At 68.2% G+C, this 111,355-nt stretch carries 116 protein-coding genes and 1 pseudogene (1 of these 117 running past the window's edge); 60 read left to right on the top strand and 57 right to left on the bottom strand.

All coding sequences use genetic code 11. The features are described from left to right. Positions 1–125: 125 nt before the first annotated feature. From BM417_RS40360 to BM417_RS40405, 10 genes are all read left to right on the top strand, one after another. Complete coding sequence (locus BM417_RS40360) at positions 126–842, top strand: gamma-glutamylcyclotransferase family protein (RefSeq protein ID WP_245822623.1); 717 nt, start codon at positions 126–128, stop codon at positions 840–842. Positions 843–908: 66 nt separating this feature from the next. Continuing rightward, entirely contained in the window at positions 909–1,505 is a 597-nt protein-coding gene (locus BM417_RS40365; RefSeq protein WP_093605392.1) for a DUF4232 domain-containing protein, read from the top strand. Further along, positions 1,506–1,982 carry an alpha/beta hydrolase gene (locus tag BM417_RS40370; protein WP_093605393.1) on the top strand — a complete coding sequence of 159 codons (477 nt, stop codon included), beginning with the start codon at positions 1,506–1,508 and terminating at the stop codon, positions 1,980–1,982. Between the two features lie 16 nt (positions 1,983–1,998). After that, the gene (locus tag BM417_RS40375) at positions 1,999–2,430 is read left to right on the top strand and encodes a hypothetical protein (protein ID WP_093605394.1); all 432 of its coding nucleotides are present in this window, start codon (positions 1,999–2,001) and stop codon (positions 2,428–2,430) included. Between the two features lie 239 nt (positions 2,431–2,669). Beyond that, positions 2,670–2,930 (top strand): hypothetical protein, encoded by a 261-nt coding sequence (locus BM417_RS40380; protein ID WP_030481403.1) that lies wholly within the window; start codon positions 2,670–2,672, stop codon positions 2,928–2,930. Then, a complete protein-coding gene (locus BM417_RS40385) occupies positions 2,930–3,181 on the top strand; it encodes a hypothetical protein (protein WP_093605395.1) in 252 nt (83 codons plus the stop codon). Before BM417_RS40380 ends, BM417_RS40385 begins: the two co-directional genes overlap by 1 nt. Then, a complete protein-coding gene (locus BM417_RS40390) occupies positions 3,181–6,000 on the top strand; it encodes an FtsK/SpoIIIE domain-containing protein (protein WP_093605396.1) in 2,820 nt (939 codons plus the stop codon). The genes BM417_RS40385 and BM417_RS40390 overlap by 1 nt, the downstream gene beginning before the upstream one ends. Then, complete coding sequence (locus BM417_RS40395; RefSeq protein WP_093605397.1) at positions 5,997–6,437, top strand: hypothetical protein; 441 nt, start codon at positions 5,997–5,999, stop codon at positions 6,435–6,437. The genes BM417_RS40390 and BM417_RS40395 overlap by 4 nt, the downstream gene beginning before the upstream one ends. Next, positions 6,438–7,151: a GNAT family N-acetyltransferase gene (locus BM417_RS40400; RefSeq protein WP_093605398.1), complete on the top strand. Its 714-nt coding sequence runs from the start codon at positions 6,438–6,440 to the stop codon at positions 7,149–7,151. An 83-nt stretch (positions 7,152–7,234) separates the two neighbouring features. After that, a complete protein-coding gene (locus BM417_RS40405) occupies positions 7,235–8,248 on the top strand; it encodes an NADP-dependent oxidoreductase (RefSeq protein ID WP_093605399.1) in 1,014 nt (337 codons plus the stop codon). Between the two features lie 433 nt (positions 8,249–8,681). On the opposite strand, the gene BM417_RS40410 is transcribed toward BM417_RS40405, so the two are convergent. Continuing rightward, positions 8,682–10,244 (bottom strand): FAD-binding oxidoreductase, encoded by a 1,563-nt coding sequence (locus BM417_RS40410; protein ID WP_093605400.1) that lies wholly within the window; start codon positions 10,242–10,244, stop codon positions 8,682–8,684. Between BM417_RS40410 and BM417_RS40415 the strand changes: the two genes are divergently transcribed. Together BM417_RS40415 and BM417_RS40420 are read left to right on the top strand one after the other, a co-directional pair. Then, the gene (locus tag BM417_RS40415; protein WP_093605401.1) at positions 10,243–10,818 is read left to right on the top strand and encodes a TetR/AcrR family transcriptional regulator; all 576 of its coding nucleotides are present in this window, start codon (positions 10,243–10,245) and stop codon (positions 10,816–10,818) included. The genes BM417_RS40410 and BM417_RS40415 overlap by 2 nt on opposite strands. Next, positions 10,815–12,200 (top strand): glycerol-3-phosphate dehydrogenase/oxidase, encoded by a 1,386-nt coding sequence (locus BM417_RS40420; protein ID WP_093605402.1) that lies wholly within the window; start codon positions 10,815–10,817, stop codon positions 12,198–12,200. The genes BM417_RS40415 and BM417_RS40420 overlap by 4 nt, the downstream gene beginning before the upstream one ends. Before the next feature lie 90 nt (positions 12,201–12,290). Here BM417_RS40420 and BM417_RS48230 read toward each other — a convergent pair whose 3' ends face one another. From BM417_RS48230 to BM417_RS40435, 3 genes are read right to left on the bottom strand one after another with little or no spacing between them, the layout of a single operon-like run. Continuing rightward, entirely contained in the window at positions 12,291–13,994 is a 1,704-nt protein-coding gene (locus BM417_RS48230) for a WXG100 family type VII secretion target (protein ID WP_093605403.1), read from the bottom strand. Next, a complete protein-coding gene (locus tag BM417_RS40430; RefSeq protein WP_093605404.1) occupies positions 13,991–14,299 on the bottom strand; it encodes a hypothetical protein in 309 nt (102 codons plus the stop codon). The genes BM417_RS48230 and BM417_RS40430 overlap by 4 nt, the downstream gene beginning before the upstream one ends. A gap of 19 nt (positions 14,300–14,318) precedes the next feature. Beyond that, complete coding sequence (locus tag BM417_RS40435; RefSeq protein WP_093605511.1) at positions 14,319–14,771, bottom strand: YbaB/EbfC family nucleoid-associated protein; 453 nt, start codon at positions 14,769–14,771, stop codon at positions 14,319–14,321. A gap of 129 nt (positions 14,772–14,900) precedes the next feature. Here BM417_RS40435 and BM417_RS40440 point away from each other — a divergent pair, with 129 nt between their 5' ends. Continuing rightward, positions 14,901–15,809: an ABC transporter ATP-binding protein gene (locus BM417_RS40440; protein ID WP_093605405.1), complete on the top strand. Its 909-nt coding sequence runs from the start codon at positions 14,901–14,903 to the stop codon at positions 15,807–15,809. Further along, positions 15,806–16,987, top strand: coding sequence for an ABC transporter permease (locus BM417_RS40445; protein ID WP_093605406.1), 1,182 nt, complete (start codon positions 15,806–15,808; stop codon positions 16,985–16,987). Before BM417_RS40440 ends, BM417_RS40445 begins: the two co-directional genes overlap by 4 nt. On the opposite strand, the gene BM417_RS40450 is transcribed toward BM417_RS40445, so the two are convergent. From BM417_RS40450 to BM417_RS40465, 4 genes are all read right to left on the bottom strand, one after another. Continuing rightward, entirely contained in the window at positions 16,977–18,221 is a 1,245-nt protein-coding gene (locus BM417_RS40450; RefSeq protein ID WP_093605407.1) for a cryptochrome/photolyase family protein, read from the bottom strand. The genes BM417_RS40445 and BM417_RS40450 overlap by 11 nt on opposite strands. 175 nt (positions 18,222–18,396) lie before the next feature. After that, positions 18,397–19,710, bottom strand: coding sequence for a citrate synthase (locus tag BM417_RS40455; RefSeq protein WP_093605408.1), 1,314 nt, complete (start codon positions 19,708–19,710; stop codon positions 18,397–18,399). A 225-nt stretch (positions 19,711–19,935) separates the two neighbouring features. After that, on the bottom strand, positions 19,936–20,868 hold the full coding sequence (locus BM417_RS40460) for a carbohydrate kinase family protein (RefSeq protein WP_093605409.1): 933 nt from the start codon (positions 20,866–20,868) through the stop codon (positions 19,936–19,938). A 6-nt stretch (positions 20,869–20,874) separates the two neighbouring features. Further along, positions 20,875–21,465, bottom strand: coding sequence for a TetR/AcrR family transcriptional regulator (locus BM417_RS40465; protein ID WP_093605410.1), 591 nt, complete (start codon positions 21,463–21,465; stop codon positions 20,875–20,877). Positions 21,466–21,548: 83 nt separating this feature from the next. Here BM417_RS40465 and BM417_RS40470 point away from each other — a divergent pair, with 83 nt between their 5' ends. After that, entirely contained in the window at positions 21,549–22,688 is a 1,140-nt protein-coding gene (locus BM417_RS40470) for an acyl-CoA dehydrogenase family protein (protein WP_093605411.1), read from the top strand. On the opposite strand, the gene BM417_RS40475 is transcribed toward BM417_RS40470, so the two are convergent. Together BM417_RS40475 and BM417_RS40480 are read right to left on the bottom strand one after the other, a co-directional pair. Continuing rightward, positions 22,685–23,893 (bottom strand): amidohydrolase, encoded by a 1,209-nt coding sequence (locus BM417_RS40475; protein ID WP_093605412.1) that lies wholly within the window; start codon positions 23,891–23,893, stop codon positions 22,685–22,687. The genes BM417_RS40470 and BM417_RS40475 overlap by 4 nt on opposite strands. A gap of 536 nt (positions 23,894–24,429) precedes the next feature. Next, complete coding sequence (locus BM417_RS40480) at positions 24,430–25,320, bottom strand: aldose 1-epimerase family protein (RefSeq protein WP_093605413.1); 891 nt, start codon at positions 25,318–25,320, stop codon at positions 24,430–24,432. Between the two features lie 38 nt (positions 25,321–25,358). Between BM417_RS40480 and BM417_RS48825 the strand changes: the two genes are divergently transcribed. Continuing rightward, a complete protein-coding gene (locus BM417_RS48825; protein ID WP_218164717.1) occupies positions 25,359–26,135 on the top strand; it encodes an MBL fold metallo-hydrolase in 777 nt (258 codons plus the stop codon). Further along, positions 26,132–26,848, top strand: coding sequence for an AAA family ATPase (locus BM417_RS48830; RefSeq protein WP_218164718.1), 717 nt, complete (start codon positions 26,132–26,134; stop codon positions 26,846–26,848). Before BM417_RS48825 ends, BM417_RS48830 begins: the two co-directional genes overlap by 4 nt. Positions 26,849–26,851: 3 nt before the next feature. Here BM417_RS48830 and BM417_RS40490 read toward each other — a convergent pair whose 3' ends face one another. After that, a complete protein-coding gene (locus BM417_RS40490) occupies positions 26,852–28,246 on the bottom strand; it encodes an APC family permease (RefSeq protein ID WP_093605414.1) in 1,395 nt (464 codons plus the stop codon). An 80-nt stretch (positions 28,247–28,326) separates the two neighbouring features. Between BM417_RS40490 and BM417_RS40495 the strand changes: the two genes are divergently transcribed. Further along, entirely contained in the window at positions 28,327–29,121 is a 795-nt protein-coding gene (locus tag BM417_RS40495; protein ID WP_093605415.1) for a hypothetical protein, read from the top strand. On the opposite strand, the gene BM417_RS40500 is transcribed toward BM417_RS40495, so the two are convergent. From BM417_RS40500 to BM417_RS40535, 8 genes are all read right to left on the bottom strand, one after another. Continuing rightward, entirely contained in the window at positions 29,105–30,367 is a 1,263-nt protein-coding gene (locus BM417_RS40500) for an MFS transporter (protein ID WP_245822625.1), read from the bottom strand. The genes BM417_RS40495 and BM417_RS40500 overlap by 17 nt on opposite strands. Positions 30,368–30,433: 66 nt before the next feature. Then, a complete protein-coding gene (gene asnB, locus BM417_RS40505; protein ID WP_093605416.1) occupies positions 30,434–32,368 on the bottom strand; it encodes an asparagine synthase (glutamine-hydrolyzing) in 1,935 nt (644 codons plus the stop codon). 531 nt (positions 32,369–32,899) lie between these two features. Further along, a complete protein-coding gene (gene pdxH / locus BM417_RS40510; RefSeq protein WP_093605417.1) occupies positions 32,900–33,556 on the bottom strand; it encodes a pyridoxamine 5'-phosphate oxidase in 657 nt (218 codons plus the stop codon). A gap of 155 nt (positions 33,557–33,711) precedes the next feature. Then, positions 33,712–34,341, bottom strand: a complete 630-nt coding sequence (locus tag BM417_RS40515) for an urease accessory protein UreD (protein WP_093605514.1) — start codon at positions 34,339–34,341, stop codon at positions 33,712–33,714. 91 nt (positions 34,342–34,432) lie between these two features. Continuing rightward, positions 34,433–35,068, bottom strand: coding sequence for an urease accessory protein UreG (gene ureG, locus BM417_RS40520; protein WP_322789017.1), 636 nt, complete (start codon positions 35,066–35,068; stop codon positions 34,433–34,435). Further along, entirely contained in the window at positions 35,058–35,669 is a 612-nt protein-coding gene (locus tag BM417_RS40525; protein ID WP_177320888.1) for an urease accessory protein UreF, read from the bottom strand. The genes ureG and BM417_RS40525 overlap by 11 nt, the downstream gene beginning before the upstream one ends. Continuing rightward, a complete protein-coding gene (locus BM417_RS40530; protein ID WP_093605420.1) occupies positions 35,666–37,348 on the bottom strand; it encodes an urease subunit alpha in 1,683 nt (560 codons plus the stop codon). Before BM417_RS40530 ends, BM417_RS40525 begins: the two co-directional genes overlap by 4 nt. Next, positions 37,345–37,944, bottom strand: coding sequence for an urease subunit gamma (locus BM417_RS40535; protein ID WP_090065402.1), 600 nt, complete (start codon positions 37,942–37,944; stop codon positions 37,345–37,347). The genes BM417_RS40530 and BM417_RS40535 overlap by 4 nt, the downstream gene beginning before the upstream one ends. Positions 37,945–38,088: 144 nt before the next feature. Here BM417_RS40535 and BM417_RS40540 point away from each other — a divergent pair, with 144 nt between their 5' ends. The 5 genes from BM417_RS40540 (at position 38,089) to serC (ending at position 42,580) form a co-directional block, all read left to right on the top strand. Next, positions 38,089–38,913, top strand: coding sequence for an ABC transporter ATP-binding protein (locus BM417_RS40540; protein WP_093605421.1), 825 nt, complete (start codon positions 38,089–38,091; stop codon positions 38,911–38,913). Next, positions 38,910–39,707, top strand: coding sequence for an ABC transporter permease (locus BM417_RS40545; protein ID WP_093605422.1), 798 nt, complete (start codon positions 38,910–38,912; stop codon positions 39,705–39,707). Before BM417_RS40540 ends, BM417_RS40545 begins: the two co-directional genes overlap by 4 nt. Beyond that, positions 39,686–40,741: a sensor histidine kinase gene (locus BM417_RS40550; RefSeq protein ID WP_177320885.1), complete on the top strand. Its 1,056-nt coding sequence runs from the start codon at positions 39,686–39,688 to the stop codon at positions 40,739–40,741. Before BM417_RS40545 ends, BM417_RS40550 begins: the two co-directional genes overlap by 22 nt. Then, positions 40,738–41,340 carry a response regulator gene (locus tag BM417_RS40555; RefSeq protein WP_093605424.1) on the top strand — a complete coding sequence of 201 codons (603 nt, stop codon included), beginning with the start codon at positions 40,738–40,740 and terminating at the stop codon, positions 41,338–41,340. The genes BM417_RS40550 and BM417_RS40555 overlap by 4 nt, the downstream gene beginning before the upstream one ends. Positions 41,341–41,452: 112 nt before the next feature. Beyond that, entirely contained in the window at positions 41,453–42,580 is a 1,128-nt protein-coding gene (serC, locus tag BM417_RS40560; RefSeq protein ID WP_093605425.1) for a phosphoserine transaminase, read from the top strand. Positions 42,581–42,642: 62 nt separating this feature from the next. Here the strand turns inward: serC and BM417_RS40565 are convergent, their stop codons facing one another. From BM417_RS40565 to BM417_RS40580, 4 genes are read right to left on the bottom strand one after another with little or no spacing between them, the layout of a single operon-like run. Beyond that, the gene (locus BM417_RS40565; RefSeq protein WP_093605516.1) at positions 42,643–43,755 is read right to left on the bottom strand and encodes an ABC transporter permease; all 1,113 of its coding nucleotides are present in this window, start codon (positions 43,753–43,755) and stop codon (positions 42,643–42,645) included. 29 nt (positions 43,756–43,784) lie between these two features. After that, on the bottom strand, positions 43,785–44,435 hold the full coding sequence (locus BM417_RS40570) for an ABC transporter ATP-binding protein (RefSeq protein ID WP_245822626.1): 651 nt from the start codon (positions 44,433–44,435) through the stop codon (positions 43,785–43,787). Then, positions 44,432–45,472 (bottom strand): peptidoglycan-binding domain-containing protein, encoded by a 1,041-nt coding sequence (locus tag BM417_RS40575; RefSeq protein ID WP_245822627.1) that lies wholly within the window; start codon positions 45,470–45,472, stop codon positions 44,432–44,434. Before BM417_RS40575 ends, BM417_RS40570 begins: the two co-directional genes overlap by 4 nt. An 8-nt stretch (positions 45,473–45,480) precedes the next feature. Beyond that, positions 45,481–45,969, bottom strand: coding sequence for a hypothetical protein (locus BM417_RS40580; protein ID WP_143139009.1), 489 nt, complete (start codon positions 45,967–45,969; stop codon positions 45,481–45,483). Positions 45,970–46,058: 89 nt separating this feature from the next. Here BM417_RS40580 and BM417_RS40585 point away from each other — a divergent pair, with 89 nt between their 5' ends. The 6 genes from BM417_RS40585 (at position 46,059) to BM417_RS40610 (ending at position 50,220) form a co-directional block, all read left to right on the top strand. Next, the gene (locus BM417_RS40585; RefSeq protein WP_093605428.1) at positions 46,059–46,718 is read left to right on the top strand and encodes a response regulator transcription factor; all 660 of its coding nucleotides are present in this window, start codon (positions 46,059–46,061) and stop codon (positions 46,716–46,718) included. Then, positions 46,715–47,857: a sensor histidine kinase gene (locus tag BM417_RS40590; protein WP_093605429.1), complete on the top strand. Its 1,143-nt coding sequence runs from the start codon at positions 46,715–46,717 to the stop codon at positions 47,855–47,857. Before BM417_RS40585 ends, BM417_RS40590 begins: the two co-directional genes overlap by 4 nt. 101 nt (positions 47,858–47,958) lie before the next feature. Beyond that, complete coding sequence (gene sepH / locus BM417_RS40595) at positions 47,959–48,900, top strand: septation protein SepH (protein WP_093605430.1); 942 nt, start codon at positions 47,959–47,961, stop codon at positions 48,898–48,900. A 16-nt stretch (positions 48,901–48,916) separates the two neighbouring features. Further along, positions 48,917–49,285 carry a hypothetical protein gene (locus BM417_RS40600; protein WP_143139010.1) on the top strand — a complete coding sequence of 123 codons (369 nt, stop codon included), beginning with the start codon at positions 48,917–48,919 and terminating at the stop codon, positions 49,283–49,285. Positions 49,286–49,327: 42 nt separating this feature from the next. Further along, positions 49,328–49,747 (top strand): hypothetical protein, encoded by a 420-nt coding sequence (locus tag BM417_RS40605; protein WP_093605432.1) that lies wholly within the window; start codon positions 49,328–49,330, stop codon positions 49,745–49,747. Between the two features lie 53 nt (positions 49,748–49,800). Continuing rightward, the gene (locus BM417_RS40610; protein WP_143139011.1) at positions 49,801–50,220 is read left to right on the top strand and encodes a hypothetical protein; all 420 of its coding nucleotides are present in this window, start codon (positions 49,801–49,803) and stop codon (positions 50,218–50,220) included. Here the strand turns inward: BM417_RS40610 and BM417_RS40615 are convergent. Beyond that, positions 50,210–50,434, bottom strand: a complete 225-nt coding sequence (locus BM417_RS40615) for a hypothetical protein (RefSeq protein WP_245822629.1) — start codon at positions 50,432–50,434, stop codon at positions 50,210–50,212. The two genes, BM417_RS40610 and BM417_RS40615, sit on opposite strands and share 11 nt — an antisense overlap. Before the next feature lie 157 nt (positions 50,435–50,591). On the opposite strand from BM417_RS40615, the gene BM417_RS40620 reads away from it, so the two are divergent. From BM417_RS40620 to BM417_RS40630, 3 genes are all read left to right on the top strand, one after another. Beyond that, positions 50,592–52,331: an ABC transporter ATP-binding protein gene (locus BM417_RS40620; RefSeq protein WP_245822631.1), complete on the top strand. Its 1,740-nt coding sequence runs from the start codon at positions 50,592–50,594 to the stop codon at positions 52,329–52,331. After that, the gene (locus BM417_RS40625; protein ID WP_093605435.1) at positions 52,328–54,172 is read left to right on the top strand and encodes an ABC transporter ATP-binding protein; all 1,845 of its coding nucleotides are present in this window, start codon (positions 52,328–52,330) and stop codon (positions 54,170–54,172) included. Before BM417_RS40620 ends, BM417_RS40625 begins: the two co-directional genes overlap by 4 nt. 130 nt (positions 54,173–54,302) lie before the next feature. Then, on the top strand, positions 54,303–54,908 hold the full coding sequence (locus BM417_RS40630; protein WP_093605436.1) for a DUF2537 domain-containing protein: 606 nt from the start codon (positions 54,303–54,305) through the stop codon (positions 54,906–54,908). On the opposite strand, the gene BM417_RS40635 is transcribed toward BM417_RS40630, so the two are convergent. Beyond that, positions 54,905–55,696, bottom strand: coding sequence for a TrmH family RNA methyltransferase (locus BM417_RS40635; RefSeq protein ID WP_093605437.1), 792 nt, complete (start codon positions 55,694–55,696; stop codon positions 54,905–54,907). The two genes, BM417_RS40630 and BM417_RS40635, sit on opposite strands and share 4 nt — an antisense overlap. A 209-nt stretch (positions 55,697–55,905) precedes the next feature. Here BM417_RS40635 and BM417_RS40640 point away from each other — a divergent pair, with 209 nt between their 5' ends. Further along, positions 55,906–57,402 (top strand): glutamate--cysteine ligase family protein, encoded by a 1,497-nt coding sequence (locus BM417_RS40640; RefSeq protein WP_093605438.1) that lies wholly within the window; start codon positions 55,906–55,908, stop codon positions 57,400–57,402. Positions 57,403–57,406: 4 nt separating this feature from the next. Here BM417_RS40640 and BM417_RS40645 read toward each other — a convergent pair whose 3' ends face one another. From BM417_RS40645 to BM417_RS40655, 3 genes are all read right to left on the bottom strand, one after another. After that, positions 57,407–58,378, bottom strand: coding sequence for a hypothetical protein (locus BM417_RS40645; protein ID WP_093605439.1), 972 nt, complete (start codon positions 58,376–58,378; stop codon positions 57,407–57,409). Positions 58,379–58,443: 65 nt separating this feature from the next. Next, positions 58,444–58,854: a hypothetical protein gene (locus tag BM417_RS40650; protein ID WP_093605440.1), complete on the bottom strand. Its 411-nt coding sequence runs from the start codon at positions 58,852–58,854 to the stop codon at positions 58,444–58,446. Positions 58,855–58,859: 5 nt separating this feature from the next. Further along, positions 58,860–60,503 carry an ABC-F family ATP-binding cassette domain-containing protein gene (locus tag BM417_RS40655; protein WP_093605441.1) on the bottom strand — a complete coding sequence of 548 codons (1,644 nt, stop codon included), beginning with the start codon at positions 60,501–60,503 and terminating at the stop codon, positions 58,860–58,862. 85 nt (positions 60,504–60,588) lie between these two features. On the opposite strand from BM417_RS40655, the gene BM417_RS40660 reads away from it, so the two are divergent. The 3 genes from BM417_RS40660 to BM417_RS49575 all read left to right on the top strand — a co-directional run bounded on the left by BM417_RS40660 (position 60,589) and on the right by BM417_RS49575 (position 62,262). Continuing rightward, complete coding sequence (locus tag BM417_RS40660; RefSeq protein ID WP_093605442.1) at positions 60,589–61,212, top strand: superoxide dismutase; 624 nt, start codon at positions 60,589–60,591, stop codon at positions 61,210–61,212. Between the two features lie 224 nt (positions 61,213–61,436). After that, positions 61,437–61,904, top strand: coding sequence for a hypothetical protein (locus BM417_RS40665; RefSeq protein WP_143139012.1), 468 nt, complete (start codon positions 61,437–61,439; stop codon positions 61,902–61,904). A 4-nt stretch (positions 61,905–61,908) separates the two neighbouring features. After that, positions 61,909–62,262 (top strand): hypothetical protein, encoded by a 354-nt coding sequence (locus BM417_RS49575; protein WP_093605444.1) that lies wholly within the window; start codon positions 61,909–61,911, stop codon positions 62,260–62,262. Here the strand turns inward: BM417_RS49575 and BM417_RS40675 are convergent. Next, positions 62,259–62,522, bottom strand: a complete 264-nt coding sequence (locus tag BM417_RS40675; protein ID WP_093605445.1) for a DUF2530 domain-containing protein — start codon at positions 62,520–62,522, stop codon at positions 62,259–62,261. The two genes, BM417_RS49575 and BM417_RS40675, sit on opposite strands and share 4 nt — an antisense overlap. Positions 62,523–62,539: 17 nt before the next feature. Between BM417_RS40675 and BM417_RS40680 the strand changes: the two genes are divergently transcribed. From BM417_RS40680 to BM417_RS40690, 3 genes are read left to right on the top strand one after another with little or no spacing between them, the layout of a single operon-like run. Further along, a complete protein-coding gene (locus BM417_RS40680) occupies positions 62,540–63,973 on the top strand; it encodes an NCS2 family permease (RefSeq protein WP_093605446.1) in 1,434 nt (477 codons plus the stop codon). 40 nt (positions 63,974–64,013) lie between these two features. Then, on the top strand, positions 64,014–64,439 hold the full coding sequence (locus tag BM417_RS40685; RefSeq protein WP_407656210.1) for a MarR family winged helix-turn-helix transcriptional regulator: 426 nt from the start codon (positions 64,014–64,016) through the stop codon (positions 64,437–64,439). Between the two features lie 58 nt (positions 64,440–64,497). After that, the gene (locus tag BM417_RS40690) at positions 64,498–65,760 is read left to right on the top strand and encodes an MFS transporter (protein WP_093605447.1); all 1,263 of its coding nucleotides are present in this window, start codon (positions 64,498–64,500) and stop codon (positions 65,758–65,760) included. 3 nt (positions 65,761–65,763) lie between these two features. Here the strand turns inward: BM417_RS40690 and BM417_RS40695 are convergent, their stop codons facing one another. Next, positions 65,764–66,225: a cupin domain-containing protein gene (locus BM417_RS40695; protein WP_093605448.1), complete on the bottom strand. Its 462-nt coding sequence runs from the start codon at positions 66,223–66,225 to the stop codon at positions 65,764–65,766. A gap of 85 nt (positions 66,226–66,310) precedes the next feature. Here BM417_RS40695 and BM417_RS40700 point away from each other — a divergent pair, with 85 nt between their 5' ends. Further along, a complete protein-coding gene (locus BM417_RS40700) occupies positions 66,311–66,901 on the top strand; it encodes a TetR/AcrR family transcriptional regulator (protein WP_093605449.1) in 591 nt (196 codons plus the stop codon). Here the strand turns inward: BM417_RS40700 and BM417_RS40705 are convergent. Then, a complete protein-coding gene (locus tag BM417_RS40705; protein WP_093605450.1) occupies positions 66,867–69,641 on the bottom strand; it encodes a sacsin N-terminal ATP-binding-like domain-containing protein in 2,775 nt (924 codons plus the stop codon). The two genes, BM417_RS40700 and BM417_RS40705, sit on opposite strands and share 35 nt — an antisense overlap. Further along, a complete protein-coding gene (locus tag BM417_RS40710; protein WP_245822633.1) occupies positions 69,638–70,375 on the bottom strand; it encodes a DUF3027 domain-containing protein in 738 nt (245 codons plus the stop codon). The genes BM417_RS40705 and BM417_RS40710 overlap by 4 nt, the downstream gene beginning before the upstream one ends. A 58-nt stretch (positions 70,376–70,433) precedes the next feature. On the opposite strand from BM417_RS40710, the gene BM417_RS40715 reads away from it, so the two are divergent. From BM417_RS40715 to BM417_RS40725, 3 genes are read left to right on the top strand one after another with little or no spacing between them, the layout of a single operon-like run. After that, on the top strand, positions 70,434–71,186 hold the full coding sequence (locus tag BM417_RS40715; protein ID WP_093605451.1) for a glutaminyl-peptide cyclotransferase: 753 nt from the start codon (positions 70,434–70,436) through the stop codon (positions 71,184–71,186). 4 nt (positions 71,187–71,190) lie between these two features. Beyond that, complete coding sequence (locus BM417_RS40720; RefSeq protein WP_245822635.1) at positions 71,191–72,696, top strand: MFS transporter; 1,506 nt, start codon at positions 71,191–71,193, stop codon at positions 72,694–72,696. Between the two features lie 10 nt (positions 72,697–72,706). After that, positions 72,707–73,162 (top strand): DUF2771 family protein, encoded by a 456-nt coding sequence (locus tag BM417_RS40725; RefSeq protein ID WP_143139013.1) that lies wholly within the window; start codon positions 72,707–72,709, stop codon positions 73,160–73,162. On the opposite strand, the gene BM417_RS40730 is transcribed toward BM417_RS40725, so the two are convergent. Further along, on the bottom strand, positions 73,159–73,743 hold the full coding sequence (locus tag BM417_RS40730; protein ID WP_093605454.1) for an HD domain-containing protein: 585 nt from the start codon (positions 73,741–73,743) through the stop codon (positions 73,159–73,161). The two genes, BM417_RS40725 and BM417_RS40730, sit on opposite strands and share 4 nt — an antisense overlap. 13 nt (positions 73,744–73,756) lie before the next feature. After that, positions 73,757–74,146, bottom strand: coding sequence for a cold-shock protein (locus BM417_RS40735; protein WP_093605520.1), 390 nt, complete (start codon positions 74,144–74,146; stop codon positions 73,757–73,759). Between the two features lie 125 nt (positions 74,147–74,271). Between BM417_RS40735 and BM417_RS40740 the strand changes: the two genes are divergently transcribed. Continuing rightward, positions 74,272–74,475 (top strand): hypothetical protein, encoded by a 204-nt coding sequence (locus BM417_RS40740; protein WP_093605455.1) that lies wholly within the window; start codon positions 74,272–74,274, stop codon positions 74,473–74,475. On the opposite strand, the gene BM417_RS40745 is transcribed toward BM417_RS40740, so the two are convergent. Beyond that, positions 74,447–75,064, bottom strand: a complete 618-nt coding sequence (locus tag BM417_RS40745) for an HAD family hydrolase (RefSeq protein WP_093605456.1) — start codon at positions 75,062–75,064, stop codon at positions 74,447–74,449. The two genes, BM417_RS40740 and BM417_RS40745, sit on opposite strands and share 29 nt — an antisense overlap. A 52-nt stretch (positions 75,065–75,116) precedes the next feature. Between BM417_RS40745 and BM417_RS40750 the strand changes: the two genes are divergently transcribed. Both BM417_RS40750 and BM417_RS40755 read left to right on the top strand, forming a co-directional pair. After that, complete coding sequence (locus BM417_RS40750; RefSeq protein WP_093605457.1) at positions 75,117–75,659, top strand: TetR/AcrR family transcriptional regulator; 543 nt, start codon at positions 75,117–75,119, stop codon at positions 75,657–75,659. Between the two features lie 55 nt (positions 75,660–75,714). Beyond that, positions 75,715–76,917 carry an Nramp family divalent metal transporter gene (locus BM417_RS40755; protein WP_093605458.1) on the top strand — a complete coding sequence of 401 codons (1,203 nt, stop codon included), beginning with the start codon at positions 75,715–75,717 and terminating at the stop codon, positions 76,915–76,917. Here the strand turns inward: BM417_RS40755 and BM417_RS40760 are convergent. Then, positions 76,899–77,849 (bottom strand): Gfo/Idh/MocA family protein, encoded by a 951-nt coding sequence (locus tag BM417_RS40760; protein WP_093605459.1) that lies wholly within the window; start codon positions 77,847–77,849, stop codon positions 76,899–76,901. The genes BM417_RS40755 and BM417_RS40760 overlap by 19 nt on opposite strands. A 125-nt stretch (positions 77,850–77,974) precedes the next feature. Between BM417_RS40760 and BM417_RS40765 the strand changes: the two genes are divergently transcribed. After that, positions 77,975–78,349: a YccF domain-containing protein gene (locus BM417_RS40765; protein WP_093605460.1), complete on the top strand. Its 375-nt coding sequence runs from the start codon at positions 77,975–77,977 to the stop codon at positions 78,347–78,349. A 57-nt stretch (positions 78,350–78,406) separates the two neighbouring features. Here BM417_RS40765 and BM417_RS40770 read toward each other — a convergent pair whose 3' ends face one another. Next, positions 78,407–78,799 carry a VOC family protein gene (locus tag BM417_RS40770; protein ID WP_093605461.1) on the bottom strand — a complete coding sequence of 131 codons (393 nt, stop codon included), beginning with the start codon at positions 78,797–78,799 and terminating at the stop codon, positions 78,407–78,409. 106 nt (positions 78,800–78,905) lie between these two features. On the opposite strand from BM417_RS40770, the gene BM417_RS40775 reads away from it, so the two are divergent. Then, positions 78,906–79,388, top strand: a complete 483-nt coding sequence (locus BM417_RS40775; protein ID WP_093605462.1) for a DUF3558 family protein — start codon at positions 78,906–78,908, stop codon at positions 79,386–79,388. Here the strand turns inward: BM417_RS40775 and BM417_RS40780 are convergent. The 4 genes from BM417_RS40780 to BM417_RS40795 are packed head-to-tail and all read right to left on the bottom strand — an operon-like array spanning position 79,385 to position 83,076. Beyond that, a complete protein-coding gene (locus tag BM417_RS40780; protein ID WP_093605463.1) occupies positions 79,385–80,980 on the bottom strand; it encodes an AMP-binding protein in 1,596 nt (531 codons plus the stop codon). The two genes, BM417_RS40775 and BM417_RS40780, sit on opposite strands and share 4 nt — an antisense overlap. Before the next feature lie 14 nt (positions 80,981–80,994). Then, entirely contained in the window at positions 80,995–81,780 is a 786-nt protein-coding gene (locus BM417_RS40785) for a metallophosphoesterase family protein (RefSeq protein WP_093605464.1), read from the bottom strand. A gap of 53 nt (positions 81,781–81,833) precedes the next feature. Further along, a complete protein-coding gene (locus BM417_RS40790) occupies positions 81,834–82,625 on the bottom strand; it encodes an HAD-IIA family hydrolase (protein ID WP_245822637.1) in 792 nt (263 codons plus the stop codon). Positions 82,626–82,629: 4 nt separating this feature from the next. After that, positions 82,630–83,076, bottom strand: a complete 447-nt coding sequence (locus BM417_RS40795; RefSeq protein ID WP_093605465.1) for a MarR family winged helix-turn-helix transcriptional regulator — start codon at positions 83,074–83,076, stop codon at positions 82,630–82,632. Between the two features lie 115 nt (positions 83,077–83,191). On the opposite strand from BM417_RS40795, the gene moaA reads away from it, so the two are divergent. The 3 genes from moaA to BM417_RS40810 all read left to right on the top strand — a co-directional run bounded on the left by moaA (position 83,192) and on the right by BM417_RS40810 (position 85,971). Then, a complete protein-coding gene (gene moaA, locus BM417_RS40800; RefSeq protein ID WP_245822639.1) occupies positions 83,192–84,250 on the top strand; it encodes a GTP 3',8-cyclase MoaA in 1,059 nt (352 codons plus the stop codon). Continuing rightward, on the top strand, positions 84,247–84,510 hold the full coding sequence (locus tag BM417_RS40805; RefSeq protein WP_093605467.1) for a MoaD/ThiS family protein: 264 nt from the start codon (positions 84,247–84,249) through the stop codon (positions 84,508–84,510). The genes moaA and BM417_RS40805 overlap by 4 nt, the downstream gene beginning before the upstream one ends. An 819-nt stretch (positions 84,511–85,329) precedes the next feature. After that, positions 85,330–85,971, top strand: coding sequence for a transglycosylase family protein (locus BM417_RS40810; RefSeq protein ID WP_093605522.1), 642 nt, complete (start codon positions 85,330–85,332; stop codon positions 85,969–85,971). Positions 85,972–86,690: 719 nt separating this feature from the next. Here the strand turns inward: BM417_RS40810 and BM417_RS50010 are convergent. The 4 genes and pseudogenes from BM417_RS50010 to BM417_RS40835 form a co-directional block, all read right to left on the bottom strand. Then, positions 86,691–87,583: pseudogene (locus BM417_RS50010) on the bottom strand (molybdenum cofactor biosynthesis protein MoaE). Continuing rightward, the gene (gene moaC, locus BM417_RS40825; RefSeq protein WP_093605470.1) at positions 87,580–88,053 is read right to left on the bottom strand and encodes a cyclic pyranopterin monophosphate synthase MoaC; all 474 of its coding nucleotides are present in this window, start codon (positions 88,051–88,053) and stop codon (positions 87,580–87,582) included. Before moaC ends, BM417_RS50010 begins: the two are co-directional and overlap by 4 nt. 115 nt (positions 88,054–88,168) lie before the next feature. Further along, positions 88,169–89,551 carry an NAD-dependent malic enzyme gene (locus BM417_RS40830; protein ID WP_093605471.1) on the bottom strand — a complete coding sequence of 461 codons (1,383 nt, stop codon included), beginning with the start codon at positions 89,549–89,551 and terminating at the stop codon, positions 88,169–88,171. A 116-nt stretch (positions 89,552–89,667) separates the two neighbouring features. After that, positions 89,668–89,853 (bottom strand): hypothetical protein, encoded by a 186-nt coding sequence (locus BM417_RS40835; protein WP_093605523.1) that lies wholly within the window; start codon positions 89,851–89,853, stop codon positions 89,668–89,670. 85 nt (positions 89,854–89,938) lie between these two features. On the opposite strand from BM417_RS40835, the gene BM417_RS40840 reads away from it, so the two are divergent. Beyond that, positions 89,939–92,191, top strand: coding sequence for a helicase-associated domain-containing protein (locus BM417_RS40840; RefSeq protein ID WP_093605472.1), 2,253 nt, complete (start codon positions 89,939–89,941; stop codon positions 92,189–92,191). Positions 92,192–92,313: 122 nt separating this feature from the next. After that, complete coding sequence (locus BM417_RS40845; RefSeq protein WP_143139014.1) at positions 92,314–93,099, top strand: hypothetical protein; 786 nt, start codon at positions 92,314–92,316, stop codon at positions 93,097–93,099. Between the two features lie 138 nt (positions 93,100–93,237). On the opposite strand, the gene BM417_RS40850 is transcribed toward BM417_RS40845, so the two are convergent. The 4 genes from BM417_RS40850 to BM417_RS40865 form a co-directional block, all read right to left on the bottom strand. Then, a complete protein-coding gene (locus tag BM417_RS40850; protein WP_093605474.1) occupies positions 93,238–93,843 on the bottom strand; it encodes a GTP-binding protein in 606 nt (201 codons plus the stop codon). Next, the gene (locus tag BM417_RS40855) at positions 93,824–94,408 is read right to left on the bottom strand and encodes a DUF742 domain-containing protein (protein ID WP_407656211.1); all 585 of its coding nucleotides are present in this window, start codon (positions 94,406–94,408) and stop codon (positions 93,824–93,826) included. The genes BM417_RS40850 and BM417_RS40855 overlap by 20 nt, the downstream gene beginning before the upstream one ends. Positions 94,409–94,624: 216 nt before the next feature. Beyond that, the gene (locus tag BM417_RS40860) at positions 94,625–95,044 is read right to left on the bottom strand and encodes a roadblock/LC7 domain-containing protein (protein ID WP_030470879.1); all 420 of its coding nucleotides are present in this window, start codon (positions 95,042–95,044) and stop codon (positions 94,625–94,627) included. After that, a complete protein-coding gene (locus BM417_RS40865) occupies positions 95,041–98,361 on the bottom strand; it encodes a sensor histidine kinase (RefSeq protein WP_245822643.1) in 3,321 nt (1,106 codons plus the stop codon). The genes BM417_RS40860 and BM417_RS40865 overlap by 4 nt, the downstream gene beginning before the upstream one ends. 484 nt (positions 98,362–98,845) lie before the next feature. Here BM417_RS40865 and BM417_RS40870 point away from each other — a divergent pair, with 484 nt between their 5' ends. Continuing rightward, complete coding sequence (locus tag BM417_RS40870) at positions 98,846–99,823, top strand: ABC transporter substrate-binding protein (RefSeq protein WP_093605477.1); 978 nt, start codon at positions 98,846–98,848, stop codon at positions 99,821–99,823. A gap of 58 nt (positions 99,824–99,881) precedes the next feature. On the opposite strand, the gene BM417_RS47285 is transcribed toward BM417_RS40870, so the two are convergent. From BM417_RS47285 to BM417_RS40895, 5 genes are all read right to left on the bottom strand, one after another. Further along, on the bottom strand, positions 99,882–100,781 hold the full coding sequence (locus tag BM417_RS47285; protein ID WP_143139015.1) for an LppU/SCO3897 family protein: 900 nt from the start codon (positions 100,779–100,781) through the stop codon (positions 99,882–99,884). Positions 100,782–100,867: 86 nt separating this feature from the next. Continuing rightward, positions 100,868–101,425 (bottom strand): LppU/SCO3897 family protein, encoded by a 558-nt coding sequence (locus BM417_RS40880; protein ID WP_093605479.1) that lies wholly within the window; start codon positions 101,423–101,425, stop codon positions 100,868–100,870. Between the two features lie 125 nt (positions 101,426–101,550). Next, entirely contained in the window at positions 101,551–102,063 is a 513-nt protein-coding gene (locus BM417_RS40885; RefSeq protein WP_093605480.1) for an LppU/SCO3897 family protein, read from the bottom strand. A gap of 52 nt (positions 102,064–102,115) precedes the next feature. Then, the gene (locus tag BM417_RS40890) at positions 102,116–102,598 is read right to left on the bottom strand and encodes an LppU/SCO3897 family protein (RefSeq protein WP_093605481.1); all 483 of its coding nucleotides are present in this window, start codon (positions 102,596–102,598) and stop codon (positions 102,116–102,118) included. Positions 102,599–102,648: 50 nt separating this feature from the next. After that, complete coding sequence (locus tag BM417_RS40895) at positions 102,649–103,233, bottom strand: LppU/SCO3897 family protein (protein ID WP_093605482.1); 585 nt, start codon at positions 103,231–103,233, stop codon at positions 102,649–102,651. A gap of 109 nt (positions 103,234–103,342) precedes the next feature. On the opposite strand from BM417_RS40895, the gene BM417_RS40900 reads away from it, so the two are divergent. Beyond that, the gene (locus BM417_RS40900; protein ID WP_093605483.1) at positions 103,343–104,983 is read left to right on the top strand and encodes a DNA repair helicase XPB; all 1,641 of its coding nucleotides are present in this window, start codon (positions 103,343–103,345) and stop codon (positions 104,981–104,983) included. After that, positions 104,980–105,408: a hypothetical protein gene (locus BM417_RS40905; protein ID WP_093605484.1), complete on the top strand. Its 429-nt coding sequence runs from the start codon at positions 104,980–104,982 to the stop codon at positions 105,406–105,408. Before BM417_RS40900 ends, BM417_RS40905 begins: the two co-directional genes overlap by 4 nt. 48 nt (positions 105,409–105,456) lie before the next feature. On the opposite strand, the gene BM417_RS40910 is transcribed toward BM417_RS40905, so the two are convergent. Both BM417_RS40910 and BM417_RS40915 read right to left on the bottom strand, forming a co-directional pair. Further along, positions 105,457–106,098 carry a phosphonatase-like hydrolase gene (locus BM417_RS40910; RefSeq protein WP_245822645.1) on the bottom strand — a complete coding sequence of 214 codons (642 nt, stop codon included), beginning with the start codon at positions 106,096–106,098 and terminating at the stop codon, positions 105,457–105,459. Further along, on the bottom strand, positions 106,095–106,841 hold the full coding sequence (locus BM417_RS40915) for a GntR family transcriptional regulator (RefSeq protein ID WP_093605485.1): 747 nt from the start codon (positions 106,839–106,841) through the stop codon (positions 106,095–106,097). The genes BM417_RS40910 and BM417_RS40915 overlap by 4 nt, the downstream gene beginning before the upstream one ends. A gap of 96 nt (positions 106,842–106,937) precedes the next feature. On the opposite strand from BM417_RS40915, the gene BM417_RS40920 reads away from it, so the two are divergent. From BM417_RS40920 to phnE, 4 genes are read left to right on the top strand one after another with little or no spacing between them, the layout of a single operon-like run. After that, the gene (locus tag BM417_RS40920) at positions 106,938–108,149 is read left to right on the top strand and encodes a TIGR03364 family FAD-dependent oxidoreductase (RefSeq protein ID WP_093605486.1); all 1,212 of its coding nucleotides are present in this window, start codon (positions 106,938–106,940) and stop codon (positions 108,147–108,149) included. 1 nt (position 108,150) lies between these two features. Then, positions 108,151–109,041 (top strand): phosphate/phosphite/phosphonate ABC transporter substrate-binding protein, encoded by an 891-nt coding sequence (locus BM417_RS40925; protein ID WP_093605487.1) that lies wholly within the window; start codon positions 108,151–108,153, stop codon positions 109,039–109,041. Then, a complete protein-coding gene (locus BM417_RS40930) occupies positions 109,041–109,658 on the top strand; it encodes a phosphonate ABC transporter ATP-binding protein (RefSeq protein ID WP_093605488.1) in 618 nt (205 codons plus the stop codon). The genes BM417_RS40925 and BM417_RS40930 overlap by 1 nt, the downstream gene beginning before the upstream one ends. Continuing rightward, on the top strand, positions 109,655–110,458 hold the full coding sequence (gene phnE, locus BM417_RS40935) for a phosphonate ABC transporter, permease protein PhnE (protein ID WP_093605489.1): 804 nt from the start codon (positions 109,655–109,657) through the stop codon (positions 110,456–110,458). The genes BM417_RS40930 and phnE overlap by 4 nt, the downstream gene beginning before the upstream one ends. On the opposite strand, the gene BM417_RS40940 is transcribed toward phnE, so the two are convergent. After that, positions 110,376–111,355, bottom strand: the 3' portion of a protein-coding gene (locus BM417_RS40940; protein WP_143139016.1) for a trypsin-like serine protease. It continues 532 nt past the right edge of the window; the window shows 980 of its 1,512 coding nt (coding positions 533–1,512); its start codon lies off the right edge, out of view — the gene reads right to left on this strand; the stop codon is at positions 110,376–110,378. The two genes, phnE and BM417_RS40940, sit on opposite strands and share 83 nt — an antisense overlap.

Below are 111,355 nucleotides of genomic sequence, written 5' to 3' on the forward strand. Positions count from 1 at the left end.
ACGGATCCAACGCCAATCCCAGCAAGCTCACGTGGCTCCGCGAAGAGCTTGGACTTGAAGGCCCCGCGGTCGTGCTTCGCGCACGGTGCGAGGGCCTTTCTGCTGTTTGGGCCGCCGGTTTGCGCATGCGCGACGACCAGCGGCCGGCCACGCTTGCGGGTGCTCCTGGCGTCACCGAGGAGCACTCCATCTGGTTCGCCACGCCTGAGCAGTTGCGTGTGCTGGACCGTTGCGAGGGACGCGGACTGCGCTATCGCCTCGTGCGCGTCCACACGGGCCGTGTGGTGCTCTACAACGGTGGCGTCATCGACAGCGTTCTGGCCTACACGGCAGGCTCCAAGAAGCGGATGCCCGTGCTCTTCAACGGCCGTATGGTCCGTTGCGCGGACGTCTCGCAGCGAAGCGCCCGCGTGCTGGGCGAGAGGCCTGCGATGAGCGATGGACTGGACGTGACCGAGGTGCACGGCGAGCCGTGCGCCGACGACTGGCCCGAGCTGCTGTTCGTCTACGGCACGCTCCAGCCGGGCGCAAACGCTTGGCACCTGATGGAGCCCCACGTCGTGGGGTCCGAGGAGACCCACCTGCCCGGCACGTTGTTCGACACCGGTCTGGGCTACCCCGCGCTGCGTCCCGGCGCCGGGCTGGGCGTGCCTGGCTTCGTGCTGCGACTCAGGTCGCCCGAGGACGCGCTGCCGTTGCTCGACGAGTACGAGGGCGAGGACTACCGCCGCGTGCGCGTCGTGCTGCCGGACGGCCGGATCGCCTGGACGTACATCTGGACCGCGGCGGTGAAGGGCATGTCCGAACTGCCCGACGGCTGGGACGTCCACCAGATCCGGTGAATTTCCGGCACGGTGTGTGGGCAAGTTGATATTTGGGCACATCCTTCGGTGGTAGGAGGTGCACCCATGACTCGTCGTCTGATCGCTTGCGGACTGGTGCTCACCGCGTTTGCCGCCGTAACGGCTTGTGGGACGAGAACCCCGGACAACGCCTCGCAAACGCTTCCGACGTCCGCGCCGTCGTCGTCGTCGGCCACCGCTTCGTCCACCGCCCCGGCCGGCAACTCGGGTGCGGCCGCACCGGCCGTCAAGCGCTGCGACTCGACCGCGCTCAAGGGCGAGGTCGCCCCCACGGACGCCGGCGCGGGCAACAGGTACGGCAAGTTCGTCGTCACGAACTCCGGCACGACGCCGTGCACGCTCAACGGTTACAGCGGTTTCCAGCTGGAGAACGCCTCCGGCGCGGTGCCGACCAAGCTGGAGCGCAAGGCGGATCCGGGACCGGCGGCCATGACGCTCGTGCCGGGCGGCAAGGCCTCGGCGAACCTGCACTGGGGCGTCGTGCCGTCGGGCAACGAGCCCGTGGAGGGTCCGTGCCAGCCGGAGCCGTCGAAGGCCGCGGCCATCCCGCCGGACGAGACCGCGCCGCTGACCGTGCCGTGGACCCTTGGCCCCGTCTGTTCGGGTGGCCGGATCGAGATCAGCGCGTTCTACGCTTCGTAGATGCACGCACCTGGATGGCTCGCCGTGCTTCCGCACGGCGAGCGCATCGCCCGTTCACTGCGCACAGCCGGTGTTCCGGTCGCGGTGAGCGAGGACATCGAGGCGGTGGTGAAAGCCGCCGATCGACCGGTCGTCCTCATTGGACACTTCACCGGCGCACCCGCCGCGGTTCGTTACGCCCAAACGCATTCCGGGCTCGCGGCGCTCGTCCTGGTGTCGCCGGTGCTCGGCATCTGGGACGGCGCGTCCAACGGGCTGGCCGACCTGATGGACGAGGTCAGCTTCGGGCCGGCGCTCGGCGACCTGCCGACGTTGTGGCTGCACGGGTCGGACGACGAGATCGTGCCGATCTCGGACACCCGCGCGGGCACCGACCGGATCCGCGGGTCCGCGTTCGAGGAGCACGTCGTGGACGGCCTGCTGACCGACGGCGAGGCCGTCACTCGGGTGCTGGAGTTCGTGCGGAGGGTCATCTGACACCATTTCGGGTGTCATGGACGAAGACGACCTCGTGCTGGTGATCACCGTGGTGGTCGAAGCAGCGAACGAGCAACAGGCGCGTGCCGCGTGCGACGCGCTCATCAGCCGTGCGGGTGCCCAGATCGTGGACGCCCGTGACTGCTCCGACGAAGAACCGGGGTGCTGGGCCGTCGTCATCACGCGGCCGAGCACCGAGAAGGCCACCCACAACGTCTCCGCCGCGCTGGCGCGGGCCGTTCGCACCTTCGTGCGCGGTCTGGGTGACGGGTTCTCGGCGCCGCGGGTGGCGTGCGAGCCGCCGACGGCGTGGACAGTGCTGGACGAGCCTGAGCTGATCAGCCAACTCGTGCCTGGTGCCGAGCGCGTCATGGTCGAGGTGTGGGCAGGAGATGACCCGTTCGGGGCAGGCACTCCGCGTGACAACTCACCCAGCAGACCGTCTTGATTCACCCGGCCGGTCGGTGCCTCTGCACGACAGGCTGTAGGCGGCATTGTGAGTGTCACAACACGCTCAGGCAAGGGGCCAGCAGCGCGCTCAACTGATCATTAAATCAAGGCCCGTTCGAGTGGATTCAGGCATCCACCCGGTTAGCCGATCTTCGCTCTCAACTGTGAAAATCTGGGCACAATCTCTACTAAGGGTGGTCTTCAGACCACCTTGTTCCGGAGGGTTCGGGAGCCGACATGGCCAGCATCGAAGAGGTCCGTGCCGCAATTGCCCAGGCGATCGACAAGGCGGCTCAAAGCCAGTCCGCCCTCCAACAGGCGGCTGAGCTCGCCGAGGACGCGCAGCAGCTGCTGACATCGGTCACGCAGGGCTCCGTGCAGGCGGACGTCGAGACGACGAACGCCCAGTTCGCCCAGGTCGTGTCCGGCGTGAGCGAGCTGCAGAACTACCTCGGCGCCGGCATTTCCGGGGCCGAGGGCATCAACAGCAGGCTTTGATGGCGTCCATCGCCGAGGTTCGTGCCGCGCTCGAGCAGGCGAGCGAGATCCTGCGTGAGTCGTACCGCAACGTGCGATCAGCGCAGGAGGGCCTCGACGAGGCGGTCGCGATCCTCGCCGAGTCGAGCGAGAACCACCACGAGTCGTTGCTTCCACCGGAGTTCGTGCGTGCGAAGGAAAGATTCCCCGATCAGCTGGAGCTGATGGTGGGAACCCTAGAGCGCATCCAACGACTCACCGTGGAGCTGTGATGAGCAGGCGGGACGACCGGCGACAAAGGATCGAAGACGCCTTCGGGGAGTTCCAGCGCGCTGTTTCGGCCGCGCTGGGCTCGGTGGCACGCGAACACCGGGCGCTCGCCACCGAGCACGCCAAGGACATGTTCGAGTTCACCGTGCGGGGCATGGGCATCGACAAGGCGTTGCAAGACGTCGCCCTGAAGGACGTGACCTCGTTCCTCACGGTCGACGAGAAGCGCGTGAAGAACCCGCGTCAGGCGCCGCTCTCGATGCCCGAGTTCGCCGAGCGGCTCGCGCAGATCAAGTACGACTGGGAGCAGTCGTTCCACGAGTGGACGAGTTCGGGTCCCGAGCAGCTGACCGAGCTGGTGAACTCGGTCGCCGCCGGTCCCGCGTCGTGGCCGCACGAGTCGTGGCTCGGCCACCCCGGCACGCACGACGGCAGCGAGGGCGTGCCCGAGCTGTGGCGGATCGGCACCGGCGTGGTGACGTCGGCGCCGAAGACCAGGCCGTTCCCCGTCGCGGTGCCGCTACTGGACCAGGCGCACCTGCACATCTCGTCCACTTCGGACACCCGCCAGCTCGCGGACACGCTGGTGGAGAGCCTGTTGCTGCGGGTCCTGTCGCACTTCCAGCCGGGGCTCGTGCACGTGCACGTGTGGGACGTCGGCCAGCTGACCGGGTCGTTGCCGGGGCTCTACCCGCTGACCCGCGCGAACCTGCTGACGGTGCACGACCCGGCACGGCTGCACGAGCTGCTGGACGAGCTGTCCGAACACATTCGCCAGGTGCACACCAAGGTCTTGGTCGACGGCCATCTGACCGTTCGTGCGGTCAGCGGCGAGGGCCGGCGCACCGAGCCGTGGCGGATCGCCGTGCTGTTCGGCAACCGCAAGGCGTTGAAGGAAGACCAGCAGCAACAGCTGCAACGCGTGGCGCGCAACGGTTTGGCGTGCGGTGTGCAGCTGTTCATCGTGGACATTCCCATCACGATCAACTCGCCGGTGGAGACGGTGTCGTTGCGCAGCGACGGCACCGCGTTCTGCACCATGACCGGCAAGAACGTGACGGTGACGCTGGATCCCGCCCTGCCGCGCACCCTGGTTCCGCGCGCCTGTGCCGCCATCGCGGAGAAGCGCGAGGAACGGCGGTCGCGTCTGGGGTCGTTCGGCGATCTGCTGCCCGACCGGCCGTGGACGGAGAACTCGTCGGCCGGAGTCATTGCGCCCGTTGGGTTCGACGACGGCGAGCAGGTCTGCGTGCAGCTCGGCGACACTTCGCCGCACGCGTTGATCGGCGGACCGTCCGGTTCGGGTAAGACGAACTTCCTCTACGCGATGCTCGGTTCGTTGTGCGCGCGCTACTCGCCGGACGAGCTGGAGCTGTACCTGCTGGACTTCAAGGAAGGCGTGTCGTTCGCGCAGTTCGCGCCGGGCCGCAAGGACCCGTCGTGGCTGCCGCACGCGCGCCTGGTCGGCGTGAACGTCAACACCGACCGCGAGTTCGGCGTGGCGCTGCTGCGGTACCTGTCCGACGAGATGCGCCGGCGTGCGGACGCGGCCAAGCAGCACGAGGTCACCAAGCTCCAGGACCTGCGCGCCGAGGACCCGTCCGGGCGCTGGCCGCGGATCGTCGCGGTGATCGACGAGTTCCAGTACCTGTTCGGCGAACGTGATCAGGTCACCGCCGCCGCGACGCAACTGCTGGAGGACGTGGCACGCCGCGGTCGTTCGCAGGGCATCCACCTCGTGCTGTCCTCGCAGGACGTCTCGGGCATCGAGGGTTTCTGGGGCAAGTCGGCGATCTTCGAGCAGTTCACCGTCCGCATCGCGCTGCCCAAGGCCCGCCGAGTGCTGGCCGAGCCGCAGAACGACGCCGCCGTCGAGCTCCCGCGCTGGCACGCGGTGATCAACCACGAGTCGGGTGTCAAGCCCGGCAACGAGATCTGCCGCATCCCGGACTCGACGTCCAAGGGCACCATGGACTTCCTGCAGACCGAGCTGTGGCGCCGCGAACCGGGCCAGGCGCCAGGCCTGTTCGACGGCAGCAAGATCCCGCTGATCGACGCGACGCAGGACTTCCTCGACCTGCGGCCGGGCGAGGCATCGCCTACCGTGCTTCTGGGACAGGTGATCGACGTCGCGGGCAGCGCGGCACGGGTGCGGTTCGCCCGCACACCGGGTCGCAACATCGCGGTGATCGGTTCCGTGGTCCAGGACGCGGCCGCGGTGCTCGGCGGAGCGGCCGCGTCGCTGGGCAGGCAGCACCGGCCGCACGAGGCGGTGTTCACGCTGGCCTGCCTGGTCGAGGAGGCGATGCCCTCGGCGTTGCATCTGGCGAAACGCCTGAGCGCCGACGGGCATGATGCCGAGGTGATCGGCATCAACCGCGTCCGCGACCTGCTGGACGAGACGGCAGCGCGGCTGCAGTCGATCAACACGGGCGAGACCGACGCGCCGCTGAAGCCGCACTACCTGGTGCTGTACGGCGTGGACGCGGCGCAGACGTTGCTGGAGCAGAAGAACGCGACCACCCGGATGTCCGGTGTGGACAGTCTCCGCACCGTTCTGAAGCACGGCCCGGAGAACCGCACGCACGTGCTGGGCTGGTGGCGCGGCGTGCAGAGGCTGAAGGCGAGCCTCCCGCCCGGCGTCTACGACGACATCGGCGCCTGGGTGGCGTTCGACGTCCAGGGCAAGGAACTGCTGTCGCTCGGACCGGAGCAGGTGATGGCGTGGTCGCCGAGACCACGCCGCGGCCTGTTCTTCGACCGGTTCGAGCACTCGCGACCGCAAGTGATCATCCCGTTCGACACTGGAGAAGCGTCATGAACCCGATGATGACGATGTTCGACCCGGTCCCGTCGCAGCGTCAAAGCGAGGAGGTGATCGAGGTGCCGACGATCTCCGCGGTTGAGCGCTACAAGGAGATCATCGCCATCGCCACGGACGCGGCTGCCCGCCAGCGCAAGCTGGACGAGGTGCGGTGCGCCGAGCTCGCCGCGCGGCTCGCGTCGACCCAGCACGAGATCGCCGAGGTGCGCGATCGCGAGCGGGTCGTGCGGATGGGCGCCGCCCTGCACTGGGAGGCGGCCGTGGAGCAGCTCTGGAACGAGCGCTGGCTCCAGATGGTCACACCGCCACAGCCCGACGAGTCCGTCCCCCCACGCCCCCAGGGCGAGTACAACCGCGCGATGGATCTCGCCTACCAGGCGCTGGAGGACTCGCTGGCGAAGCGAACCTTGCTGCGCCGCAAGCAGAAGGACTGAGTGCGCCGGTTACGCACCGCCGCCGACGTGCAGGACGCCAGCGACGACCCGATGGTCCGCTGGGCGGCCCAAGCGCTGTCGTGCGGCGGTGCGGCCTGGGAACACGGCGGCGCAGTGGCCGTGCACGCACCGGCCCTCACCAGACGCCGCCGGCTGGTCCTGACGGGCCCGGCCGAAGGCGTGGCATCCCTGCTGGCAGCACACGGCCGAGGCGTCAACTTACGCCCACTGCTGGAACGCAAGCTGGCCGAAGAAGTAGAACCCCTGATGCCCACCCCATGGGTAGAGGACAAGCCCTTCGGCTGGATGGACCGCAAAGGCAGCCTCGACCTCCCCACCGACGCCACCTGGCTAGAAACCACAGCCAACGTGGACCCGCTGCTACGCGAGGCCAACCCGGACTCCTGGGCCTGGCCAGGCGAACAGGGCGTCCGCCGCTGGGCAGGCGTCCACCAGAACGACAAGTTGGTGGCCACCGCAGCGGAGGCCTGGTCGTCGACCGACGTCGGCTTCATGATGGGCGTAGCCGTCCACCCCGCCCACACAGGCCAGGGCCTGGGCCACCGCATCTGCCAGTTCGTGACGTCATCACTACTCGCGCTCTACGGCACGTGCGCCCTCTTCGTAGAGAACCACAACGCCCCGGCCATCGCGCTGTACCGCAAGCTCGGCTTCGCCTACCGAGACGTCACGACGTTTCTCCCTGCGGTCTAGGTCACATTCCGGAACAGTCGTCAGCAACAGACGGTTGAAACGGATAACTGATCCGAAACGCAATGGATGGAGATGGTCCGACCATGACCAGCACCGCACTCGAAGTAAGGCTCGCGTCCCGCCCGAAGGGCTGGCCGACCGAGGACAACTTCGAGATCGCCGAGGTCGAGATCCCGACCCCGGGCGAAGGCCAGATCCTGGTCCGCAACGTGGTCATGAGCGTCGACCCGTACATGCGAGGCCGCATGAACGACGTCAAGTCCTACGTCCCGCCGTTCCAGGTAGGCGCCCCGCTGGATGGCGGCGCAGTCGGCGAGATCGTCGCAGTAGGCGCAGGCGTCGAAAGCCTCAAGAAGGGCGACAACGTCCTGCACGGCCTCGGCTGGCGCGACTACGCCGTAGTGGACGCCAAGCACGTCGTGAAGGTCGACGGCAACGTCGCTCCGCTCTCCACCTACCTGGGCGTCCTGGGCATGCCCGGCCTCACCGCCTACGCGGGCCTCCTGGCCACCGCCGAGTTCAAGGAAGGCGACACCGTCTTCGTCTCCGGCGCGGCAGGCGCAGTGGGCCAGATCGTGGGCCAGATCGCCCGCCTGAAGGGCGCCAGCCGAGTAATCGGCTCCGCAGGCTCAGCCGACAAGGTCAAGTACCTGACCGAAGAACTGGGCTTCGACGCCGCCTTCAACTACAAGGAGGGCCCGGTGGCCGAACAGCTCGCCGCCGCAGCCCCCAACGGCATCGACGTCTACTTCGACAACGTGGGCGGCGAACACCTCGAAGCGGCCATCGAAAACCTGAACCTGAACGGCCGCATCACCATGTGCGGCGCCATCTCGCAGTACAACGAGTCCGAGAAGCCGGCGGGCCCGAGCAACATGATCCAGATCCTCGCCAAGCGCCTGACCCTGCGCGGCATGCTGGTCGGCGACCACAAGGCCCTGCAGCAGCAGTTCGTGTCCGAGGTAGCAGCCTGGATCGCGTCCGGCGAACTGAAGTACTCCGAAACGGTGATCGAGGGCGGCACCCGCCAGGCCCCGGCAGCCTTCCTGGGCATGCTGCGAGGCGAGAACACGGGCAAGATGCTCGTCCAGTTCTAACCCAGACACCACCCACCCGCGAAGCCGAAGGCGAGCCGTCCTTACCAAACGGTCAGGGCGGTGGGGTCCCGTCACGAGTCGCGCCATAGCTCTTGCTGCATGCAAGAAGGGTTGTCAAACGGACACGCTTTTCGTCCGTTTGACAACCCTTCTTGCATGTGGCCCGCTCTTGGTGCGGCTCGTGACGGGACCCCACCGCCAACGCAAGCCAACTACGCAACAGGCAGCCGCCCAAAGCAACAGGCGTGCCATCAACCCGCAGGCGGCGCCACCCCCCGATCAGATTGCCGGGGGTCTGGGGGCAGCGCCCCCAGGGAAAGCACGCAACCGCAAGGTCGCCGCCCGCAAGGTGACCACCCTGCAAGGTCGCGGCCCGCAAGGTCGCCACCCGCAAGGTCGCCGCCCGCAAGCCAACCACCCACAACAGCCGCGACTAAACCAACTTCCCAGGATTCAAAATCCCAGTCGGATCAAGCCGTTCCTTGACCGCCCGCAACACGCCAACCCCAACAACCCCGATCTCCTTCTCCAACCAGGGAAGATGATCCCGCCCAACAGCATGGTGATGCGTGATCGTCCCAAGCCGGGAAACAGCATCCGAAGCCGCAACCTTGGCCCGCCCCCACTGCGAAACAGGATCAGCAAGATCCCGAGGCACCAACACGGTGAAGTACAACGAGGCCCCAGTCTCATAAGCATGCGAGACATGGCACATCACCACAGGATCCCCAAGCTCAGCGACCAACGCCCCCCGCACGGCGTCGCGCAGCTCAGAAACCCGAGACCACCGAGTAGCGGTCTCCAACGTCTCGACACAAACCCCAGCGTCCAACAGCGCATCCCGCTGCCGAGGCCCGTTGAACCGCCCATGCAGCCAAGAAGCCCCCATGGCCCGCCCGAGCCGAACAACCTTGTGCCCACGCAACGCACTCAGAGTCGCAGCCCGGGACCGGCACTCCCACCCGAGAATCACCAGGCAGGGCTGCCGAACCCCACGAACCCGCAGGTACTTCTTCACCAGATCGGCCTTGGACCCGGCCAGCGCCAGCGCGACCTCGGTCTCGTCCACATCGGACAGCCGGGTGACATCCGCCAACGCCCCGGCCTGGGCCAGAGACCTCACGAGCGCGACACCGGCCTCCCAGCCGTCGACGACGAGACCCTCGTATCGGGGCGCGGACGGCTTGGGCCGAACCCGAACAGAAACCTCGGTGATAACCCCGAAAAGCCCTTCACTACCAAGCACCAGCTGCTTCAGGTCCGGACCGGCAGCAGAAGCGGGAGCGGCCCCAGCAACCCACTCACCCACCGGCGTGGCCACACGAACCGACTCGACCATGTCCTCAAATCGCCCATACCCGGACGACGCCTGCCCAGCAGATCGAGTAGCAGCAAACCCACCAACAGTGGCCCGCTCAAAAGACTGCGGCACATGCCCGAGCGTGAACCCGTGCTCCCCCAGCAACCGCTCAGCCTCAGGCCCGGTGACCCCGGCCTGCAACACGGCAACCCGAGAAACCGGATCAACGGAAACAAGAGACCCAAGCCCGGCCAGGTCCAGCGCAACGACAGCCGACTTGGCCCCGCGCAAAGCCTCGACCCCACCGACCACGGACGTGCCACCACCAAACGGCACCACGGCGATGTCGTACTCGACACAGACCCGCAGCACCTCAAGGACTTCCTCAGGCGAAGCAGGCTGCACAACAGCGTCCGGCACAGCCAACTCCCCGTGCCCACGACGACGCAGCAGGTCCAGGTACGACAACCCACCAGCACGCCCAAGCCGATCCGCAGGATCCAAAGAGATCGCGCTGACAGCCTCCAACGCCGTAAACGCGTCCTCGGACAGCTCAGACGGAGGCACCGAAACAGGCACCTCCGGCAAAGGCTCCCCCAGCCCAACGCGCTGACTGAGCCAAGCCAGCGCATGAGGCGGCAACGGCACGGTTTCGGAGGTCCATCGAGCCCTGGTCACTGCTACAGTGTTACACATGACGTCTCAACGTCACACCCACGACGCCCTGCTCGACGCCACCCGTGAGTGTGTTCTGGAGGTGGGGGTGCGCCGCACGACCCTCACCGACGTGGCGAAACGGGCGAACGTGAGCCGGATGACGCTCTACCGGCGCTACCCGGACGTCGACCACCTCGTGCGGGCCCTGATGACGCGTGAGTTCGCCGCGTTGCTCGAAGCGGTGGAACGGGCCGGCGGGCAGGGGAACGCCCGTCAGCAGCTCGTTCAGAGGGCCGTGGACGCCATCCGGCTGCTCGAGGCCAACCCGCTCATGCAACGCGTCCTGCAACTCGACGCGGACCTGATGCTGCCCTACCTCACCGACCGGCTCGGCAGCACGCAGCGACTGGTCGAGCAGTTCCTCGTCGCGCAGATCGAGGCCGGGCACCTCGACGGGTCGATCCGGTTCGGCGACGCCAAGACGCAGGCGCGCGTGGTGTTGATGAGCACGCAGTCGATGGTGCTCTCGACCAGACCGGTGACCTCCGGGCTCGACTTCGGCTCGTTGCTCGACGAGCTCGCCAAGCAGCTGGACGGAGCTCTGAAGCCGTGAAGACGTCCCTGAACGCGGACAGGCGCCACAAGGATCTCGAAGCCGCCCAACGAGAAGTCGCCGACGTGCTCGTGATCGGCGGCGGCGTCACGGGCACGGGTGTCGCGCTCGACGCGGCCTCCCGAGGTCTCAAGGTCACCCTGCTGGAGGCGCACGACCTGGCGTTCGGGACGTCCCGCTGGTCCAGCAAGCTCGTCCACGGCGGCCTGCGCTACCTCGCGAAGGGCGACGTGCGGCTCGCCCACGAAAGCGCCGTCGAACGCGGCATCCTGATGACCAGGACGGCGCCGCACCTCACCCGCACGTTGCCGATGCTGTTCCCGTTGCACTCCACCGCGGGCCACTTCGTCATGTCGGGATTCCGCGCCGGCAACGCGCTGCGCATCGCCGCCCGCACGCCGTCGGACGTGCTGCCGGCACCGCGCCGAGTGTCCAGACACGAAGCCCTGGCGCTGGTTCCCGGCCTGGACCCGGCCAAGCTCACCGGCGGACTCCTGAGCTACGACGGCCAGCTCGTCGACGACGCCCGGCTCGTGGTCGCGCTGGCCAGAACAGCCGCCGGCCACGGCGCGAGGATCATCACCCGCGCGAAGGTCGTGACGCTGCAAGGTGATGGCGCCGAGGCGGTGGACACGCTCACCGGCGCGACGTTCAGCGTCAGGGCCAAGGCGGTGATCAACGCGACGGGCGTCTGGGCCGGCACGCTCGCCCCGGTGCAGCTGCGGCCGTCCCGCGGCTCCCACCTGGTGATCGACGCGCGGACCGCCGGCATCACCGGCACGGCGCTGACGATCCCGGTACCCGGCGAGCACAACCGCTACGCGTTCGTGCTGCCCCAGGCGAACGGCCGCGCGTATCTCGGCCTCACCGACGAGCCCGTGGACGACATCCCGGACGTACCGATGGTGCCGGAGTCCGATGTGGACTTCCTGCTCGCGACCGCTTCCCACGTCCTGCAACGAAATCTCACCAGGAACGACGTCATCGGCAGCTACGCGGGCCTGCGCCCGTTGCTCGAGGCCGAAGGGCGGACCGCGGACCTCTCCCGTCACCACGCCGTGCTGAAGGCACCGAACGGCGTGATCACGATCGTCGGCGGCAAGCTCACCACGTACCGCAGGATGGCCGCGGACGCCGTGAACGCGACGAACCTGACGCAGATCCCCTGCCGCACCAAGGACATCCGCCTGGTCGACGACAGGCCGGCGCCGACCACCCCGATCGCACCCGGCGTCACCGAGGCCGACATCGTCCACGCGATCCAGCACGAGGGCGCGCTGGACGCCGACGACGTTCTGGACCGCCGCACGCGCATCGGCCTGGTTCCGGAGGACCGCGAGAAGGCCGCGCCGGAGATCGCGAAACTCCTGGCCGCGGTGTGAAAAAAGGGCGTCCGCAGGTACCGCCGACTCCCAGTCGGTAGTACTTGCGGACGCCCTCAGCGCAAGGAGCTCAGTGCGAGGAGTGCGAGATCACTCGCCGATGACCGGCTTCGCGGCCTTCGGCGGCTCGACCAGGGCCTCGCCCTCGATCCGGACCTTCCGCTTGTGCTCGTTGCTGCCGCCCTGCTGGCCACCTGCACCGGCCATCGGAGCGCCACCCATCATGCCGCCCATACCGGCGCCACCAGCACCGCCACGAGGGGCGCCACCGGCGGCGGCAGGAGCGGCGGGAGCGTTGCCGCTGGCGGCCGGCATGACGCCCGCCGCACCACCGAACTGCGTGGCCGCGGTCCCACCGGCGCCACCACCACCGGCCGGGCCACCGCCGAGGCCGGCGGGCATGCCGCCACCTCCGCCGCCGCCCATGCCCTTGGGAGCACCGCCGCCACCGCCACCGGCGCCGCCTGAGGCAGCGGTCGCGGCGTGGTCCGTGGTCGTCGGGCGGTACCACTCGCCGCCCGTCGTGGTCGGCGTGGCGCCGAACGACGGAGGCTTGGTCGTGGCGTTGCCACCGGCCGTCGTGGTCGTGTCGGGCTCCCAGTGACCGGGAACCCAGCGGCCCGCACCCGTGCCGGTACCCGCGCCACTGCCGGAGCCGACGCCCGAGCCGGTGCCGGGGCCAGGCAGGACGTGACCGCTGCCGCCACCGGCACCGCCGCCCGCACCACCACCGGCGCCACCGCCCTGGCCGCCAGGAGGCGTGTAGATGGGACGCACGGCAGGACCGGCACCCACGCCCGGCCCCTGGCCGTACGGGCCCTGGTAGCCGTCGGTGTTGCCGCCCTGGTAGCCGGGACGGACGTTGCTCAGGCCGTCACCGGCGGTCGGCCTGCCACCCTGGTAGCCGCCGTTCGCGCCACTGGTGAACGTGCCGCCCGCACCGGAGGACGCGCGGTCCTGCTGGTCGCCGCGGATGCCGTCGAAGCCACCCGCGGTGTTGCGGACGGAACCCCCGCCGCCACCGCCCTTGCCGTTGTTCGCCATCGACGAGATCGCGTCGATGATCGTCTCGGCGGCCTTGGCGATCTGCGAGACCGACTGGATCAGCTTCAGCAGCTTCTGCACGGAGCCGACGAGCTTCTGCAGGAAGTCGGAGAGCTTCTTCGCGTAGTTGACCGCGGTCGTGACGATGTCCGCGATCGCGCCCGCGATGGCCGCGCCGAAGGTGAGGAACGAGGCCGCGAGCCACTGGATGATCTTCATGACCATGTCGGACACGGCCTGGCTGATCAGATCCATGATCATCTTGCGGACGGTGCCGACCAGCTCGCCGGCGCCCTTGACCGCGCCCGAGATGCCGTCGACCGACTTCGCGAGGGTCTCGAGGCCGGTCGCGTGCCGCTTGGCGGCGGCGCGGTAGCCGTCGGCCGCCCTGCCCTGCCACTCGCGGGTCTGCGAGACGCAGAGCTTCTCGTACTCGGTCGCGATGTCCTTGACCTGCTTGCCCGCGTTCTTGAACGACTCGGACATCTTGGCGATGGACTCGGGGCTGCCGAGCAGGATGTCGAACGGTTCGCGCAGGAAGTCGACGTGCTGGATGGCCCAGCTGAAGCCGGCGGAGAGGAACCCGCTCAGTGGGTTCGAGGACATGCCGACGATGCCCATGGCCGCGTTCGCGATGCCGAGGCCGCCGCTGACCCAGTCGCCGCTCTCGATGGACTTGTAGGCGTTCGAGACGTTGTTGAACAGCTGCGCGGTGTCACCGCTGCTGGACTGCGTCGCAGGGGCGTTCATCCCCGGCCTCCCTTGAAGCCGAACATGTTGTCGAGGTCGACCTGCTCGTACTGCTCGACGGTCTTCTTGAGCCCGCTGCTCATGTCCATCAGCGAGTTCGCGGCCTTGCCGAGCATGTCCTGCGACAGGCCGGCCTCCTGGAGGACCTTCGAGGCCAGGAACCCGAGGAAGACGCCGAAGGCCTCAGTCGTGAGGGCACCCGGATCGCACGTCTCGGTGGCCTTGCGCATCCGTTCCATGAGCCGGTCCACGCTGGCGGCGTGGGTTCTCAGCTCGTCGAGGTCGATGTTGAAGTGCTGCTGCATGCCTAACCCCCTCCTGCACTCAGGCCATGACGTCGGGCGGGTTGGTGAAGTACTCGTCGTCGGGCCGAAGGTCCTTGCGCTCCAACTCCGACTTCGGTTCTTCCTCGTCGGTTCCGTCGCCCTTGTATCCGTTCGGCATCTGCGCCTTCACGAACTCGAGAGCGGGGCTGTCGCCGACGAAGTCCGTCATGATCTGCACGACCCGCCCGGAGGCGTCACGCTGGGCCTTGGCGGAGGCTGTGAGCACGGCCGAGGCGATCTCGCTGGGGTCCATGCCGCGGGCTTCCGGCTTGATCTGGAGATCGGTCAGCACGCCGGTGGCGTTAACTGTCACCGTGATCAGGCCGTCTGGCGAGCTGGCGCTGCCACCCACACCACCGAGCTGGTCGCGGGCCTGTTCGGCGTGCTGCTTGGCCTGCTCGATCTTGGCCCCGTACTCCTTGAGCCACTGATCGGGGTCAATGGGCTGCATGGTCACCCCCGTTGAGTGAATTGGTCGTTCGTTCGATTCGCCGTAGACGCCCGTATCGTTTCACTCGTTCCCTGCTCACCGATACTTTCAGTCCGATTACCGCCATCCGGGCTAACGAAGGGGTTCACCGTGCCTGAGGGAGTGCTGGAGATCGACGCGGTCTCCAAGCGCTACGGGGAGGTCGTCGCCCTGCGGGACATGTCTTTCGACGTGCGCGCCGGCGAGCTCTTCGGATTCGTCGGAAGCAACGGCGCCGGGAAGACCACGACCATGCGGATCGCGCTGGGCGTGCTCTCGGCCGACTCCGGCGAGGTGCGGTGGAACGGCAGAACCGTCGACCTCGACACCCGGCGCCGGATCGGCTACATGCCGGAGGAGCGCGGTCTCTACCCGCGGATGAAGGTGCTCGACCAGCTCGTCTACCTGGCCGAACTGCACGGCATGAGCACCAACGAGGCTCACACGAGCGCGGAGAACTGGATCGCGCGCCTCGGGTTGCGCGACCGCCGCACGGACGAGGTGCAGCGCCTGAGCCTCGGCAACCAGCAGCGCGTCCAGCTGGCCGCCGCGCTGGTGCACGAGCCGGACGTGCTGGTGCTCGACGAGCCGTTCTCCGGCCTCGACCCGGTGGCGGTGGACGTGATGAGCCAGGTGCTGCGCGAGAAGGCGTCGGCCGGGGTGCCCGTGGTGTTCTCGAGCCACCAGCTCGACCTGGTGGAACGTCTGTGCGACCGGGTCGGCATCGTCAGCGCCGGCTCGATGGTCGCCAGCGGAACGGTGGATGAACTTCGGTCAGGTGGCGCTCCGCGTCTGGTCGTGGAGTCGCCAACGACCGTCTGGACTGCCAGTCTGGACGGTGTGCGGGTGATCGAGAAGAACGGGACGCGCTGCGTGCTCGAACTCGCCGACGGCGTGGACGACCAGGCGGTGCTGCACGCGGCACTCGCGGCGGGCCCCGTGCACGAGTTCTCCCGGCAGCGCCCGTCGCTGACCGAGCTGTTCCGCAACGTTGTGACCACCGAGGGCAGGAGCGCATGACGTCGGCCCGAGCTGTCTCGTTGGTGGCCAGGCGCGAGTTCGTCACGAAGGTGCGCACCAGGTCGTTCCTGATCGGCACGGCGGTGATCATCGCCGTGCTCGCCGGGTACGTGGTGCTCCAGTCGGTCCTGTTCGACGATCAGCAACGCAGTGTCGTCGGGCTTTCCGGGCAGGCGACGCAACTCGCGGATCCGTTGCGGGAGAAGGCGAAAGCGTTCGGCATCGATCTGGAGACGCGTGACGTCACCACCGCGGGCGACGCCGAGCAGGAGGTCCGTGACGGGTCGCTCGACGCCCTGGTGACCGGTGCGCCGCCGGAGCTGAAGATGATCGTCAAGGGCTCTGGCGACGAGGTGCTGACGACGGCGCTGAACGACGTGCTGCGCCAGCAGGTGCTGACCGCGCAGCTCGCCGAGGCGGGCATCAACCCGCAGGAGGTCGCGCAGAGCCTCGCGAACGCCAAAGTGGACGTCACCGCACTGGAACCCGTTGACCCGCAACAAGGTCAGCGCCTCGCGATCGGGTTGATCGTGGCCGCGCTGCTCTACTACTCGCTGCTGGTCTACGGCACGATGGTCGCGCAGGGCGTGGTCGAGGAGAAGTCCAGCCGGGTCGTGGAGATCCTGCTCGCGACCGTGCGGCCGTGGCAGTTGTTGCTGGGCAAGGTGATCGGGCTCGGCGCGGTCGGACTGCTCCAGCTGCTGGTGATCTCCACGGTCGGCCTCGGGTTGTCGTCCGCCTTCGACGTCGTGGACGTCGGCGCGGTGGGCGGCGCGGCCCTGCTGACCGGCGTGCTCTGGTACCTGCTCGGCTTCTTCCTGTACGCCACCGTGTTCGCGGCCGCCGCGTCGCTGGTGTCGCGGCAGGAGGAGCTCCAGTCGGTGCTGACGCCGATCAGCATGACGATCATCGTGGCGTTCGTGGCCGGCATCAACCTGATGATCGGCAGCCCGTCCGGCCCCACCGTGACGGTGCTGTCGATGCTGCCGCCGTTCGCCCCGATCCTGATGCCGGGCCGGATGGCGCTGGGCGTCGCTCCGGCCTGGCAGGTCCTGCTCGCGGTCGCGCTGGCCCTGCTGGCCATCGCGGCGATCACGTGGCTGGGCGGCAAGGTCTACGCGAACGCCGTGCTGCGGACCGGCGCTCGCGTCAAGCTCCGCGAGGCGCTCAAGCTTTGATGGCCTGGTAACGGTCGAGCGCCACCTGGCGTTCGACCGCGTGGTCCACGATCGGCGTGAGGCTCGGCGAGTCCGGCGCGTACCTGCGCACGTAAGCGCCGTCCGGGTCGAACTTCTTGGCCTGGGTCATGGGGTTGAAGACGCGGAAGTACGGAGAGGCGTCCGTGCCACTGCCGGCGACCCACTGCCAGTTGTGCTGGTTCGAGGCGATGTCACCGTCGATCAGGTGCTCCATGAAGTGCCGCGCGCCCCACCACCACGGCAGGTGCAGGTCCTTGACCAGGAAACTCGCGACGATCATGCGCACCCGGTTGTGCATGAAGCCCTCTTGCTTGAGTTGCCGCATGCCGGCGTCGACGATGGGGAAGCCGGTACGACCTTCTTTCCAGGCCTCGAACAGCTCCTGGTCGTCGTCGTGCTCCATGCGGTCGAACCTGCGGTCGTAGTTCTCGCGCGCGGTCTCCGGCTTGTGCCACAGCACGTCCGCGTAGAACTCACGCCAGGCGAGCTCGCTGCGGAACGTTCCGTCACAGTCCTGCAGGAGCGTCCGGGGGTGCAGCACGCCGAACCTCAGGTACGCGGCCAGCCTGCTCGTGGCGTCGAGATCGGGGCGATCGCGGGTCTTGTCGTAGTCCTCCAGCCGTTCGTCGCGGAACTCCTCCCAGAGCTTCATCGCGTCCGGCAGCTTTTCCTTGACTGCGGGGAGCTTCGTGCTGTGGCCCGGCCTGATCCAGTCCAGAGTGGACGCCGACGTGTCCGCGGGCTTGCGCCAGCCGTGGTCCAGCCAGGCGTTGCGGAACGGCGTGAAGACCTTGAACGGCGTGCCGTCCTGCTTGCGCACCCGGCCCGGCGTCACGGCGTAGGGCGAGCCGGAACGGACGAGTTCGATGTCCCCCAACGCTTCCTCGACGGCTTCGTCCCGGCTGCGTCCGTACGGCGCGCAGTCCGCAGTGATGTGGACGCTCCCCGCGCCGATTTCCTTCGCGACGCGCGGAACCGCCTTCACCGGATCGCCGTGCACGATCATCAACCTGCCGCCGAGTTCGTCGTTCAACGCGTGCAGACAGCGGTGCAGGAAATCGATTCGCGGTTGTCCCGACGGTTTCAGCAACCTGTCGTCGAGAACGAACAACGCGAGTGCGCGAGGTGATCTTTCCGCGGCGGCGAGAATGGCGGGATGATCGGATGTCCGCAAATCGCGACGGAACCAGACGAGTGACGGGGAAGAACTCACGTCTCGACGCTAAAGCGATCGGGACGGGTCTGCATGACAGGCGGCGCTGCAGGTCATCGAGGCAACGCGCCGCTCTCGGCCCGCACGTCCGTCACGCACCACCCCACGACAACGCGAAAGGCGCGCCACCCAGCGGGTGACGCGCCCTCAGCTTGCCAGAAGAACTAGCCCGTGATCAGCGGTTTTCCATCGCGATGAAGTCGCGCTCCGTCGGGCCGGTGTAGATCTGCCGCGGGCGGCCGATCTTGGTGGCCGGGTCGTTGATCATCTCGCGCCAGTGCGCGATCCAGCCGGGGAGCCGGCCGAGCGCGAACAGCACGGTGAAGAACTTGGTCGGGAAGCCCATCGCCCGGTAGATCAGACCCGTGTAGAAGTCCACGTTCGGGTAGAGCTTGCGGGAGATGAAGTAGTCGTCGCTCAGGGCGGCTTCTTCCAGCTGCTTCGCGATGTCGAGCAGCTGGTCGTCGGCGCCGAGCTTGCCGAGGATCTCGTCGGCCGTCTTCTTGATGATCGCGGCACGCGGGTCGTAGTTCTTGTAGACCCGGTGGCCGAAGCCCATCAGGCGGACGCCGTCCTCCTTGTTCTTCACCTTGTTGACGAACGACTTCACGTCGCCGCCGTCGTTCTTGATCTTCTCGAGCATCTCCAGCACCGCGCTGTTCGCGCCGCCGTGCAGCGGGCCGAACAGGGCGTTGATGCCCGCGGAGATGGACGCGAAGAGGTTCGCCTCGGACGAGCCGACCAGGCGCACGGTCGACGTGGAGCAGTTCTGCTCGTGGTCGGCGTGCAGGATGAACAGCAGGTCGAGCGCGCGGACCAGGTCCGGGTCGAGGTCGTAGGCCTCGGCCGGGAACCCGAAGGTCATCCGCAGGAAGTTCTCCACCAGGCCAAGGGAGTTGTCCGGGTAGAGGAACGGCTGGCCGACCGACTTCTTGTACGCGTAGGCCGCGATGGTCGGCAGCTTGGCGAGAAGGCGGATCGTGGAGATCTCCACCTGGTTCGCGTCGAACGGCGACAGCGAGTCCTGGTAGAAGGTCGACAGCGCGGAGACCGCGGACGACAGCACCGGCATCGGGTGCGCGTCGCGCGGGAAGCCGTCGAAGAAGCGCTTGAGGTCCTCGTGCAGCAGCGTGTGCCTGCTGATCTTCTGCGTGAAGTCCTCGAGCTGCGCGGCGGTCGGCAGCTCACCGTAGATCAGGAGGTAGCTGACCTCCGCGAAGTTCGAGCGCGCGGCCAACTGCTCGATCGGGTACCCGCGGTAACGCAGAATTCCGGCGTCACCGTCGATGTAGGTGATCTCGGAGGAGCAGGAGGCCGTGTTGACGAAACCGGTGTCCAGGGTTACCAGACCGGTGGTCGACAGCAGCTTGCCGAGATCGATGCCGGACGCGCCTTCGGACGCCCGCACCACCTTCATCTCGAGCTCTGCGTCCCCGTGGCGCAGCGCGACGGTCTGTGGGTCGGTCGGCGCAGTCGTCGCGTCGGGCATTCAAGTCCCTCTCAACGCTCGGACGGGGTGGCGGCAGGCCACGCTGGGCCAGCCGTCGTCTCGGACCACCCCGTTGGGATCTGAGTCTTCAAGTTCACTCACGCTAGTCGGCGGAAGGCCCGCCTCGCAGCAGCGGTGTGAACCGATTCTGAGAGATGGGACCGGCATCACATCCGTAATGCCAGTTTCTAGCGCGGCTACCCCACGGTAGTCCGATCCTCCGTTTTATCCACCCAACGCGGCGGTGAGTTCGCTCGCAAAGGGCGGTTCGGCGCCCGCACGGGAACATGTGATCGCGGCGGCCGCACCGGCATACGTCAATGCGGCAGTCCATTCATCCGTGGAGAGCCCGCGGATCTTCTCCGCACTCAACGCATCGTGGTCGTGCAGCCACGCGAGCAGGGCACCTTGCACCGTGTCGCCCGCCCCGATCGTGTCGACCACGTCCACCTTCACGGGTGGCACGTCGACCTGTCCGGTGGCGGTGATCACTGACAGACCGTCGCCACCTTTCGTCAGGACGACGGCGGCGGGCCCCTGTGAAATCCACGTCCTTGCGATCTCGATCACGTCGCCGTCCTCGGCGAGCCACCGTGCGTCCTCGACGGACGCCTTCACCAGCCCGACGTCCGGCAGCCACGACCGGAACCGCGCGCGGTAGGCGCCCGGATCGTGGATCAGGCCCGCCCGGATGTTGGGGTCGAGCGCCGTGAGCAAGCGCTTGCTCTCGCGCCGCAGCACCGTCTCGTAGACCGAGGCGCCGGGCTCCAGCACCAACGACAACGTGCCGAACGACACGGCCTTCGCCTCGGCGGGCAGCGGACCGGGGTCCTCCACGAGCCGGTCGGCGGTGCCGTCGACGTAGAACGAGTAGCGCGCGGACCCGTCGTCGGCGAGCCCGACGACGGCGAGCGTGGTGTTCTCCTGTCCACGTTGGACCAGATCCGTGGCGACCTGCGACGCGTGCAGCCGCTTGATCAGCTGCTCGCCGAAGTGGTCGGTCGAGACGCGCGACAGGAAGCCCGTCGGCACGTCGAGCCGGCCGAGCGCGACGGCCACGTTGTACGGCCCGCCACCGAGCTTCGGTGCGAGCGGCGTGAGCTCGTCGTCCCCCACCGGCACCATGTCGACCAGTGCCTCACCAGCAACCACGATCACTGCGCTCTACTCCTTCTGGGAAGCACCACTCCGCTGGAGCCCATCCAACAACAGTTCGCCCAAAGCAGTGAACGCCTCGGCGTCCGAAACGCCTGCCCGTTTCGTGAGCACACCGGTCTGGATGCTCTCGATCAGCAACCCGGCCATCTCGGCGAACAACGTGGCGTGCACCTCGCGGAACACGTGCCGCTCGACGCCGTCCTGAATGAACGCCTTGATGCGCTCGGCCGCGGCGCGCGCGTTGCGTTCGTACGTCGCGCGGGTGGGCGGGAAGTCCGACACGTCCGCGATGAACGCCGCTGAGGCCTTGTTCAGCTCCTCCGCCGCGCCCGCGAGGTAGCTGCCGATGCGTTTGCGCACGTCGTTGAGGCCCGCGATGCGCTTCTCGATGCGTTCGGCGGCGCCCTTGAAGTACCGGCCGACGACCCTGACCGCCAGCTGTTCCTTGCTGCCGGCGAGCGCGTACAGCGTCGATTTCGAGCAGTGCAGCCGGCCGGCGATGTCATCCAGAGTGAGATGACCGAAGCCCTCGGTGAGGAAGAGCGCTTCCAACCGGGTGAGCAGCTCGGCCTGCCGCTGCGTGAGAGCCCGCGTCATGGTGAGGACCCTGCCACATTCACTGGCTGCTGTACTGCACAACGCACTAGAGTACAGCTACCAGTACACACCGGAGGTCGACGATGCCCGCCGAGCGGTTGCTCCCCACACAAGAGGCCGAGGACCTGATCGCGCTGGTCAGGGAGATCGCGCGGGACGAACTCAAGCCCCACGCCGCAGACGCCGAGGAGAACGAGAAGTTCCCCCGCGACGCGTTCCGCCTGCTGGGCAGGTCCGGTCTGCTCGGCCTGCCGTACCCCGAGGAGTTCGGCGGCGGCGAGCAGCCCTACGAGGTCTACCTCCAGGCACTGGAAGAGGTCGCCTCGGCGTGGATGACGGTCGCCGTGGGCCTCTCCGTGCACGTGATGTCCTGCTACGGCCTGGCCACCTTCGGCACCCGCGAACAGCAGGACCGCTGGCTGCCCGAGATGCTCGAAGGTGAACTGCTCGGCGGCTACGCCCTGTCCGAGGTCCAGGCGGGCTCCGACCCGGCGGCCATGTCGACCCGGGCCGTCCGCAAGGGCTCCGAGTACGTCGTGAACGGCACCAAGGCGTGGATCACCCACGCCGGCGCCGCCGACTTCTACACCCTGATGGCCCGCACGTCCCCCGACGCGGGGCGCGGCATCTCCTGCTTCCTCGCCCCCGGCGAGGCCCAGGGCATCGTCGCCGCCACGCCGGAACGCAAGATGGGCCTGACCGGCTCCATCACCGCGCAGCTGTCGTTCGACGACGTGCGCTTCGGCACCGACCGCCTGATCGGCAACGAGGGCGACGGCCTCAAGATCGCACTGTCCGCTTTGGACTCCGGCCGGCTCGGCATCGCGGCCTGCGCGGTGGGCCTGGCGCAGGCCGCCCTCGACGAGGCAGTGGCGTACGCCAAGACCCGGACCCAGTTCGGCCGCCCGATCATCGAGTTCCAGGGCCTGGAGTTCCTCCTGGCGGACATGGCGGCGGCCGTCGAGTCGGCGCGTGCCACCTACATCTCGGCCGCGCGGCGCCGCGACCGCGGCCTTCCGTTCCGCCAGCAGGCGTCGATCGCCAAGCTCATCGCCACGGACGCGGCGATGAAGGTGACGACCGACGCCGTTCAGGTGCTCGGCGGCGCGGGCTACACCCGCGACTTCCCGGTCGAGCGCTACATGCGCGAGGCCAAGGTCCTGCAGATCTTCGAGGGCACCAACCAGATCCAGCGCCTCGTCATCGGCCGAGGACTGCGCTAGCCCTCCCGGTAGAAGGGGTCGGCCACGGCCCCTTCACCCTTCGCCTCGTCCCACGTGTAGACCTCGCGCCCCTGCACGAAAACGTGCAGCGCGCGGCTCATCACGTCGAGCGGGTCGCCGGACCAGATCACCACGTCGCCGTCCAGTCCGGGCTTCAGCGACCCGACCCGGTCGTCCAGCCCCATGATCCGCGCCGGGTTCGTCGTGATCGACCGCAGCGCGACGTCGCTGTCCAGTCCTTCCTTCACCGCCAGCGTGGCCTGGTGCACCAGGAAGTTGATCGGCACGACGGGGTGGTCCGTCGTGATCGCGAGCTCCACCCCGGCGCGCGCCAGGATCCCGGGGTTGCGCAGCCCCCGGTGCCGAAGCTCCACTTTGGACCGCGAGGTGAACAGCGGCCCGATGATCACCGGAATCTGCTTGTCCGCGATGACGTCCGCGATCAGGTGGCCCTCGGTGCCGTGGTTGAGGATCAGCTTGTAGCCGAACTCCTCGGACAACCTGATCGCCGTGGCGATGTCGTCGGCCCGGTGCGCGTGCTGGCACCAGGGCAGTTCGCCGGAGAGGACCTTGCCCAGGATCTCCAGCGTGGTGTCGCGGTCGAACGCCTTGCCGTCGGCCTCGGCCTCGGCCTTCTTGGCCAGGTAGTCCTGCGCCTTGGTCAGCTCGTCCCGGATGACCGCCGCGACGCCCTGCCGGGTGGACGGCAGCTTGCCCTTCTCGCCGTAGACGCGCTTCGGGTTCTCGCCCAGCGCGCTCTTCACGCTGACCGGTTCCTTGACGAGCATCTCGTCGACGGTCCGCCCCCAGCACTTCACCGCGACGGTCTGCCCGCCGATGGGGTTGCCGGAGCCGGGCTTGATCACCGCGGTCGTGACACCGCCGCTGAGCGCGTCGCCGAACCCGAGGTCAGCGGGGTTGATCGCGTCGAGCGCCCGCATCCGGGCGCCGACGGGATCGGTCATCTCGTTGGTGTCCTGGCCGGCCCACCCTTCGGCCTCCTCGTGGACACCGATGTGCCCGTGCGCCTCGACGAAGCCGGGCAGCACCCAGGCCCCGTCCGCGTCGACGACCTCGACGCCGTCCGGAATGTCGACGTCAGCACCGACCGCGACGATCTTCCCGTCCTGGATGAGGACAGTGCCGCCTTCGACGGGCTCGCCGTCGACGGGCACGACGTAGCCCCCGGTGATCGCGATGTTCATGGTTAGCAACGCTAACGGTTAGCAGGGCCGTCGGCCACCCCTACTACCCACCGCGATGCCGAAGGCGAGCCGTCTTTACCGCGCGGTCAGGGCGGTGGGGTCCCGTCACGAGTCGCACCACAGCTCTTGCTGCACCTGAGGAGGGGTGTCAAACGGACACGCTTTTCGTCCGTTTGACACCCCTCCTCAGGTGTGGCCCGCTCTTGGTGCGGCTCGTGACGGGACCCCACCGCCAACGCAAGCCAACTACGCAACAGGCAGCCGCCCAAAGCAACAGGCGTGCCATCAACCCGCAGGCGGCGCCACCCCCCGATCAGATTGCCGGGGGTCTGGGGGCAGTGCCCCCAGGGGAAGCACGCAACGCAAGGTCGCCGCCCGCAAGGTGACCACCCGGCAAGGTCGCCGCCCGCAAGGTGACCACCCGACAAACCCGCGGCCCCCAAGCCAGCCACCCGCAAAGGTCGCCGCCCGCAAGCCAACCACCCGCAAAGCCGCCGCCCGCAAGCCAACCACCCACAACAGCCGCGAACAGCCCCCTACGAGACCAGCGACTGAATCCCCCACCGCGCACCCCAGGACTCCCCGGGAGAGACCCAGATCAGGTCCACGCCGGAGTTCAGAGCGTCCGGCGGGCAGGTCATCGGCTCGACGGCGACCGCCCGGCCTCGGCCGGGGTACGAATCGGGCGTGTAGACCTGAACCCACCGAAACGCCGGATCCGCCCACACCTCGACCACACCGTCCGCTGAGGACAGCGTGTGGTGCACCAGCCCGTCCGCACCCGGCTCGCACCCGCCGAACGGCGTGTCGAGCCGAACCCCGTCGAGCCCCCGCCCCTCCCGGAAGTCGAACTCGGTCCCCTCCACCGGCACGGCCGGCCCGGAAGGCACCATCCGCTCGGTGTCCAACGGCAGCACGGTCGTCGCCGCCAGCGTCAAGGTGCACGAGTCGGTCGAAGCGTTCCCGGCCCGTGGATAGGGATGCGTGCCGACACCGAACGGCGTGGCGACATCCCCGACGTTCGTGACCCCGTGCGTGACAGTCAGTCCGCGATCGTCGAGCGCATAGGACACCGTGACGTCCAAAGCGGCAGGCCATCCGGCCTGAGGCTCGATCAGCGCCCGCAACGACACCAACGACCCGGTGTGCTCCAGAACGGCCCACGGCCGCCGCCGCACCAGCCCGTGAATGGCGTTCCCGCGCGCAGGTTCGGTGACCTCGAGCTGCTGCCGGACCCCGCCCAGCACCCAGGACGCACCCGCGGTCCGGTTGGGCCAGGGCACCAGCACGGCTCCGGCGCTCATCGGCGGCTTCTCGTCCTCGCCGAATGTCTCCACATACGGAACACCGTCCACCTCGAAAGACCGAAGGCCCGCGCCTACAGTCGTGATCACGGCGGTGGCACCCTCGTACGAGATCCCCAACATGAGGCTGAAGCCTACGGGGCCAGCGGAAGGATTTGCCCATGAAGGTTCATCACCTCAACTGCGCCACGATGAGGCCGCCCCTGGTCGCGGGCGGGATCGTGGCCCACTGCCTGCTGATCGAGACCGACCAGGGCCTGACCCTCGTCGACACGGGCTTCGGCACGCACGAGGTGAGCGACCCGAAGGCGACGATCGACCCGCTGAGCCGCGCGCTGCTCAAGCCGGCGCTCGACATCACCGAGACGGCGATCAGCCAGGTCGAGCAGCGCGGCTACACGGCCGACGACGTCCGGCACATCCTGCTGACCCACCTCGACCTGGACCACGCGGGCGGGCTCCGCGACTTCCCCAAGGCCACGGTCCACGTGCTGGACACCGAACTGGAAGCCGCGACGAACCCCAAGGGCACCAAGGAACGGGCCCGGTACCCGAAGGCGCAGCGCGAGGGCGTCACGTTCGAGACCCACCGGGCCGAGGGCGAAGACTGGTTCGGCTTCGAGGCCGTCAGCGCCATCCCCGGTCTGCCCGAGGACGTCCTGATGGTGCCGTTGATCGGCCACACCCGAGGCCACACGGGCATCGCGGTCAAGGGCGACGACGGCTGGCTGCTGCACGCCGGCGACGCGTACTTCTACCGCGGCGAGGTCGAGACGCCGCCCAGCAACATCTTCGCGCTCAAGCTCACCGCCAAGCAGACCGAGACGATCCGCGAGCAGCGTCTGTCCAATGTGGAACGACTCAGGGAGCTCAAGGCCCAGGGCGAGGTCGAGGTGTTCTGCGCGCACGACCCGGTCGAGCTGGCGCGGCTGGCGTGACGTTCATCCACCGGATCCGCCTCGACCAGGTCGACGACACGCACCGCTACCCGTTCACGCTCCCGGTCGTCCAGGACCTGATCAGGCACCCGTTGGAGCTCAAGCGCCCCATCACGTTCCTGACGGGCGACAACGGCGCGGGCAAGTCCACGCTGGTCGAGGCGATCGCGGTGGCGGCCGGGTTCAACGCCGAGGGCGGCACCCAGTCGTTCCGCTTCGCGACGAAGGCGACCGAGTCGTCCCTGGGCGACTACCTGATCCTGAGCTGGGGCACCAGAAAACCCCGCACGGGCTTCTTCCTGCGCGCCGAGTCGTTCTACAACGTCGCCACCGAGATCGACCGGATCGGCGAGGGGATCCACGCGTCGTACGGCGGAAAGTCGTTGCACGAGCGCTCCCACGGCGAGAGCTTCATCGACCTGATGACACACCGGTTCGGCGGCAAGGGTCTCTACGTGCTGGACGAGCCGGAGGCCGCGCTGTCCGTCAAGGGCTGCCTCACGGTCCTGCGGCGCATGCACGAGCTCGTCGAAGAGGGTTCGCAGTTCATCATCGCCACGCACTCGCCGATCCTGCTCGCGGCGCCGAACGCCACGATCCTGGAGATCACCGACACGATCGACGAGATCGACTACGACACAGCGGAACCGGTCCGGCTCACCCGCAACTTCCTGGGTGAGCCGGACCGGTTCCTCAAACACCTGCTCGACTGAGAACTACTTGCCGAGGTTCTCCGGGTGGGTCTCCACCTTGCCGTGCAGCACGCGGTTGATGCCCCAGAGCACCAGACCGGCCAGCAGCAGCCAGCCCGCGATCTTGTAGTCGTCCATCGGACGCCCGGACGTCCACGGGATCGCGAGGTACGCGCACGTGATCGCGCCGAGCACCGGCGCCCACGTGGGCGCCCGGAAGTGCTTGTGCTCCGACTCCTCCTTGCGCAGCACGAGACACGCGACGTTGACGATGGTGAAGACGATCAGCAGCAGCAACGACGTCGTGCCGCCGAGCTTGCCGATGTCCGCGGTCGACACCAGGATCACCGCGACGCCGGTCGTGAAGACGATCGAGATCCACGGCGTGCGCCGGAACGGGTGCACGGCGCCGAAGAACGAGGGGATGATCTTCTCGTTCGCCATGCCGTACAACAACCTCGACGCCATCAGCATGTTGATCAGGGCCGAGTTGATGACGGCCAGCAGACCGATCAGCGCGAAGATCCACAGCGGGAAGCCGGGCGCGCCGACGGTGACGACCTTCAGCAACGCGCTGCTGCCGGCCTTCGCGAGCTCGTCGGCCGGGATCAGCAGCGACGACGTGATCGCGACGAGCACGTAGATCAGGGCCGCGATTCCCATGCCCCACAGCATCGCGCGCGGGAAGATCTTGACCGGGTTGCGGCACTCCTCGGCCATGTTGACCGAGTCCTCGAAGCCGACCATCGCGAAGAACGCGAGTGCGGTGGCCGAGGTGACCGCGAGCATCACGTTGCTGCCGGACGGGACGTGGATGTCGGTGAGCCTGCCGGGCTCGCCGTCGCCGTTGATGACGGCCCACGCGCCGATCAGGATGATGATGACCAGACCGGACAGCTCGATGCAGGTCAGCACCACGTTGGCCTTGACCGACTCGGACACGCCGCGGAAGTTGATGATCGCCAGCGCCGCGATGAAGACGATCGCGATGCCGGTGATCGCCAGCGACTCCGGGCTGAGCGCGACGTCGAAGAACTCCACCAGCAGCTGCCGCAGGTACGTGCGGCCGAAGGCGAGGGCCGCCGACGACGCCGAGGTGATGCCGGAGCACATGACCGCGAACGCGACCATGAACGTCAAGAAGTGGATCTTGAACGCCTTGTTCGTGTACAGCGCGGCACCGGCGGCTCTGGGGTACTTGCCGACCAGTTCGAGGTAGCTGAACGCGGTCAGGAACGCCACCACGAACGCGAGCAGGAAGGGCAGCCAGAGTGCGCCGCCGATCTTGCCTGCCACGTTGCCGGTGAGGGCGTAGATGCCGGTCCCGAGGATGTCGCCGACGACGAAGAACAGCAGCAGCTTCGGGCCGATTGCCCGATGTAGCTCTGGTTGCTCCGTTTGTGGAGTCGCTTCAGCCATGCCCGAAGATTGTGCCCGTTTTGCCTGGCCACCAGCACGAACGGACGCCTACCTCACCCAATTGGTGTAACAATTCCCGCATGGGAGTTCGACTGAAACTCGCGATCGTCGCCGCCGTGACGCTGACCGCCTGCTCGTCCCCGACGCCTGCCGAGAACACCTCCCAGCACCGCGATGTGAAGAGCATCCTGGCCGCGGTGACCAAGTCGATCAACGAGAAGGGGTCCTACCGCTTCAGCGTCACGCCACCGCCCACGGGAGGCGGCGTGCGGGCACCGTCCAGCGGCTCGATACGACTGGGCAGCGAGGTCCCGAGCATGGACGCGACCACCACCCGTCCCGTGCAGACCGACGGCGAACCCGTCGAGCTCCGGCTGGTCTCGACCACGAAGGACACCGCGTTCGTGAAGCTGCCCGCCACCGTCTTCGGCCTGCCCGCCGACAAGCCGTGGGTGAAGCTGGACCGCAAGGCCGACGACGACTTCACCACGACGGTGCTGGGCTTCCACGACGTCGTCTACCAGCAGGCCGCCTTCACGACGTACCACCTGCCGGTGATGGAGGCGGGCGGCGATCTCAAGCTGACCGCGGAGATCAACGGCCACACGCGCTACTCGATCGCCGTCGACTACCAGAAGGCCTACGACACCCTCAAGGACGAGGGCCTGCGCGCCGAGGTCAAGCTCGCACTCGACCAGAAGGTCCCCGGCTCCACCGGCGAGATCGAGCTGGACGAGAACGGTCTGCCGGTCCGCATCACGTTCGTCACCCAGTTCCAGGGCGTGCAGATCGTCGACGAGGCCCGCTTCTCCGACTGGGGCGGCGATGTGAAGATCGCCGAGCCGAACCCGGCCGAGATCAGCTCGCGGAACTGAATCGGTAGCGCCAGATCGCCGGCAGCACCGCCACCATCGCAACGCTCGCCACGACCACCAGCAGACCACCGACCGACACCGCCGCGGCCGTGCCGAACGCCGCGCCACCCGTGCCGTGCAACAGGTCCGCGATGCGCGGCCCACCCGCGACGACGACGATGAAGACGCCCTGCATCCGTCCACGCATCTCGTCCGTCGCGGCCGACTGCAGGATCGCGCCGCGGAACGCCATCGACACCATGTCCGCCGCACCCGCCAGCGCCAGGAAGGCCGCCGCGACCCACAGCGACCCGGCGAGACCGAAGCCCATGATCGCGAGACCCCACCCGACAACGGCCAAGGTCAGCGCGACACCGTGCCGACTGACGTTCGAGATCCACCCGGACGTGAGTCCACAGATCACCGCGCCGACGGGAATCGCCGCGAACAGCACGCCGAGCGCGAACCCACCACCGGCCGGGTCGCCGAACGTGTGCTGGGCCATCTCCGGGAACAGCGCCCGCGGCATGCCGAACACCATCGCGATGATGTCCAGCAACATGCTCGCCATCAGCACCTTCTGCGCCCAGAGGTACGTGAAGCCGTCGAGCACGTCCCGCAGCCCGGCACGCCGCACCACCCCGTCGAGCGGAGGCATCGCGGGCAGCTTCCACACCGCGTAGACGGTGACAACGAGAGCAATCGCGTCCACGAGGTACAACGTCGACAGCCCGACGATCGGCATGAACGCACCCGCGAGCAACGGCCCGAGCACCGCACCGAACTGCATGACCGTCGACCCGAGCGCACCAGCCGACGGCAACAGCTCCGCAGGGACCAACCGGGCGATCGACGCCGACCGAGCAGGCGCGTTGGCCGCGAAGAACACCTGCTGGAGGCCGAGCAACGCGATCACCAGCCACACCGAGCCGATGTTCATCGCCGCCTGCGCCCACAGCAGCACCGACGAGACCGCGATGCCGATGTTCGTGACGAGCAGCAGCTTGCGCCGGTCGACCGTGTCCGCGACGGCGCCGCCCCACAGCCCGAAGACCAGCAGCGGAACAAGCGCCACACCAGCGGCGATGCCGACCCACGCGGACGAGCCGGTGAGGTCGTAGACCTGCTTGGGCACAGCAACGGCGGTGAGCTGAGAGCCCACCGCCGTCACGATCGTGGAGAGCCACAACCGGCGATACGCGACGATCTTCAACGGACGAGTGTCGATCACGAACGTCGAGCGCGCGCTTCTCCCCACAGTGGCCACTTGGTTAGCCTATGACAACTAACAAGCCTTTTACGTGGATGTGTCGCCAAGACCACTCAGCAGTGATCAGAGACGGACGGGGTACACCGGCTCCGGCACCTTCGGGCTGATCCGGCCCTCGACGAAGATCCCGTGCCAGATCATGAAGCACAGCACGCTCCACAGCTGCCGGCTGCGGTCGAACTGCTCGGACTTGTGCTCGGCGAGCAGGTCCAGCACCGCGTTCTTGTCGAGCAGGTGGCCGGTCTGCGAGTCGTTGATGATCCCGCGAGCCCAGTCGTACATCTCAGCGCGCAACCAGTGCCGGATGGGCACCGGGAACCCGAGCTTGGGCCGGTTCAGCACGTGCGCCGGAATGATCTTCGCCAACGCCTTGCGCAGCGCGTACTTGGTCGTACCCTCGGTCAGCTTCTGGTCGAGCGGCACCTCGGACGCGACCCGGAACACCTCGGGGTCGAGGAACGGCACCCGCAGCTCGATCGAGTTCGCCATGGTCACCTTGTCGGCCTTGACCAGGATGTCGCCGCGCAACCACGTGTAGAGGTCGATGTGCTGCATGCGCGCGACCGGATCCCAGTCCTCCGACTCGCGGTACCAGGGCGCCGTGACGTCCTGGAAACCAATCCCCTCGACATACCCGGGGAACACCGCACGCACCTGCGCATCACTGAAGTTGCGCGCGTTGCCGTAGTACCGCTCCTCCAGCCGAAGCGCCCCACGCCGCAACAGGTCCTTGCCGCGCACACCCTCCGGAATGGACTTGGACACAGCGCCCATCAACTTCCGAACGCCGCCAGGCACCTTCTCAAAGGGCGCCAACGACAACGGCTCGTGGTAGATCACGTACCCGCCGAACAGCTCGTCCGCACCCTCGCCAGACAGCACAGCCTTGACGTACTTACGCGCTTCCTTCGCGATGAAGTACAACGGCACCAACGCCGGGTCCGCCACCGGGTCGTCGAGGTACCAGAGGATGAGCGGCAGCTCCTCCATCATCTCGTCGGCAGACACGGTCCGAACGACATGCCGCACCCCGATGGCCGCCGCAGTCTCCGCGGCAACATCGACCTCCGAGTACCCATCACGATCAAACCCGCTGGTGAACGCGATGAGGTTCGGGTTGTGCTGCTTCGCCAACGTAGCCGTGGCCGTGGAGTCGATCCCGCCAGAGAGAAACGCGCCGACAGTGACATCGGGGTCAGAAATCATGTGCTTGGCCACCGAGTCACGCATCACCTCGGCAATGCGCTCGTGCAGCGCCTCAGCCTCGTGCGCCCCGTTGACCGGCCGAGGCGAGAACACGGGCTTGAAGTACCGGTTGAACAGCACCTGCCCACCCGGCGACACCTTGAACGACGTCCCGGACTCCACCCGCCGAATCGCCTTGTGCAGCGACTCGGGCTCAGGCACGTACTGCAACACCAGGTAGTGCTGCAAGGCAGTCTGATCGAGCTCCTGACTGATCCCGAGAATCCCAGTGAGCTGCAACAGGCTCTTCTTCTCGGACGAGAACCCGACCCCACCGGGCCCAGCGGCCCAGTACAACGGCTTGATCCCAAACGGATCGCGAGCGCCAAAGACAACCCGCTCCTGCGCGTCCCAGATCATGAACGCGAACATGCCGCGCAACATCTTGACCCAGTCAGCCCCAAGGTAGTGATAACCAGCAACGATGGCCTCGCCATCACCCTTGGTCTTGAACTGCGCGCCGAACTTCCGCATGAGCTCCGCGCGAAGCTCCTTGTAGTTGTAGATCTCGCCGTTGAAGTTCAACGTGTACCGCGTCGGGTTCTCCGGCGGCCCCCACACCAGCGGCTGATGCGAGTGCTCAAGATCGATAAAACCAAGCCGGTTGAACCCGTAGACAACCTCGGCGTCAGCCCAGGTGTCCTGCTCGTCGGGCCCACGGTGCCGCTGGCAGCGCAGTGCTGCGGCCACAGAGGCGCGCGCGGAGACCGCAGCTGCTTCGGTGGAACAGATGAGTCCGAGCACTCCGCACACGTGAAATCGCACCTCGTAGCTAGCTGTTGCTGAAATCCCAGTATGCCGAAGCCGGGATCGGACATTCTCCGCAGCCTGAAGACGCCTGAGTAACCAGTCAGGTTCACCGCCACGCCCACTCACCGCGAAGCCGAAGGCGAGCCGTCCTTACCGAGCGAGCCAGGCGGTGGGGTCCCGTCACGAGTCGCGCCATAGCTCTTGCTGCATGCAGGTAGGGGTGTCAACTCGACACGCTTTTCGTCGAGTTGACACCCCTACCTGCATGTGGCCCGCTCTTGGTGCGGCTCGTGACGGGACCCCACCGCCAACGCACCCCAACTACGAAACAGGCAGCCGCCCAAAGCAACAGGCGTGCCATCAACCCGCAGGCGGCGCCACCCCCCGATCAGATTGCCGGGGGTCTGGGGGCAGAGCCCCCAGGGGAAGCACGCAACCGCAACGTCGCCGCCCGCACGGTGACCACCCGACAAACCCGCGGACACGCAAAAGGGGCGCCTCCCGCCCACAGGAGACGCCCCATCCGCAAAAGCCCTACGGAGCAACCCGCTCCAACGACCACCCGTCCCGACCATCCCGGAACCGCAGCCGATCATGCATCCGATCCCGCCGCCCCTGCCAGAACTCGACCTCCTCAGGCCGAATCCGCCACCCACCCCAATGCGGCGGCACAGGAATCTTCTCGGTATCGGCAAACTGCCGCTCGATCTTGTGCAGAGCAGAATCCAAAGTGGACCGCCCAGTGACAACCCGGGACTGAGGCGAAGCCCAGGCCCCGATCTGCGACCCACGGGGCCGGGAGTTCCAGTACTCGGCGGTCTCCACCGGCCCGACCTTCTCCACAACCCCACGAACATGCGCCTGCCGCTGCATCGCGAACCACGGGAACGTGGCCGACGCGTAGCGAGTAGCCATCAGATCGTGCGACTTGTTGGACGTGTAGTTGGTGAAGAACACCAGCCCACGTACGTCCAGCCCCTTCGCCAGCACGGTCCGCGACGAAGGCCGGCCCTTCACGTCGGTGGTCGCGAGCACCATGGCGTTGGGCTCGGCAAGACCAGCGTTGGTCGCGTCGTCCAGCCACAGCTGGAGCTGTTCGTGCCAGGTGGCGGCAAGCTCCGACTCGCTGAGCGAGCCCTGCTCGTAGGACACGCGCATCGCCGGTAGTGCGATGTTCGTGGTCTCCGTCATCGGCGAACCTCCAAGCGGCGGCAGAACTCGTGGTCCCTGGACCCGCGACCATACGCACGGCGAACGGATACCGAAACCGCCTGCGCGGTGATGACCACCACCTGAACGGTGACTGTCCGTGCAAAGAACAGTTCTGGATCGAGTCCGTGATCGAGTCAGATGGCATCGAGCACGCGTGTGACGGTGACCACGTCATCACCCAGTGCGGTGGCAAGGGTTCCGCCTGCTGCCAACGGAACGACGCTCCACCACTCCCCGCCGTCCGAACCGCGCTCCACCGAGTCCAGCACCACCTCGGTGCCGACGACCCGCTTGCCCGCCAGCCCGGCGGACGACGCGTCGACCGAGGGGTCACCGACGACCAGCTGCTGGTGCAACAACGGCTTGCCACAACGGGTTGCGCGCACCGTCGAGGACAACGTGCCCGGCTTCTCATCGGCCCGGCCGAGCACCAGGACCTCGCGGGTTCGCAACTGTGCGTGACCGTCCAATTCGGCCTCCACCACTGCGGTGTGGCGCGCACGGCTCGTCACGACCGTCGGTTCCGGCAGGTAGGACACGGTTCCCTCGACCAAGAACCGCACGACGGACGAAGAAACCGCACCGGACGAGCCAGGCAGCAACAGAGTCGCCGCAACACCTCGAAGCTCAAGCGAGGCTCCAGGACCGACTTCGACGGTCAGGGACAACGAATCGCCGCCCAACGGTGCCGTCACCGAGGAAACCAGGTGCACCAAGGCAACCGGCCCCACCCGCCGGTGCGGCACCAATGTCAACGGTGTCATCGACCGCAGAACTCGCACGACACTGTTGCCGTGCGAGTCCAACGAAACCACGAGCCGAGCCGACGCCTTCACAGAACCGCCTCCACCGCCGTCACAGCTGGGCCAGCACCCACTTCGCGACCTCAGGCGCGTCCGGCGTCTCGACCAACGACTGCGCGATGACCGGCAGCTCCCCGCGCATCCGGTGCGCGTCGGAGATCATCACGTCCATGTCCGCGCCCACGTACGGCGCGAGGTCGATCTTGTTGATGACCAGCAGGTCAGCGGTCGTGACTCCTGGCCCACCCTTGCGCGGCACCTTGTCCCCGCCGGCCACGTCGACCACGAAGATCTGCGCGTCGACCAGCCCGCGCGAGAACACCGCGGTCAGGTTGTCGCCGCCGCTCTCGATGATCACCAGATCCAACGACGAGTGCCGGTGCTCCAACCGCTCCACCGCGTCGAGGTTCGCGGTGATGTCGTCCCGGATCGCGGTGTGCGGGCAGCACCCGGTCTGCACGGCCTCGATGCGCGACGGGTCCAGCACCCCGGCCCGCCGCAGGAAGTCCGCGTCCTCGGTCGTGTAGATGTCGTTGGTGACGACCGCCAACTCCAACTGAGAACCCAAAGCGCGACACAAAGCAGCGGTCAGCGCGGTCTTGCCACTCCCCACCGGCCCGCCGATGCCGATGCGCGGCGCGGCTCCGTGGTGGTGATCATGCGGGTCGGGCCCGTGGTTAGCTCCCAAAGAGACGCACCCCTTCACGTCGAACATGTGCCTCGGCCAGAAGATCCAAGGCAGGCGAACCCAACGCAGGCAGTTCCTTGCAGGCCTGCGAAGCAACGTCTTCCACAGCAAGCGAAGCCACGATCGCGTTGACCCCGAACGGATCCAGCCCCAGCAACCGCACAGCCGCCGACGCCGGCCCGCTGACAGCAAGATAGGCGCAGGTCAGAGCAGCTTCATAAGCCTCACCGACCAGCACTCCGATCACCAACGGCTGATGCGGGTCGCGAGGCAACGCCTCCAACCGGGCAGAGGGCCAGGCACGGCGAGCCGCCCGGAGCATCCCCCGCCCCTGCGCCCGCGACGCCGAACGCTGAGCAGGAGAAGGCGTACGAGCGTCCAGCTCCGCGTCCAACAGATCAAGATCCTCGCCACGAGCCGCAGCAGCCGCGAACCCGGCGGCCAACAGCCCGGCACCGAGCAACCGCCCGTGCAGGAACGACCGCAGCGAAGGCTCGTCCACGACCAACCCGCGCGCGGCAGCCTCCTCCAGCCCACCGGAGTGCACGTGGCCACCACCGGGGAACCGGGAGTCGGCGAGGATCAGCGCGGTCAGCATCAGAACAGGAAATACCGTTGTGCCATCGGCAGTTCCGCGACCGGCGAAGGCTCGACCAACTCACCGTCGATGTGCACGGCGAAGCTGTCCGGATCGACCTGGACGTCCGGCATCGCGTCGTTCAACACCATGTCGGCCTTGGTCACCGACCGCGTCGACTCCACCGGCAGCACCCGCCGCGAATACCGCTCCCCGATCCCGGCCTCGATCGCCTCCGGCGCGACGAAGAACACCGACGAGGCCGCACCAGCCGTCGCACCGAACATCGGCCGCGCCCACACCGGCTGCGGCGTCGGAATGGAGGCGTTCGCGTCACCCATCGCGCCCCACGCGATGAACCCGCCCTTCACCACCACCGACGGCCGGACGCCGAAGAACTTGGGCTCCCACAGCACCAGGTCGGCCAGCTTGCCGACCTCGACCGACCCGACCTCGGACGCGATCCCGTGCGCCACCGCGGGGTTGATCGTGTACTTGGCGACATAGCGCTGAGCCCGCAGGTTCGAGTCCAGGGAACGACGCGACGACATCACGTGCGCGGTCTGCCAGGTCCGGATGATCACCTCGCCGACGCGGCCCATCGCCTGCGAGTCCGACGAGATCATCGAGATCGCGCCCAGGTCGTGCAGCACGTCCTCGGCCGCGATCGTGGTCGGCCTGATCCGCGACTCCGCGAACGCCAGGTCCTCCGGCACGGACGGGTTGAGGTGGTGGCAGACCATCAACATGTCGAGGTGTTCTTCGAGCGTGTTGATGGTGTGCGGACGCGTCGGATTGGTGGACGACGGCAGCACGTTCGGCAGCGAGACCACGCGGATGATGTCGGGCGCGTGCCCGCCGCCGGCGCCCTCGGAGTGGTAGGCGTTGATCGACCGGCCACCGATGGCGTCCACAGTGGACTCCAGGAACCCGGCCTCGTTCAGCGTGTCCGTGTGGATCGCGACCTGGACACCGGACTCGTCCGCCACCCGCAGGCAGGCGTCGATCGCCGCAGGCGTGGTGCCCCAGTCCTCGTGCAACTTGAAGCCGCCGGCACCGCCCACGAGCTGTTCCCGCAGGCCTTCGACCGAGACCGTGTTCCCCTTGCCCAGCAACAGGACGTTGATCGGCATGTGGTCCATCGACGTCAGCATGCGGTCGAGGTACCAGGCTCCCGGCGTGACGGTGGTGGCCTTCGTGCCCTCCGCCGGGCCGGTGCCGCCGCCGATCAACGTCGTCAGCCCGGACGCCAGCGCCTCGTCCACGATCTGCGGGCAGATGAAGTGGACGTGGCAGTCGATGCCGCCCGCGGTCAGGATCTTGCCGTTGCCGGACAGGATCTCCGTCGACGGACCGATCACCAGCGACGGGTGGACGCCGTCCATCGTGTCCGGGTTGCCGGCCTTGCCGATCGCGACGATCCGGCCGTCCCGCACACCGACGTCGGCCTTGACGACACCCCAGTGGTCGAGGATCACCGCACCCGTGATGACCAGGTCGGGAGCACCCTCGGCACGGGTCGCGACGCCCTGGCCCATCGACTCGCGGATCACCTTGCCGCCGCCGAAGATCACCTCGTCGCCGGAGCCGGCACCGCGCGAACGGTCCTCGGTGACCTCGATGAACAGGTCGGTGTCGGCGAGCCGGATCCGGTCGCCGACCGTCGGCCCGAGCAGCTCGGCATAACGCTCGCGGTCGATCATCGCTGCAACCCCCTGACGATCCTCAAGCCTGCCAGCGGAACCAGCGTGACCTCGCGCTCGACGCCCGGCTCGAACCGCACGGCCGTGCCCGCCGGGATGTCCAGGCGGTAGCCGAACGCGGCCTCGCGGTCGAAGGACAGCCCCGTGTTGACCGAGGCGAAGTGGAAGTGCGACCCGACCTGGACGGGCCGGTCGGCGACGTTCACGACGACCATCGTCACGCGCGGCCGTCCCGGGTTCAGCTCGACGGGCTCGGAGCCGACGACCACCTCACCCGGCGCCGGACCTGCTGACGGCGCGATCGGGTGGTGCACGGTGACGAGCTTCGTTCCGTCCGGGAAGGTCGCCTCCGCCTGCACCGAGTCGATCATCTCCGGCACGCCGCGCATGACCTGCTCCGGTGCGAGGACCGTGCGGCCGCTCTCCATGAGCTCGCTGACCGTGCGGCCGTCCCGCGCGCCTTCCAGCACGTGGTCGGTGATCAACGCGACGGCCTCGGGGTAGTTGAGCAGCACCCCGCGTTCGAGCCTCCGCCGCGCCACGTCAGCGGCGACGTGCACGAGGAGCTTGTCCCGTTCATGCGGCGTCAGATGCACCCGGCTGTTCTAACACGCGAAAGCGGGCTATCGCGGAGTGGAAACACGGCCGAAACACGACCGCGTGTCCACCGACCGGTTGACAACCGGGGTCAGCGGTGCGGTCGTCCCGCGAGAACCCCTCGAAAACGCAGGATTCTCCCCATGAACGCGATCCGAGTGAGGGGCCTCAAGAAGGCCTACAAGGACCACCAGGCGGTGGCAGGGGTGGACCTCGACGTCGCCCGCGGTGAGGTCTTCGCGGTGCTCGGCCCGAACGGCGCCGGCAAGACCACCAGCGTCGAGATCCTGGAGGGTCACCGCGACCGGGACGCGGGCGAGGTCAGCGTGCTGGGCGTCGACCCGGCCAAGGGCGGCCGGGAGTGGCGTTCGAAGCTCGGCATCGTCCTGCAGAGCGCGACCGACGCCGCCACGCTGACGGTGCGCGAGGCCGTGCACCACTACGCCAGGTACTACGCGAACCCGCGTGACCCGGAAGAGGTCATCGACCTCGTCGGGCTCACCGAGAAGGCCAAGTCCCGCGGCAGCACGCTCTCCGGTGGTCAGCGACGCCGCCTGGACGTGGCGCTCGGCATCATCGGCCGTCCGGAACTGATGTTCCTGGACGAGCCGACCACCGGCTTCGACCCCGAGGCGCGCCGCCAGTTCTGGAGCCTGATCAAGCGGCTGGCCGCCGAGGGCACCACGATCCTGCTGACCACGCACTACCTGGACGAGGCCGAGGCGCTCGCCGACCGCGTGGCGGTGCTCGCGGGCGGCCGGATCGTCGCCGAGGGCGCGCCGCAGACGCTCGGCGGCCGGGCTCACGCCGACGCGACCGTGCGCTGGCTCTCCGACCGGGGCTACCAGGAGATTCGCACCTCCGAGCCCACCAAGACGATCGCCGAGCTGTCGAGGCACGGCGAGCTCGCCGAACTCACCGTCACCCGCCCGTCGCTGGAAGACGTCTACCTGGAGCTGATCGCGTGACCACCGCAACGTTGCCCGGAACCCTGTCACTCGGTCTCGCGAGGGGTGCGACCGAGCTGCGGGAGTTCTTCCGGCAGAAGGAAAACCTCATCTTCACGATCTCGTTGCCGGCGCTGCTGATGCTGTTGCTCGGCACCGTGTACGTGCGCGAGGCCGCCGCCGGCCAGATGTTCGCGGCCAGCATGATCGGCGCCGGCATCATCTCGACGTCGTTCGTCGGGCTCGGCATGAGCGTCGTGGCCGACCGTGAGGACGGCACGCTCAAGCGCCTGCGCGGCACGCCGATGCCGTTCACGTCCTACTTCATCGGCAAGATCGTCCTGGTCTTCGTGTCGAGCCTGTTCGAGGCCGCGCTGCTGATGGTCGTGGCCGTGTGGCGGTTCGACGTCGAGCTGCCGTCGAGTGCGGAGAAGTGGCTGACGTTCGCCTGGGTGTTCACGCTCGGCGTCATCTCGTGCTCGCTGATCGGTGTGGCGCTGAGCGCGATCGCGAAGTCCACCCGGAACGCCGCGGGCGTGCTGAACCTGCCGTACATCGTGCTGCAGTTCCTCAGCGGTGTTTTCATCGCGCAGACGATGCTGCCGGAGTCGCTGCGCACGGTGGGTTCGCTCTTCCCGCTGAAGTGGGTGTGTCAGGGTTTCCGGTCGGTGTTCGCGCTGAACGACGGCTACGCGGTGATGGAGGCGGCGGGATCATGGGAGCTCGGCAAGATCGCGCTGGTGCTGGGAGCGTGGACGATCGTGGGCCTGGTGCTCGTCAGCAGGACTTTCAAGTGGAGCAACACCAGTCGCTGATCACCTGGTACGTGCTGTTCGCGATCACCCAGGCCACCGCGCTCGTGCTGATCCTGATCGACAACAACACCCTCGCCGACCGGCTGTCGGCGGCGGGGTTGTTGTCCTTGAACGGCCTGTGGTTCCTGTTCTACGGCAAGAAGCTGGTCACGAGCGGGGACGACGACTGGCACGGGTTGATCTACGCGGCCGGCTCGCTCGCCACGTTCGCCCCGGCGGTCTGGTTCAGCGGCAACGCGACCTTCGCCCTGTTCGGCCTGGTCCCGCAGATCTACATGGTCCTGCCGGTCGCGTGGGCGTTCTGGCCGATGGCGCTGTTCGTGTTCACGCCGCAGATCCTGACCTGGGCCGCGGGTGCCGTGCCCGCGCTGCCGTGGCCGGCCGCATTGTTGATCATCGCCTTCTCCCAGGCGTTCGGCTGGGCGATCAGCCGCATGTCCGAGCAGAGCAGGCAACGCGCCGAGCTGCTCCACCGGATCGAGGCGCTCACCATCGAGGCCGAACGGGCCCGCTGGGCTGGCGAGATCCACGACACGCTGGCCCAGGGCTTCACGTCGATCATCACGCTGCTGCAGGGCGCGCAGCCCGACGTCGAGCTGGCGTTGCGGACGGCGCGGGAGAACCTCCGCGAGGCACGGGCCCTGGTCGCCTCCAACTCACCGTCGCCTTTGGACGGTTCGACGTTGGAGGACGCGTTGCGGCGGTTGGTGAACGGCGTGGAGCTGGAGTCCTCCTTCCGGGTCATCGGCGATCCGGTGGGCCTGCAGACCTCGGCCGAGGTGGTGCTGCTGCGGACCGTCCAGGAGGCGCTGACCAACGTCGCGCGGCACTCCGGGGCCTCGCGGGTCGACGTGGTGATGAGGTTCGACGAGGACGGCGTCTCGCTGGAGGTGCGCGACGACGGGCGCGGGTTCGGGGACGCGCCGGAGGGCTTCGGCCTGCGGGGCATGCGTGCGAGGCTGGAACAGGTGGGTGGGACGCTCTCGCTGTCTTCTGACGAGGGGGCGTCCGTGCTGGTGGAGGTGCCGCTGTGATCAGGATTCTGCTGGTGGACGACCATCCCGTGGTGCGTCAGGGCTTGAAGGGAATGCTCGTCGCGGACGACCTGGAGGTCGTCGGTGATGCCGGTTCGGGCCAGGAGGCGATCGCTCAGGCCGCCCTGCTGAAGCCGGACGTCGTGCTGATGGACCTGCGAATGCCCGAAATGGACGGTGTGGCCGCCACCGCGAAGATCGCCGGAACCGGGCCGCGCGTTCTGGTCCTCACGACGTACGAGACCGATTCGGACATTCTTCGCGCGGTCGAGGCCGGTGCGTCCGGGTACCTGCTCAAGGACTCGACGACCGAGGACCTCATCGCGGCGATCCGTGCGGCGGCGCGCGGGGAGACCGTGCTGGCGCCGTCGATGGTCGCGAAGGTCGTCGGGCAGGTGCGCACTCCCCCTCTATCGGCACGCGAGGCCGAGGTGCTGAAGTTGGTGGCCAAGGGGATGTCCAACGTCGAGATCGGAAGGACGTTGTTCATCTCCGAGGCGACCGTGAAGACTCACCTGTTGCGGGTGTTCAACAAGCTCGGGGTGTCGGACCGCACAGCGGCGGTGACGACGGCGATGGATCGCGGCATGTTGCAGTGACCCAGGACACCCGGCTGTCACCTCCCGGCCACCGGCCTGCAACACTGTGAACTCCGGCAACGGCGCCGGTCAGGTCCCTGAAGCTCGTCAATCGCCCCGGAGGCGTGACCACATGACCCAGACCGCCGATCCGACCTCGTTGGTGCTTCCCGCCGAGCTCAAGCCGTCTGACGGCCGCTTCGGCTGTGGACCGTCCAAGGTGCGTCCCGAGGCCGTCGCGGCTCTCGCGTCCGAGGGTGCGGCGCTGCTCGGCACGTCCCACCGGCAGAAGCCCGTCAAGAACCTCGTCGGCCGCGTCCGCTCCGGACTGCGCGAGCTGTTCCAGCTGCCGGACGGCTACGAGGTCGTGCTCGGCAACGGTGGCACCACGGCGTTCTGGGACGCGGCGTCGTTCGGCCTGGTCCGCGAGGCCGCGCAGCACTTCACCAACGGCGAGTTCTCCTCCAAGTTCGCGAAGGTCACGCAGACCGCGCCGTTCCTGAAGGACTCCCTGGTCACCAAGGCCGAGCCGGGCACCACGCCCGAGCTGTTCTACGCCGAGGGCGCCGACCTGGTCGGCTGGGCGCAGAACGAGACCTCGACCGGTGTCGCGATGCCCGTCACCCGCATCGAGGGCTCCGGCGACGCGCTGATCGCGATCGACGCGACGTCCGCTGCCGGTGGCCTGCCGGTCATGGCCGAGGACTTCGACGTCTACTACTTCGCGCCGCAGAAGTCGTTCGCCTCGGACGGCGGCCTGTGGCTCGCGCTGATGTCGCCCGCCGCGCTCGCCCGCGTCGAGGAGCTCAAGGACCGCTGGGTGCCGGAGTTCCTGTCGCTGCCGACCGCGCTCGACAACTCCACGAAGGACCAGACGTACAACACGCCGTCGGTCGCCACGCTCTTCCTGCTGGCGCACCAGATCGACTGGATCAACGGCAACGGCGGCCTCGACTGGTCCGTCGCGCGCACCAAGGACTCCTCGGACCGCCTGTACGGCTGGGCCGAGAAGACCGCGTACACCACGCCGTACGTCGAGAAGGCCGCTGACCGCTCGCAGGTCGTCGGCACGATCAACTTCACCGACGACGTCGACGCGGCTGTCGTGGCGAAGGTGTTGCGCGCCAACGGAATCGTGGACGTCGAGCCGTACCGCAAGCTCGGCAAGAACCAGCTGCGCGTCGCGATGTTCCCGGCCATCGAGCCGAACGACGTCACGATCCTGACCGAGGCGATCGACTGGGTCGTCGGCCAGCTCTGACTCCCTGACGAAGACAGCAGCCTGGGGTGCACCGATGAGTTCTCGGTGCACCCCAGGGCTTTTCAGGCAAGTGCTTCCGTGGGCGACTGACGTGCCGCCCGCACCGCGGGATAGACGCCGGCGATGGCGCCGATGAGGATCGCCGAGCCCACTCCCCCGAGCAGGGCCGGCCACGGCAGTGCCGCGGGCCATTGCTGACTGATCGAATATCCGGCCGTGACCGCGATTCCCACGATCACACCGACCAGTCCACCAAGACCGGACAGCAACACCGACTCGGTGAGGAACTGCCATCTGATCTGCCGCCGGGTCGCCCCGAGCGCCCGCCGCAGACCGATCTCCCTGCGCCGTTCCAGCACCGAGATCACCATCGTGTTCGCCACGCCGACGCCACCCACCAACAACGCGACTCCGCCCAAGCCCAGGAACAGCGCGTTGTAGGAACTCTCGGCCAGCTGCTGCGCTTCGAGCGCCTCGGACGGCCGGGAAACCTTGACCTCGTTGGGCTTCTGCGGGTTCAACGTCGGCCCGAGCAGGTTGCGGACGTTGTCGACCTGATCCGGTGACGTGCGCACGTAGACCGTGTTCGCGTTGCCCTCGAACCCGAACGCCTCCTTGGCCGCGTCCCAGCCGACCAGCGCGGACCTGTCGATCTCCGGTGCGAGCGGCAGCGGCCCGAGGATGCCGACCACGGTGAACCACTGCCCGTCGATCCACAGCTGCACACCCGGCTTGTCGATGCCGAGGCGCGAGGCCGCGGTGCCCCCGAGCACCACCGACTTCTCGCCCGGCAACAGCCACCGGCCCTCGCGGACCTCGGCGCCCAGCACCTTCAACAGGTCCTTCTCCGCCGCCTGCACCTGCAACCCGAGCGTGTCGCTCGTCGGCACGAGGTCGTTCTTGCGGACGCTCGCGGAGAGCTTGCCGGTGGCACTGGCCGCCGACACCGCGCCGATCCGCTTGGCCATCGGCACCGCCGTCTCCGGCAGCTTCGCGTCCTGGCCGAAGAAGTCCTGGCCGGGCGCGGCGGTCAGGAGGTTGGTGCCCAGCTTGGACATCTTCTCCTTGAGAGCCGCCGCACTGGAGGCCGGGATGCCGACGACCGCGACCACCGCGGCGATGCCGATCGCGATGCCCAGTGCGGAGAGCACGGCGCGGATCGGGCGGGTCCGCATGCCGAAGAACCCGAGGCGGAGGAGGTCGATCACACGATCACTCCGTCCCGCACCTCGACGCGGCGCGGCGCCCAGGCCGCGATGTCCCGGTCGTGCGTGATCAGCACGATCGTCGTGCCGTCGGAGTTGAGGCTCTCCAACAACTCCAGCACTCCGGCACCGTTCTGCGTGTCGAGGTTCCCGGTCGGCTCGTCGGCCAGCAGGATCCCCGGCGTGTTCACCACGGCCCGCGCGATCGCGACCCGCTGACGTTCACCACCGGACAGCTCGTGCGGCTTGTGCAGCGCGCGGTGGATCAGTCCGACTCTGTCCAAAGCGGACATGGCCAACGCCCGTCGCTTGGAACGCGGCACGCCGGCGTAGACGAGTCCGGAGGCGACGTTCTCGATGGCGGACAGCCCGTCGGTGAGGAAGAACTGCTGGAACACGAACCCGATCGTGCGCGCCCGCAGTGCCGACAAGGCGTTGTCGGACAAGGTGGAGATGTCGTTGCCGTCGATCTCGACCGTGCCCGTCGTGGGCTTGTCGAGCGTGCCCATCAGGTGCAGCAGCGTCGACTTCCCCGAGCCGGACGGTCCCACGATCGCGAGCATCTCCCCGCCCCCGACGGTCAGGGAGACGTCGCGCAACGCCTGCACACCGCCGGGATACGTCCGGCTCGCGTGGTCGACGGTGATCACTCGGTGGTCACCACCTTCATGCCCTCGCGCAGGCCCTCGCCCTGCACCTCGACCTGGCCCTTGGCGAAGATGCCGACGGTGACCGGGATGGTCTTGCCGTCCTCGGTGACCACGCCGTAGCCGCCCTCGCTCAACGCGAGCAGCGCGCCGATCGGGACCGCGAGCACGTTCTGCTTCTTCGACACCGTGAAGAGCGCGGTGACGCTGCCGGACTCGATGCCCTCGACGGCCTTGGGGTCGTCGACGGAGATCGTCAGCACGATCTTCGGCTTCTGGCCCTGGTTCGGGTCGCCGGGGTTGCGGGTGATGCCGGTGATCGTTCCCGTGGTGGGCTTGCCGCCGGTGATCGACAGCTCGACCTTCTCGCCCTGCTTGGCGAGGCGCTGCTTGGACTGTTCCAGTTCGACGGTCACCGCGCGTTCGGTGCCGGTGACCTTCATCAGGTCGCCGCCGGCGGGTGCGCCGAGCTGGGCGTTCAGCGAGGAGACGCGGATCGCCCCAGGTTGGACGATCACGTCACCGGAGCCGAGCTTTCCGTTCTGCTCCAGGCCGTTGGCCTTCTGCCACTTCTTCAGCGCGGTGGCCGTGTAGTAGGTGAACTTCTCGTCGGGGGCACCGAAGTCCTTGAACCCCAGAGCGGCGAGGTTCTCCTCCACCACCTTGACATCGGGTCCGTTCGACATGCCCGACTCGAGGTCGCGGTAGAGCGGCATCGTGCCGTAGAACAGCGGCACGGGTTTGGCGTCCGAGTGGAACACCGGTTTGCCCTGGTCGATGACAGCGCCCTGGTTCGGCAGTCCCGTGATGGTGCCACTTTTCCGGCTGGCCAGCGCTCGTTCCGCGCCGTAACCGAGCTGGCCGGTCACCGACTGCTGGTCGGCCAGGTTCGTCTTCTTGACCTCTGTGGTCTTCGACGGGTCGTTCTGCAGCGGTGCGGCGTTGGCCTGGTTGGACGCGATTCTGGTGAGGACGACGACCCCACCGGTGCCGAGCACCACGGCGGCGACGAGCGCGGCGACGACGATCTTCCTGTTCACGCGGCGCTTCATCCGACCGGCCTCGAGATGGTGAACTCGCCCATGCCGCAGTCCTTCATGTCCTGCTTGACCTTGTCGTCCTCCAGGTCGGGCAGTTCCTGGACCTCGGCCGTGCCGCCGCCTTCGAACTTCGGGTCCGGCCAGTTGTAACCCTTGTCCCGCATGCACTTCGCCTGTTGACGCGCCTTGTCCTGCTCTTCCGGCGACGGCGGCTTCATCTCGCCACCGTTGGGCAGGTGCTCCTTGCAGGCCTCGTGGGCGGTCTTCATCTTCTCCTCGTCGATGGGAGCGCCGTCGCCAGGAGCCTGGATCGCGATGCCCGCGCCGTCCTCGCTCGTCTGCGGGTCCGGAATGTCGACACCGTTGTTCCGCATGCACTGGGCGAACTTGAGCATGTCGCCCTTCTCGTCCTTCTGAGCCCCGGCCGGCTGCTCTTTCGACCCGCAGGCGGTGAGCGCCAGGAGCAGGCCCAGCAACACTGCGATGGTGGATTTCATGGGGACAGGTCTACGGAGGGCGTCATTCGGCGGCGTTAAGCGAAAGGCCTTATCCGGCGCTTATGCCCGTTGCGCGGAAAATAGGTGTCATGCGTGTGCTGGTGGTCGAGGACGAACAGCTGCTCGCGGACACGATCGCCGAGGGGTTGCGCAGGTTCTCGATGGCGGTCGACGTCTGTTACGACGGCGAAGCGGCGTTGGAGCGGGTAGGGGTGCACGCGTACGACGTCGTGGTGCTCGACCGCGACCTGCCCCTCGTGCACGGTGACGAGGTGTGCAAGGCGGTGCACGCGACCGGCGGCGAGGCACGGGTGCTGATGCTGACGGCGGCGGCCGATGTGGACGATCGGGTGGCCGGGCTCGGGCTCGGTGCCGACGACTACCTGACCAAGCCGTTCGCGTTCGCCGAGCTCGTGGCCCGCGTGCAGGCGCTGGGCCGGCGGGCTCGTCCTGCCTTGCCGCCGGTGCTCGAACGGGCGGGCGTGACGCTGGACCTGCCGCGGCACCAGGCGTCGCGGGACGGGACGTTCCTGCCTTTGTCTCCCAAGGAGTTCGCCGTGCTGGAAGTGCTGATGCGAGCGGAGGGCAACGTGGTGAGTCCCGAGGAACTGCTGGAGAAGGCCTGGGACGAGCACGCGGACCCGTTCACCAACGCCGTGCGGGTGGCGGTGATGACGCTGCGCCGCAAGCTGGGCGCGCCTCAGGTCATCCAGACCGTGCCCGGCGCCGGCTACCGGTTCGGCTCGTGACGCTCCGGACCAGGCTGACGGCCTGGTACGCCGGGGTGTTCCTGATCGCGGGCATCGCGCTGATCGCGCTCAACTACTGGCTGCTCGCCGAGTGGACGCCGGGCGACGGCGTGGCGATGGCCAGGACGGTGCCGTCGGAGCTGGTCGACCCGTACTCCGGCTACACGGCGGTCGCGGCGGGGGAGCTTCCGACCGACACCGCGGTGTTCACCGGCGAGCAGATCAAAGCGAGCACGATGAGCACGGTCCTGTGGCAGTCGATCATCGCGTTGCTGGTGGCCGCGGTGATCGCCGTCTGGCTCGGCTGGGTGGTGGCCGGACGCGTGCTGGCACCGTTGCACTCGATCACCACGACCGCGCACCGGCTGGAGGCGGAACGGCTGGACCAGCGCATCGAGCTGGACGGGCCGCCGGACGAGCTCAAGGAGCTCGCGGACACGTTCGACGGCATGCTCGACCGGCTCGCGTCGTCGTTCGACAGCCAGAAGCGGTTCGTCGCTAACGCCTCGCACGAGCTGCGCACGCCGTTGGCCGTGCAACGGACGCTGATCGAGGTCGCGATGGCCGACCCGAACGTGACCGACGAGACCCGCAGGCTCGGCACGCACCTGCTCGACACCAACGAGCGCAGCGAGAAGCTCATCGACGGGCTGCTGCTGCTCGCTCGCAGTGATCGCGGGCTCGCCACGCGTGAGCTGGTGTGGCTGGACGAGGTGATCGACGACGAAATCGAGTCGTGCGCGGCACTGGCTTCGGAGAAGAACGTCACGTTTGCGGTTCAGACTCGCAGGTATCTGGTGGACGGCGATCCCGTCCTACTTGCCCAGCTCGTCGGCAACCTGTTGCGCAACGCCGTCCTCTACAACAAGCCGGGCGGCTCCGTGTCGGTCCGGCTTGATCAAGAACTGATCATCACCAACACCGGCCCCACCGTGCCTGCCCAGGCAGTACCCGGATTGTTCGAGCCTTTTCGCCGGCTCCGCGACCGCACCGGGACCGCCGGATCGGGCCTCGGCCTGTCGATCGTGCAGTCCGTGGCGAAGGCTCATCAGGGTTCGGCCAAGGCTCGCCCGAACGGGGGAGGCGGACTGGTGGTCCAGGTGAACCTTCCGGAAACGGGCGTGCGACAGGCCTCGTGAACTGGCAAGATCACGTAGAGATATCGGCGAGTCTCCCACGCAAGGACGGCTCGTTGTCCTAACGTTGTCTGCTGGCGAGGTGCGAATTCAGGGAGGCCACGATGCGAGCGCTGCGAGTCATCGGGCTCGACGAGGACGGCAAGTCCGTCATCCTCGAGGACCCCGAAAACCGCGGCGAGCGCTTCACGCTCCCCGCAGACGAGCGCCTTCGGGCTGCCCTGCGCGGTGATCTCGCGCGCCTCGGCCAGATGCAGATCGAATCGGGCGAGGCCCTCATGCGGCCCCGGGAGATCCAGGCCCGCATCCGCGCCGGCGAGTCGATCGAGCAGGTCGCGGCCGCAGCCGGCATGCCGACGCACCGCATCGAGCGCTTCGCCTACCCCGTTCTGCTGGAGCGTTCGCGCACGGCCGACCTGGCCCAGCGCGCGCACCCGGTCCGTGAGGACGGCCCGGACGTGCAGACGCTCGGCGAGGTCGTCGCGCACTCGTTCGGCCTGCGCGGACACGACCTGTCCGACACCAAGTGGGACGCGTGGCGCGGCGACGACAACCGCTGGATCGTGCAGCTGCAGTGGAAGACCGGTCGCTCGGAGAACCGCGCGCACTGGGCGTTCCACCCCGGTGCGCAGGGCGGCACGGTGACGGCTCTGGACGACGCCGCCGTCGACCTGATGGACCCGAACCCGAACCGCACGCTGCGCACGGTGCGGCCGGTGACGCAGCTGGCACGGCAGGCCCTGGAAACGACCCCGGTCCTTCCCGCGGCCCCCGCGCCCGTTGCCGAGGAGCCCGCACCCGTGCCGGTTCCCGCTCAGGCGCCCGCCCCCGTGGCGGCACCTGTCGTGGCCGAGAAGCCGGCTCAGGAGAAGCTGCCTGAGCCGGAGCCCGCGCCTGCCCCGCCTCCACCGCCGGTGAAGACGGAGCAGGAGCCCGCGGCGGAGAAGCCGGTGCGCAAGGACCCTCCTCCGAAGCGGGGGAAGAAGAACCACCCCATCGTCCCTTCGTGGGAAGACGTTTTACTGGGCGTGCGGTCGAACCGCTGAGTGAGACGCTGACACCGTGGGACGTCGTGTCGCGCTGGCTGCCGGAGTGGGTGCACTCCTCGGGCTGGCCTGGTGGGGAATGTTCGAGCTCCTCGCTTCGGGCGCGGTCTGCTCGAAGGACGACTGGGGCTGTCTCGGCGCCTTCGTGATCGCCACTCCGGTGTTCGCGGTGGCCGGGGCGGTCGTGGGTGGGATCGCACTGCGTTCGCTGAGCGTGTCGCGGGCATGGCTGGTGGCCGTGCCCGCGACCCTCATGGCGGTGGTCGCGATGATCCTGTTGCTGGGGACGACCTTTCTGGCCTTCGCCGTGTTCGCCGCGCTGTACGCGTTGATCGCCGTGCTCACGAACCCTCCGCGCGGTGAAGGTGCTGTGGAGGGTTCGTGAAGATCGGGCTTTCGCGGGCCTTGATCGGGTAGCTCTGGGCGCATGTTGTCGCGCACGGCTCTGGGGGCCGTTGTCGGAACGGTCGTCGGCGCCGGATTTCTGCTGACCCTGGAAACGCTCACGAGGTACTGCAACGGCGGGCCTGGGCGCACCGGCTGTGGTGCCGGGTTCCCGCTGACCGTCGGGCCTGTCTTCGCGTTCTGGATGATCGTGGCCGCGGTGCTGATCCACGTGGGGTTCCGGGTGATGCGAGCAGAACGCGGCTGGTGGGCGGCGGGGGCCGGAAGCGGGTTGTGGTTCCTGCTGTTCCTGGCGGTCATCTACGTCAGGATCTTCCGCCTGGACATGTATCAGGAAGACGCGCATCGGTTCATGGCGACCATGTATGTGATCGTTCCGTGCGTTGCCTACGCACTCGCGGGAGCGCTCACCGGGTTCAAACTGTCATCTTCGCGACGGTAGGAGCCTGCGCCAACGCCTTGGCTCGCGTGGTGACGCTGGTTACGGTGGGTGGCGTGACAGAGCAGAGCACCGCGGGCAAGACGGGCAGGACGGGACGCCGGCTGTTGTTCCGGGTCGTCCTGTCGATGGCCGTCGGCGCCGGGCTGGTGCTCGGGTGGACGTGGGCGTACGAGTCGGGCTTCCTCAAGTCGTGGCTCGACAGCACGTCGATGTCGGCGTTCCTGCTGCTCGTGCTGATCGGGTTGCCACTCGCGCTCGTGTCGTCGCTGGTGCTGGCCGGGCCGATCCTGTGGGTCTTCGGGGTGCGGCCGGTGTGGCCGATCATCCTGCTCGGGCCGATCGTGCTGGGCGTCGGGCTCTACTTCAAGGTGCACGAACCCGTCATCGGGTGGTTCGCCAACCGGCACCACGCCGAGGCGTTGCTCGCGGCCGTCGCCTACGGGCTGGTCGGCCTGTTCACCTTCAGGAAGTGACCGGTACCTGGTCCAGCAGGTTCAGGTCCCAGCCCTCGCGTTCGCACCAGTCCTCGGCGTCCTCGCGGGAGACGAGCATCGCGTGTCTCGGGCGGGGACCGGCCAGGTGATCCCAGCCGTCCGGGGCGAGGACGTAGTTCATTCCGTCGAGTGAGGCGATGAGCCGTCCGTGTGGAAACGCCATCGTCTGCTCGGTCCGCAGAAACCGCGTCATGGTGGTCATCGTGCCCTTGACCTCGACCTAAGTCGAGCCTGCACCCTCCGGTGGGGAGAAAAACCGGATGCTGAAGACGGGTCTGACTTCGTACTTTGGAGACGACCTGGAGGGGGCTCATCGCGTGAGCGATCAACGAAACTCGACAATCAGGACCTTGCGAAGGTTGTGGCCGTACGTGCGGCCGCACCGCGCACGGATGACTGTCGTGCTGTCGGCGACGATGCTCGCGATGCTGTGTGGTCTTGGCATCCCGCTGCTGACGCAGCGCATCGTCGATGGTCCGATTCAGAACAAGCAGACCGGTCCGCTGCCGTGGCTGATCCTGGGCGTGCTGGTGCTCGGGCTCGGCGAGGCGGCATTGTTCTACCTACGGCGCAAGATCGTCGCCAAGCCGGCGGCGGAGGTCGAGGCGCGCATGCGGTTCGACCTGTACCAGCATCTTCAGCGGCTGCCGGTGGCGTTCCACGACCGGTGGCAGTCCGGTCAGCTGTTGTCCCGCGCCACGAACGACCTCACGACCGTGCGGCGGTTCGTGGCGTTCGCGGTCGTGTTCCTGATCGTCAACACCGTGGTCGTGTTCATCGGGCTGGGGATCATCGCGGCGCTCTCGCCGTGGCTGCTGATCGTGTCGCTGTGCGGCGCGCTTCCGTTGATCGTCATCTCGTACTTCTTCGAGTCGAAGTTCAAGATCGTCGCGCGGCGGGCGCAGGACCAGGCGGGCGACCTGACCACGACCGTCGAGGAGTCGGTGCTCGGCATCCGGGTGCTCAAGGCGTTCGGGCGCGGGCCGGAGCTCTCGAAGCGGTTCCTGGCGCAGGCGCGGGAGCTGCGGGCGACCGAGCTGAACAAGATCTCGATCCTGGCCGCGCTGTGGTCGGTGCTGATCGTGCTGCCGGAGCTGTCGATCGCGGGCATGCTCGGCGTCGGCGCGATCGGCATCGTGAACGGTTGGATGACGGTCGGCACGCTGGTCGCGGCGGTCGCGGTGAGCGCGTACCTGCGCTGGCCCATCGACTCCATCGGCTGGCTGCTGGCGGAGACGAACCAGGCCGCCTCGGCGCTGGAACGCTACTGGGAGGTCATCGACTCCCCCGTCACGATCACCGGCCCCGCCTCGCCCGCGCCGCTGCCTGCACCGCTGCGCGGGCACGTTCGTTTCGAGGGCGTGCGGTTCGCGTTCGACGACGGCCGCGAGGTGCTGTCCGGCATCGACCTCGACCTGCGTCCCGGTGAGACGCTGGCGCTGGTCGGCGCGACGGGGTCGGGCAAGACGACGCTGACCGCGCTGGTGCCGCGGCTCGCGGACGTGACCGGTGGCCGGATCACGATCGACGGCGCCGACGTGCGGGACCTCTCGCTGGAGGACCTGCGGACCGTCGTGGGCACCGCGTTCGAGGAACCCGTGCTGTTCTCCGCGTCGGTCACCGAGAACGTGGGGCTGGGCCTGCCGAACGTCACCGAGACGCAGGTGCGCGAGGCGTTGCGGGTGGCCAAGGCGGAGGAGTTCGTGGACGCGCTGCCGTGGGGTCTCGCGACCAGGATCGGCGAGCAGGGCCTGTCGCTGTCCGGTGGTCAGCGGCAACGGCTGGCGCTGGCCCGCGCGGTCGTCGGCAGGCCGGCGGTGCTGGTGCTGGACGACCCGCTGTCGGCGTTGGACGTCCACACCGAGGCCGAGGTGGAGGGCGCGCTGCGCAGGGTTCTGCGCGACACCACGGCACTGGTCGTGGCGCACCGGTCGTCGACCGTGCAGCTCGCCGACCGAGTGGCGTTGCTGGTCGACGGCAAGATCGCCGCGATCGGCTCGCACCGGGAACTGTTGGACACCAACGAGGAATACCGCCGGCTTCTGTCCAGCATGGACGAAGACCTGGTCGAAGAGGAGGTGGCGTCGTGAGTGAAGTTGTCGCACCCGTTGCGGCTGAAGAAGAAGAGTGGCGCGGCGTCGCCTCCGAGGAGATCGAGGAGATCTCGTACTCGACGGGCCTGCGCCTGCAGGCACGGTCCCGCAGGCTGCTGGGCTCGTTGCTGCGCCCGCACATCGCCCGCACGTCGCTGGCGATCGCGGCGGTCGTCACCGGCAACCTGGCGGCCCTCGCGGGCCCGCTGCTGATCGCCGCCGCGATCGACAGGGGCATCCCCGACGCGGTCGGCGGCAGCCCGTCGATCCTGATCTGGTGCGTCGCCGGCTACGCGGTCTGCGCGCTGCTGATGACGTTCCTGCGCTGGGCGTTCCTGCGGATCTCCGGCCGCGTCGGCCAGGACCTGCTGCTGGACCTGCGCGGCCGGATCTTCCGGCACTCGCAGGGCCTGTCGGTGGGCTTTCACGAGTCGTACACGTCCGGCAAGGTCATCTCCCGGCTGACCAGCGACGTCGACGCGTTGCAGGACCTGCTGGAGGAGGGCCTGGACAGCCTGTTCAACGCCGCGCTGTCGGTGGTGGGCATCGCGGTGATCCTGATCTGGCTCGACGCCCCGCTGGCGTCGGTCGTGATCGCGGGCTTCATTCCGCTGTACTTCCTGTGGCGCTGGTTCCGCCGCCGTTCGATGGAGGCGTACCGGGGCACGCGCGGCGCGATCGCCAAGATCATCGTGCAGTTCGTGGAGTCCATGAACGGCATCCGCGCGGTGCAGGCGTTCCGTCGTCAGCCCCGCAACGAGCAGATCATGTCCGGCTTCAACGGCCAGTTCCGCGACGCGAACACCGACGCGCTGGGCGTCATGGCCACGTTCGTCTCGACGATCCGCGCCATCGGCAACGTGTCGCTGGCCGTGGTCCTCGCCTGGGGTGCCTACCGGGTGGCGGACGGCGCCGTCGAACTGGGCGTGCTGGCGGCGTTCATGCTGTACCTGCGCCGCTTCTACGACCCGTTCGACGAGCTGGCGATGTTCGCGAACTCGTACTCCTCCGCCACCGCCGCGCTGGAGAAGATCTCCGGCGTCCTGGAGGAGAAGCCGTCGGTGCCGGAACCTTCGTCGCCGGTGGCCCTCCCGCACGCGCGGGGTGCCGTCCGGTTCGCCGACGTGGAGTTCCAGTACCCCGGCACGTCCCGGCTGGTGCTGCCGCGCTTCACGCTGGACGTACCGGCGGGCCAGACCGTGGCCCTGGTCGGCGCGACCGGCGCCGGCAAGACCACGGTGGCGAAGCTCGTAGGCCGTTTCTACGACCCGTCGTCCGGCTCGGTGCGGCTCGACGGGACAGATCTGCGTTCGATCGCGGACACGGATCTGCGCAAGGCCGTGGTGATGGTGACGCAGGAGAACTTCCTGTTCTCGGGCTCGGTGGCCGACAACATCGCCCTGGGTCGTCCGTCGGCGTCGCGGGCGGAGATCGAGGCCGCCGCGGCCGAGCTGGGCGCGCACGAGTTCATCGCGGCTCTGCCGGACGGCTACGACACGGACGTCCGCAAACGGGGCGGCCGGTTGTCCGCGGGCCAGCGCCAAATGGTCGCTTTCGCGCGTGCTTTCCTGGCCGACCCGGCGGTCCTGGTCCTGGATGAGGCAACATCATCCCTGGACGTGCCCACCGAACGCGCCGTGCAGGCAGCGCTGGAGACAGTGCTGGCCGACCGGACGGCGTTCATCATCGCCCACCGCCTGTCGACGGTCCTGATCGCGGACCGCGTTCTGGTGCTCGATGGTGGCATTGTGGTGGAAGACGGCTCCCCCGCGGAGCTGATCGGTGAGCGGGGCCGGTTCGCGGCCCTGCACACGGCCTGGCGCGACTCGCTCGCGTAGGCCTGCAGGTCGCGTTCGCGCCAATGGGGATCTGGCGCGAACGCGACCTCACGACTCCAGCTCGGTCGTTCTCCCTGGCGTCCTGCGTCCGATAGGTTTCTGGACGAAGGTCCAGACCGAGGAGGACGCAGTGGAGTTGCGAGTCCGGGACGGCCGCGCCGTGCTGGCCGGGGAAGACGACTCCGGTGAGCGCGAGGTCGACCCGCACAGCCTGCCCCTCGGCGCCGACCTCGCGGAGGCGCTGCACGAGTGGGCGAAGGTCGCCGACGCCGTCGTGCGGTCCGAGACGCCCGCCGATGGCGTGGCCAGTGCGCTGGTCGCGCGCAGGGGCAAGCAGCTCGCGGGCAGGATCGCGTCGGTCATGAACTCCCCCGTCAGCTACACCGACCCGGTCAGCGGCGAACTGGTCAGCGTCGACGCTCCCGAGGCGCCGGCCGAGGCCGCGGTGCAGACGTTGGTCAGGGACGAGGACGAGGACGAGCCGACGCCGTGGGGTACCGGGCTCACGGTCAGCATCATCACGGCCGCGATCGTCACGGTGACCGTCGTGTCGCTGTCGCTGGGGCTCGGTGAGACCAGCCGGTGGCTCGCGCTCGTCGCGAACGTGCTGGTGGTCGGCGGGCTGGCACCGTCGGTCTGGCTCGGGCGCAAGGTGCCGGTGTGGCGCTGGGTCGCGTACGGCGTCGTGACCGGGGTGCTCGTCGCCTGGCTGGCCCTGATCCTGACGCTGCTCTAAAGCAGGGCGTAGAACGCCACCGCACCCGCGGTGGCCACGTTCAGCGAGTCCACGCCGGACGACATCGGGATGCGCACGGCCAGATCCGCGGCGTCGATCGCCTCGTCGGTGAGGCCCGGCCCCTCCGAACCCAGCAGCACTGCCACGCGACGGCCGCGCAAACCGGCATCTGCAAGATGCAGAGCGGATGGGCGTGGCGTCAGAGCGGCAACGGTATAACCCTTTTGCCGCAACATGTTCAGCGCCGCGGGCCACTCATCTGTGGTAGCGAAGGGCACGCGCAGGACGTGCCCCATCGACACCCGCACACTGCGTCGATACAGCGGATCGCTGCAACCGGGCCCCAGCACCACGCCGTCGACGCCCAGCGCGGCGGCGTTGCGGAAGATCGAACCCAGGTTCTCGTGATCGCCCACGCCTTCGAGCACGGCGAGCCGCTGGGACCTCGCGGCGAGGTCCTCGAACGACACCGCGGGAGCGCGATCCGCGGCGGCCAGTACACCCCGGTTCAAGTGGAAACCAACGACCGACGCCATAACCTCTGCTGACGTCACGTAGGCGGGAACGTCCAGGTCAGAAAGGTCCAGCGCCTCGATCCGCCGCCGCACCCCGAGCAGCCCGCGCACCGGGTACGGCGACGCCAGCAGACGTTCCACCACCACGACACCCTCGGCGATGACGAGACCTCGTCCACCCGGCCGATCCGGCCTGCGGTCGGCCGTCGACAGGTCCCGGAAGTCGTCCAGCGCGGGGTCCGCCGGGTCGTTGATCTCGATCACCTTCGCCACGCCGGAAGTTTCGCATCCTGCCCGGGGTGGAACAGGCGAGGTAGTCCGGAGGGCGGAACCGCACACGTCCGACCAGCGGATGATCGCTGGTTGTTACCTCCACGTGACAGAGAGCACCGTTTTGGGCGATGTAAAGGGGGATTGCGCTGTGTCACTTTTGGCGTTCCGCCTGGCCCGCGCCCACCGGCGCCGAGCGAAGGGGTAGCGGCATGGGAAGCGAAGTGTCCAGCCGCACGTTCACCAGAGACGATCGCCAGCGCTATCGCGAGAAGATGCAGCGAAGTCTCGACGCATTGGCCACGATGCTGGCCGAAGACACGTTCTCCTTTCCCCGTCGGCAGATGGGGCTCGAGATCGAACTGAACCTCGTCGACGACGCGATGCGGCCGGCGATGGCGAACTCGGAGGTGCTCGAGAAGATCGACGATCCCTCCTACACGCTGGAGCTGGGGCAGCAGAACCTGGAGATCAACGTGCCCCCGCGCGAGCTGGCCGGGGGTGAGATGCTTGGCCTGGAAGAAGAACTGCGCACGTCGCTCGACAACGCGGACTCGAAGGCCAACGACGCGGGCGCCAACCTCGCCATGATCGGCGTGCTGCCCACGTTGCGGGAGAGGCACTTCGACCGCAAGTGGCTCTCCGAGGCGCCGAGGTACGCGCTCCTCAACGACACCATCTTCAAGGCTCGCGGCGAGGAGATGGTGCTGCGCATGGAAGGCCCGGCGATGCCGGGCAAGAACCCCGAGAAGCTGGACACCTACGCGGAGTCGATCCTGCCGGAGGCCGCGTGCACGTCCGTGCAGCTGCACCTCCAGGTCGAGCCGATGCACTTCGCCGCACACTGGAACGCCGCGCAGTGCCTGGCGGGCGTGCAAGTCGCCATCGCCGCGAATTCGGCTTTCCTGCTGGGCAAAGCGCTCTGGCACGAGACCCGGATCCCGTTGTTCGAGCAGGCCACCGACACCCGTCCGGACGAGCTGAAGAACCAGGGCGTCCGTCCGCGCGTGTGGTTCGGTGAACGGTGGATCACGTCGATCTTCGACCTGTTCGAGGAGAACGTGCGCTACTTCCCCAGCCTGCTGCCGGAAACCGACGACGAGGACCCGTTGGAGGTCCTGGAAGCCGGTGGCGCGCCTCGTCTTTCCGAGCTGCGCCTGCACAACGGCACGATCTGGCGCTGGAACCGCCCGGTCTACGACGTCGTCGACGGCGTGCCGCACCTGCGCGTCGAGAACCGGGTCCTGCCCGCGGGCCCCACCGTTCTCGACACGATGGCCAACGCCGCCTTCTTCTACGGCGCCCAGCGCGCGCTCACCTCCCAGGAACGTCCACTGTGGACGCAGATGTCGTTCCAGGCGGCCGAGGAGAACCTCTACACCGGCGCCCGGCACGGCATGAACGCCCAGCTGTACTGGCCGGGCATCGGCTGGATCCCGCCGGACGAGCTGGTGCTGCGCCGGCTCCTGCCGATGGCGCACGACGGCCTGCGCGACTGCGGCGTCTCCGACGAGGCCCGCGAGCGCTACCTCGGCGTGATCGAGCAGCGCTGCCTCGCGCGGCGCACGGGTTCGTCGTGGCAGCGGGAAACCGTTGCGCTGCTGGAAGAGCGGGGCATGTCGAGGGACAGAGCCCTGTCCGGCATGCTCAAGCGGTACATGGAGCTGATGCACGCGGGCGAGCCCGTGCACACGTGGCACGTCGGCTGACCCGCTAGGGCCGCAGCTTCTGCAGGAACGTCTCCCACACGGCCTTGGGCAGGCCGGCGTCAACGGCGCCGCCGGCCTCGTCCCCGCCGATGAACACCGCCACCGAGAGCTGCGGGGTGGCCGCGGCGAACCAGGCGTGCCGGACCTGAGCCGGTTCGCTCGCACGGCAGGCCGTCCACAGGTCGTTGCCACACGCCGGGTCGTTCCGCAGGACCTCGTTGACCTGGTTGGCGATCTCCTTGCCGCGCACCGGATCCCGGTCGAACGCGGACTGCGGCGTGTCCAGCGCCTGGTACAGCGTCGCACCGTGCACGTCGGTGACGTGCGTGACGAAGTGGGCGTCGCGGTGCACACCTTCCGCGGCGAACGTCGCGTACCCGGACGCGAGGTCGAGCGGCCGCAGTCCGCCGTCCGGCCCGTCGAGCAGCTTCGTCCGCGTGCCCTCGACGTCGGCGTACTCGGGCACACCGGCCCGTTGCGCCACCCTGACCGCCCGCTCCGGGTCGCCCTGGTCCAGCGCCTTGCCTTCCTGCAGTGCCGCGGCGGCACTGAACGGGAAGAACACCGAACCGGGCTGCTTCACGACACCGCCCGCGCGATCGACGGCAGGGTCCTCCCCCGGCGCGTAGGCCTTCACGTCCCCTCTCGCGGGGTCGACGGCCACCAGTCCCGAACGCCCCTCGGCACGTTCCCGAATCGCCGCCGCGGCACCGGACTGCGCCTTCGCGTCGATCGTCGTCACCACGATGGCGCCGTCCTCGCGGAGCTTGTCCAGTGACAGCGACCCGCGCGTGGCGAGCTCCCTGGCGACCTGCCTGACCAGCGGTGTCTCGGGGTCGCCGGAGCGCCAGAGCTCCGACGCGTCCGCGTGCTGCAGCACCACGTACCTGGACGGCGGCTCGGCGGACCGCTGCCACACCACGGCGCCGACGATCGCCAGGACCAGCGCCCCCAGAACGAGCAGAACTCGCTTCATCGGATCCCCCAGCGTGAAACTCCCCCAGGGAACCGAATCTAGCGACGGCGTCCAGCCTCAGTCGCTCAGCGGCGGCGCCCCGCCTTCAGAGGCGCGACGTCCGCGCCGTCGTGGGAGATCCGGCACTCGTCCGGCGTCACGGCCTCGACCGCCAGCGTGAGCTCGCCCTTCACTCCCGTGTAGATCGACTCGCCGCGCGACGCCAGCGAGGCGTGCACTTGGTTCGAGTCGGTGAAATCACGCTCGTCCTTCACCCGCTTCTTGCCGGTCTCCTCGGGCCTGGTGGCGCTGCGGAGGTTGACCTCCAGCCACGCGGCCACCTCCGCCGGCGACGTCAGCACTTCCTCAGGGGTGCGTTCGAGCCGAACCTGCCGAGGGGAGGCGTGATCGAGCGAAGTGTGTTCCACATAGGCGTGCCAGTGGGTGTTGCGCATCGACCAGGTCTGTTCGACCGGCCAGTCCTCCTCGGTGGTCATGCCTCCTATCTTCCACCCTTCACACGAGGAAACGTGAGAAGGTCGCGGACGTTGATCTCGTGATCCACCCGCACGGCCGATGCGAGCCGCCGATCGTGCGTGACCAGCAACAACGTGCCCTCGTAGTTGTCGAGCGCTTGTTCCAGTTGTTCGATCGCCGGCAGATCGAGGTGGTTCGTCGGTTCGTCGAGGACCAAACATGTCGTGCCACGAGCTTGCAACAAAGCCAATCCCGCGCGGGTGCGTTCGCCCGGTGAGAGCTCCCGAGCCGGCCGCAGCACGGCGTCCGCGCCGAGCCGGAACTTCGCGAGCAACGTGCGCACCTCGACGTCCTGGAGCCCGGTCGCCCCGGCCACGATCCGCAACGCGCTCTCGTCGCTCGCGAACTCCGCCCGGAGCTGGTCGACCTCGCCGACGACGACACCGGGCCCGATCGAGCGGTCGCCACCGGCCAGCGGAATGCGGCCGAGCAACGCTCCCAGCAGCGTCGACTTGCCGGAGCCGTTCGGGCCGGTGAGGCGCCACCGCTCACCCGCGCCGATCGTGAGATCGATCGGCCCGAGCGTCACGTCGCCACGACTGACCACGGCCTGGCGCAACGTGAACGCGACCGAACTGCCCCGCCCGGCCGACGGCAGGGTGAGCCGCAGTTCCCAGGCTTCGCGCGGTTCCTCGACCTCCTCCAGCCTGGCCAGCTGACGGTCCACAACGGACGCTTTGGCGGTCAGGTTCTCCGCCGACTGCGCGCGGCCGGCGCGCACGTTCTTGTCCGGCTCGTCCCTGCGCGCCTTGGCGCTGGTCGCCCGGTGCACGCCCTGCCGCGACCACTCCTTCACCTGCCTGCTGCGCTGCGCCAGCGAGTCGCGCCTGGCCGAGTACGCCTCGAACTCCTCCTGGGCTCGACGGCCCGCGTTCGCCTTCTCCTCGACGTAGGCCTCCCACCCGCCACCGAACACGGTGATCTTGTGGGTGAACTCGTCGAGCTCGGCGATCGCGGTCGTGGTGCGCGCCAGGAACTCGCGGTCGTGACTGACCAGCACGATCGCACCCTGATAGGCCCTGACGTGGAACTCCAGCAGATCGAGCCCGGCGGCGTCGAGGTCGTTCGTCGGCTCGTCGAGCAGCAGCACGTCGGCGCGGGTGAGGAGCACCGCCGCGAGCCTGAGCCGCGCCTGCTGGCCACCCGACAGCTCGTCGGGCTCCCTGCCGTCGAGCAGATCCGCTTGCAGGCCAAGACGTTCGCACACGGCGTCAGCGCGTTCGTCGAAGTCACCGGCACCGATGGCGGTCCAGTGGTCGAACGCGTGGGAGTACTCCTCACCGCCGCCGTCGGCGAGGGCTTCAGCCTCCCGTTGCAGCCACTGCTCGGCCTGCGCGACGCCGGTGCGCCGCGCGAGGTGGTCCCTGAGCGACTCTCCAGTTACGTGGAGGGTCTCCTGCGTCAGGTGCGCGACGGTCCCGGTGCTCGAGACAGATCCGGATTCCGGCAGCAGCTCACCGGAGAGCAGGCGGAGCAACGTGGACTTGCCGACGCCGTTGGGCGCGATCAGGCCGACGCGGTCACCAGGCGAAACATCGAAATCAACCTCCGAGATCACGGTCCTCGGACCGAACGACAGCGAAATATTCCTGGCTGTCAGCACGGACACGCTTACGACGGTACGACCGTCCGCAACTGGTTAACTCTCCTTATTGCTAGTAAGTTGCAAGTACCAAGAGATTGCAGGAGATGTCATGGCCCAGTACGTGCTGCCGGATCTCGACTACGACTACGGCGACCTCGAGCCGGCGATCATCGGTGAGATCAACGAGCTGCACCACGGCAAGCACCACGCCGCCTACGTGAAGGGCGCGAACGACACGCTGGAGCAGATCGAGGAAGCCCGCGACAAGGAAGCCTTCGGGGGCATCGTCGGCCTGGAGACCACACTGGCGTTCCACCTCGCGGGCCACGCACTGCACCAGGTGTGGTGGAAGAACCTCTCGCCCAACGGCGGCGACAAGCCCGTCGGCGAGCTCGCGGCCGCGATCGACGAGCACTTCGGCTCGTTCGACAAGTTCCGCGGCCAGCTCAACGCCGCCGCGTCCTCGATCCAGGGCTCGGGCTGGGGAATCCTCGCGTGGGAGCCGATCGGCCAGAAGCTGGTCACGCTTCAGCTCAAGGACCACCACTCGAACCTGTCGATCGCGACCACGCCGCTGCTCGCGTTCGACATCTGGGAGCACGCGTACTACCTGCAGTACCGCAACCTGAAGACCGACTACATCTCGGCGCTGTGGAACGTCGTCAACTGGGAGGACGTGTCCGCTCGCTTCGAGGCGGCGCGCGCCGGTCAGAACGGCCTGCAGCTGCCGTAAGGCTTCGGCGGTGGGTGCTCCGACAAGCTTCCCGCCCGCTGAACACGACGAGGCCCCCACTCTGCCCAGAGTGGGGGCCTCGTCCGTTCCCGAACTGACTGCCGCTCCCACCACGAAGCGACGAGACTTAGGTTAGCCTAACTTCGCTTCGTTGGGAAGTCTCGGCGCGATCTCACCTGATCGAGCGACTTGCCGCAACTTCTGAACAAGTTCATAATTTTTTCGTGAGTCTCACAAGAGAAGTTCAATGGAGCGAACTAGCCCGCGACCCCAAGAGCGTCGCCGCTATCGCTGACCAGCACGAAGTGCGTGTCAAGCGGCGCGATGGCGCCGATCTGATGCTGGTGCGGGCCGACCATCACGCATACCGGCACAGCGGCGCAGTCACCGCGGCCCGCGCGATGCGTTCGCTGTTCAAGCACGCTGGTCCCGACGCGGTGGCGGATGCGCTGCTGGACGAGTTCGCGTGGATCTCGGTGCTGCCGAAGTCCGACCGCACTCTGTTCGTGCAGGAGTTCATGCAGGCCATCCAGGTGTCCGCGGAGCTCGGCCAGTGGTCCGTGCTCGCGCAGGTCGTGCACGAGTGGGCCAACACCGCGATCGTGCACGCGGACCCAGAACTGTCACGCGCGCTCAGTGGCCCGACCACCGTCACCCATGGCGGGCTTGTTCCGAACCCCATGGATGAGTGAACACTTGCCGGCGAAACGCAACGACCGAGTTGCTCCTCCCCAACGTCCCGGCGGCTACGTGGCGCGCTTCCTCAACAACGAAGCAGCCAAAGGCTGGGAAGAACTCTGCCGCGCCGCCACGTCGAACACCTGGGACGCATGGGTCGTCCTGACCGAACGCCCGAGATCCTCGGAGAACCTTGGCCGTCAGCACCGACTCAAGGGCGAGTACTCCCACCACATCATCGATGGCGACAAGCTCGAACAATGGCAGTACGAGGTCACGTCTGGTGGCCGCATCTGGTACGTCATCGATGAAGAGAACAGCACGGTGTGGATCGCCCGTGCCGGTACCGGCCACCCGAAGCTGACGGACTAGGCGTCTTCCAGGCCCTGCTGCGCCCCACGTGACCCGCGCCTCGCCGCCCGGCGTTGCCAGTAGAAGACTCCGTAGCCGATGATCCCGAGCAGACCACCGGACACCGTCGTCCAGATCAGGGTGCTGTTCGAGCGGTCGACGAGCAGCACGACCAGAAATCCGAGGAACCACACCGCGGTACCGCCGAGCACGACCGGCACCGGATCGGCCAGTCGATGAGGCAGTGCGGGCGGGTGTGGGGCGTGCTCGCGTTCGGACACATCGGTAAGGAGATCAGATGCTGGACGGGTTCTTCAAGATTTCCGAGCGCGGGTCGACCGTGGCGCGCGAACTGCGTGGCGGGGTCGTGACCTTCTTCACGATGGCCTACATCGTCGTGCTGAACCCGCTGATCATCGGCAGCTTCGCGCCGACGGGGCCCGGTTCGCACCCCGACGTGCTCGGGAACGTCCTGCCGGTCGGGCAGGTCGCGGCGGTGACGGCGCTGGTCGCCGGTGTGATGACCATCCTCTTCGGACTGATCGCCAACTACCCGTTCGCGCTGGCCACGGGCCTGGGCATCAACTCGTTCGTGGCGGTCTCGGTGGCCGCCAAGGTCACCTGGCCCGAGGCGATGGGCCTCATCCTGGTCAACGGCCTCGTCGTGCTGCTGCTGGTCGTCACGGGTGTGCGAACCGCGGTGTTCAACGCTGTGCCGAACGAGCTCAAGGCCGCGATCGCGGTCGGCATCGGCCTGTTCATCTGCTTCATCGGACTCGTGGACGCCGGGTTCGTGCGCCGGCTGCCGGACGCCGCCAACACCACCGTGCCGGTCGGGCTCGGCATCAACGGGTCGATCGCCAGCTGGCCGACGCTGGTGTTCGTGGTCGGGCTCGTGCTCACGGGTGTGCTGTTCGCGCGTCGGGTCAAGGGCGCGATCCTCATCGGCATCGTCGCGACGGCGATCTTCGCGATCGTCCTGGAGGCGATCGTCAAGGCAGGGCCGTCCGCTGGCGTCAACGCCAAGGGCTGGAACCTCGGCTACCCCGCACTGCCCGACCAGGTCTTCGGCGTGCCGGACCTGAGCCTGCTCGGCGAGGTGTCGTTCGGCGCGTGGACGCGGATTCCGGCACTGGCCGCCGCGCTGATCGTCTTCACACTGGTCCTGACCGACTTCTTCGACACCGTCGGCACGATGACCGGCCTCGGCAAGGAGGCCGACCTGATCAAGGAGGACGGCCAGCTGCCGAACGTCAGCAAGGCGCTGTTCGTCGACGGCCTGGGTGCCGTGGCGGGTGGTGCGGCGTCCAGCTCGTCGAACACCGTCTACATCGAGTCCGCGTCCGGCATCGCGGAGGGCGCGCGGACGGGCCTCGCGAACATCGTCACCGGCGTGCTGTTCCTGCTCGCGATGTTCTTCACGCCGCTCTACGAGGTCGTGCCGATCGAGGCGGCCGCACCCGCGCTGGTGATCGTCGGCGCGTTGATGATGATGCAGGTCCGCGAGATCGACTTCAGCGACTTCACCATCGCCCTGCCCGCGTTCCTCACGATCGTCGTCATGCCGTTCACCTACTCGATCGCGAACGGGATCGGCGCGGGCTTCGTCAGCTACGTGCTGCTGAAGGCCCTGACGGGCAAGGCCCGCGGAATCCACCCGCTGATGTGGATCGTGGCGGCCGCCTTCGTCGTCTACTTCGCGCTGGGACCGATCCAGGCCCTGCTGAGCTGACCTTTCGGCAGGAAACTATTTCGTGAGGTATGCTAACTACGTGGCGATCGATCAGCACGGACTGGCGAGCAGGCTGAGGCTTGCCGTCGTGCGTCTCAACCGCCGTCTGCGCGCGCAGCGCACCAACTCGTCGGTGTCGCTCACACAGGTGTCAGCGCTGTCCACACTGCACAAGTGCGGACCGCTGACCCCTGGCGAGCTCGCGGCCAAGGAAGGCGTGCAGCCGCCGTCGATGACGCGCGTGATCGCCGCATTGGAGGAGTTCGGCTTCGCCACGCGCAGCCCGCACCCCACCGACGGCCGTCAAGCCATCGTCGAGCTCACGGGCGAAGGCTTGTCGTACCTGGAAGACGAGATCACGGCCCGCGAGGCGTGGCTGGACAAGAGGCTGGCCGAGCTGGACCCCGAGGAACGGGACCTGCTCACCCGGGCCGCCGAAATCATCGACAGGATGGCGGGTCAGTAAGAACGTGTCGGGTTACGCGGGTGGTGGAGCAGACAGTTCGCCACCTCGTCGTACCGGAATGTTCGGTTCGTTAGGCATATACAACTATCGCCTCTACGCCTCAGGCCAGATCATCTCGCTGGTCGGCGTCTGGATGCAGCGGGTCGCCCAGGACTGGCTGGTCCTGGAACTCTCCAACGGCTCCCCCGTCGCCCTCGGCTTCGCCGCCTCGCTCCAGTTCCTCCCGGTCCTGCTGCTGTCCATGTGGGGCGGCGTCCTCGCCGATCGCATGGACAAGCGCAAACTCCTGCTCTGGCTCGAATCCGCGCTGGGCATCTGCGCCCTGGCACTGGGCATCCTCGACGTCACCGGCGTAGTCGAACTCTGGCACGTCTACCTGCTCTGCCTGCTGCTCGGCGCCTTCTCGGCCGTGGAAACCCCGGTGCGCCAGTCGTTCGTGGTCGAGATGGTCGGCCGTGACCAGCTGACCAACGCCGTCGCGATCAACTCGATGATGTTCAACCTGGCCCGCATCATCGGCCCGGCCATCGCGGGCGTGACGATCGTGGCGATCGGCACCGGCTGGGTCTTTCTGGCCAACGCCATCAGCTTCGTGGGCGTGGTCGGCGGCATCTGGCTGATGCGCACGTCCCAGCTGCTGCGCGCCGACCCCCTGCCGCGCGAAAAGGGCCAGCTGCTCTCGGGTCTGCGCTACGTCAGAAGCCGCCCGGACCTGCTGACGGTCATGGTGCTCGTGTTCTTCATCGCGACGTTCGGCATGAACTTCTACATGACGCTCGCGATCGTGGCCCGCAACGTCTTCGGCGGCGACGCCGACGCCTACGGACTCCTGTCGACGTTGATCGCCGTCGGCACCCTCGCGGGCGCAACGCTGGCAGCAAAGCGAAAAACCCCGAAGCTGACCGTGTTCATCGGCTCCGGCGTGATCTTCGGACTGCTGGAGATCATCTCCGGGATGATGCCGACGATACTCCTGACCGGCCTGATGATGATCCCGGTGGGCGTCGCGATGATGACCTTCAACACGACCGCCAACGCCACCATCCAACTGGCCGTCGAACCCGAGATGCGCGGCCGCGTGATGGGCATCTACATGCTGGTCTTCCTGGGCGGAAACCCCGTCGGCGGCCCGCTGATGGGCTGGCTCGGCGAGATCAACGGCCGGGCACCGATCATCATCGGCGGCGCCGTGTCGATGCTGGTGACGATCACCGCGTGGATCGTCCTGGTGAAGCGCGGGGACATCGCCAAGCCGAGGCTGCGGCGACGCCGGAAGGCCCCGGCGGAGGCGCTGCCGGAGCCGGCAGAGGTGGCGAGCTAGGCACTACGGCGCGAACTCGGTGGACGGTTCGGTGGCGTAGTTCTTCCAGATCGGCACCATGGTCTCGCGTGTCACGGGCTGCCCGGACTCGACCATGGCCTTGAGGTCGCGGAAGTACTGCACGTACAGGTCCGGCGTGAAGGTGGTCAGCATGACCGCGGGGACGTCGCCTGGGTTGGCGAAGGTGTGCGGCGCGCCCGGCGGGACGGTGACCCACGTGCCGGCGCCGACGTCGTGGTCGTCCAACCCGATGGTGAACCGCACGGTGCCCGAGAGCACGTAGAAGCCTTCATCGTGCTGCGCGTGCCGGTGCTGCGGAGGACCGGGCGTGTGCGGGGGAATGACGACTTCGCCGATTCCCAGGCGGCGATGGGTGTTGCTGCCGTCTTCGAGGATCCGGATCCGCGACGGACCGCTGGCGATGAGTTCGCCCTCGCCGGGCCTCACGATCGACACCTCTGCCATGAGGAAGCCTCCCGATGTGATTGCAGCTTGTGCAATCACCGTAGCACCAGTGACTGCACATTGTGCAGTCGCTAGTCTCGCGGCCATGCCGCGATGGAAACCGGACGCACCCGAGCGCCTGCAGACCGCCGCGTTGGAACTCTTCGACCAACAGGGGTTCGAGCGCACGACGGTCGCCGAGATCGTCCAGCGGGCGGAGCTCACCCAGCGCACGTTCTTCAACCACTTCGCCGACAAGCGCGAGGTGCTGTTCGGGATGAGCGCGGAGATTCAGCGGGAGATCGTCGGCGAGATCGAGGCAGGCGACGACACCTCGCCACCGTTCGACGTCGTCGTGCGCGCGCTGGAAGTCGTTGCCGACAGGATGTTCGAGAGCCGCCGTGCCGCGGTGGCGCGCCGCTACGCCGTCATCGCCGCGAACCCGGAGTTGCTGGAGCGCGAGCTCGGCAAGAACGCCGCGCTCACCGAGGCCATCGCCGACGCGCTGCACACGCGGTGCGGTGATCCTGAGACGGCGTTCCTCGCCGCCGGTGCCGCCGTGCTCGCGCAGCAGGCGGCGTTCCGGCAGTGGACGCGACCGGGCGAGACCCGGACCTTGAGCGAACTCATGCAGGACGCGGTGCGCGCCCTGCACACGACGGTCAGCCCAGCAGCGTGGCAGCGCTCGGATCGGTGATCAGGGCGACGAACGTGTGCCGGTCGGCCCACCGCTCGGAGACCCAGGCCAGCGCCCGTCCCAGCCCCTCAGGCGAATCTGCGGCGTGCGGAACGCCGTCCACCATCCACCACTCGACCCGCTGCCCCTCGACGTGCAGTTCGTCGTGCACGACGACGACCCCGTCGGGCAGCGCGACCTCGAGCAGTTCGCACGCCATCCGGACCGCCCCGAGGTCGTGCCACTGGACGACCTCGCCGACGTGGTCGGGAGAACCGTCGAACTCCTCGGACGCCAGCGCCAGGTCCAGCAGGTCGGCCAGTTCCTCGGAGCCGTCGGCCAGCAGCACTCGGGAAGCCGGAGCCAGCCCCAGCAACCACGGGTGATCCAGCACCACGACGTCCTCGGCGGCCGCTACGGCTCCGGAGAGCACCCGCAGCCGCTCCGGCGGAGCGAAGTCCCCCTCGGGCAGAGCCGCGTAGGCACGCAGCACCACGGCGTCCGCGATCGCGCGGTCCTCGTCGCCGAGTCGTTCCAGCACGAACTCGGCATCGTCGTCGTCCCAGATCTCCAGCGACGACCGGACGCCACAAGCGCGCAGCACGTGCTCGGGCAACTCCAGATCCGGCACGGCGTCGAAGAGCCCGTCGAGCAACGACGCCTCCGGCAGCCGGAACGACCGCGGCGACTTGCCTGCCAGCAGTGCGTGCCGGGCGATCCACCAGCCCGTGTACCCGTCGGGCTCGGCCACGGCACGCCAGGTCACCGGATCGGAAGCCAGCAACCGCAACGCGGCGGGCCAGTCGGCGACGAGATCCAGATCCCGGACGGCCACGACGCGGCTGGGCTCGTCCGGCACGGACGCCCACCACGCGGACTCGTCAGCCAGGTCGTGATCCGGGCCGGAGGGCTCGTCGTCGACGACCACCGAGAACCCGTCCACCACACCGACGGCGACCAGCGCGGAACGCGGGTAGGAGTCAGCGATCTCCTTGGACAGCAACGGGAACGCGTCGGCCTCGACCACGCCGACCAGCGGCGAGTCGGGCAGCAGCAGCTCGTCCGCGCGATGCCACTCGCCGGAGCCGTCAGGCAGGGCCAGCGAGCCCAGCCACGGCTCCTCGCCTGCCCGCAGACCCGCGCGGTCCACGAGGCGCAGCACGGTCTCGACCAGGTCCAGACCGTCGAGCCCGGCCTCGGCGTCCTCCAACGACCGCGCCACGTTCTCGCGCAACGAAGGATCCGCGAGCAGTTCGGCGGCACCGGCCTCGACCGCCCCCAGCCGCACCAGGAGCGGGTGCACGGCGTCCGGGTGCACGACCCGCAGACCGGGCAACGGCTCGTCGGCGATCAACGTGGTCCGCGGCCCCGTCACCACGCGGCCGTCGGCCAGCGGCACAGGCAGTGAAGCCAGAGCCTCGCGGACGTCCGGATCCACCTCGGCGAGAGGCGCGAAGGCCGCGTAGACGTCGCGCCACCAGCCTGGATCGCCGGAGACACCCGCCAGAGCCGCGACCACCTCGGCGGTGGTCACGCGCGGAACTTCCAGCGCTGCCAGGGCTTTGGCGTGCACTGGAGCGGAGAGCTCGGCGTCCAGCAGTCCGGGCAGAGCGTCCTCGACGAGGTCGACGAGCTCCTCGGAGCCCACGTCCAGGACGCGGGCGCGCGAAGGCTCGATCCACTCGCCGGAAGCCAGCGGCAGCCAGGCGGAGGCACGCAACGAGCGCACCACGGCCGTGCGCAGCCGATCGTCCACTTCGGACAAGGGGAAGCCCGGCAACGGCACCAAAGCGGTCCGCTCGATGGCCGGCACCCGCGCCACCAGAGCCGGGTAGGCAGCGGCGGCGGCGTCCAGCACCGACCACGCGGCCGGGCCCGGCAGGATCCGTCGGCGAGACGGTTCGACCGGCAAGGTCGCGATCAGGCGGGCCGGCAGCGACAGGCGCTCGTCGGTCGGGGTCGGCGCGTGCAGCACGTCCTCGCCCAGCTCCGCGTCGAGCGGGTACGCCCAGGACACGGTCCACTGAGGACGGTGCTCGACGCCCTGGACGAGCTCCGCGGGCAGTTCGCCGACGGTGCGTTCCACCAGCCAGCGCGACTTGCCGACGGTGACCACGCCGTCGTCGGTGACGAAGCGTTCCCACGACTGGGAGCCGACCTCGATGCGACGCAGGCCCGGCAGCGCCAGCAGCAGGTCCGGCACCTCCTCGGCCAGGTCGTCCAGCGAGACGTCGACCTTCAGCGGCAGACGGACCTCGGTCGCGAAGCCGTCCGGGACGTCCTCCACGACGGGCCAGACCAGCCGCAGCACCGGCACGTCGCCGCCGCGCTCGGAGGCGAGCTCCGGCACCTCGGCACGGGTCCTCGCCAAGGAGAACTCGACGCCACCCGTCGTGGAAACCACGCGCGGTGCGTCCGACACGGCCAGCACGGCCGCGAAACCGACGCCGAACTGGCCGACACCGGACTCCTTCGAGGAAGCCCGCAGCGAAGCCAGAGCGGCCACACCGGCCTCGGTCAGAGGCGCACCGGTGTTGGCGGCACGGAGCTCGCCGTCGACGAGAGTGATCCGCAACACACCCGGCTCGGAACCGGCCGCGTCGGCCGCGTTCTGGGCGAGTTCGACGAGCAGTCGGTCGCGGTAGCCACCGATGCGGAGGTCTTCTTCGGCGTTCGCGTCTTCACGGAAGCGGGTGGGCGAACCACGCCACGCGGCGAGGACCGAGGTGCGCAGGACCTCGGTGCCGAACGGGTCGGTCACTCCGAGACGTCCAGAACGTCCAGCTGCGCGTCGTCGTAGACCAGGTCGGCGACCGGCACCATCGGGCTGATGTCGACCTCGACCTGCGAGTGCGCGCCGCAGCCGTACTCGACGTGCACGACGTGGCCGTCCGCCGGAGCGATCTCGTTCGCGCAGACGCCGAACGCGGCACCGAACGCGCCGGCCACGCGGGTGTAGAAGCCGCAGGTCCCGCAGTGTGCGGGGGCGCTGCGAGCCATGTCGGAGCGCGGGCCGAAGTCCGAGGCGGCCCAGCGGTCGGCAGCGTCGATGCGGCCTTCGCGGGACAGGACGCGGGTGCGGCCGAGGCCGATCTCCAGCGCCACCTCCTCGATGGCCGGGTCGTCGGACTGCACGTACGCCTCGATCAGGCGCGGGTCGTCCTCGCGGGGCGGCATGAGGTCGCCCACGCCCAGGTCACCGGCACGGACCCGTTCGCTCCACGGCACCCACTCCGGGGCGACCAGGGCGTCCTGGCCGGGCAGCAGCACGACCTCGCTGACCGAGACGGGGGTGCCCTCGCCGGCGTAGGCGACGGTCACCGCCCAGCTCCAGCCGCGATAGCCCGCGTGCTCGGCCTCGAACAGATGGGTGACGGAGTACTCGTCCTCGTCCTGCACCCCGACGTGAGCGCCGACGCGTTCCACCCCGGCCTCTTCCTGCGCGGCGGCGCGGGCGAGATCAACGGCGTCGAGGAGCATCTCAGTCGCGGTCACGTGGTGAATTGTGCCGCAGGTCTTCGCCGGGACGAAAACTCGTGCCACCCTCCGTTGGGTGCGCTCACCCATCTGGCTGGTCCTCGTCGCGGCGCTGGCCGCCTGCTCGTCTCCGCAGGAGACGAAACCGCAGGTAGAAGTCCTGCAGAAGATTCCGCACGACACGTCGGCGTTCACCCAGGGGTTGGAACTGGTCGACGGCGTCCTCTACGAGGGCACCGGCCTCGAGGGCGAGTCGACGATGCGCGCGCTCGATCCGGCGACCGGCAACGTCCAGAAGAAGGTCGACCTCCCCCAGGAGCTCTTCGGCGAGGGCATCACCGTCGTCGGCGACACCATCTGGCAGATCACCTGGCAGAACGGCGTCGCGATCGAACGCGACCGCAAGACGCTGAACGAGCTCCGCCGCGTGAGCTACGAGGGCGAGGGCTGGGGCATCTGCGACGACGGCCAGCGGCTGATCATGAGCGACGGCACCGCGAAGCTGACCTTCCGCGACCCCAAGACGTTCAAGGAGACCGGAAGCGTGCAGGTCACGCGGGCCGGCCAGCCCCTCACCCAGCTCAACGAGCTGGAGTGCGTCGGCGGCAAGGTCTGGTCGAACGTGTGGAAGACCGACGAGATCGTGCGCATCGATCCGTCCAACGGGCAGGTGTCCGGCACCTACGACCTGTCCTCGCTCAAGCCGCAGGGCGACGTGGACGTCCTCAACGGCATCGCGCACATCCCCGGAACCGACGAGTTCCTGGTCACAGGCAAGAACTGGCCGACCATCTTCCGAGTGAGGTTCAACGGAATGGGGCAGGATTGAGGGTGTGACGGACGACCGCGGGCGGAGTGACGGACCGGCTCCGAAGCGCTACCCGTGGCAGGACGACGAGTACCGGCCGCGGGAGCGCCGCGGATCCGCGTCCGAGCACGGTTTCCAGGCTCCTCCGCGCCGTCCGCAGAACACCCGGCCGCTGCCGAACCAGGACCAGCAGACGACGCCGACGCCCAAACCGCCGCGCAAGCTCACGGTCACGCGCGTCGCGTGGTTCCGCAGCAAGCAGATCTCGCAGCAGGCGGTCGCGGCGTTCCGGCGCGCGGCCCACGCCGATGGCGCCGGCAAGTCCGGCATGACGTCGGTCACCTACGCGGTGATGATGAACTACGCCGCCGACGCCGCGATGGCCGTCGCGCTGGCGAACACGCTGTTCTTCTCGGCCGCGTCCGCCGAGTCCAAGACCAAGGTCGCGCTCTACCTGCTGATCACGGTCGCGCCGTTCGCGTTGATCGCGCCGGTGATCGGCCCGCTGCTGGACAAGATCCAGCGCGGCCGGCGGCTCGCGCTGGCGGCGTCGTGCGTGCTGCGGATCGCGCTGGCGATCGTGATGGCGCTGAACTTCGACAACTGGCTGCTGTACCCGGCGGCGCTGGGCAGCATGGTGCTGAGCAAGTCGTTCACCGTGCTCAAGTCCGCGATCACCCCGCGCGTGCTGCCGCCGGAGATCACGCTGTCCAAGACCAACGCCCGCATGACGATCTTCGGTCTCGCGGCGGGCGGTGTGTTCGGCGCGTTCGCCGCGGGCTTCGCGAACGTGTTCGGCTCGCCGGGCGCGTTGTGGTTCACCGCGGTGCTGTGCCTGGTGAACGCGGTGCTGTGCATGCGGATCCCGTCGTGGGTCGAGGTGACCGAGGGCGAGGTCCCGGCGACGCTCACCCCGAAGCCCGCCAGGCAGCGCGTCTCACGACACGTCGTGGTGTCGTTGTGGGGCAACGGTTCCATCCGCGTCCTGACCGGCTTCCTGACGTTGTTCGCGGCGTTCGTGATCCGCGAGCAGACCGAGGGCGACGCGGTGCAGCAACTGCTCCTGCTGGGTGTGATCGCCGCTGCGGCCGGCATCGGCAGCTTCCTCGGCAACGCGATCGGCGCGCGCCAGCACTTCTCCAAGCCGGACGAGGTGATCCTCGCCTGCGTCGGCACGGCACTGGCGGCGACCATCGTCGCCGCCGCGCTGCCGGGCCTGGTCACCGCCGCCGTCGTCGGGCTGCTGGGCGCCACGGCGTCGTCGCTGGCGAAGGTCGGCCTCGACGCGGTGATCCAGGACGACCTGCCGGAGGAGTCGCGCGCGTCCGCGTTCGGCCGCTCTGAGACGATCCTGCAGCTCGCGTGGGTCTTCGGTGGCGCGCTGGGCGTGCTGCTGCCCGCGACGTTCTGGATCGGCTTCACTGTGCTCTCCGTGCTGCTCGCGCTGGGCCTCACGCAGACGTGGATGTACCGCAACGGCACGTCGTTGCAGAAGCTGGTGGTCCGCAGGCCGGCACCGGTGACCCCGTAGGCTGCCTGACGTGCGTCGACTTGCTTCTGTAATGGCCGCCAGCGTTCTCGTGCTGTCCGGATGTTCGCTCCAGCAGCACGACCCCGAGGTCACGTTCTACGCGAACGGCAAGACCATCCGCATGGAGCCGACGATCTACTGCGACGTCGAGGGCTCCAACTGCGCCGAGAAGAACGCGCCCGGCACGCTGAAGGTGCCGGCGGGCAAGGTCGTGCAGATCTCCGTGGACGGGCGGCTCGCGGACGGCCTCTGGGAGGTCGTGTGCGTGTACGAGAACGCCGCTCGCGTGCAGGAGGGCTGTACCTCGCCGTTGCTCGGCAAGGGCGAGAACTACACGTACACGCTGGCCGTGCCGGACGACTCCGACCAGCTGCTGCGCATCGAGGTGCACGAGGCGGCGGGCGCGGTGCTGGAGACCGGCCAGCCGCTCATGCGCGGTTCGTGGGTCGTCGACATCACCCGCTAACGCCTCCCGAACGCCTCCCACCACTCGCTGGGAGCGATCCGCAGAGCCGAGTCCATCAGGGCCTTGCCGGTGTCGGTGACCACCGACACCTGCATGGTCTGGATGAAGCGCTCCATCTTGGAGATGCCCGCGGCCTGGTACTCCCTGGCCTGCAACAACAACTCCAGCTTGTCCGCGTCACGCGAGCAGCGCGCCTCCGGCGTGTGGTCGAAGCCCTTGGCGGACTCGTGTTCGGCCACCAGCGCCTCGATGTGCGCGGCCAGCGGCGCGGGCAGGTGCTGGACCTGCTCCCGCGCGACCTGTTCGGGCGGCATCTTCACGTCGAGGTAGAGCTTGCCGACGTACGGGATGTCGCCGATCCGCGCCTCGGGCACGTCGTGGAAGAGACCCAAGGTCGCCGCCCTGTCAGGATTCGCGTTCTCCTGCACGGCGATCGCGTACGCCAGAACGCCCACCCGGAACGAGTGGGCGGCCACCGACTCGGGGTTCTGCACCCCGGCGAAGAGCCACCCCGCTCTGGGCAGGCGTTTGAGCTGGCCGACCTCGTAGACGAACTCGACGATCCTGTCAGCGTCAGACATGACGCTGATCCTTTTACGGATCGAGGTCCCGCGCCACCACGCGGACGGCCTCGGCGACGAGCTTCATGGTCTTCTTGTCGGACGGGTAGCGGCCTCGGCGCAGGTCAGGCTGGACCTTGTTCTCCAGGAGCCTGATCACTTCCTCGATCAGGCCGTGCAGCTCCTCCGCGGGCCGGCGGCGCGCCTCCACGACGGACGGCGCCGGGTCGACCAGGCGCACGGACAGCGCCTGCGGCCCGCGACGGCCCTCCGCCATGCCGAACTCGATGCGCTGGCCGGCCTTGAGGCCGTCGACGCCGGGGGGCAACGCCGCTTTGCGGACGTAGACGTCCTCGCCACCGTCCTGCGTGACGAATCCGAAGCCCTTCTCCGTGTCGTACCACTTGACCTTGCCGGTCGGCACCGCGCTCACCATTCCCAAGCTTGTCGCACAACGAACGCGCCCCAGGCGTACCCAGGACGCGTCCCACCAGAGTAGCCAGAAGACCTTGGATAAGGCACCTCCGTTAGCGCGACTACCCTGGTCACATGACCGTTCCGAAGTTGATGCCGCTGGCCATCGGCCTGTTCGCCGTGGGCGTACTGGCGATCATCGCGGTCTTCGTGCTCTTCGCCCTGGGCCACAGCGACCTGCCCGCGTGGCTGAACTTCGCCGGCACCTACCTGCCCGCGATCGGCCTCGGGCTGGGGATCGTCGCGGTGATCAGGAAATCACGCCAGAAGCGGTCCTGAGCCACTCCGGGAACTCGCGCAGGTCCTCCAGCACGACAGCCGCGCCCGCCTCGGCCAGTTCCGCACGGGAGCACGGGCCCGTGACGACGCCGACGCCCAGCGCCCCGGCCGCCTTGGCACCGTTCATGTCGCCGATGTGATCACCCACGTAGACGGCGGCTCCGTGCAGCTTGAGCGACTCGGCCTTGCCGGTCGACCACAGCTCACCGTAGAGGTGGTCGACCTCCCAGCCCATGGCTTCCAGGTGCAGCGCGGCGTTCTTGCGGTACTTGCCGGTGACGACCATGGTCCGGCCACCGAGTTCGCGGACGCAGGCAAGGGCTTGCGCGGCGCCGGGCAGCGCGACCGTGCCGGGAATGACGAGCTCCGGGTACAGGGCGCGGAAGAGCGAGACCATGTCCGGGATCTCCTCCTCGGGCACGCCCATGTCGCGGTAGGTCATGTCGAGGGGCGGGCCGAGGTTGGCCGCGAAGTGCTCGCCGTCGAGGGTGTGCCCGGTGCGGGCGCCCACCTCGTTCAGCACGGCGGCCATGCCCGGTCGCGGGTCGATGAGGGTCATGTCCAGGTCGAAGCCCACGGTGAACGGCACAGAACCTCACTCTACGTCTTTACAAAACCTATAAACATGTAAAGGTGAATGGGTGAGCGACATCACCGAGCTCTTGCTGGACTCGGCCGCCGACCTCCTGGCGACCCGTGGATTCCACGGGCTTCGCATGATCGAGGTCGCCAGTCGCGCCGGAGTGAGCAGACAGACCGTCTACAACGAGTTCGGCAACAAGGAAGGGCTCGTCCAGGCCGTCGCCGTGCACAAGACGGAGGAGTACCTGACCGGGATCGCGACCCGGCTCAAGGAGGACCCCGACCCGTGGGAGGCGATGCGGTCGGCGTTCCGCTTCACCTTCGAGCAGACCGAGAAGGACCGCCTGGTCTCGGCCGTGCTGACCGGGCAGAACGCCGAGGACCTGCTGCCGTTCATCACGATCCGCGGCCATCCGATCCTGTTCCACGCCACCGAGGTCGTCGAACAGCACCTCAGCAACCACTTCCCCGGCCGGCACGTGCGGTTCACGGCCGAGACGACCGTGCGTCTCGCGCTGAGTCATCTGCTGATGCCGAGCGGGGACCTGGACGGCGCGATGGACGCCGTCGTCAGGGTCGCCAGAGTGACGATGGACGCATGATCGGGTAGACCCGGACCCCTTGTTGCAATAATCCTGCAACAAGGGGAGGTGTCCGGTGGTCGCTGTCTCGACCCGCCTGCGTGCGGGTGCGGCGTTGCTCGGTCCGGCGTTCGTCGCCGCGATCGCGTACGTCGATCCCGGGAACGTGGCCACCAACACCGCGGCGGGCGCGAGGTACGGGTACCTGCTGGTCTGGGTGCTCGTCGTCGCGAACGTCATGGCGGGGCTCGTGCAGTACCTGTCGGCGAAGCTCGGCCTGGTCACCGGGAAGTCGTTGCCCGAGGCGGTGCGGGATCACCTGCCGCGTCCGGTGCGGCTCGCGTACTGGGGCCAGGCCGAGGTCGTCGCGATGGCGACCGACCTGGCCGAGGTGCTCGGCGGGGCGATCGCGCTGTACCTGCTGTTCGACCTGCCGTTGCTGCTCGGTGGCGTGATCACCGGCGTGGTGTCGACCGTGCTGCTGGTGGTGCAGGACAAGCGCGGGCAGAAGCCGTTCGAGCGGGTGATCACGACCATGCTGGTCGTGATCGCTGTGGGGTTCATGGCGGGGTTGTTCGTGTCGCCGCCTTCCGTCGGCGGCGCGGTTTCCGGACTGGTGCCCCGGTTCGACGGCGCGGACAGCGTGTTGCTCGCGGCGGGCATGCTCGGGGCGACCGTGATGCCGCACGCGGTCTACCTGCACTCCGCGCTGGCTCGCGACCGGCACGGCAGGAACCCGTCGGTGCTCGGCGCGACGAAGGTCGACGTCGTGGTCGCGATGGTGCTGGCGGGCGCGGTCAACATGGCGATGCTGCTGCTCGCGGCTTCCGCGTTGCAGGGCCGCGAAGGCGTGGACACGTTGGAAGGCGCGCACGCGGCGGTCGGGGCCACTCTCGGTGGCGGGATCGCGCTGTTGTTCGCTTTGGGTTTGCTGGCTTCGGGTTTCGCGTCCACCGCCGTGGGTTGTTATGCCGGCGCCGTGGTGATGGACGGACTGCTGCGGGTGCGGATTCCGTTGCTGGCACGCCGTTTGGTCACACTGGTGCCCGCGCTGGCGATCCTGGCGTTCGGCGTCGATCCGACGTTCGCCCTGGTGCTGTCGCAGGTCGTGCTGTCGTTCGGCATCCCGTTCGCGCTGGTGCCGTTGGTCTGGCTGACCTCGCGCCGGTCCGTGATGGGTTCGTTCACGAACCGGCGCTCCGTCACGTTCGCCGCGTGGGTCGTGGCCTTCGCGGTCGTCGTGCTGAACGTGGCTTTGATCTACCTGACGCTGGCGTAGCTGACGCCGATCTGACGCAACGCCTCTTCGAGCGTGCGCATGACCTCCAGGGTGTTCTCCCAGGTGATCCGCGGGTTCTCCGTCAGTCCCGCACCGATGGTCTCCTCGACCGCACGGATCTGGTGCTGGTAGCCCTCGTCCTCGATCGCGTGCTCGATGCCGTTGATCACGACGGCGGTCGGGTTGAACATCGGGTCGACGAGCTCGATGCGGCCCTGGGTGCCGACGATCTCCGCGCGGGCTCCGGTGTTGGCGACGAGCGAACAGCTGAGCAACGCGTGGGCACCGTTGTCGTAGGCCAGGAAGATGCCCGCGTCAGCGTCCACTTCGGTCGGTGCGAGGCTGCCGTGCGCGTGAATGTGCGTTGGCACGCCCAAAAGCTGGTGTGTGAGCGCGACGGGGTAAACACCGAGGTCGAGGGTCGCACCACCACCGGCTTCCTTGGCCCACAGGCGATCGCCGTCGCTGAAGGCGTGCCGGAAGCCGAAGTCGGCGCGGATCATCCGCACCTCGCCGATCTCACCGGCCTCGATGGCCTCCTGGACCTTGCGGATCAGCGGGTTGAACCGCGTCCACATGGCCTCCATGAGGAAGAGGTTCTTCGATCGTGCCCGTTCGATCATCTCCTCGGCGTCCGCGACCGTGAGCGCGAAGGCCTTCTCGCACAGCACGTGCTTGCCCGCGTCGAGCGCGGCGAGCGTCACCTCGTGGTGCTGGCCGTGCGGCGTGGCGACGTAGACGACCTCGACGTCGGGGTCGGCGAGCAGGTCGCGGTAGTCGCCGTACGCGCGCTCGATGCCGAAGTTCTCCGCGAACTTCTGGGCCTTGGTGATGTCACGCGAGGACACCGCGAGCACGGTGGCACCCGCCCTGAGCATGTCGGCGGTCACGGCATGCGCGATTCCACCAGTAGCGATCACACCCCACTTCATGAGGTGAGCCTAGTGCCGTGGCTGCCTACGTCCGCCGCGTCTTCCGGCGCTCAGCAGGGCACCTCGCGACGCCCGTCTGACCGTAGGAATACGAGGCAAGGCAGCCACGGCACTAGATTGGAGGCATGCGCCTCATCCTGAACGTGATCTGGCTGGTGCTCGCCGGTTTCTGGATGGCCGTCGGCTACGCGGTCGCCGGCATCATCTGCTGCATCCTGATCATCACGATCCCGTGGGGCATCGCGTCGTTCCGGATCGCGAACTACGCGCTCTGGCCGTTCGGCCGCGAGGTCGTGGACAAGCCGGGCGCGGGCACCGGGTCGCTGCTGGGCAACGTCATCTGGATCATCGTCGCCGGCCTGTGGCTCGCCATCGGCCACGTGATCACCGGCATCGCGTTGTGCGTCACGATCATCGGCATCCCGCTCGGGCTCGCGAACTTCAAGCTCGTGAAGGTCTCGCTGGTGCCGCTGGGCAAGGAGATCATCGAGGTTCCGTGAGGGTCTCCCGCGCCTCGTCGGGGCGAGGCGCGGGAGGCCACTCGGTGGCACGTGCCGTCAGGCTTCGCTGTCCAACAGCTCGTGCAGGCACAGGATGTTGCCCTCGGTGTCGGTGAACCACGCCGCTCGTTCGTTGCCCATGACCGCGATGTGGCCGGTGGTCTTGAAGTCGGGCAGGTCGTAGTCCTCGAAGCGCACGCCCTTGCCTTCGAGTTCCGCGATCTCGCCCTCCAGATCGGGCACCTCGAAGCTGATGGCCGTCTGCCGGCTCTGCGCGCCCTTCTCGGCAGGCCTCAGGCCCAGCGCGTCGCCCTGGCCGAGCGCGAAGATCCGCGTGCCGTCCTCGGTCGTGGTGATGGGCTTGAGACCGAGCATGTCGGCGTAGAAGCGACCGGCGCGCTCGGGGTCTTCGACGGGCAGCATCGTCGTGGTTCTGGTGGCGGTGAGCATGCGCGCCTCCTTCGGCGGAATCCACTGATGTTGCGCCGGTCACACCTTTCCCGCAAGAGGCACTTTGACCTGCGCAGATTGTTGATTCGCGGGACGATTTCGCTCTGTGAACGCTCTGCGCCTCGCTGTGCTCGCCACCGCTCTCGGATTGTCCGGTTGCGCGATGGCCGGGCCTCCGGTCAAGACCATCGAGCCCTTCGTGGTGCCGTCGACGACGCCTGCGGACACACCCGCGTGCCGCCTGTTCGATCCGGCCGACCTGACCGAGCACAAGTTCTACAACGGGTACGCGAACGCTTCGAGCTGCTTCTGGCTCTCGGACGACTCCGGCCCGCTCTCGATCAGCCTTCGCGACAGGTCCACGCCCGAGCAGTACCTCGCGAAGCCGGACGGTCTGAAGACCTCCCCGATCACCGTCGGCGGGCACTCCGGGCTGCTCGCCGAGAACAGCAAGGGACCGGGCACGTGCGGTGTCGTGCTGACGCATCCCGGCGGCATCGCGGCCGCGGAAGTCCTCACCGACGCCGGCGGCAGGTCGTGCGAGATCGCCCAGGCCGTGATGAAGGTGATCGAACCGAAGTTGTCCTAGGCGTGCTGGGCGCTGTCGTCGAGGTTCAGCAGCTCCACCGACCTGGACCGCATCTCCACCTTGCGGATCTTGCCGGTGACCGTCATCGGGAACTCGTCCACCACGTGCACGTACCGCGGGATCTTGTAGTGGGCGAGCTTGCCGGCGCAGAACTCCCGCACGGCCTCGGCGGTCAGCCCGGTTGCGCCGTCGCGCAGACGCACCCAGGCCATCAGCTCCTCGCCGTACCGGGCGTCGGGCACGCCGATCACCTGGGCGTCGAGCACGTCCGGGTGGGTGTAGAGGAACTCCTCGATCTCGCGCGGGTAGATGTTCTCGCCGCCGCGGATGACCATGTCCTTGATGCGGCCGGTGATGTTCACGTAGTCGTCGTCATCCATCACCGCGAGGTCGCCGGTGTGCATCCAGCCGGCCGGATCCACGGCCTCCGCGGTCTTCTCCGGCTCGTTCCAGTAGCCGAGCATGACGGAGTAACCCCGCGTGCACAGCTCCCCCGGCTCGCCACGCGGGACCGTGCGGCCCGTGTCCGGGTCCACGATCTTGACCTCGAGGTGCGGGCCCACTCGACCCACTGTCCCAACGCGACGGTCGAGGGAGTCGTCCACGCGCGTTTGCGTTGACACCGGGGAGGTCTCGGTCATGCCGTAGCAGATCGACACCTCACGCATGCCCATCCGCTCGACGACCTGCTTCATCACCTCGACCGGGCACGGCGAGCCCGCCATGATGCCGGTGCGCAGACTGCTGAGGTCGTAGCCGTCGATCAGGTCCAGCATCGCGATGAACATCGTCGGCACGCCGTACAGGCTCGTGCAACGCTCTTCCTGAACGGCCGCAAGGGTTTTGGCCGGGTCGAAGGCCGGTGCCGGGATCACCACGCACGCACCGTGGCTGGTCGCGGCGAGGTTGCCCATGACCATGCCGAAGCAGTGGTAGAACGGCGGCACCACGCAGATGCGGTCGTCCTCGGTGTAGTTGATCAGCTCGCCGACGAAGTAGCCGTTGTTGAGGATGTTGTGGTGCGAGAGCGTCGCGCCCTTGGGGAAGCCCGTGGTGCCGGACGTGTACTGGATGTTGATCGGGTCGTCGCGGTCCAGCTCGACGTCCGGGATCTCGTCGCCGGTCCACTGTGGATCGTCGACGAACACGACGTTGCGCAGAGCCTCGCAGCGCGGCCGGACCTCTTCGATCATGGCCGCGTAGTCGGACGTCTTGAACGACCGCGCGGACACCAGCGTGTGGATGCCCGCCTGGTTCAGCACGTACTCCAGCTCGTGCACGCGGTACGCCGGGTTGACGTTGACCAGGATCGCGCCGATCCGGGCCGTCGCGTACTGCACGAACACCCACTCGGCGCAGTTCGGCGCCCAGATCCCGACCCGGTCGCCCTTGCGCACGCCCAGCGTCGTGAGCCCGGCGGCAGCGCGTGAGACCTCCTGCGCGAGCTCCGCGTACGTCCACCGTCGATCTGTGGCTTTGTCGACAAGTGCCTCACGGTCACCGAAGCGCGCGACGGTCGCCGCGAGGTTCGCGTGGATCGTGTCGCCCAGCAGCGGGGCGGCGGACGTGCCCGAGGAGTAGCTGGCGGTCATCCACCAGACGGTAGTCAGGCTCCGGCGTATGGCAAGGGAACGACCAGGCACGGACCGCCGCTGTAGAGGCCCGCGTCGATCGCCAGCACCTTGTCGTCGGCGTAGACGAGAGGCCCGTCGATCTGGTCCGGCGGCACCCCGAGCTGGTCCGCGATGACGCTGTGGCCGTGCACGATCGTGCTGCCCCCGAGTGTCGCGAGCAGCTCGTCCGCGATTTCCGGCCCCTGCGGCCCCCGGAACGCGTACCGGGTGGTCATCTTGCGCCAGCACTCCCACCAGTCGACGAGGTCGTCGCCCTTGAGCACGTGCCGGACGGCCTCGTTGACCTCTTCGATCGAGGCCCCCCATTCGAGGTAGGCCACCGTGTCGGAGTGCATCAGCAGGTGGTCGTCGCGCAGCTTCAGCACGGGCCGGTTGGTGAGCCACTCGACGTGCTCGTCGGTCAGCCGGTCCTGGTCGCTGCGCAGCCCGCCGTTGAGCAGCCAGCTGCGCGCGAACGACCGCGGCCCCATGCTGTCGGGCACCTGCTCGTCGCCGAACCGGTGCATGCCGAGCAGCAGCACCTCGTGGTTGCCGATCAACGAGCTGACCGAGCCACCGGCCTCCGCCGCCTCCTCGCCGAGGCGCATGACCAGGTCGATCACGCCCACGCCGTCAGGCCCGCGGTCCACGAAGTCGCCGAGGAACCACAGCTCGGCCTCGCCACCGCTCCAGTGACCGTCCTCGTCGCACAACTCGGCGACGTGCAGGGCTCTGGTCAGTTCTGCGAGGTGCCCATGCACGTCACCCACGACGTACATAGGGCGTCGATCCGTGTCCACCTCCGCGACGATAGGTGATGAACCCTCGCGCGTCAGTGGTCAGTCCAGTCGCCGAACGGGTCCTGAGAGTGACCGACGAGTTCCGCGATCGACTTGAGCACGCGCGTCGGCCGGTACGGGAACATCTCGGCGCTCTCGGCGGTGAAGACGCCGGAGAGCACGAGGATGGTCGACAGACCCGCTTCCAGGCCCGAACGCACGTCGGTGTCCATCCGGTCGCCGATCATCAGCGCGTTCTCGGAGTGCGAGCCCAGCGCGCGCAGGGCCGAACGCATCATCAACGGGTTCGGCTTGCCGACGTAATAAGGCTCACGGCCGGTGGCGCGCTCGATCAACGCCGCCACGGCGCCGGTCGCGGGCAGCGAGCCCTCGCGCGACGGGCCGGTGGCGTCGGGGTTGGTCGCGATGAACTTCGCGCCCTCCTCGACCAGGCGGATGGCCTTGGTGATCGCGGTGAAGCTGTAGGTGCGGGTCTCGCCGAGCACCACGTAGTCCGGGTCGCGGTCGGTCAGCACGTAGCCGATCTCGTGCAGCGCGGTGGTGAGGCCGGCCTCGCCGATGACGAACGCCGAGCCGTTCGGGCGCTGCGAGTCGAGGAACTTGGCCGTGGCCAGCGCGGACGTCCAGATGGACTTCTCCGGGATGTCCAGGCCCGTGCGTTGCAGACGCGCGCGGAGGTCCCGTGGCGTGTAGATGGAGTTGTTAGTGAGCACGAGGAACGGCGTGTCGGAAGCACGAAGCTCCGCGACCAGCTCGTCCGCTCCCGGGATCAGGTGCTCCTCGTGCACGAGGACGCCGTCCATGTCCATCAAGTAGTGCCACATGGGTCTAAGTATCGATCACGCGGGCGCGGAACGTCGCGATCTGGAGCTGGAGATAACGTTCGATCACCTGGAGTTCATCGTCGCCGAAGTGGCCGAGCACCTCGATGAGGCTCTGCCGCGCCTCCTCGAACAGCTGCCCGAACTTCTCCACGTCGCCGATCGTGACCTCGACCAGCACCTTGCGGCGGTCGTGCGGATCCCGGACACGGCGGACGAAACCGGCGTGTTCGAGGCGGTCGATCACGCCCGTGACGGCGCCGGTGGAGAGACCGGAGAGTTCGGCGAGGCGTCCCGCCGTCAGCGGCCCCTCGGCCCTCATCGCCAGGTCGATGCACTTCTCGTCGGTCGCGGACAGGCCCATCCGCGCGGCGACCTTCGTGTGGAACATGACCGTGAGCGCGCTCTGCTCACGCATGTACCAGGTGAACCTCTCGAGCACTTCAGGTTCCATGTTGAACATCTTAGCCGCTAAGACAATTGGTTGTCAGAGTGCTCCAAACGGGCAGAGCGTGAGAAACCTCGTTTGTGGAGTCACCTACAGCGGGTTGTTCATTAAGCTAATTAAGGTGACAGCAGTGGACTTGGGACTACCCATCGTGCGCGGCACCCCTGACGTGTCCGCGCGTCCGGACTCGCCGCTGCTCGTCGACAGGTTCGGCCGGGTCGCGAAGGACCTCCGGGTCTCGCTGACCGACCGCTGCAACCTGCGTTGCACCTACTGCATGCCCGCCGAGGGCCTCGACTGGCTGCAGAAGGACGAGCTGCTCACCGACGACGAGCTGATCCGGCTCATGCGCATCGCGGTCGTCGACCTGGGTGTCACGGACATCAGGTTCACCGGCGGCGAGCCGTTGCTGCGGCGCGGCCTGGAGCAGGTCATCGCCGCCACGGCCGCGCTGGAACCCCGTCCGCGCATGTCCATGACCTCGAACGGCATCGGCCTCAAGCGCAGGGCCCAGTCGCTCAAGGACGCCGGCCTGAACCGGATCAACGTCTCGCTCGACACCCTCGACCCCGACCGGTTCGCGACGCTGACCAGGCGCGACCGCATCACGGACGTGCTGGACGGCCTCGACGCCGCCCGCGAGGCCGGGCTGGAGCCGGTGAAGGTCAACTCCGTGCTGATGCGCGGCATGAACGAGGACGAGGCCGTCCCGCTGCTGCGGTTCTGCGTCGAGAACGGCTACCAGCTGCGGTTCATCGAGCAGATGCCGCTCGACCCGCAGCACGGCTGGACGCGCACGAACATGGTCACGGCCGATGAGATCCTCACGATGCTCTCGTCCGCCTACACGCTGACGCCGGAGGAGATCCCGCGCGGCGGTGCTCCGGCCGAACGCTGGCTGGTCGACGGCGGCCCCGCGGTCGTCGGCGTGATCGCCTCGGTGACCAGGCCGTTCTGCGCCGCCTGCGACCGCACCCGGCTCACCTCGGACGGCCAGATCCGCAACTGCCTGTTCAGCCAGGGCGAGACCGACCTGCGCGCCCTGCTGCGCGACGGCTCCCCCGACTCCGCGATCGCCGACGCCTGGCGTGCCACGATGTGGGCCAAGGCGGCCGGTCACGGCATCAACGACGCGGGCTTCTCACAGCCGGACCGCCCCATGAGCGCCATCGGAGGATGACAGTGACGGCCGTGAAGATCCGCTATTTCGCGGGCGCCCGCGCCGCGGCCGGAGTGGCCGACGAGGACCTGCTGCTCGACGCCTCCGAGCCCACCGTGGCCCTGGTGGTCAGCACCATCGGCGAACGGCACGGCGACAAGCTCGGCAAGGTCCTCGCCGCGTCGAGCTTCCTGCTGGACGGCGTCGCGGTCCGCGACACGTCGGTGCGCGTGCCGGCAGGCTCTCAGCTGGACGTGCTGCCGCCGTTCGCGGGCGGCTGACCGGCCGGCAACGCCTCGGCGCGGGCCACCACCGCGCCCCTGCTCCTGCTCCTGCTCCTTCGCCAGCGCCTCGTTGACGAGGACGGGGTCGCCGGTCGCCTCGGCCGGCGCGAGCACCGCCTTGGACTCCGGCAACTGACTCCCACTTTGTCTCCACCGGCTCTTGGCGTGCCAGTAGTACGTGTTCGACGAGGCGTGGAAGACCAGGACCACACCCATCACGAAGAAGGCGATGGCGATCAGGCCGTAGCTCGCGGCCTGCCCCCACTCTCTCGTCGCCGACGTGACGCGAGTGGAGCCCGCTGCCGCCCGTCGCAGTCATGGCGAAGAAGAGCGCCGCCGACGGCAGCAGCACCAGGGCGATGATCAACACGCGAGGGCGTTTCGGACGCGGAAACGGCTCGGTCCTGAGGTCGGCGTGGCATCACTTTCAGGGGACCGGTCCCCGCCTCCGATGGCCCAGTTCGCGTGAGCCACGCCTCACTTTCCGTAATAGTTTTCGCCCGATCTCAGAATGGAAACGGACCGATAACGACACCTCTGACCTGCATTTTTGTAGGCTTTGCACAACACGCCAAACTGTTACTGTGATGCGCGTCACAGCCGCAAACATTTGGTCGGGCTGCCGTTGGTTACGTACGGTCGCTCCTCGGCTGGCCCCGAACCGGCCACGAGCACTACCGGAGCACCAGCACCGAACCCAGTCCGAGGGTGCTCCGGAACAACCCCGAGCGAGAGAAACCGCCGGACTGGGACGCAGGAACGTACCGGGCCCCGAACCCGAGTTCCTGGCAGCAGGTGCGGTGGACCGAGAGGCACATGGCTTTCAACCGAGGCAAGCAGGGCAAGCAGAGTTCCGCCGCTCGCACTATCGCCAAGGTCGCGGCTGTCGGCATCATCGCCGGCGCCCCTCTGGGCCTGGCCGTTGGCACCGCCAACGCCGCCCCCGTGAACTGGGACGCTCTCGCGCAGTGCGAGGCAAGTGGTAACTGGGGCGCCAACACGGGCAACGGCTACTACGGCGGCCTGCAGTTCACCCAGCAGACCTGGAACGCCTACGGCGGCCAGGGCAACCCGGCCAACGCCTCCCGCGAACAGCAGATCGCTGTCGCCGAGCGCGTGGCCGTCGGCCAGGGCGTCAGCAACGCCTGGCCCGCCTGCAGCCGCAAGCTGGGCGCCAACTCGGCCCCGGCCCCCGCTGCCAAGGCTGTCCCGCAGCAGCAGCGCAAGGCGCAGCCGCAGCAGCGCCAGTCCGCACCGGTGCAGCAGGCCCCGGTCGTGACGCTCGCGGGCTCGAAGACGAACCCGAACGGCAACTACGAGATCAAGGCGGGCGACACCCTGTCGAAGATCGCCGAGGCCAACAAGGTCACCGGCGGCTACCAGGCCATCGTGGAGAAGAACAAGGACTTCCTCACGAACCCCGACCTGATCTTCCCGGGCCACAAGATCCTGATCTGAGTCTTCCAAGACCCGGACCGATTCACCTCGGATCTGACAGGCCGCACGAACGCCAGCCCCTCTGACGTGGGCTGACACAGGACCAGGGATCTCACCGTTACCCCCCGACGGTGAGGTCCCTGCCTGCGTCTCCGCACCACGGCGCCGAACGGACAGGCCTGGGCAGGGGCTGCGCCGAGCAAGGCAGCCGCCCACCCCCGCTGGAACGCGACCAGCGCACCCAGGGCGCCCCCTCCGCTGGAACGCGACGAGCCAACCCTCCGCTGGAACGCAACCAGCGCACGCAAGGCGCCCCTTCCGCTGGAACGCGACGAGCCAACGCAAGCCAACCCGCACGGCCGAGGCCCGCCAACGCAAAACGACCCGCGCGGTGCCACCAGGCACCCGCCCTCGAAAGCAACCACGTACGAGGCCTGGCGTGGCGATGCGAAGCGAGCCGTGTGAACCTCTGCCGCCTGGGTGGCGGTGCACCCCGCTCACGGCGATTGGGGCTTGACCTTGAGGGGCTGGGTGCCACCCTGTCTGGGCACGGCCGGGGCTCTGTGAACCCCGGCTTTGAGGCCGTCTACGCGCCCAGCTAGAGGCTCAAGGTCAAGCCCCAATCGCAACCCCGCACTTCGTCACGACCCGCAAGACCACCCTCGCAAGGCGACCACCCGCACGGAACGCGACCAACCCCGCTGGAACGCGACCAACGCACGCAACTCGCACCCCCAACCTCAGGGGCAGTTGACCCACTCGTCCTCGCCCCCAGGAAAAACCTGCCGCTTCCACACAGGCAACCGAGCCTTGACCTCATCCACCAGGTCAGCACAAAGGGAAAACGCTTCCCCCCGATGCTCAGCGGCCACCGCACACGCAAGGGCAACATCGCCGATCTTCAACGGCCCAACCCGGTGCGAAACAGCAATCCCATGCACCCCGGAGTACTTCTCAGCCAAGGAAGAAACAACCTCAGCCACCACATCCGAAGCGGACGGATGCGAGTGGTACTCCAACTCCAGCACCGACCGCCCACCGTCGTGATCCCGCACAACGCCAGAAAAGGTGACCACAGCACCGGCCCGGTCAGACCCGACAAGCGCGGCATGCTCCTCAACCGACAACGGCTCCTCGGTCACAACGGCCCGCAGCACCACGCTCATCGATGGTCACCTCCACGCAGTTGGTCAAGCGCATGCTCGACGACCGAAGCCAACACGTCCAGCCCGTCCCGAACGCCTCCGGTAGACCCGGGCAGGTTCACGACCAACGTCCGCCCAGCCACCCCGGCCACCCCACGCGACAACACGGACCCAGGCACACGCGGCCACCCGGACATCCGAATCACATCGGCCAGCCCAGGCACCTCGTAGTCCAGAACGGCACGGGTGGCTTCCGGAGTCCGGTCAGTCGGGTTGATCCCGGTACCACCGGTGGTCAGCACAAGATCGGCCCCAGCGCCGACAGCATCGACCAGGGCCTCACGTACCGGCTCCCCGTCCGGCACGACGACCGGCGCGGAAACCGAAAAGCCACGCCCCTCAAGCCATTCCACGATCAACGGCCCGCTGCGATCGGCGTAGACCCCGGCGGCGGCACGGTTGGAGGCCGTGATCACCACTGCCTTCACGGGCGTTCCCACAGGCCGGACTTGCCGCCTTCCTTGCGCTCCACCCGCACCGCGTCCAACGACGCGGCGGGGTCGACCGACTTCACCATGTCGTGCAGGGTCAGGCCCGCCACGGAGACCGCGGTCAGAGCCTCCATCTCGACACCGGTGCGGTCGGTGGTGCGGACGGTTGCCGTGATCAGCACAGCGGAGTCCGCGAGAGCCAGATCCACCACCACCGACGACAACGAGATGGGGTGGCACAGGGGCACGAGTTCCCAGGTGCGCTTCGCGGCCATGATGCCGGCGATCCGGGCCGTGGCCAGGGCGTCGCCCTTGGGCAGGCCGTCGGCGCCCAGCAACTCCACCACCTCGGCGGTCGTGTGCAGGATCCCGGTCGCCACGGCGGTCCGGGTGGTCTGCTCCTTGCCGGAGACGTCGACCATCCGGGCCGCGCCGTGGGAGTCCAGGTGGGTGAACTGCTTGGTCATACGGCGATCGTATGCCTGCCCGCGAACTACAGCCGGTGCGTAAAGACCTCAAGCGGGCACGCTTTTCGCCCGCTTGAGGTCTTTACGGCTCTGGCCTGTACTGGTGTCCTAGTCCCTAGGAAGTCGCGGCCTTGCGCACCGCTTCGGCCACGGCCGGAGCAACGGTGCTGTCGAAGACCGACGGAACGATGAACGACGCGTTCAGGCGGTCGCCGTCCACCACGTCGGCGATGGCCTGCGCGGCGGCCAGCAGCATCGCGTCGGTGATGGTCCGGGCGTGCGCGTCCAGCAGGCCGCGGAAGACGCCGGGGAACGCCAGCACGTTGTTGATCTGGTTCGGGAAGTCCGAACGGCCGGTCGCGACGACGGCGGCGTGCTGCTGGGCCTCCATCGGGTCGATCTCCGGGTCCGGGTTGGCCAGCGCGAACACGATGGCGTCCTTGGCCATGGTCGCGACCTGGTCCGCACCGAACAGGTTGGGGGCCGAGACGCCGATGAACACGTCGGAGCCGACCAGCGCGTCGTGCAGGCGACCGGACTCGTTGCCCTTGTTCGTGGTCGCGGCGATGGACTTCAGGTTCGAGTCCAGGCCGGGACGGTCGCGGTGCACGATGCCGTCGACGTCCACGGCGATGATGTCGCCGGGTTCCTGGGCCTGCAGCAGGCGGATGATCGCGGAACCGGCCGCGCCGACACCGCAGACCGTGATGCGGCAGTTCTTGATGTCCTTCTTCACGACCCGCAGAGCGTTGCGCAACGCGGCGACGACGACGATGGCCGTGCCGTGCTGGTCGTCGTGGAACACCGGGATGTCGAGCTTCTCGCGCAGGCGGGCCTCGATCTCGAAGCAGCGCGGCGCGGAGATGTCCTCGAGGTTGATGCCGCCGTACACGGGAGCGATGAGCTCGACCGCGCGGATGATCTCCTCGGTGTCCTGGGTGTCCAGGCAGACCGGCCAGGCGTCGACGCCGGCGAACTTCTTGAACAGCGCGGCCTTGCCCTCCATCACGGGCAGGGCGGCGGCGGGGCCGAGGTTGCCGAGGCCCAGCACCGCGGACCCGTCGGTCACCACCGCGACGGTGTTGCGCTTGATGGTCAGGCGGCGCGCGTCGTCCGGGTTCTTGGCGATCGCCTCACACACACGGGCGACACCCGGCGTGTAGGCGCGCGAAAGGTCGTCACGGTTGCGCAGCGGCACCTTGGACGCGATCTCGATCTTGCCGCCGAGGTGCACGAGGAACGTGCGGTCCGACACCTTGCGCACGACGATGCCGGGCAACGTCTCCAGTGTGTCGGTGATGTCCTTGGCGTGGTTCGCGGAAAGCGCGTTGCACGTGAGGTCGATGACGACGCGGTCGTTGTGCGACTCGACGACGTCGAACGCCGTGATCACACCGCCGGCGCGGCCGACGGCCGAGGTGAGGTCACCCGCGGCGCTCGCTGACGGCGGCGCCTCCAGACGAACGGTGATCGAGTAACCAGGGCCGGGGACCGGCATCGTCGTCCTCCCACGAAGTACAGCTCAAGCGGGAAGTGAGCCTATCCCCGGGCCCATTGCGGTACGCACGCGACTCGGCAGTCTTAAGACCGCCCTGACAGTCCGATGAGGACCGATCAGGATTTGTTGATCTCGGTCACCGGGTGCGTGTACGGGAGGCTCTCCACCGGCAGCGGGAACGTCACCGTGCCGAACGGGGACAGCGCACCCTGCACGTCACTGGTCAGTTCGGTGACGGGGTGGCCGCCGTCGGGACCCTCCGGCCAGTGCGGGTCGACCCGTCCAGGGCGTCCTTTCGCCACGTTCTCCTCCTCGGTGGTGCCAGATGACGCGACAAGTGTGACAGAGGACGACGCGATCTCCAGCGGCCCATATACCGTGGTGAGAATGTCCGGCACCACTCTCGCCGACTGGCTGCGCGCCCAGGACGACGCTGCTCTCGTCGCGCTGCTGCGCGCGCGGCCTGACCTGGCAACGCCCCCACCTGCCGATATGTCCGTGCTCGCGACACGGGTCGGCACCAGGGCGTCGATCGCGCGCGCCTGCGAGGACCTCGACACGTTCACGCTGGCCGTGCTCGAAGCCCTGGTCGTGCAGGGTGCGGACGCCGAGCCCGTGGCGTTGCCCACACTCGGCGAGATCCTCGGGCCGGACGTGAAGCCCCGGCCGCTCAAGCAGGCCGTCGGCAGGCTCAGGTCCCTCGCGCTCGCCTGGGGCGACGACGACGCGCTGTCGGTCCCTCCCGTCACGCGGGAGGCGTTCGGCTCCTACCCCGGCGGGCTGGGCCGCAGGACCGGCCAGACGTACGACCTCCACGGCATCACCGAGGGCGAGCAGCGCGTCCTGCAGAAGCTCGCCGCCGGACCGCCCATCGGCGACACGAAGGACGCCTCCCGGGTCGTGCCGCTCGACAAGGCCGACACACCGGTGCAACGGCTGCTCGCGCGCGGCCTGCTGCTGCGCCGCGACCCCGGCACCGTCGAGCTGCCGCGCGAGATCGCTCTCGAACTGCGCGGCGAACGCCCGCTCGGCCCCATCCAGGTCACCGAGCCGAAGCCGAAGACCACCACGTTCCAGCAGTCCAGCGTCGACGGCACGGGCGGCGGCGAGGCGCTGGAACTCGTCCGGCACGTCGAGAACCTGATCGCGAGCTGGTCGGCCGAGCCGGCGCCGGTGCTGCGGACGGGCGGCCTGGGAGTCCGCGAACTGCGCAAGGTCGCCAAGGACCTCGACGTCGACGAACGCCGCGCGGCCCTGCTGATCGAACTCGTGGTCGGCGCGGACCTGGCGGCGAACACCGAGGCCGCCGAACCGGAGTGGATGCCGACGACCAAGGCCGACGTCTGGCTCGCCGCGACCACCGAGGTCCGCTGGGCCACGCTCGCGCACGCCTGGCTGGACCTGCCGCGGCTGCCCGCGCTGGTCGGCCGCCGCGACGAGAAGGACAAGCTCTTCAACCCGCTCGCGGACGAGATCCGCCGCGCCCAGGCCCCGCGCGACCGCCGGTGGGTCCTGGAGGCGATCGGCGCGTTCCCCAAGGGCACCGCGATCACGAACCCCGCCGACCTGGCCTCCCTGCTCAGCTGGCGCGCACCGCGCCGGGGCGGGCGCCAGCGCGACGAACTGGTGCGCTGGACCGTCGAGGAGGGCACCGCGGTCGGCGTGCTCGCCCTCGGCGCGATCACCAGCGCGGGCCGCGTGCTGCTCGACGAGGGCCCCGGCCACGCCGCCAAGGCCCTCGGCGACGCCCTGCCCGCGCCGCTCGACCACGTGCTGGTGCAGGCCGACCTCACCGTCGTCGCCCCCGGCCGGCTCGAACCGGAGCTCGCCGACGAGCTGGCGCTGGTCGCGAACGTCGAGTCCGCCGGCAGCGCCACGGTCTACCGGATCAGCGAGGCCACCGTCCGCCGGGCGCTCGACTCCGGCCGCACCGCCGACGAGCTGCAGGAACTCTTCAAGACCCGCTCGCGCACGCCCGTCCCGCAGTCGCTGACCTACCTGATCGACGATGCCGCCCGCCGCCACGGCAGGCTGCGCGGCGGGGCGGCGGGCTCGTTCCTGCGCTGCGACGACTCGGTGCTGATCAGCGAGGTCCTCGCGCACCCGGAGGCCGGACGGCTGGAGCTGCGCCGGATCGCGCCGACCGTGCTCGTCAGCCCGTTGCCGCTGGCGGACGTGCTGGACGGGCTGCGCTCGGCCGGGTTCGCCCCGGCCGCGGAAGGCCCGGACGGCCAGGTCCTCGACCTGCGGCCGGGTGGTCGCCGGACCACTCCGAGGCAGCGCACCGCCCGCAAACCGGTGTCACCCGCCGTGCCCGCCGACGAGCGGTTGGGTGAACTCGTCCGGCTGGTCCGGGCCGGTGATCGTGCCGCCGCGACACCACGGGGTGAACGCGTCGCCGTTCCCGGTCATCTCGGCGCCGGTCCGTCGGCCACCCTGTCGTTGCTCCAGCAGGCCGCACGGGCGCGGCGCAGGGTGCTCGTCGGGTTCGTCGACTCCCACGGCACGGCGGCACAGCGCGTGATCGAGCCGCACGTCGTCGGGGGTGGCGTGCTGGAGGGCTACGACCACAGCTACGGAGAGGTGCTGAGGTTCCCTCTTCATCGCGTCACGTCCGCCGCATTGGTGGACGAGGACTGACGGTCGGTCATCCCCCGGTAGGAAACCCGGACCACCCTTGCGTGGCTGGTGTGCGACCTAGCGTCGATTGACGTGGACGTTCCCGAGAGACGTCCGCATCGACCCGAGGAGGTCCTGCGCACATGGCCAGCTCCCGGTGGGCTTTGAGAGCCGCCGCCACCGTCACGACCCTGGCGTTCGCCCTGCCGTTCTCGACGGGCACCGCGAACGCCGACCCGATCCTCGTCCTGCTGCAGGACAACCACGTCAACGCGACGGTGGGGGTGAGCGGCAACGTCGACATGCTCGACGTCGCCGCCGGGGCCCATGTCGCGCTCGACACCGGTCCCGGCATCAGCGTGATGACCAACGGTGGCATTCAGGTCGCTCTTGGGCTCGCGGCCCAGGTCGACGCGGGCGTCAGCGCCGGCGTGGACGTCGGCGCCGCCTTCGAATCGGATCTCCACATCGACCTCGACGCGGCTGTGGACGCGGACGTGGACGCCGCGGTGGTAGCTGACGCTGAAGTCGCTGCCGACGTGAGCGCCGCGGACGACCGCGCCCCCGCTGTCGTCGAGACCGCTGTCGAGCCGGCCGTCGAACCCGCAGTGGCTCCCGCGGTCACCCCCGCCGTGGCCACCGAGACCGTCGTCGAGGACAAGGCGAACGCCATCCACGTCGGCGGGATCTGGGTGAACGTGGGCCCGCACGCGGCAGCGGTGATCGACGCGCATGCCGGAGCAGGCGTGCACGTCGGTCCGGGCATCGCGGTCGACGCCGGCCTCGGAATCGGAGCCGATGTCGGCGTGGACACCAGCCTGGTGACCGTCGACGCCGGTGCCGCGGTGGGCGCTGACGCCAGCGTCGACCTCGGCAGCGGCGACGTCTCCGTGGACGCCTTCGTCGGCGTCGGCCTGACCATCGGCTAACAGCGACCAACGGCGAAAGGACGACTGCTTGGACCCACCTCGAACAGGCTGAGTCAGACCGCAACGACGAGGCGAGCGCCGCACCCGAAGGTGGCGCTCGCCTCGTTCATGTTTGCAGTTGTCCCCAGCGGGAGGAGATCAGCCCGCGCGGACGGACATCCACTGGCGCATGGCGTGCTCGACCAGCGTGATGAGCGTCTGCTTGGTCGACTGCCGGTTGCGCGCGTCGCACGTCACGATCGGCACCGACTCGTCGATCGTCAGCGCTTCACGCACGTCCTCCAGCCTGTGGTGCAGTAGGCCGTCGAAGCAGTTGACGCCGACGACGTACGGCAGCTGCCGGTCGTCGAAGAAGTCGATCGAGGCGAACGCGTCGGCCAGGCGGCGGGTGTCGACCAGCACGATGGCACCGATGGCACCGCGTACGAGGTCGTCCCACATGAACCAGAACCGGTGCTGACCCGGTGTACCGAAGAGGTACAGGATCAGGTCGCTGTCGAGCGACACGCGGCCGAAGTCCATCGCGACGGTCGTGGTGACCTTGTTGGGCGTGGCGGAGAGGTCGTCCACCCCCGCGCTGGCCTCGGTCATCACCGCCTCGGTGGTCAACGGGACGATCTCGGACACCGAGCCGACGAACGTCGTTTTGCCCACACCGAAGCCACCCGCCACCACGATCTTGGCAGACGTCGTCGGCTTCCGTGCGCCCTCGGCGCCCTGGGGACTAGAGCTTGCGAAGCCCACTGAGCACCCTCTCCAGGAATTCCATGGAAGGCCGGTCCCCCACGACCAGACCGCCCTGGTGAATCAAAACCAAACCCATGCTTGCCATGTCGCCGATCAGCACCCGCACGACGCCAAGTGGCAAGCGTAGGAGTGCCGCGACCTCGGCCACCGACCGCGTGTCCACACACAACCCGCAGATCGACCTGTGCTCGGGAAGAACTGCGGCATCCCGTTCGAGGCCCTTTTCGCTGGTCGAGATCAGCGCCTCGATAGCAAGGTCGTAATCAGGTCGTGTGCGTCCACCGGTGCGGGTGTAGGGCCGCACCAGTGAACCCGAGTCCGCGGAAACATTCTCCTCCGGACGCAGTTGAGGCTGCGCACCGGTGCTGTACGCCGGTTGCCCGCCGGTGCTGTACACCGGATGCGAACCGGTTGTGTACGGCAGTTGCTCCGGTACGGCATCCGGCATCTCGTGCTGGCCGAAGAGGTCCGCTCCGGGGCCACCGAACAGCCCGGAGCCGTACCCGTCTATGTCGAATCGGTTCGGCACGTCGTCGTACGGATACGACGACGAGTCGTCCACCTCACGCTGAGACATATCGCCTAGCCCTTGCCCTGTAACCCGCTCATCGTGGGGTGCGTCCTCGGCTTCCTCTGGTTCTTGGGGTATAGCGTCAGGCTCTTCGAACTGGAACCCACCAGAAGCCCACTCCTGGTAGTTGAAGTTCCTACCGAAGCCTCGGCCTCTAGCGCCAGATCTACCAGCCATTTGTTCTCACCCCTGAACTTCAGATGAGGTCTAGCGACGGACTACACCCTGAAGCTGCGCGCGCAGCTCAGGGGTGAGTTGTTGACCGACTCTCTCCACCAACAGCGTCATCTCGTAGGCCACGAGGCCGATGTCGCAGTTGGGTGCCGCCAGGACGGCAAGGCAAGAACCGTCACTGATCGACATGAGGAACAGGTAACCCCGCTCCATCTCGACGACCGTCTGGTTCACCCCGCCTGCCTCGAAGCAGCGGGCAGCACCCTGGGTGAGGCTGACCAGTCCGGACGCGACCGCGGAGAGCTGCTCTGCACGGTCCCGGGGCAAGCCCTGGGATCCCGCGAGCAACAGCCCGTCCGCGGACACCACAACGGAATGTGCCACACCGGGCACCCTCCGCACGAAGTCGGTGATAAGCCAACCAAAGCTGCCTGGCTGCGCTGCGGTCGTCACTCCTGCTCCTCGTTCTGCCGGCTCGATTGGTCACCAGCGTATGCCTCGATCAATGCGTGCCGGCCTCGCTTGACACCACTCTGCAGGCTCGACATCCGTCCGCGCACCGCGTCAGCGGTACGGGGCGGCAGCGGCGGGCGCTGCGCTGTCGATGTCAGGGACTGCGGCTTGGGTGCAGCAGATCCTGGCACGAGCTGAGCCTTGGGTGTCCGTTTCGGCAGTCCTGCCGTGGTCTTCGTCTCCGGCGTCTTGTTCAACAACGCCTGAGCCGCGTGCCATCCCTCATCGGCCGGCGATTGCCAGGCCGACTCGGAAGTAGCTGCCGCCGCTGGAGTCTCCTCCACAACGGGCTCGGGTTCCACAACTCGCTCCTGCTCGGCGGGTGCGGGTACTTCCTCGACCGCCGGCTGGACCTTCGAGCGCGGCGTGCGCACCGGAAGACCAGCGGCCGACGTGGTGGTGGGTGCCACCGCCGGAACAGGCTTGCGGGATCGGGTCGGCAGCTCCGGTTCGGGCCCGTCCGAGAGCGGCGGGACCGTCGGCGGCTCGTCGATGTACTCGACCGACCCCTTGTCGGTCCCGCCGAGCCTCGACTCGACGTGTCCGTTGGTGTCCGCCGGTGCGTCGCCCTCAGCGGCCGCACGGACCGGCTGGGCCGCCGAAGCGGAGGTCTCACTGCCCACGGCCTGGAACCACTGCGACAGGACCGCCTCGTAGATCGGCAGGCGTTCCGTCGGGGCGTCCAGGTCGTGCTCGATCTGCTTGCGCGAGGCTTCCGAGGTCCCGTTGCGGTGTGCCATCCCCAGATCGAGGAGGCCCTCGTCGGCCGAGGCGCGCGAAACGCCGTTGGACGGCGAACGCTCGTCGTCGATCGGCGAGATCGGCACGAACTGCGTGGTCTCGTAGCCGGGCTCGAAGGAGATCTCGCCGGCTTCCTCGTTGCGGTCCTCGTAGGCCGTGAAGAGCGTGGGCTCGCCGAACGAACCCTCCGGTTCCACCGCGGCCAGCTGGTCGCGACGCCACCTCTCGGACGGTGTCACGTCCTCGATCGGCGGTTCGCTGTAGACGGGGACCGCCGTCGCGCCGGCACCGGTGTCGGTGAGGCCGCTCGGGACGAAGCTGACCGGGATGCTCGGGCTCGACTCGTCGATCCGCGGCGTGATTCCGGTCGCACCGCCGAAGGCACCGGCGATGCCGCTGGCCCTGTTCGCGGTGGTGCCGATCTCCGTCGTGTGCTCGGCGGGGGTCGGGGCCGGCGCGAGCGCCGGCTGCGACATGCCGAACGCGGAAGCGAGCGAACCGGAGCCCGACGGCGGGGTCGAGATCGGTGCCTGGCCGGGGATCGCGATGAGCGTCTCCGGCACGATCACCAGCGCCGTCGTGCCGCCTTCGATGTCCTCGTTGCCGCGCAGGCGGACCTTGATGTCGTGGCGCTTGGCGAGCCGCGCGACCACGTACAGGCCCATTCGGCGGGAGACGGCGACGTCGACGTCCGGCGGGTCTGCCAGCCGGTCGTTGGCGTCGATGATCTCCTGGTCGCCCATGCCCACGCCGCGGTCCTGGATCTCGATCGCCAGCTCGCCCTTGCGGGTCTTCGCCGTGCGAACGGTGACCTTGGTGACCGGGTCGGAGAACGCCGTGGCGTTGTCCAGCAGCTCGGCGATGAGGTGCACGAGGTCGTTGACCGCGCGACCCTGGACCGTGAGGTCCGGGGTCTGGCCGACCTGCACGCGGGCGTACTGCTCGACCTCGGAGACCGCGGCGCCGAGAACCTCGGCGGCCGGGACGGGCCGGGTCAGGCGCCGCGAGAGGTCCGTACCCGAGAGGACCAGCAGGTTCTCCGAGTTGCGGCGCATGCGGGTCGCGAGGTGGTCCAGCTCGAACAGCGAGGCCAGCTGGTCCGGGTCCTGCTCGTCCTGCTCCAGCCGGTCGATCAGGTTCAGCTGGCGTTCCACCAGGGCCTGCGACCTGCGGGACAGGTTGACGAACATCGCGTTGACGTTGTCACGCAGGAGGGCCTGCTGGGCGGCCAGTCGCACCGCTTCACCGTGCACCGCGTCGAACGCGCGCGCCACCTGACCGATCTCTTCCCGCGTGTGCACCGGCACCGGCTCGACGGCGGTCTTGGCCGCGTCCTCCGGGTTGGCGTCGGCGAGGATCCGCTCGACCGCGTCCGGAAGACCGTGGTCGGCGACGTCGAGAGCGGTGCGGCGCAGCGTGCGCAGCGGGTTGAGGATCGAGCGGGCGACGAACAGCGCCATCAGCAACGCGAGCGCGAGGATCGCGAGCACGATGCCGGACTCGACGTACGCCCTGGTGCGGGTGTCGCCGGCCAGCTCGTCGGTCTTGTTCTGCAGCTGCTCGACCAGCAGGTTCTCGACGTCACGCGTCAGGTTGACCGTCAGCGTGGCGGCGATGTCCCACTTCTCGGGCGTGACCTGCGTGAAGTCCTTCGCGCCCGTCTGCTGGTTGATCGCCGATTCCTGCATGTCGTTCGCGTTGTCGACGATCAGGCCGGTGACGGTGTCGTCGTAGATCTTGGCCTGGTCGGGCGTCGCGGACTTGCGGAAGTCGTTGCGGGCCGCTTCGAGCTCGGCGTCCGCTGCCTGCAGGGACCGCAGCTGGGACGGCGTGAACGCCTTGCGCTGGAAGACGTCCAGGAGGATCGCCCGCTTGAGCGACTCCTGCTCCTTGATGCGCGCGATGGCGTTCGTGGTCAGGTGCAGTCGCACCAGTTCCGGGTCGTTGATCTCGGAGATCGTCTGCTCACCGAGGCTGATGAGCGTCTCGATCGACTCCGAGTAGGTGCGCTGGACGGCCTCGGCGGGGTACTGCGTGTCCCGCACCGAGTTGCGGAGGCTGTTCAGGCGGTTGAGCTGGTTGAACGCGACCTGGAACCGCTCGACGGCAGCCGGGTTCAGGTCGGAGCTGAGCTCGGCGATCCTGTTGCTGAACGCCTCGCTGGTGTCGTTCACGCGGCGCAGCTGGCGCTCCAGGACGACCCTGTCGACCTTCTTGTTCGACGCGACGTAGCTGACCGACAGGTCGCGTTCGCGCTGCAGCTGCTGCACCAGGTCCGCGACCGCGGTCTCGAGGCGGATCTGGTTCGCGAGGTTGTTGAACTCCGTCGCGGCCTGGAGGTCGCTGCGCACACGCAGACCACCCAGGGCGAGCGCACAGACGGTCGGGATGAGCAGAACGGCGAGCAGCTTCGTGCGCAGCCGCCAGTTGCGCAGGCGCCATCCCGCGGATCGGTTAGATCCTGGACCGGGTGCGGCACCGACTTCGTGCGTCACCGAGTCCGGTGTCACGTTCATCGGTCCGTTACCCAGCGCAGCCAGTCCGTCACCCGATTCGGGCCTTTCGGAGCGTGTGGTGTCACCCACGCCAAACTGGCTGGGACCTCTCTCACGTCGGGCCACTCTGGGCTTCCTCTTCCAGCAGCAGTGTCCCGGTCTCTCCCCAGGACCGAGCATGGACTCGTCAAACGGGCCGAATTGCAGCACAGAGGTTGTTCGCCCGGTGAGGCGCCCTACCCCGTCTGAAGACACGTCGGTCTACTACGACCAGTGCCACCCGAGCCGGAAGGGTAATGGTCACCCCCTACTCGGGGGAAGTCTCCAGAAGCACTCACCGTATCGAGATGGGGTGTCGTTTCATACGTTCAGGTGGTTAACATCCCCGGTTGTCGGCATGCCTCACCTCCGTCCGAACGCCCAGTTGGGGCTGCGGAGGACCAGGTCTGTAACGACACTCACTGATCAAATCGATGCTACTCAAGGCCTACCGGCGAGAGGTGCCATGGCTACCCGAGCCAAAGCTCTGCGGCTTGCTGCAGTGCTCATCACGTGTGCTCTGACCGCGAGCTGCGGCCTGTTCGGAAGTTCGTCGAACGGCGGCAACGCGGACGTCGAGCGCAACGTCATCCGCATCGGCGTGCTGCCGGTCGTCGACGTCGCCCCGTTGCGGATCGCGCTGACCGAAAAGCTGTTCGAGAAGGCCGGTCTGCAGGTCAACCTGGTCCCTCAGCCCAACGAGGCAGAGGCCATCAAGCAGCTGGACACCACGCTCGACCTCACGTGGGCGACGCACGTCAGCCTCTTCCGCGCGGTCGCCGAGGGCACCGAACTGCAGTTGCAGGGTGAGGCCTACCAGGCCGGTCCGAACTCGATGGCGCTGGTCACGTCCGCGTCGTCGGACTACGACGACCCCGGCAAGAAGACCGCTCCGACCATCGCGGTGAACAGCGAGACCGACATCGGCGCGCTGACCACGCGTGCCGTGCTGGACACCGCCGCGGTCGAGAAGCAGAAGATCAAGTTCAGGCCGATGGCGTTCGCGGACATGGAGGCGGCGCTCACGGCCGGACAGGTCGACGCGGCGTTCATGATCGAGCCCTTCATCACGAAGGCGCAACGCAAGATCGGCGCGAAGATCCTCACCGACACCGCCCGCGGCCCGACACTGGACTTCCCGATGTCCGGGTACGCGTCGTCGAAGAAGTTCGCCGAGGCGAACCCGAAGACGATGAAGGTGTTCCGGGACGTGCTGCGCGAGGCGCAGCAGCGCGCGCAGGCCAACAAGCTCGGCGTGCAGGACTCGCTGACCAGCTACGCCGACGTCGACCAGCCGACCGCGGCACTCGTGTCCGTGGGCACGTTCCCGCTGTCGCTGAACCCGATCCGGCTCCAGCGCGTCGCCGACATGATGGACACCGAGGACGTGCTGTCCGGGCGTTTGGACGTGCAGCAGCTTTTGCCGCCAGGCACGACGAATTAGTTGCTTTCGAGCATGAGAATTGGCGGGCCGGTCACCGGCCCGCCAATTTGTCGTTCGATCACTGCCCGCCGAGCGCGGTCACGCAGTACGTGATGCCCGGTGAGGGCTCGGTGTACGAAATCGCAGTGGCCTCACCGCAGTCCGCGGTGGCCGCCTTGACGACCTTCTCGATCTTCAGGACCTTCTGGACGGCGAACTCGTTGTTGCCCTTCGAGCAGTCGACGACCTTCATGCCCTCCATGTTCATCTTGACGAGCTCTTCCTCGTAGCACTTGCCCTCTTCGAGCTTCTCCACGAGGCAGAGCTTCAGCGACGAGCTGCGCCGGCCGGACTCGGTGTACTCGGCGTAGTCGTCGCTCGGGCACGCCTCGGTCGTCGAGTTCATGGCCTTGGCGATGAAGTAGTTCGCCTCGGGCGAGCCGCAGTCGACCTTCTTGTACTTCGGGCTGAACGTCGTGCCGGTGACGTTCGCGCAGTCGCCGGCCTTGGCCGACGGCTCGGTGATGGCGCTCAGGCCGCCGCCGATCAGGACCTTCACCAGGATGCCGACGCCGACGAGCACGACGATGGTGATGATCGAACCGATGACCTTGCCGGCGCCGCTCTTCTTGGGCGGCGGGCCGTAGGGCATCGGCTGGCCCAGGGGCTGGCCGGGAGGCGGGCCGTACGGGTTCGGCTGCTGGCCGTAGGGGTCTCCGGGCTGTCCCGGCTGGCCGTACGGGGGCTGCTGCTGCTGGGCGTACGGGTCACCCGGCTGTCCCGGCTGGCCCTGGAAGGGCTGCTGAGCGTAGGGATCGCCGGGCTGACCAGGCTGTCCGGGCTGACCGGGGTAGCCCTGGCCGGGCGGCGGACCATACGGGTTCGGCTGGCCCGGCTGCTGGCCGTACGGCTGCTGCGGCTGTCCACCGGGAGGCGGCCCGTAGGGCCCTGGCTGCTGGGGGTAATTGGGGTCGGTCACTGGATTCCTCTCGGATGGGTCACGCGAAAGACAGCGAAACCGGAGCCGTTAGAGGACACGACTCCGGTTTCACGAGTGCAACGCTGTTACGCGGGTGCACCGACGCAGTAGTTGAGCTTGACCTCGGGGTACGGCAGTGCCTGCTCCCCCTCGGCGCACTGCGGCGCGGCGGCTTCCTTGACGACCTTGGTCACCTTCATGGTGCTGGCGCCGGAGCACTCGACGGCCTTGAGGCCGATCCCGCCGGTGTTCTCGCCGTAGCACTTGCCCTCGGCGAGAAGCGGTGCCAGGCACAGCTTCGTCTTCGGGCCGCGACGCTGCGTCTGCGTGTACTCGTCGTAGCCGTCGCCGCACACCTCGCTCGTGCCACCGGCCTTGGCGACGGTGTAGTTCGCCTCGGCGGCACCGCAGTCGACCTGCTTGTACTCGGGGCTGGTCGACGTGCCGGTGATGGCGGCGCAGTCCCCCACCTTGGCCTGGGCGACGTCGCTGGTGAAGTAGTTGAACGCGTAGAACGCGCCACCGACGACGATCAGACCGACGATGTAGGTCAAGATCCGCTTGCCGATGCTCGACTTCTTCGGCGCGGGCTCCTGCGTGGGCTCCGGCGCGGGCGCGGGCGAAGCGGATTCAGTCGTGCTCATGCGGTTCTCTCATTTCCGAATTACCCCAGACGGCCCATGCCCCCCGACACAGCCGGAGCAGAGAGTGCCACGCGGCGCGGGAAACCGCTCGGGCTTTACGGAAACGTTACGGCCGCTTGGATCGCCTACTGGTCCGCGGCGCAGTAGGTCAGCTTCACCTCGGGGTAGCTGTACCTCTGCTCACCCGCCGCGCAGGACGGCCCCGGCACGTCCCGGACGGCCTTCGTGACCTTGAACGCGTCCGCTCCGCACTCCACCGGCGTGAGCTCCATGCGGGAGGACCCGGTCGGATAGCAGGCGCCTTCCTCCCACAGGGGAACGAGGCAGATCCTGATCTCCGGGTCCTGCGCCCGCCTGGTGATCATGTCCGTGTAGGCGTTCGCGCAGCTCTTCGACTTGGAGACGGACTCGGTGACCACGTAGTTCGCGCTCGACGAGGTGCAGTTCACGCTGTCGAGGTCCGGCTCGTTCGAGTAGCCGGTGACGTTCGCGCACTCACCGGTCTTCGGCGCCGTGATCGGGGCGAGGAACTCGGTCATGCCGTAGATCGCGACCGCCGCGGCGACCAGGGTGAGGCCGTAGGTCAGCACGCGCGTCCCGAGGCTCTTCCTGGGCGCGGGCGGCTCGTCGATGATCACGCCGCGCAGCGTTCCACGTGGACGGTGGGACTTGGTGCGGTTTACGGGAAGATCACTGCTTCTGGTCGCCGCGCTCCAGGCAGAAGGTGATCGCGGGCTCCGGGAAGACCGCCGCGCGCGAGTCCCCGCAGGCGGCGCGGTCGGCCTTGCCGCTGACCACCTTGGCGACCTTCACCGAGTCCTTGGTGGCGCAGTCGACCTTCGCGATGCCGGTGTCGGAGTTCTGGCCGTAGCAGGCGCCCTCGACGAAGTTCGGCATCAGGCACAGGGTGGCGTCGCCCGTGTACGTCGAGTAGTCCATGCCGCCGGACGGGCAGGCCTTCTCGTTCCAGTCGAGGATCTTGGCGATCTTGACGTTCGCCTGCTCCGAACCGCAGTCGAGCGCCTGGTACTTCGGGTTGTCGAGCGCGCCGGAGATCCGCGCGCAGTCGCCGGGCTGGGCCGCCTTGGCCACGTCGCCGAGCTGGTTCACGACGAACCCGCCGAGCAGGACGAGCGCGATGACAACGGCGATACCCAGGCCGACCTTCTTCATGGCCTGGGTATCGGCGTCAGACGGGGGTCGACTCAACCGAGTTCACCCGATCAGGATCCTTCGTGGACACCCATGCAGTAGACCGAGGCCGGTTCGGTGAACCGCAGTTCGCTGGAGCCCTCGGGACACACGGTGCCCTCCTCGGGCAGCCCGTCGACCTTCTTCACGATCTTCACCGGCGAGTCCTTGGTGCACGCCTCCTTCTTGAAGGCGCCGTCGTCGCTCGACGTGTAGCAGTTGCCCTCGGCGAGGTTCGGCATGAGGCACATCGTCTTGCCGTCCGACTGCATCTGCTCGTAGATGCCTTCGGCGGGGCACTGGTCCTCGGCGTTCTTCAACATCGCGGCGACCCGGTGCGTGGCATCCACGTCGCCGCAGCTCTTCGACGAGATGTTCCAGTCACCGTCCGGCTTGTCCACGTCCTTGGGCGAGGCGCTCACGCAGTCACCGACGCCGGTGCTGTTGAGCGCGGTCAGCGCCCACACGCCGCCGCCGACCAGCACGATCGCCAGCACGCCGACGATGACGAACTTCAGCCAGTTGTTGTTCTTGGGCGACTCGTCGGTCTCGGACTCCTCCGGAACCGGGGTCACCACGGCCGGCGGCTCGACGGGATCAGTCGACTCGGTGCTCATGCGCGAGAACGTACGACACCGCGTGTTGGCTGCGTGTGTCGGCTCACACTTGTTGTCGCCAGTTGACGCTGGTCGAACGCATTTGGCGTCGTCAGGGAGACTTGACGGCGTGACCGATGGCCCATTGATCGTCCAGTCGGACAAGACGCTGCTGCTCGAGGTCGACCACCCGCTCGCGAACGACGCGCGCACGTCCATCGCGCCGTTCGCCGAGCTGGAGCGGGCTCCGGAGCACGTGCACACGTATCGCGTGACGCCGCTGGCGTTGTGGAACGCGAGGGCGGCAGGGCACGACGCCGAGCAGGTGGTGGACGCGCTGGTGCGGTTCAGCCGCTATCCGGTGCCGCAGCCGCTGCTGGTGGACGTGGTCGACACGATGAGCCGCTTCGGGCGGCTGGTGCTCGCCAACAACCCCGCGCACGGGCTGGTGCTGCACTCCAACGACCGCGCGGTGCTCGAAGAGGTGCTGCGCAACAAGAAGATCGCGCCGATGTTCGGGGCCCGCATCGACGACGACACCGTCATCGTGCACCCGAGCGAGCGCGGGCGGCTCAAGCAGCTGCTGCTCAAGGTCGGCTGGCCGGCCGAGGACCACGCCGGGTACGTCGACGGCGAGGCGCACACGATCGAGCTGGAGGAGAACGGCTGGAAGCTGCGCGACTACCAGCGACTGGCCGCGCAGGCGTTCTGGGCGGGTGGCTCCGGCGTCGTCGTGCTGCCGTGCGGCGCGGGCAAGACGCTGGTCGGCGCGGCGGCGATGGCCGAGGCGCAGGCGACCACGTTGATCCTGGTCACGAACACCGTGGCGGGGCGGCAGTGGAAGCGGGAGCTGATCGCGCGCACCTCGCTCACCGAGGAGGAGATCGGCGAGTACTCCGGTGAGCGCAAGGAGATCCGGCCGGTCACGATCGCGACCTACCAGGTCATCACCCGCAAGTCGAAGGGCGAGTACAAGCACCTGGAGCTGTTCGACTCGCGTGACTGGGGCCTGATCGTCTACGACGAGGTCCACCTGCTGCCCGCGCCGGTCTTCCGGATGACCGCCGACCTCCAGTCGCGCCGCCGTCTCGGGCTGACGGCGACCCTGGTGCGCGAGGACGGTCAGGAAGGCGACGTCTTCTCGTTGATCGGGCCGAAGCGGTACGACGTGCCGTGGCGCGACATCGAGGCGCAGGGCTGGATCGCACCCGCGGAGTGCACCGAGGTCCGGGTGACGCTGACGGACAACGAACGGCTCCAGTACGCGACGGCCGAGCCGGAGGAGCGCTACAAGCTCTGTTCGACGGCCCGGACCAAGATCCCGGTGGTCAAGCGGGTGCTGGAACGGCATCCCGGCGAGCCGACCCTGGTGATCGGTGCTTATCTGGACCAGCTGGACGAGCTGGGCGAGGAGCTGGGGGCGCCGGTGATCAAGGGATCGACGAAGAACAAGGAACGCGAGGAGCTGTTCGACCAGTTCCGCAAGGGCGAGCTTCGGACTTTGGTGGTGTCCAAGGTCGCGAACTTCTCCATCGACCTGCCGGAGGCGTCCGTCGCCATCCAGGTGTCCGGCACGTTCGGGTCGCGCCAGGAGGAGGCCCAGCGCCTCGGCCGGATCCTGCGACCCAAGGGTGACGGGCGGCAGGCGCACTTCTACTCGGTCGTCTCGCGCGACACGCTCGACACCGACTACGCGGCGCACCGGCAGCGGTTCCTGGCGGAACAGGGGTACGCGTACAAGATCGTCGACGCGGACGACCTGGTCGGATGACGTCCTGGTGGATGTGGGACCCGGCAGGGACCGTGCCCGTGCGGCGGTTCCGGTCGGAGGAGTCGCTCGCGAAGTCGGCGCCGGACACGCAGGCCGTCCGGTCCGCCGACTTCACCTGCCCGACGCAGCGCCGTCGCGCCACGGCCGTGCGGGAGGACTTCCTCCGCGTCACCGGTGATCCCGTTCAGGTCGCCCTGGTCCAGCAGCGGCTGTGGACGCTGCTCGTGGCGTTGCGCCGGGCGCAGCCTCTTCGTGACGCGCTGGCGACCGCCGTGCCCAGGGCGGGCAGGGCGGCGCTGGTCGCGGAGCCGTCCCGCGAACTGGCCGAGTTCGATCGGCGCTTCGACCAGTTCGCGGACGCGCTGCGGGTGCTGGTCACCGACCCGACGCCGGAGCAGCTACGCCACACCGCCGCCCTGGACTAGAAGTCCGCGAGTACCACCGGCTCGGAGTCGGTGGTACTCGCAGACGCCCTAAGCCAGCAGGGCCGGGATCTCGGCGACGCTGCGCAGCAGATGCGTGTGCCGGACGGTGCCGAGCTCCTCCGCCGTCTGGCTGCCGCTGAGCACGCCGACCACGAAGCCCGCGCCGGCGTTCATGCCCGCTTCCAGGTCGCGGACGGTGTCTCCGGCGGTCAGCACGCGCCGGACGTCCCGGACGCCGGTCAGCTCCATCGCCGTGAAGATCATGTACGGCGCCGGGCGGCCGGCGGACACGTCGTCCACGCACACCACCGCGTCCAGCACGTCCTCGCGCCAGCCCAGGACGTCGAGCAGGCCGTCCACGATCGGCCGGTCGAACCCGGTGGTCAGCGCGACCTTCACGCCGTTCGATCGCAGGTGTGCCAACGCTTCCGGGACGCCGGGGATCGGCGTCGGCGGCGTTTCGGCGTAGTACTTCGCCAGCCGCTCGTGGAAGTCGGCGAACTCGGCGTCCACTTCGGAGCGTCCGAGCATCGACGAGATCGCCTCGTACTTGTCGGCGCCCATCCACCTGCCGACGTCGTCAGCGCTGCCGCCGGCCGCGATCACGGTGTCCGCCAAGGCCTTGTAGACGAGTCCGTGCTCCTCCACGGTGGTGCCGGCCATGTCCAGCACGACCAGGTCGACCTTCACGACGCCCTCCAGTCCCGCAGCAGCGCCGGGTGCGCCTGCTGGGAGTTCTCGATCGAAAAACTGACCATGTCCGGGCGGTAGCGGTCGTCGGAGTACTCGACCGGCCGTCCGTCCATTCCGGACGCACGCCGCCGTTCCCGCAGAAGTGGCGCTCCCACCGCGACTTCCAGCAGTTCGCTGTCGGTCTCGTCGGCGGCGACGGCGTCGATCTGGTGCCGTGCGACGGTCATGTCGACGCCATGGGCGCCCAGGTGCGCGTAGAGCGACCCGCTGTCGCAGTCGAAGTCGAACAGCAGGCGCCCCACCGGTTCCACGAACGTCGTGCGCTCCAGCATCGTCGGGCGGCCGTCGATCAGCCGTTGCCTGAGCAGTTGCACGACCGGCGTGCCCTCGTCGAGCTGGAGGGCGTCCGCGATGTCGGCGTCGGCCGGGCGGCGCGCGATCTCCAGGGTCCGTTGCCCCGGAACGTGCCCGAGGCCCGCGGCCCAGCTGGAGAACGACAGGAACGTCTCGAACGGCTGCGACAGCGTGTGCCTGCGCACCACCGCGGGCTTGCCGCGGCCACCGCCGATCATGCCCTCGGCTCGCAGCGACGTGAGCGCCTGCCGGACCGGCGCGCGCGAGGCGTTCCACTGCGCGCACAGCTGCGATTCGGACGGCACCGGGTCGCCGACGGCAAGCTCACCCGAGCCGATGCGGCGGCGCAGGTCGGCCGCGATGCGCTCGTGCAGTGGCATCTCCATGCATCCAACGATACATGTCATAACAAGTCTGAACTCCAAGTGAACACATCAGAACACCCATTGATTCTGGTTCTGTGGCCACCCATCGTTCTTGTCATGACAAGTGTGGACCTGGTGGTCGTCGGCGCGGGGATCGTCGGACTCGCGCACGCCTGGCACGCGGTGCAGCGGGGTCTCTCCGTCGCCGTGGTCGAGCGGGACGAGCACGCGGCCGGGGCTTCCGTGCGCAACTTCGGGCACGGCTGCTTCACCGCTCAGGACGGGGTGGCGTTCGAGTACGCGATGACTGCTCGCGAGCAGTGGCTCAAGCTCTCTCGCGAGGCCGGGTTCTGGTTGCGCGAGTCCGGCACGGTCGTCGTGGCTCGCCACGACGACGAGCTCGAGGTGTTGCACGAGTTCGCAGAGGTCCGCGATGTTGAGTTGTTGAACAATCCGACGACAGGATCGTTCAACAATCCTCGCGTCGGATCGTTCAACAGTCCTCGCGTCGGATCGTTGAACAATCCTTCGACAGGATCGTTCAACAACTCCAGCGTGGGATTGTTCAACGATCCCCGTGTTGGATCGTTGAACAATCCTTCGATCCTCGGCGCGGCTCTGCTCCCCCTCGACATCCGCGTCAACCCCCGCGAAGCCGTGCACGCGATCGCCGCGCTGCTGGCCGAGCGCGGTGTCACGTTCCACTGGTCGACCAACGTGCTCACCGTCGAGCCGGGCCTGGTCCGCACCTCCCGCGGCGAGCTTCGCTGCCGCGCGGCGGTCGTCGCGGTCGGCCACGACGTCGACAGGTTCTTCCCCGGCATAGCCGAGGAACGCGAGATCCAGCGCTGCCAGCTGCGCATGCTGCGCGTCGCGCACGGCGGCGTGATCGACCCGGCCGTGCTGACCGGGTTCTCGATGCTGCGCTACGAGGCGTTCGCGCGGTGCCCGAGCACCGAGAAGGTCCGCGAGCGCCTCACGAACGACCACCCCGAGCTGGTCGAAGCGGGGCTGAACCTGATGTTCACCCAGCTCCCCGACGGCTCGCTCACGATCGGCGACACCCACCACTACAGCCGCACGGTCGACCCGTACCGGTCAGAGGACCTGGACGACCTGGTCCTCACCGAGACGGCCCGGCTGCTCGGCGTTCCCAGTCTGCACGTGCTCGAACGCTGGCGCGGCATCTACGCGTCGGCCCCCGAACCCTTCCTGACCGCGACGCCCGCGCCCCTCACCAGGGCCGTCTCGGTCACCTCCGGCATCGGCATGACCACCGCGCTCGGCCTCGCCCCGGCCGTGCTCGACGACCTCCTCCAGGAGATGTGAGATGAGAGCCTTCAGCGTCGTCCTCGCCGCGACACTGCTGCTGACAACAGCCTGCGGCACCACGAACTCCGCCTCCAGCGGCGGTGACTGCCCGAACAACGGCAAGGTGCGCTTCGGCGTCGAGCCGTACGAGGACCCGGAGAAGCTCAAGCCCGCCTACGAGGTGCTCGCGAAGGCGCTGGCCACGAAGCTCGGCTGTGAGGTCGAGCTCCAGGTCGTCGACGACTACGCCGCCGAGGTGCTGGCGATGCGCAACGACAAACTGGAGATCGCCCAGTTCGGCCCGCTCGGCTACGTCTTCGCGTCGCAGAAGGCCGGCGCGGAGCCGATGGTCTCGTTCGCGGACGGCTCCGGGAAGCTCACCAGCTACACCGCCGGCATCTGGGTCCCGAAGGACTCGCCCGTGCGGAAGATCGAGGATCTGCGGGGCAAATCGCTCGCGCTGAGCAGCGTCGGGTCGGCGTCCGGTGACGCGCTTCCCCGCTACGGCCTCAAGAAGCACACCGTCGAGGACGTCAAGCTCGACTACGCGGGCGGCCACCCCGAGGCGATGCTGTCGCTGATCAACGGCAAGGTCGACGCCGCCGAGATCAACAGCCAGACGCTGGCGACGGCGCGGTCCGCCGGCACGTTCGACGAGTCGAGGTTCCGCCAGGTCTGGAAGTCGGAGCCCATCCCGAACGACCCGATCACCGTGCGCGGCGACCTCGACCCGGCGTTCAAGGACAAGGTGCGCAAGGCGTTGCTGGAGCTGGAGACCGCCGACGTCGAGAAGGTCGGCGCGTTCCTCGACGTCACCCCGCCCGGACCTCTCGTGCGAGTGGACAACGACACGTACAAGGTGCTCTTCGACCTCGCGACCACGCTGGGGCTCAAGGAAGAGGACGTCTGATGCTCGCCATCCGCGGCCTGCGCAAGTCGTTCGGCGGACGGGTCGTGCTGGACGGGTTCGACCTCTCCGTCGAACCCGGTGAGTTCGTGGCGCTGCTCGGGCCGAACGGTTCCGGCAAGTCCACGGTGCTGCGGTGCGTGGTCGGGCTGGAGACCCCGGACGGCGGGTCGATCGAAGTCGGCGGGAACGCCGCGATGGTGTTCCAGAAGATCCACCTGGTCGGTCGCCGCAACGCTTTGGACAACGTCTGTTCCGGCGCTCTCGGCCGGCTTCCGTCGCACCGCTCGTTGTTCTTCTCCGCCGACGTCCGCGAGGAGGCCATGCGGTGCCTGGACAGGGTCGGGCTCGCGGACCGCGCGCTGGACCGGTGTGCGCGGCTTTCCGGTGGGCAGCAACAACGTGTGGCGATCGCGCGGGCGTTGTGCCAGCGCGCCGACGTGATCCTCGCTGACGAACCGGTGTCGGCGCTGGACCCGCAGGCCGCCGTGCAGGTGATGGAGCTGCTCAAGGCGTTGGCCGGCGAGGGAATCGCGGTGGTGGCCGTGCTGCACCAGCCAGAGCTGGCTCAGACGTACGCGCACCGGATCGTGGAGATGCGGGCGGGGGTGGCGGCATGACTCTCACGTCGCCCCAGGAGAGCTCGGTACCCCGGCGCCGCTGGCCCTCCCCGGTCGTCTGGATCGCCGTGGCGGTGCTCCTCGCCGTGCACGTACTCGCCTGGCAGGCCACGGAGTTCTCCCCCGCCGCGCTGATTGCCGGGTGGGACGGCATGGCGGACTTCCTCGCCGAGTCGTTGCCGCCGGACTTCTCGGTGCTCGGGAAGTCCCTGGAAGCAGCGGTGATCACGCTCTACATCGGACTGCTCGGCACCACGTTCTCGATTCCGTTCGCGCTGGCGCTGGCACTGCTGGCCTCTCGTGCGACGACTTCGGCGGCGTGGGCGCAGCAGGCGGCCCGAGCGGTGCTGTCGTTCCTGCGTTCGGTGCCGGACGTGGTGTTCGCGCTGATCTTCGTGACAGCGGTCGGGCTCGGGCCGTTCGCGGGCGTGCTTGCGCTGGTGTTCCACAACACCGGCGTGATGGGCAAGCTCTGGGCGGAGGCGATGGACGAGAGCGACCGCGGGCCGCGCGACGCGTTGAAGGTGACCGGTGCGTCCGGTCCGCAGATCGCGCTGCACGCGGTGCTCCCGACCGTCATGCCTTCCCTGGCAGGACTTCTGCTCTACCGGCTGGACGTGAACGTGCGGTCGTCGCTCGTGCTCGGCCTGGTCGGCGCGGGCGGGATCGGCTTCCTGATCAACCAGTCGATCAAGCTGTTCCGGTTCGACGAGATGGTCACGCACATCCTCGTGGTGCTGCTTCTGGTTGTTGTGGTCGACCAGGCTTCTGGGTTCGTGCGCAAGCGGCTAGGTGCTTGACCTGCTGGCCGTAGCGGGCGCCTTGGTGCACCGTCACCGAGCCGTCCGCTGCGACCTCGCAGGGGTTGTTCGCCGTGCACTGCTCACCGCTGTCGTTGCCGGTGCTGTGCACGCCGGCGACCGTGACGCCGTCCCTGAGCACGATCGGTGAGCCCGAACCGCCGTGCGACGGCGTGCACTCCGGGTCGTAGCGGTAGGCGTTGTCCTGCGTGTAGCCCTCTTCTCGCAGATGCGGGACGACGGCCTCGATCGTGCAGCTGAAGCGCTTGCCGTTGCCCGACGAGATGATGTCGACGCGTTCTCCCTGCCTGGCGGACCTGTCCGAGAGCCTGAAGATCTTCACGCCCTTGGCCTTGAGCTGCGCGTACGTCTGGTCGAGCCGGAAGAGCGCGGTGTCGGTGCCGGTCATCGTCGCCGTGACGAGACGGGTCGTCTCGGCCTTGGCCTGCTGGTAGCCCTGGCGGTCGCCGATGGTCACCGGGAGCTTGAGCGCGACGTCCTTCAGGGTCTCGCCCGGCGCGGGGCGGTCCGGGACGCAGTGGCCGTTGGTGAGCAGAAGTGCCTGGTCATCGGGCCTGCTGTGGTCGGTCCTGACCACGGACGCCGAGCAGACTCCCGCCAGCGACGCGGCGCCTTCGAGGTTCGGCACCGGGGTGTCCGGCGGATTGACCCTGCCCGTGACGACGTCGTCGATCCAGCCCTTGAAGTGGACGATGTCGGTGTACATGACCGGGCGGTCGTCGCCGCCCGAACCGCTCACGACGCCGGCGATGACCCAGCGGTCGCCGTCGCGGACCAGCGCCGGGCCGCCGGAGTCCATGTTCGTGGCGGCCACGCTGCCGTCCAGCGCTCCGACGCACAGCTCGCGATCAGCGTGAATGCCGTCGCAGGCCGCGG

It is taken from the genome of Lentzea waywayandensis (assembly GCF_900115955.1).
Classification (GTDB): domain Bacteria; phylum Actinomycetota; class Actinomycetes; order Mycobacteriales; family Pseudonocardiaceae; genus Lentzea; species Lentzea waywayandensis.

Excerpts from the sequence above, each read along its gene's own strand:
- BM417_RS40360 (WP_245822623.1), top strand. The coding sequence starts at position 126 with ATGCGCGACGACCAGCGGCCGGCCACGCTTGCGGGTGCTCCTGGCGTC.
- BM417_RS40365 (WP_093605392.1), top strand. The coding sequence starts at position 909 with ATGACTCGTCGTCTGATCGCTTGCGGACTGGTGCTCACCGCGTTTGCC.
- BM417_RS40370 (WP_093605393.1), top strand. The coding sequence starts at position 1,506 with ATGCACGCACCTGGATGGCTCGCCGTGCTTCCGCACGGCGAGCGCATC.
- BM417_RS40375 (WP_093605394.1), top strand. The coding sequence starts at position 1,999 with ATGGACGAAGACGACCTCGTGCTGGTGATCACCGTGGTGGTCGAAGCA.
- BM417_RS40380 (WP_030481403.1), top strand. The coding sequence starts at position 2,670 with ATGGCCAGCATCGAAGAGGTCCGTGCCGCAATTGCCCAGGCGATCGAC.
- BM417_RS40385 (WP_093605395.1), top strand. The coding sequence starts at position 2,930 with ATGGCGTCCATCGCCGAGGTTCGTGCCGCGCTCGAGCAGGCGAGCGAG.
- BM417_RS40390 (WP_093605396.1), top strand. The coding sequence starts at position 3,181 with ATGAGCAGGCGGGACGACCGGCGACAAAGGATCGAAGACGCCTTCGGG.
- BM417_RS40395 (WP_093605397.1), top strand. The coding sequence starts at position 5,997 with ATGAACCCGATGATGACGATGTTCGACCCGGTCCCGTCGCAGCGTCAA.
- BM417_RS40405 (WP_093605399.1), top strand. The coding sequence starts at position 7,235 with ATGACCAGCACCGCACTCGAAGTAAGGCTCGCGTCCCGCCCGAAGGGC.
- BM417_RS40415 (WP_093605401.1), top strand. The coding sequence starts at position 10,243 with ATGACGTCTCAACGTCACACCCACGACGCCCTGCTCGACGCCACCCGT.
- BM417_RS40410 (WP_093605400.1), bottom strand. The coding sequence starts at position 10,244 with ATGTGTAACACTGTAGCAGTGACCAGGGCTCGATGGACCTCCGAAACC.
- BM417_RS48230 (WP_093605403.1), bottom strand. The coding sequence starts at position 13,994 with ATGAACGCCCCTGCGACGCAGTCCAGCAGCGGTGACACCGCGCAGCTG.
- BM417_RS40430 (WP_093605404.1), bottom strand. The coding sequence starts at position 14,299 with ATGCAGCAGCACTTCAACATCGACCTCGACGAGCTGAGAACCCACGCC.
- BM417_RS40435 (WP_093605511.1), bottom strand. The coding sequence starts at position 14,771 with ATGCAGCCCATTGACCCCGATCAGTGGCTCAAGGAGTACGGGGCCAAG.
- BM417_RS40445 (WP_093605406.1), top strand. The coding sequence starts at position 15,806 with ATGACGTCGGCCCGAGCTGTCTCGTTGGTGGCCAGGCGCGAGTTCGTC.
- BM417_RS40455 (WP_093605408.1), bottom strand. The coding sequence starts at position 19,710 with ATGCCCGACGCGACGACTGCGCCGACCGACCCACAGACCGTCGCGCTG.
- BM417_RS40465 (WP_093605410.1), bottom strand. The coding sequence starts at position 21,465 with ATGACGCGGGCTCTCACGCAGCGGCAGGCCGAGCTGCTCACCCGGTTG.
- BM417_RS40470 (WP_093605411.1), top strand. The coding sequence starts at position 21,549 with ATGCCCGCCGAGCGGTTGCTCCCCACACAAGAGGCCGAGGACCTGATC.
- BM417_RS40475 (WP_093605412.1), bottom strand. The coding sequence starts at position 23,893 with ATGAACATCGCGATCACCGGGGGCTACGTCGTGCCCGTCGACGGCGAG.
- BM417_RS40480 (WP_093605413.1), bottom strand. The coding sequence starts at position 25,320 with ATGTTGGGGATCTCGTACGAGGGTGCCACCGCCGTGATCACGACTGTA.
- BM417_RS48825 (WP_218164717.1), top strand. The coding sequence starts at position 25,359 with ATGAAGGTTCATCACCTCAACTGCGCCACGATGAGGCCGCCCCTGGTC.
- BM417_RS40490 (WP_093605414.1), bottom strand. The coding sequence starts at position 28,246 with ATGGCTGAAGCGACTCCACAAACGGAGCAACCAGAGCTACATCGGGCA.
- BM417_RS40495 (WP_093605415.1), top strand. The coding sequence starts at position 28,327 with ATGGGAGTTCGACTGAAACTCGCGATCGTCGCCGCCGTGACGCTGACC.
- pdxH (WP_093605417.1), bottom strand. The coding sequence starts at position 33,556 with ATGACGGAGACCACGAACATCGCACTACCGGCGATGCGCGTGTCCTAC.
- BM417_RS40515 (WP_093605514.1), bottom strand. The coding sequence starts at position 34,341 with ATGACACCGTTGACATTGGTGCCGCACCGGCGGGTGGGGCCGGTTGCC.
- BM417_RS40530 (WP_093605420.1), bottom strand. The coding sequence starts at position 37,348 with ATGATCGACCGCGAGCGTTATGCCGAGCTGCTCGGGCCGACGGTCGGC.
- BM417_RS40540 (WP_093605421.1), top strand. The coding sequence starts at position 38,089 with ATGAACGCGATCCGAGTGAGGGGCCTCAAGAAGGCCTACAAGGACCAC.
- serC (WP_093605425.1), top strand. The coding sequence starts at position 41,453 with ATGACCCAGACCGCCGATCCGACCTCGTTGGTGCTTCCCGCCGAGCTC.
- BM417_RS40565 (WP_093605516.1), bottom strand. The coding sequence starts at position 43,755 with ATGCGGACCCGCCCGATCCGCGCCGTGCTCTCCGCACTGGGCATCGCG.
- BM417_RS40580 (WP_143139009.1), bottom strand. The coding sequence starts at position 45,969 with ATGAAATCCACCATCGCAGTGTTGCTGGGCCTGCTCCTGGCGCTCACC.
- BM417_RS40585 (WP_093605428.1), top strand. The coding sequence starts at position 46,059 with ATGCGTGTGCTGGTGGTCGAGGACGAACAGCTGCTCGCGGACACGATC.
- sepH (WP_093605430.1), top strand. The coding sequence starts at position 47,959 with ATGCGAGCGCTGCGAGTCATCGGGCTCGACGAGGACGGCAAGTCCGTC.
- BM417_RS40605 (WP_093605432.1), top strand. The coding sequence starts at position 49,328 with ATGTTGTCGCGCACGGCTCTGGGGGCCGTTGTCGGAACGGTCGTCGGC.
- BM417_RS40615 (WP_245822629.1), bottom strand. The coding sequence starts at position 50,434 with ATGACGCGGTTTCTGCGGACCGAGCAGACGATGGCGTTTCCACACGGA.
- BM417_RS40640 (WP_093605438.1), top strand. The coding sequence starts at position 55,906 with ATGGGAAGCGAAGTGTCCAGCCGCACGTTCACCAGAGACGATCGCCAG.
- BM417_RS40645 (WP_093605439.1), bottom strand. The coding sequence starts at position 58,378 with ATGAAGCGAGTTCTGCTCGTTCTGGGGGCGCTGGTCCTGGCGATCGTC.
- BM417_RS40650 (WP_093605440.1), bottom strand. The coding sequence starts at position 58,854 with ATGACCACCGAGGAGGACTGGCCGGTCGAACAGACCTGGTCGATGCGC.
- BM417_RS40660 (WP_093605442.1), top strand. The coding sequence starts at position 60,589 with ATGGCCCAGTACGTGCTGCCGGATCTCGACTACGACTACGGCGACCTC.
- BM417_RS40680 (WP_093605446.1), top strand. The coding sequence starts at position 62,540 with ATGCTGGACGGGTTCTTCAAGATTTCCGAGCGCGGGTCGACCGTGGCG.
- BM417_RS40690 (WP_093605447.1), top strand. The coding sequence starts at position 64,498 with ATGTTCGGTTCGTTAGGCATATACAACTATCGCCTCTACGCCTCAGGC.
- BM417_RS40695 (WP_093605448.1), bottom strand. The coding sequence starts at position 66,225 with ATGGCAGAGGTGTCGATCGTGAGGCCCGGCGAGGGCGAACTCATCGCC.
- BM417_RS40700 (WP_093605449.1), top strand. The coding sequence starts at position 66,311 with ATGCCGCGATGGAAACCGGACGCACCCGAGCGCCTGCAGACCGCCGCG.
- BM417_RS40730 (WP_093605454.1), bottom strand. The coding sequence starts at position 73,743 with ATGTCTGACGCTGACAGGATCGTCGAGTTCGTCTACGAGGTCGGCCAG.
- BM417_RS40740 (WP_093605455.1), top strand. The coding sequence starts at position 74,272 with ATGACCGTTCCGAAGTTGATGCCGCTGGCCATCGGCCTGTTCGCCGTG.
- BM417_RS40760 (WP_093605459.1), bottom strand. The coding sequence starts at position 77,849 with ATGAAGTGGGGTGTGATCGCTACTGGTGGAATCGCGCATGCCGTGACC.
- BM417_RS40765 (WP_093605460.1), top strand. The coding sequence starts at position 77,975 with ATGCGCCTCATCCTGAACGTGATCTGGCTGGTGCTCGCCGGTTTCTGG.
- BM417_RS40770 (WP_093605461.1), bottom strand. The coding sequence starts at position 78,799 with ATGCTCACCGCCACCAGAACCACGACGATGCTGCCCGTCGAAGACCCC.
- BM417_RS40780 (WP_093605463.1), bottom strand. The coding sequence starts at position 80,980 with ATGACCGCCAGCTACTCCTCGGGCACGTCCGCCGCCCCGCTGCTGGGC.
- BM417_RS40785 (WP_093605464.1), bottom strand. The coding sequence starts at position 81,780 with ATGTACGTCGTGGGTGACGTGCATGGGCACCTCGCAGAACTGACCAGA.
- BM417_RS40790 (WP_245822637.1), bottom strand. The coding sequence starts at position 82,625 with ATGTGGCACTACTTGATGGACATGGACGGCGTCCTCGTGCACGAGGAG.
- BM417_RS40795 (WP_093605465.1), bottom strand. The coding sequence starts at position 83,076 with ATGGAACCTGAAGTGCTCGAGAGGTTCACCTGGTACATGCGTGAGCAG.
- BM417_RS40805 (WP_093605467.1), top strand. The coding sequence starts at position 84,247 with ATGACAGTGACGGCCGTGAAGATCCGCTATTTCGCGGGCGCCCGCGCC.
- BM417_RS40810 (WP_093605522.1), top strand. The coding sequence starts at position 85,330 with ATGGCTTTCAACCGAGGCAAGCAGGGCAAGCAGAGTTCCGCCGCTCGC.
- moaC (WP_093605470.1), bottom strand. The coding sequence starts at position 88,053 with ATGACCAAGCAGTTCACCCACCTGGACTCCCACGGCGCGGCCCGGATG.
- BM417_RS40830 (WP_093605471.1), bottom strand. The coding sequence starts at position 89,551 with ATGCCGGTCCCCGGCCCTGGTTACTCGATCACCGTTCGTCTGGAGGCG.
- BM417_RS40840 (WP_093605472.1), top strand. The coding sequence starts at position 89,939 with ATGTCCGGCACCACTCTCGCCGACTGGCTGCGCGCCCAGGACGACGCT.
- BM417_RS40845 (WP_143139014.1), top strand. The coding sequence starts at position 92,314 with ATGGCCAGCTCCCGGTGGGCTTTGAGAGCCGCCGCCACCGTCACGACC.
- BM417_RS40865 (WP_245822643.1), bottom strand. The coding sequence starts at position 98,361 with ATGAACGTGACACCGGACTCGGTGACGCACGAAGTCGGTGCCGCACCC.
- BM417_RS40870 (WP_093605477.1), top strand. The coding sequence starts at position 98,846 with ATGGCTACCCGAGCCAAAGCTCTGCGGCTTGCTGCAGTGCTCATCACG.
- BM417_RS40880 (WP_093605479.1), bottom strand. The coding sequence starts at position 101,425 with ATGAGCACGACTGAATCCGCTTCGCCCGCGCCCGCGCCGGAGCCCACG.
- BM417_RS40890 (WP_093605481.1), bottom strand. The coding sequence starts at position 102,598 with ATGAAGAAGGTCGGCCTGGGTATCGCCGTTGTCATCGCGCTCGTCCTG.
- BM417_RS40895 (WP_093605482.1), bottom strand. The coding sequence starts at position 103,233 with ATGAGCACCGAGTCGACTGATCCCGTCGAGCCGCCGGCCGTGGTGACC.
- BM417_RS40905 (WP_093605484.1), top strand. The coding sequence starts at position 104,980 with ATGACGTCCTGGTGGATGTGGGACCCGGCAGGGACCGTGCCCGTGCGG.
- BM417_RS40915 (WP_093605485.1), bottom strand. The coding sequence starts at position 106,841 with ATGGAGATGCCACTGCACGAGCGCATCGCGGCCGACCTGCGCCGCCGC.
- BM417_RS40920 (WP_093605486.1), top strand. The coding sequence starts at position 106,938 with ATGACAAGTGTGGACCTGGTGGTCGTCGGCGCGGGGATCGTCGGACTC.
- BM417_RS40925 (WP_093605487.1), top strand. The coding sequence starts at position 108,151 with ATGAGAGCCTTCAGCGTCGTCCTCGCCGCGACACTGCTGCTGACAACA.
- BM417_RS40930 (WP_093605488.1), top strand. The coding sequence starts at position 109,041 with ATGCTCGCCATCCGCGGCCTGCGCAAGTCGTTCGGCGGACGGGTCGTG.
- phnE (WP_093605489.1), top strand. The coding sequence starts at position 109,655 with ATGACTCTCACGTCGCCCCAGGAGAGCTCGGTACCCCGGCGCCGCTGG.